The organism is Rheinheimera soli, from assembly GCF_031457405.1.
In the GTDB taxonomy this organism is placed as follows: domain Bacteria; phylum Pseudomonadota; class Gammaproteobacteria; order Enterobacterales; family Alteromonadaceae; genus Pararheinheimera; species Pararheinheimera soli_A.
Genome location: NZ_JAVDWR010000016.1, coordinates 1 through 81,600 on the forward strand (window position 1 = coordinate 1; position 81,600 = coordinate 81,600).

Sequence of the window (81,600 nt, forward strand, 5' to 3'; positions counted from 1 at the left end):
ACTGATATATATTCTTTGTGCGATTGCTCGCTGCAGAATCTAAACCGTGAGTGCCCACACAGATGATTGATTGCTTATTGTTAAAGAGCAGTGCTTCATTTCACTGAAGCGAAAGTCGTTTATAATCAACGCCTTTCAGTATTTGTTCACATCGACTTTTTGATTCGCATCAGTCCGTCGCATCGTGTGGAGCGCATTATAGAGATCTGAGACTAAGCCGCAAGATCTTTTTTAAGAAAAGCTGTTCGACCGCTTAGTTTTTAATCGAATTTGGTTTTTATGCTCATTTTCCAGACAAAATGTGCTCAAAAAACGGATCCTCAACCGGATCCTGACGATCAAGCTAAGCCCTTAAACGTCAAAATGATCTGGTTTTTTGCTTTGGCATCTATTTTGCTGAAGCTTTTGCTATAGTGCCGCATATGCAATGAAGCAATCAGCTTAGCCAAGCTATATAGAGCCGCTCTATATATAGAAGAAGATGGAGAAATTATAGATGGTGCAAACGCGCCCGGATTATCAGCCCCTGATCCTGCTTATAGAGGATAACCGCGAAGTCAGACTTGCAGCCCGTTTTATGCTGGAAGATCTGGGCTACAGAATTGAAGAACTGGAGAACCCTGTACAAGCCCGCGAATGGCTGCAACACCAACAACCGGATTTGATCCTGCTGGATATGAACTTTCAGCTCGATACCACTTCAGGAGATGAAGGGCTACGCTTCTTACGTTACCTGCAACAACAGGGTTATGACATTCCGGTCGTAGCTATGACGGCCTGGTCGAATACCACCTTAGTAGTGCAGGCGATGCAGGCTGGTGCCGGTGACTTTGTTGAAAAGCCATGGAATAACCAACGACTGCAGCAAATTTTGCAGCAGCAGCTGAAGCTGTCCACTCTGACCCGACAGAATAAAGCCCTGCACCAGCAGCTGTCATCACCACCACTTGAGCTCATTTGGCAAAGCTCACAAATGCTGACATTGATGCAGCAGCTGCAAACCGTAGCAGCCACAGAAGCTAATATTCTGTTGACCGGCGAAAACGGCACAGGAAAAAGTCAGCTGGCACACTGGCTGCACCAGCATTCAGGCCGATCAGCCGGGCCTTTGATTTCAGTCAATATGGCAGCTATTCCTGAGGCATTATTTGAAAGCGAACTCTTTGGTCATAAAAAGGGAGCTTTTACCGATGCTAAAGAAGCGCGAGCCGGACGTTTTAGTCTGGCTAAAGGTGGCACTTTGTTTTTGGATGAAATCGCCACTTTACCCTTAGGGCAACAGGCGAAGTTGTTGCGGGTGCTGGAGTCAGGCCAGTATGAAGCTGTAGGATCCAGTCAGACTGAACACAGCGATCTAAGACTGATTGCGGCAACCAATGCTGATTTTTCTGCCTTGATCCAAAATGGCCTGTTCCGTCAGGACTTGTATTACCGCCTTAATACACTGGAATTTCGTATACCTCCTTTAAGAGAAAGACCTGCAGATATAGCTCCACTTTGCCAGTTTTTCCTGCACAAACATGGCCAGCGTTACCATAAGACTGGCCTGACTTTGCATCACAATGCATTAAGCCGGTTACAACAGTACCACTGGCCTGGCAATATCAGAGAACTGAGTCATCTGCTTGAGCGCGCCGTGTTATTAACCCAAAGCACAGAGATCTCACTCAAAGAGTTGGCACTACCGGATGAACCGCAGTCTGTAACAACACAAGCAGCAGTTTTACCTTTGATGACACTGGAACAGGCTGAACTGACCTTGATCCGTCAAGCATTACAACTTTGTCAGGGCAATAAGCAAAAAACTGCTGAAAAGCTTGGTATTACCAAGTCGTCTTTATACCGCAGACTGGAAAAACATGGCCTGGAACTCTGACAGCATAGAAGCGCAAAGCCGTAAGCAGTCACTGCTGATTGCTTTACTTTGTCTGGTATTGGCAACTCTGCTTTGCTGGTTCTGGCCCCATTGGTGGGTTTGGCTTAGTAGCTGTTGTGCTTTTATTCTCATTACCAGGTGGCAGCACTTCACCAGACAGCAAACTATCGCAGCTTTTCGTCGCACCAGTGTGCAGTTAGAAGCAATGCAAAATCAGGATTACAGTTTGCAGGCTAAAGCTGTGTTTCAGAAAGGGATAGCAGCGCAACTGCAACTCCAGTTACAGCAGCTCAGCGAACAGTTACAGCAACGGAAAAGTTATTTTGATGAACAACAGTTTTTGCTGTATCGGCTGATTGATCAGTTAAACACCCCTATTCTGGTATTTGATCATAAACAGCAGTTGAGTTACGCCAATAACGAATTCAGCCAATTGTTTGGCCGCCCCTGGCAAAGTATGCGCCATGCGACGGCAGAAAGTTTGGGGCTGAGCGCCCTGCCTCATTGGAATTTTGTCAATAAAGAGAAGGCAAAACAATGGCAGATCCGCCAGAGTCGTTTTTTGGATCAAGGCCAACGCCACCAACTGCTGGTGTTTATTAATATTCAGGCAGCTTTGCGGGAAACTCAGCTCCAGGCCTGGCAACAATTGATCCGGGTTCTGAGCCATGAAATTCGCAACTCGCTGACACCAGTTCTAAGTTTGTCAGAACATTTGCAGCAGAAATTGCCGCCAGGCCGTGATCAGGAAGCGCTGGCCTTAATACGCGAACGTAGTCAGCATTTGCAGGATTTTGTCAGCCGTTATGCTGAACTGAATAAAGAACTGCGGATCCAGCACCAGCAGATTAACGCCGGACAATTGTTTCACTCTTTGCAGCTGTTGTTTGAACAGCATCAACTACAAGCCTGCGGTACAGAGCTGGTATTTAAAAGTGATCAGATGTTGTTGCAACAGGTGCTGATTAACCTGATAAAAAATGCCATTGAAGCAGGCAGTCCGCCGGGCACAGTGTTGTTGCATTTCAAGCTACAAAATCACAATCTTGAAATTCAGCTGTTGGATCAAGGCTCTGGCCTTAGTAACCAGCAAGATTTATTTGTGCCATTTTACAGTACTAAACCCCAGGGTCAGGGCATAGGTTTAGCCTTATGCCGCCAGATCATTGAACAACTGGGAGGCGAACTGAATCTGACCAACAGAACTGACGGCATAACAGGCTCTTGCGCTACTTTATTCTTGCCGCAAGACTGATTCTTTTTCTCCATTTAAAAGTCCGATTCCGGACTCAAAGCGTCCGATCCCGGACGCCCTTTTCAAAGCGACTAACAAATATCCATATAAATCATGCAATTATATAGTGGCACGCCCTTTGCTCTATTGAAAAAACATAGCTGCGCCGATTTGAAGTGTCTCCCTGCAACAATTCGACGTGGCTGTGCTTAGATTCAACTAATAAGAGGCAAGGCGGAAGATCATTATGGATATAAAAAAAGAAAAAGCTGCAGCTCTCTGGAAGAAGCCAGTGTTAGTCGTTAGCGCACTGGCGGCTTTAGTCCTGATGGGTACTTTGTTTGCATCCCCTGGCCATCAATACAAAATTGAACAATCCGGTTTATTGCTGGGTACTGTGAAGCGTGGCGATCTGCAGGTCACAGTGGATGGTTATGGCGTATTGCGTTCAGATAAACAAAAGCTGATCAGCGCCTTAGCACCTGCCACAGTGGAAGAAGTAGTATTAAAAGCCGGCGCTGTAGTGCAAGCAGATTCGATCATCCTGCGTTTAAGCGATCCGGAACTGATGCAGCAGATCGAAACAGCCAGCATGGCCACAGCACAGGAACATGCCAATTTCCGCCGTCAGCATTTAAACAACCAGCGTGACATGCTGACCGAAGAAGGCCGGTTTGCAGAATTAGATGCCCGCTATCAAATGCTGGTATTACGTCACAGCGCAGAAGCGGAAATGGCAGCTAAGGGCATAGTTTCACAGTTAAGTTTTCAGACCACTGTGCTGGAGAAATCTCAGTTGGCACAACAAGTTCAGTTACAACAGAAGCGACTGGATCAGCTAAAGCTGGTAAATCAGGAAGCTTTGACCATTTCGCAAGAGCAACTGAATCAGGCCATAGCCCGCGAGCAACGCTTAAAACAGCGTCTTGATCAATTGACAGTACGCTCTGGGATTGAAGGTGTGTTGCAACGGGTTCCGGTTGAACTGGGCCAAAGTGTAACCGCAGGTCAGGAGCTGGCATTGGTAGGCAGTGATAAAGATTTATTGGCTCTGGTGCGGGTGTCCCAAAGCAAGGCTGAACAAATTCGGCCCGGCCAAAAAGCCCGAATTAATACCAGGCGTGAACAAGCCAATGCTGTGGTCAGCAGGGTAACGCCCCAGGTCGTCGAAGGCACTATCGAAGTGGAACTGACTTTTGTTGACGCCATACCTACCTCTGCCCGCCCTGAACTGAATATAGATGCACAGATTTTTACCGCTGAGCTGACGAACACTTTATACCTCGACCGTCCGGTGAATAGCCAAAGTCATAGCCAGACCAGACTGTTTAAACTGGATCCAAACACTAATACCTTATCCGCCACAGCAGTGCAGTTTGGCGACGAAGCCGGACGTTTTTTACAACTACACCAAGGTGCCATTGAAGGTGAACAATTTGTCTTATCCGACATGGCGGGATTTCAGGACGCAGACACAGTCAGCGTTGTGCGTTAAAGACTATTAAGCAAAGGAACTTTTATGCAACACCCAACTATTCTGATGCAGGGCATCACCAAAATTTTCGCCACAGATGAAATGGAAACCCATGCCTTACGGGGTATCGATTTACAAATTTCCTCAGGCGACTTTGTCTCAATTTGCGGCCCGTCCGGTTGTGGTAAGTCCACCTTATTATCCCTGCTTGGCTTATTGGACATGCCAAGCGGTGGTAGTTATCAGATTGAAGGCAAGGAAGTCAGTGGCTTAAGCCTGAGCGAAGCGGCCTTTATACGCAATGAAAAAATAGGTTTTATCTTTCAGTCATTTAACTTAATAGATGAGCTGACTGTATTCGACAATATAGCCCTGCCCCTGCGCTATCGCCGCCAGTCTGTTGCTAAATCTGAGATTGAAGACCGCGTCATGGCTTGCCTGAAAACTGTGGATATGACTCACAGAGCGGGTCACAGACCTAATCAGTTATCCGGTGGTCAGCAGCAACGTATTGCGATAGCCCGCGCTTTAGTGGGTAGCCCTGCTTTGCTGCTAGTCGATGAGCCTACAGGTAACCTGGACTCCAGAAATGGCGACGCCGTGATGGATATGTTGTGTGAACTGAATAACAACGGCACCACCCTTTGTATGGTGACACACGACCCACGTTATGCCGATATGGCCAGCCGCAAGTTACATCTGCTGGATGGGCGCATTCTGGATAGTGACGGCACACCTATGCAACAACACACCACAGCTTTACGCCAGGTTGCGGCTCAGTAACTGTGTTCGTAGCGGCCAGCCGCAGCATTGCTGCAGTACAAGCTGCCAAACAAGGAGTGAAGGATGCAACTCAGCCGACTTTTTACATGCGGTATTAGCTTAAGCCTATTTATCAGCTTACTGAATTTGTTGCCTACCTTACGAAGCGTCTGGCTATTGCAAAGCAGCTGGCTGTTGTTGGTGTTCGGTTTATTGCAATTATTATGTCTGCTGGTTTTTGCGTTGCTGGTTTCTCTGTTGGAAAAAAACCAAAGACAAATCAATGCCGGTCTGATATCTCCGGTACAAGGACAATAAGATGATTTCCCGCAAAGACTTCTCCACTGCGCTCTATGCACTAAGCAAAGCCAAAGGTTATGCCGCCACTGTAGTGCTGACGCTTGGATTAACGCTAGGCACTCTGGTTGCGATGTTTAATCTGAATTATCAGATTTTGGCGGCACCGCTGCCTTATGCTGATGAAGATCAGTTGGTGGTAGGCAGTACCGCCTGGCTGGATAAGGATGGCTCAGTGACAAGTCCGCGGATCATGCCCAAAGTCATCCAGCAGATTTATGCAAAACCTTCTGATGCCCTGAGCGATCAGGCACTGTTTGACTATGCAGGTTTTGCCACCTTGCGCGATCTCGCGCACTCACCGACTGTGCAACTGGCTTATACCACACCGGGTTATATGCGGATGTACCAGATGCCGCTGCTGCATGGCCGCTCTTTTGGTGCAGATGAAGAAGTTGGCAACCATAATGCGGTTGCCGTGATTAGTGAACAGCTTTGGCGCGGTCAATACCAGGCGGATCCAACGGTGGTGGGACGTCATATCAGTATTGGCAATGCCGACTTTAGGGTCATTGGCATTGCCGCTGCCGATTTCATCCAACCCGCCTTTACCGGCCCGGCAGATAACCGGATTGATGTGTGGTTGCCCTGGGATTTTAATGCCCCATTTCATAACATGCCCGGCTCGAACCTGGGCTCGGCATTGTATTTGGCCAAACTCAAAGATCCGGCGACAAGACATGCATTCGAGCAGGAGATCAGGCCGCAGCTCAACAGCTTGTGGCAGGATGCCAGCGCGGTAGTCACCAGTATGGCCGGGCGCAGCGTGCGGTTTAATGCTGAACCGGCCCGGCTGGTATTAGAAGGTGACAGCCGCCAGCAAACCTTGTGGATGTTGGCCGGTAGCCTGGTTTTATTGCTGATTGCCGCCGCCAATATCACTAATTTGCTGCTGTCACGTTCTGCACGGCAACAGCGCAATATGACCATTCAGGCAGCGCTCGGCGCGCAGCGTCATCATCTGCTTGGCCAAATTCTGGCTGAACTCAGTTGGTTAATGTTGGCCGCAATGGTGTTGGGCTTGTTCATGGCTGAGGGCGCTTATCGCCTGCTGCGCAGTTATGCTGCAGACACACTGCCAAGGCTATCGGAACTTGGTTTTGCCTGGCCTGCCTTTGTGTTTGCCCTGCTGTCTACACTGCTGCTGGCCTTTGGCTTTGCCCAGTTGATCAGCCGTCAGCTGAATTACCGGGCCCTGCAGCAAAACCTGCAAAGCAGCGGTAAAGGCAGTGGTCTGCAAATCAATACCACCACCCGCCAGTTATTGATTGGCTCCCAGGTCATGCTGGCTGCAGTATTACTGGTCTGTAGTGCACAGGTATTGTTGCAGTCACTGTCGCAATTGCGCAGTCAGGTTGGGTTTGCGACAGAAGACCGGTATCAGATTAGCATTGAAGATATTGCCCCGGCACCAGACAGCAGCTTGCCGATTGAACAGCGACGGGCGGTTTTCCGGCAGCGGAAAGAAGAATTGATGCAGGTACGGGATCTGTTATTACAGCATCCGGCTGTTGTCGATGCATCTGTTGGTAGCGGCGCACCAGCCTCATTTAATGGTTTTTCTGGCAACTGGGGCGCCTATCTGGTGTCGCCAGACAACCTGACAGATGTTATTGAAGCAAGCGTCACGCATACCGATCAGCATTTTTTACCCCTGTTTGACATCGCATTACTGCAAGGCCGTAATTTTACCGCGCAAGAAATATCCACACAGGCGCAGGTGGTGGTGATTAATCAGGCGCTGGCTGAAAAACTGCAACCCGGTGGTGATGTGGTTGGCCAGAAGCTGCATTCGCAAAGTGGTGGTCCGGTGTACGACATTATCGGCATCAGCGCCAACCACAATCTGCCTGAAGCAGGCTTCAACACAGAACGCTATCGCACCTACACCACCCGCAGTCTGTTTTATGGCGGCTACTTGCTGTTGCGACTCAAACCCGAGATGCAGATTGATAAAACCACCATCAATCAGGCGTTGTCACAAGTATCGCCGCATTATCGCGCAGCAGGGATTTACAGGATCCAGGACAATGTCAATCTGGCGCTGATCCGCGATTACCTGGCGACTTCAGTCACTTCAGCTTTGGTGTTATTGAGCTTCCTGCTCGCCGCCATCGGTATTTACGGCGTGTTGAGCTACAGCGTGCAACTGCGCCGCTTTGAACTGGGTGTGCGCATGGCGATTGGTGCGCGGCCTGCCACTATTTTGCGCCAATTGCTGAGCGAGAACCTGAAACCAGTCTGTGCAGGTTTGGTGCTGGCGGGATTGTTGCTGGTGGCACTTTGGTTAGGTCTGCAACACACAACCTTGATGGTCGAACTGTCGGTCGGCGGTTTTGCCTTGCCACTGCTGCTGATTGTATTGCTGACCACACTCACCTCGCTAATTTCGGTGTGGGGCATTATCCGCAAACCCGCCATTTATGCATTACAGGGGCAATAAGATGCTAACTATCAAAGATTTTTCTACTGCTCTGTACGCCCTGAGTAAAGCCAAAGGTTATGCCGCTACTGTGGTGCTGACGCTTGGGTTAACACTAGGCACCTTAGTAGCGATGTTTAATCTGAATTATCAGATTTTAGCGGCACCGCTGCCTTATGCTGATGAAGAGCAGTTGCTGGTGGGCAGTACCGCCTGGCTGGATAAGGACGGTACAGTGATGTATCAGCGTATGCTGCCAGTAAACATTTTCCGCCAGTTTTACCAAGCCCCCTCAGAACATTTAAGCGATCAGGCCTTATTTAGTTTTTCTTACATCGGTATAACGCTGCGGGATCTGCCGCACAGCCCACAAGTGCAGATTGCCTACACCACGCCCGGTTATATGCGCATGTACCAGATGCCGCTATTACATGGCCGCGCTTTTAGTGCCGAAGAAGATGTCGGCAGCCAGCAACCTGTCGCAGTGCTTAGCGAAAAAGTCTGGCGTGAGCATTATAACGCGGACCCGGCGCTGGTAGGCCGCAGTGTGCATATTGGCAGCCAGCAGTTTAAAGTGGTGGGCATCGCCGGCGCCGAATTTATCGAGCCCCGTTTGACCGGACCAGCTCGCAGCAATGATATCTGGCTACCCTGGGACTTTAGCATTGGTAGTAGCTTTGGTCCCGGTGACGTAAGTGGCGCGCACTTGTACCTGGCGAAACTTAAGGACGCCAGCCAACATCAGGCCTTTGAGCAGGAGTTGCGACCGCAAGTAGCCAACAGGTATCAGGAAGATATCGCAGCTTTACCCAGACAGGCCGGCCGCAGCCTGGTATTTAATGCCGAGCCACTACGTTTAGTGTTAGAAGGTGACAGCAGTAGCCGCACCTTATGGATGCTGGCCGGCAGCCTGCTGTTATTACTGATCGCTGCAGCCAATATCACGAACTTATTGTTATCCCGCGCAGCCCGCCAGCAACGCAGTATGAGTATTCAGGCTGCTCTGGGGGCTCAGCGCCATCATTTACTGGGGCAAGTGCTGGCTGAACTTAGCTGGTTAATGAGCAGCGCCCTGGTAGTGGCTTTTATCGTGGCCGAAGGTGCTTATCACTTACTGCAACTGTACGCCGGTGCCATGCTGCCAAGACTGGCAGAGTTGGGGTTTGACTGGCCAGCACTGGCATTTGCGCTGGCGACGACCTCGCTGCTGGCGTTGGGTTTTTCTGCGCTTATCAGCCGACAAATTAATTACCGTGCGCTGCAACAAAACCTGCAAAGCAGCGGCAAAGGCAGTGGTGTACAAATCAGCAGCCGCACCCGTCAGGTATTAATAGGCGCTCAGGTGATGCTGGCCGCCATGCTGCTGATCTGTAGCGCGCAGGTGTTGTTGCAGTCGTTGCAACAGCTGCGCCAGCAAGTGGGTTTTGCCAGCTCAGATCGCTATCAAATCCCGATTGATAACATTACCGCAACACCGGACGCCGATTTGCCGCTGGAACAAAGCCGCGCGATATACCGCCAACAAAAGGACGAGTTGATGCAGGTGCGGGATATACTGCAGCAACACCCGGCAGTAGAGGCGGTGTCGGTCAGTAATTACCCGCCGATTTCTTTCGATGGCTACTATGGATCTGCCAGCTTCATCGCATCGCCAGACAGCCCCAACCAGCAACTGTTCAGCCGTGCCGTGTTCACCGATCAGTTTTATCTGCCACTGTTCGACATTAAGTTAATACAGGGCCGTAATTTCACAGCACAGGAGGTCGCGGCACAGGCACAGGTAATCATCATTAATCAGGTGCTGGCGCAACAACTCAAGCCCGACGGCAATGTGCTTGGCGAAAGACTGTATAACCCGAACGGCAGCCTGGCATTTGAGATTATCGGCGTCAGCGCTAATCACCATTTGCCAGATGCATGGTCGGCGGAAGAGACCGGCCGCAGTTATTTAACCCGCAATATAGGCACAACCGCCAGTCTGCAGTTGCAGCTAAAACCCGGTATGCAGATAGACAAAACAGCCATTAACCAGGCGATGGCACAGGTATCGCCGCATTATCGCGCCGCCAATATCCATAGCATTGAAGCCAATGTTACCAGGGTTTTACTGAGCAACTATCTGGCTGCGGCTGTAACCACATCATTAGTGGTGCTGAGTTTTGTACTAGCCGCCATCGGCATCTACGGTGTGCTGAGTTACAGCGTACAACTGCGCCGCTTTGAGCTGGGTGTAAGGATGGCGATTGGCGCAAGACCTACCACTATTTTGCGCCAGTTGCTGGGCGAGAACCTGAAACCTGTTTGCGTCGGTTTAGTGCTGGCGGCACTGCTGCTGGCCGCGCTATGGCTGGGTCTGCAACAAACGTCGCTCATTGTCGAACTGTCGGCAGGCGGCTTTGCGCTGCCACTGTTGCTGATTGTGCTGCTGACCACGCTCACTTCACTGTTGTCGGTCTGGGGCATTATCCGCAAACCGGCTATTTATGCGTTACAGGGCCAATAAGATGCTGACTATCAAAGATTTTTCTACTGCGCTTTACGGGCTAAGCAAAGCCAAAGGTTATGCCGCCACAGTCGTTGTCACTCTGGCAGTGACTCTCGGCACCTTGTTGGCCGCCTTTAACCTGAATTACACCATTCTTGCGGCCCCCTTGCCCTATCTGGATGAAGAGCGACTATTCGTTAGCAAAACGCCGCGCTTTAGAGACAATGTGATGGAATTCGACTATGCATCCCCCGTGCCTTTGCTCCAAACGCTTTATCAACAGGATAAAAGTACTTTTGAAGACACTGCACTGCTGGCGTATTCTTATTTGGCAGCGTCTTTGCGTGATAAAGCCGATACACCCAAGGTGCAACTTGCCTATACCACGCCTGGTTATATGCGGATGTACCAGATGCCGCTGCTGCATGGCCGGGCTTTTAGTGCTGAAGAGGATCAAAATTCGAATGCTGCCGTCGCGATTATCAGCGAGCGGGTCTGGCGACAACATTACAATGCAGACCCGGCTATGCTGGGAAAAAGCATCCAAATTGCCGCTAACCAATTTACAGTGGTGGGTATAGCTGCCGACCATTTTGTCGAACCCCGATTGATTGGCCCAACCCGGATCAATGATATCTGGCTACCCTGGGACTTTAATCCTTCTCCTTGTACCAGAGGGTTAGACGGCAGATCATGTATGACCGGCTGGCAGTTTTTACTCGGTAAACTTAAATCAGTTGATGATTATCAACGCGTGTCACAACAGCTAACTGCACAATTAAACAGCCAATTTCAGGACGCTAATGCCGATCGTCCAAACCCAGCTAATCTTAGCATCAGTTTTGAAGCGCAACCGCTCAGAGAAAAGCTGTTGGGGGATAGCAGCCACCAAACGCTGTGGTTATTTGTGGGCAGTCTGGTCTTGCTGTGTATTGCCAGTGTCAACACTCTTAATCTGGTATTGGCCCGCGCAGTGCGTCAGCAGCGCAATATGGCCATTCAGGCAGCCTTAGGTGCGCAGAAAAAGCATGTATTTATGCATATGTTTGCCGAAATGGCTCTGCTGCTGCTGGTTGCTTTATTACTGGCTTTAGTTGTGGCTCAGCTGGAGTACCGTGTATTGCAACAGGTCGCCGAAGTCTATTTACCCAGGGTCAACGAATTGCAGCTCAATCTGCCGACGCTGGCCTTTGCGTTTGTGGTGACGGCCCTGCTAGGTGGTGCCTTTGCGTCTCTGGTGGTACGGCACATTAACTACCGCATGCTGAACTCTCAGTTACAGAGCAGCGGCAAAGGCAGTGGCCTGCAAATATCAGCAAAAGTGCGCCGGTTGTTAATTATCAGTCAGGTGACGCTCACTGCAGTGCTGTTAGTTGTTTGTATGACAGTGATGCAACAGTCCATCACTGAGTTGAGCCAGGATGTGGGCTTTCATACCAAAAATATTTATCAAATCGATATTGATGAAACAGCGCCCGTGCTCACCCAGGAAACCCGCATTGCCAGAATTCAGCAGAAAAAACGTGAGCTGGCGGAGGTACGCAATGCGTTGGCCCAACATCCGGCAGTCAATGCCGTGTCACTCGCCAACTTTGCGCCCGCTAATTTTGATGGTGTTTACGCTGAAAGCAGCTGGTTAAAAACCCCTGATGATTTAACCAATATTGTGACTGCCAGAGTGACTTACACTGACCAGCATTTTTTGCCGCTATTTGGCATCAAGTTACTCAGTGGCCGCAACTTTACCGCGCAAGATATCAATGACAACAGTTATGTATTAATCGTCAGCGAAACCTTTGCCAGAACAACCTGGCCGGATCAACCAGCGGTCGGACAACGTATCGGGCGGGCGGAAGCGCTCTGGGAAGTGATTGGTGTTGTTTCAGACTTTAAGCTGGCAGATCAATATGCCGCAACAGAACCGCTGCGTGCTTACAGCGTACGCCAGGTAGGGGCAGCTAACACCCTGCTGTACGAGCTAAAGCCAGGTATGACTATTGCTAAAACCGAACTGAATCAAATCATGCAGCAAGTTCAGCCACAATACCGTGCTGCCGAGGTGTTCTCGCTGGAAGACAATGTCAAACGCATTCTGTTTGCTAAATATCTGGCTACGGGCGTGACCAGCGGGTTGTCATTGTTAACACTGTTACTGGCCGCTGTTGGCATCTACGGTGTGCTCAGCTACAGCGTGCAACTGCGCCGCTTTGAGCTGGGTGTACGCATGGCAATTGGTGCGCGGCCGGTGACCATTTTGCAGCAGTTGCTGGGCGAGAATCTAAAACCGGTGCTGGCGGGTTTAGCGCTGGCAGCATTGCTGCTGGCCGCGCTATGGCTGGGTCTGCAACAAACGTCGCTCATTGTCGAACTGTCGGCAGGCGGCTTTGCGCTGCCACTGTTGCTGATTGTGCTGCTGACCACACTCACCTCGCTGCTCTCCGTTTGGGGCATTATCCGCAAACCGGCTATTTATGCATTACAGGGTCAATAAGATGCTGACTATCAAAGATTTTTCAACGGCGCTTTACGGGCTCAGCAAAGCCAAAGGTTATGCCGCTACTGTAGTACTGACGCTTGGATTAACGCTCGGCACTCTGATTGCGATGTTTAATCTGAATTATCAGATTTTAGCGGCGCCGCTGCCTTATGCAGATGAAGAGCAGTTAGTGGTAGGCAGTACCGCCTGGCTGGATAAAGACGGCTCTGTATTATACCCACGCATCATGCCATCGGGCCTGATCCAGCAGTTTTATGACAAACCGTCCGATAAACTCAGTGCCCACGCCTTGCTACGTTATCAAACGCTAGCCATGACGTTACGCGATTTGGCTGACAGCCCGCAGGTTCAGGTAAGTTACACCACTCCGGGTTATATGCAGATGTTCCAGATGCCGATGCTGCAAGGTCGCGCTTTTAGTGCCGATGAAGATATTGGCACTAAAAGCGCGGTGGCCGTGCTGACGGAACACGTCTGGCGCAATCATTACAATGCTGATCCGGCGCTGGTTGGCCGTAAGGTACGCATCGGTGATATCGATTTCACCGTCGTGGGCATCGCAGCGGCCGCTTTTAGTGAGCCGCAATTGCTTGGCCCGTCGCGCCATACCGATGTCTGGTTGCCCTGGGATATGAATCCAAGACAACAAAACATCAGTCAAGCCAGTCTTAATGGTTGGCATTTTTACCTTGGCAAACTAAAAAATGCCGCAGAACGCCAAGCCTTTGAACAGGAGATCGGGCCAGAGCTGAACAGTAAGTATCAGGATGTCAATGCCGCCATTGCCAGCGAAGCTGGCCGTAGCGTTCAATTTAATGCCGAACCACTGCGGCAGTTGCTGCAAGGCGACAGCAGCTATCGCACTTTATGGATGTTGGCCGGTAGCCTGATGTTGCTACTGATTGCCGCCGCTAATATTACCAATCTGTTGCTGTCACGCGCCGCCAAACAGCAAAGAACCATGAGTATTCAGGCGGCGCTGGGCGCACAGCGTCATCACATATTCAGTCAAATCCTGGCGGAACTGGGCTGCTTGCTGGCCGCAGCATTGGTGCTGGCGCTGGGCGTAGCACAAAGCGCTTATTGGCTGCTGCAAAGCTATGCCGCCAGCACTTTGCCCCGCCTGTCGGCATTAGGTTTTGACTGGCCGACCTTAGTATTTGCACTGCTGACAACCGCAGTGATGGCGCTGCTATTTGCACAGCTGATCAGCCGGCAAATTAACTACAAGGCATTGCAGCAAAACCTGCAAAGCAGTGGCAAAGGCAGTGGTGTGCAGATTAGCAGTAATACCCGCCAGCTACTGATCTGCTCTCAAGTGACGCTGGCTGCGTTGTTGCTGGTTTGCAGCGCTCAGGTTTTATTACAATCGCTGGATCAGTTACGTCAGCAAATTGGCTTTAATAGTGAACAGCGTTTTCAAATTGCCATCGATGATACAACACCAAGGCCGGACAGTTCACTGACGACCGAACAACGACAAATGGCGAGCAACCTGCGTAAAGATGAACTGATGCAGATCACCGAGGTATTCCGGCAACATCCGGCGGTACTGCAAGCTTCGGTCAGCAACGACGCGCCGATTTCCTATGCTGGCACCTTCAGTGCCATGACCTTTTTGCCGGCGATGGACAATCCGGACCATATTGTCGAGAGCAGGATCACCACCACCGATCAGTATTTTCTGCCGCTGTTTAACATCCAATTGCTGCAGGGCCGCAACTTCAGCGCGCAGGAAGTGACAGCCCGGACGCCGGTGGTGATTATCAATCAGGCTTTTGCCCAGCAGTTACAACCTGATGGCCAGGTGCTGGGGCAGCGTCTGTATTCGCGCCAGGGTCTGGCTTATGAAATTATCGGCATCAGTGCCAACCATAACCTGCCAGATGAATGGTCGGTAGAGGAGCCTTTTCGCAGTTTCATACCCAGCAACCTGATTAACAACAGCACCTTGCTGCTGCACCTGAAACCCGGCATGCACATCGATAAAACGGCGCTGAACCAAATGATGGCCCAGGTTTCACCGAACTTTCGTGCCGCCAGTATTTATAGCATTAAAGATAATGTTGACCGAGTACTGCTAAGCAACTATCTGGCCGCGGCTGTAACCACATCCTTGGTGGTGCTGAGCTTCCTGTTGGCTGCCATCGGCATCTACGGTGTGCTGAGTTACAGCGTGCAACTGCGCCGCTTTGAACTGGGTGTGCGAATGGCAATTGGCGCGCGGCCTGGCACTATTTTACGGCAGTTACTCAGCGAGAACTTAAAACCGGTGCTGGCGGGTCTGGCACTGGCAGCCATGCTGCTGGCTGCGCTGTGGTTGGGTCTGCAGCAAACAACTTTTATCGTTGAACTGTCCGCAGGCGGCTTCGCACTACCACTGCTGCTGATTGTGCTGCTGACCACCCTCACCTCGCTTCTTTCTGTGTGGGGCATTATTAGAAAACCTGCCATTTATGCATTACAGGGCCAATAACATGCTGACTATCAAAGATTTTTCTACTGCGCTTTACGGGCTAAGCAAAGCCAAAGGTTATGCCGCCACAGTCATTGTCACCTTGGGTGTGACGTTAGGTGCATTAGTCGCGATGTTTAACCTCAATTACCAAATTATTGCCGCGCCACTGCCGTATCAGGAAGCAGACAAACTGCTGGTCGGCAGTGCGCGCTGGATTGATCGCAACGGTCAGGTGCTTAGTGAGCGCACCTTACCGCAAGTCATGTTACAAATGTACCACCAACCTTCGGCAAGCCTGAGCGACCATGGCTTATTTGCCTATGCCGGTACCTATACTTTACGCGATTTGCCTGATGCACCCTTGGCCGAGATTGCTTATACCACGCCAGGGTTTATGCGGATGTATCAGATGCCGATTTTGCAAGGCCGTGCCTTTGACAACACCGAAGAGCTTGGCAGTCAGCTAGCGGTGGCGGTGATCAGTGAACAGTTTTGGCGTGCACATTATCAGGCCGATCCGGCGATATTAGGACGGCAAATTACTGTCGATAATCAGCAGTTCCGTGTCGTAGGCATCGCTGGCGCTGAGTTTAAACAACCCGACTTTTATGGACCATTGATGGGCGCCGTTGATGTCTGGCTACCACTGGATTTTGACCGCCCCTTGCATTCCATACCTGCTCATAGAGGCTCACCCTTCCTCTTTTATCTGGCAAAACTGGCCGATCCCAAACAGCGTCAACAATTTGAACAGGAGATGCGACCGCAAATTGCCAGCCGTTGGTTGGAAACCAGTGCCGATACGCCCAGCGTGGCGGGGCGGCAGGTGATTTTTCAGGCGCACAGCTTGCGCGACTTTCTGGCCAACGACGAAACGCAAACGCTGTTTATGCTGGCAGGCGCCTTGGTGCTGCTGCTGATTGCTGCCACCAATGTGACCAATCTGTTGTTATCACGTGCAGTCAAACAACAACGCAGTTTCTGTATTCAGGCAGCACTGGGGGCGCAACGTAAGCATTTGTTTGCGCAGGTGTTGGCAGAGCTCAGCAGTTTGATGTTCACTGCGATGCTATTGGCTTTAGGGGTCGCCGAAGGCGTCAGTATGCTGTTGCACCGCTATGGTAGTGATCTGATCCCGCTTTATATCCAATTGGGCTTTGGCTGGAGTAGCCTGGCATTTGCCATCATCGGCAGCCTGCTGTTGACGCTGGCGTTTGCTGCGCTGATTAGCCGGCGCATCAACATGCAGGCGCTGCAGCAATCATTACAAAGTAGTGGCAAAGGCAGTGGTGTGCAGGTCAGCCAGCGCGCCCGTCAGTTACTGATTGGCTCGCAAGTGATGTTCGCCGCCATCTTGCTGGTCTGCAGCGCGCAGGTGTTACTGCAGAGCATAAGCCAGCTGAATAAACAGGTCGGCTTTGCCACCGAAGACCGTTTTCAGGTGTATATCGAAGATACCACGCCATATCCGGCTGCCAACTTGTCGGCCGCGGAACAAGACGCTATTAACCGGGGGCGTAAAGATCAGATGATGCAGGCCCGCGACGTCTTGCAACAACACCCGGCGATTGCCATGGCGGCCTTTGCCAACGGGGCGCCGGCGTCTTTTTATGGACCCTCCGGCGATCGGCTGATGGTGCTGGTATCCCCTGATAGCCCAAACCAATTGCTCGACGCCCGCATCACGCATACCGATCAATATTTTATGACACTGTTTAACATCGATTTATTGGCCGGCCGTGGCTTTACTGCACAAGAAGTCAGCAGCCGGGCGCCAGTCGTGGTGATCAGTGAAACGCTCGCCAGGGCGCTATCGCCCGATGGTCAGGTGCTGGGCCAGTTTCTGCATAGCCAAGGTAACCAGCCGCCAGCGGAAATTATTGGCATCGCTGCCGATTGGTATGCTGCAGACAATGAGCTGGCTAAACCCGAAAAATACCGGGTTTACAGCACGCTGAACCCGGTGTTTGGCCGCAGTTTGCTGCTGCAGCTCAAACCAGGTCAGCAGATCGACAGAACAGCGATTAACGCCGCGCTCACTTCGGTGTCCCCAAATTACCGGGTCAATAGGGTCGTCAGTATTGCTGACAATATGACCCGTTTGCAGTATGACAATTATCTTGCACTGAGCATCACCAGCGCCCTGGTGCTGCTGAGCTTTGTGCTCGCGGCTATCGGCATCTATGGCGTATTAAGCTACAGCATACAACTGCGCCGCTTTGAGCTGGGGGTGCGGATGGCAATTGGTGCCGGGCCTGCCCGTATTTTACGCCAATTGCTCAGCGAGAATCTGAAGCCGGTGGTTGTTGGTTTGATTCTGGCCGCCTTGCTGCTGATTGCACTCTGGTTTGGTCTGCAAAACACCACATTTATGGTCGAACTGTCCAACGGTGGTTTTGCATTTCCCCTGCTGTTAATTGCGCTGCTCACGGTGTTGACCACCTTGTTGTCAGTGTGGGGCATTCTCCGCAAACCCGCTATTTATGCATTACAGGGCCAATAACATGCTCACCAGCAAAGATTTCTCCACTGCACTGTATGCACTGAGTAAAGCAAAAGGTTATGCCGCGACTGTCGTGCTGACGCTTGGCCTGACCCTCGGCACGCTGATTGCCATGTTTAACCTGAACTACCAGATTTTGGCGGCGCCACTGCCGTATCCGGATGACGAACAACTGGTGGTGGGGAGCGCCAGCTGGTTAGCAAAAGATGGTTCAGTGCTGTTTCAACGGGTGCTGCCGAACTCGACTTTTCCGGTTTATCAGCAGCTATCCGACAAAGTCAGCGATCATGCACTGTATGGTTATTCTTTTACCGATCTGACGCTGCGCGATTTAGCAAATAGTCCGGTGATCCAGGTGGCCTATGCCACCTCTGGTTTTATGCGGATGTACCAGATGCCGATGTTGCACGGCCGGGCTTTTAGTCAGGAAGAAGATACCGGCAGCCATCAGCCGGTCGCAGTGTTATCTGAACAGATCTGGCGCAGCCATTACAATGCCGATCCGGCACTGGTCGGCCGTTCAGTGCGGATCGGGGAGCGGGATTACAAAGTGATCGGTATTGCATCATCCCGGTTTAGCGAACCGCGTTTGATAAGCACCGCCCGCCACACCGACGTCTGGTTACCCTGGGATTTTAACCCGGTGGTACCTCGCGACAGGAGTTCTGTCTCCGGCTGGCAGTTTTATCTGGCCAAGCTGAAAAGCCCGGATTTACGACAGGCCTTTGCGCAGGAACTAACTGCCTTGACGAACGATCGCTATCAGGAAGCAGCCTTACCAGGTCAGGCTGGCCGCAGTCTGGTGTTTAATGCTGAACCTCTGCGGCAGATATTGCATGGCGACAGCGGCAGCCGCACCCTGTGGATGTTGGCCGGCAGTATGCTACTGCTGCTGATTGCCGCCACCAACATTATGAACCTGTTATTCTCCCGTGCCGCCCGTCAGCAGCGGGCGATGAGCATTCAGGTTGCGTTAGGGGCGCAGCGCCGGCATATTTTAGGCACCATTCTGGCAGAGCTGAGCTGGCTCATGCTGGGCGCCTTGTTGCTGGCTTTCGCGGTGGCCGAAGCTGCCTACGCTCTGCTGCGCCAATACGCGGCGGATTCACTGCCAGGTATCGCTACGCTGGGGTTGGACTGGCCGGTGTTGCTGTTTGCGATCCTCAGCTGCCTGCTGCTGGGGCTGATATTTGGGCAACTGATCAATACCCAGATCAACTACAGAGCCATCCAGAAAAACCTGCAAAGCAGTGGCAAAGGCAGCGGTGTACAAATCAGCCGCCGCACTCGTCAGTGGCTGATTTGTGCTCAGGTGACGCTGGCCGCCATGCTGCTGGTTTGCTGTCTGCAGGTGTTGCTGCAAGCGCTGACACAATTACACCAAGATGTGGGCTTTGCCAGTCGTGATCGCTATCAGATCACCATTGACGATGCCACGCCAGCACCTGCTGCCGGTTTACCGGGAGATCAGCGGCTCGCCTTGTTGCGCCAGCGCAACATGGAACTCAGCCAGGTAAGGGACATTCTGCTGCAACATCCGGCAGTCGAAGCGGCCGCTGTGACCAACTACCCGCCGGTGTCTTTTGATGGACTCTTTGGTGTTTTAAATGCGGTGGCGGATCCGGCTGAATCCACTCAGAGTTTGATCAGCCGCTACACCAGCACAGACCAGTACTACCTCCCTTTGTTTGCGATCCCGTTATTGCAAGGCCGCAACTTTACCGCACAGGAAGTCAGCACTCAGGCATTAGTCATCATTATCAATCAAACCTTTGCCGAAAAACTGCGGCCCGATGGCCAGGTTTTAGGGTTGCGGCTGCACAACCAAACCGGCAGCCAAAGTTATGAAGTCATCGGCGTCAGTGCCAATCATCAGTTGCCGGATGCATGGTCGGCGATTGAACCCAACCGCAGTTATATGCCCCGAAGTGTCACTGGGACAGCCAGTCTGGCGCTGCAGTTAAAACCCGGTATGTCCATCGACAAAACAGCGATTAATCAGGCCATGGCACAAGTGTCGCCGCAATTTAAAGCCGCTGCGCTCCACAGCATGGCCGATAACATCGACCGGGTACTGCTGCGCAATTATCTGGCCGCGGCCGTAACAACAGCACTGGTCGTTTTAAGCTTCGTACTGGCTGCCATCGGTATCTATGGTGTGCTGAGTTACAGCGTACAGCTACGCCGCTTTGAGCTGGGCGTAAGGATGGCGATTGGCGCCAGGCCGGGGACGATTTTACGCCAGTTACTGGGGGAAAATCTGAAACCGGTGCTGGCAGGTTTAGTGCTGGCAGCCGCACTGCTGGTTGCCCTTTGGTTGGGTCTGCAACACACAACATTCATGGTTGAACTGTCGGCTGGCGGCTTCGCCTTGCCGCTGGTGCTGATTATATTACTGACCACGCTCACTTCTCTGCTTTCGGTCTGGGGCATTATCCGCAAACCAGCCATCTATGCATTACAAGGACAATAATATGCTGCGCCCTTCACTACATACCTGGTTCCACACTGCGAAGTTACTGCTGCTACGCCAGCAGTTGTATGCGCTGACGATCATACTCACCATTGGCCTGACCGTTGGTGCCTTACTGGCGACTTTTCAGCTGAATTATCAGCTGCTGTTTGCCCCTTTGCCTTACAAAGATGAGCCGCAGTTACAGCTACTGCGCGGAAGTTTGCTCAACGAGGAAAGCCCCGTCTCTTCTGAGTGGCTACCGTCACAGGCATCACTCGATCTATACCGCCAATCCTGGCCGGGCATCGAGAGCAAAGCCTTGCATAATATCAGCTTAGGGGTGGAACAAAGTTTACCGGACAATCCAACGTTTCAATTAGGTTATGTCACACCGGAGTTTTTGCCGATGTTTGACGCGCCATTGGCGCTTGGCCGTCATCTGAACCCGGACGAAGGGTTGGACAGTCAGGTGCCGGTCGCGGTGCTCAGTTATGCCGTCTGGCAACAACATTTTGCGCTCGACCCACAAGTGCTGGGAAAAACCCTGTCGTTTAGAGGCGTCTCTTTTAAAGTGATCGGGGTGCTGGCGGAAAATTTTGTCGAACCAGTGATGGCGGCACCGGGCTGGTATACCGAGGTTTGGCTAAGTTTCGACTTTCATAATGCGGGCCCAGGTCGCTGGAATGCCAATAATAACCAACGCCATTTGCTGCTGAAGCTGGCAACAAACACCGATCCACGCCAATTGACCCACGATCTGCAGCAATGGGCAGCGCCACAATTTCAAAGCGCTGCGCTGGAGCGCCCGCAACTGCATAACCATCATATAGCGCTTCGGCTGGAGTCAGTGCGTAGTCGTATTCTGGGGGATGCCAGCAAGCTGAGCCTGAGCCTGTTTGCCGGGAGTGCTTTATTATGCGCCATTGCGCTGGCCAATATTGCCAATCTGGTACTGAGCCGCGCCATGGCACAACAAAGATCCCTGACCATTCGCATCGCGCTCGGTGCCCGGCCGCAACACTTATTCCGCCAATATCTGCTGGAATTTAGTGTGTTGGCATTGCCCGCTTTTGTACTTTGTCTGTTGGTGGCGCAAGCCTGCTTTCTCAGTTTAAAAGCCGGTTATGCTGGCCCCTTGCCGCGGCTACAGGAACTGGGGAGCACCACAGGTAGTCTGCTACTGACGGTTGTTTCATTACTGGTGTGGTGTTTAGCTTTGGCGGCCTGGTTAACCCGGCAATTGAATTACCGCCAGTTACAACAAAGCCTGCAACAAAGTGGTAAAGGTGCTTCGGTACAGGTGTCCAAAAGTACACGACAATTGCTGTTGATGTCGCAAACCCTGTTTTGTCTGTTAACACTGATTTACTGCAGCCAAATTTTTATACAGGCGTTTAGCACACTGCAAAAACCAACGGGGCTGAATTTACAAAGCTACCAGATAGCCCTGAACCCCGGCGCTTTATTAGAGACTATGCCTGCAACAGAGCGCCGTCAGCGTTATCTAGAGGCGCTGCAGCATGTCAAAGCCAAAACCAATGCGACTTCCGCCGGGCTTGGCTATTATCCGCCGATTTCCTATTGGTTAGAGCCGGACCCTTTGGGAGATATACGTACCACCCCCGAGCTTGATAGTCCCGCTTTGCGCACGCAAGACTATGCTGGCGATGATGGTTACCTGAAAACCCTTGGCCTGCAACTGCAAAGCGGCGATTTTTTCAGCCCGGCGCAAGTACAGGCGCAAGAGCCGGTGGTGCTGATCAGTGAAAGTCTGGCCAGAGCCATCAGTCCGGATGCGGATGTACTGGATAAACCCTTGTATTTACGGGGTGCCACAACGCCTGTGCGTATCGTTGGTGTGGTCAAAGATTTGCATTTGCCGAACCAAGCGGCCACCAACGCGGTTTACCGTAATTTTATACCGTCGGCTTATCCATTTATCCTGCTGCAAATGCCTGAGGGCCATACGGTGACTCGTGCCCAAGTGAATCAAGCCTTGGCGTTGGCCAATCCGCAATTGAAAGTTTCCCGCTTTAACACCACCGCCGAGATTTTTGCCGACCATACCAAAGATGCGCGAGTCGCGGCTGTGGTGACCGCAGCGTTATCATTGCTGGCATTGGCTCTCGCTGGCCTCGGTATTTTCGCGGTGATCCGCACGCAAATTCAACTGCGTCAATATGAACTGGCCGTGCGCCAATCTTTGGGTGCACGGCCGCAGCATTTGCTGCAACTGACCTTAGTAGACAGCTTAAAACCCTTACTGTGGGCGGTGCTGTTGTTGACAGTTGCTTATAGCGTTTTACAACACAGTCAAAGCTTAGGTTGGTCCTTTGGCTTTGCGCAGCAGCTACAAATAGCACCGCTGAATGCTGCATTAGCACTGCTGACTGTGTTGCTGTTAACAACACTGATTGTACTGGGTTGCGTGCGGCCTTACTTAACAAGGCAGGTGGTGCATGCCTTACGAGGCATTGACACCTGAGTTCGGGTTTAATTTGAAGCGATCGAGAACTCTGCAGAGTCTTTTTAAGTAACGTTGTTAGCTGGTAAAAACAACAAGTAAGTGCAGCAAGGTCACAATACTTTGTGTTCTGGACAATGCCTACTGTTGGCTTGGTAGCTGCGATGTTTTTCGGTTAGGTTTTCACTCCCGGTTCGCTCAATCAGAGTCGCGGAATTGGATAATATCAAAGTGCCGAAAAACAGCCGTCAAGCATCCGCACTTGGGTTGCTACTAAGAGGCATATAGTTAAAGGACTTGAGAGGAGTCGCGAATTTTACGATTTGACCGTATTGGCTTATACAAAATAGATGACCAATCGGTCAACTTATTTCAGAGGGTCAACATTCAGACAAAAAAAGGCCAGCTTGCGCTGGCCTTTTTATTTGGAGTCTTACTTACTCAGCTGCTGTTTCTTCAGCTGGTAATGCAGCGCCGGCCACTTCTGGACGGTCTACTAACTCGATGTAAGCCATTGGTGCGTTGTCGCCTGCACGGAAGCCACACTTCAGAATACGAGTGTAACCACCTGGACGGGCGTTATAACGTGGACCTAACACGTTAAATAACAAACCAACTACTTCTTTATCACGTGTACGAGCAAAAGCTAAACGGCGGTTTGCAACGCTATCATTTTTCGCCAGTGTAATCAGAGGTTCGATTACGCGACGTAACTCTTTTGCTTTTGGCAGAGTCGTTTTGATGATTTCGTGCTTCACCAACGAGCTAGCCATGTTGCGGAACATTGCAGTACGGTGACTGCTGTTCCGGTTTAACTGACGACCACTCTTACGATGGCGCATGATCTATTCCTTCTTACTAAACCAGGAACTGGAATCTGGTTAGTCTTTATTTACCAAACTTGCTGGAGGCCAGTTTTCCAGGCGCATGCCTAAGGATAAACCGCGTGAAGCCAACACGTCTTTGATTTCGGTAAGCGACTTTTTACCAAGGTTTGGCGTTTTCAGCAACTCAACCTCAGTACGTTGTACCAGATCACCGATGTACTGTATCTGCTCTGCTTTTAAGCAGTTAGCAGAACGAACTGTTAATTCTAAATCATCGACTGGACGTAACAGAATCGGATCAAACTCCGGCTTCTCTTCACGTTTTTCTGGCTCGCTCTTGTCGCGTAATTCTACGAAGAATTCCAGCTGTTCAGCTAAAATAGTCGCAGCACGACGAATCGCTTCCTCTGGCTCTACTGTGCCATTGGTTTCCATGTCGATAACTAGTTTGTCCAGGTCGGTACGCTGTTCTACACGAGCAGCTTCAACTGAGTAGGCTATACGCTCTACCGGGCTGAAAGATGCGTCCAGTAACAGACGACCAATTGGACGTTCGTCATCCTCTGAGGATACGCGGGCCGAAGCAGGAACATAACCACGACCACGTTCAACTTTCAGGCGCATACTGAATTCAGTTTCGCCGGTCAGGTTGCATATTACGTGCTCTGGGTTAACGATCACTACACCGTCACCACGCTGGATATCACCAGCAGTTACAGGGCCAGCACCTTTCTTAGTTAAAGTCAGAGTGACTTCGTCTTTGTCTTCCAAGCGGACGGCTAAACCTTTCAGGTTCAGTAAAATATCAATGATATCTTCCTGAACACCTTCTTTGGCGCTGTACTCATGAAGAACGCCGTCGATCTCTACTTCAGTCACTGCACAACCTGGCATAGACGAAAGTAAAATACGACGCAACGCGTTGCCCAAGGTATGCCCGAAACCGCGCTCAAGTGGTTCCAAAGTAACTTTGGCACGAGTTGGGTTGATTTTTTCGATACCAACTAATCTCGGCTTAAGGAATTCGGTGACAGAACCCTGCATTTTATCCTCTCTTAAGAAAACGCCCTACTACTTAGAGTAAAGCTCGACGATTAACTGTTCGTTGATGTCTGCAGACAAGTCTGAACGCTCTGGAACACGTTTGAAAACGCCTTCCATTTTCTTGGTATCGACTTCGATCCAAGTTGGTTTTTCGCGTTGTTCAGAAATCTCTAAAGCAGCAACGATACGCGCTTGCTTCTTCGCTTTCTCACGAACAGCGATGACTTGATCAGGTGACACAGCGTAAGATGGGATGTTTACCACAGCGCCATTAATCATAATAGCTTTGTGGCTTACTAACTGACGTGCTTCTGCACGTGTGCTAGCCAAACCCATACGATAAACCACGTTGTCTAAACGGCCTTCAAGTAACTGAAGTAAGTTTTCGCCAGTGTTACCTTTCAAACGAGCAGCTTCTTTGTAATAGTTACGGAACTGCTTCTCTAATACGCCATAAATACGACGTACTTTTTGTTTTTCGCGTAATTGTAAACCGTAGTCTGATAAACGACCGCGACGAGCGCCGTGCTGACCAGGAGCAGTAGTTAAATTACACTTTGAATCAATTGCTCTAACGCCGCTTTTCAGGAACAAATCTGTTCCTTCGCGACGACTTAACTTGAGCTTAGGACCCAAATATCTTGCCATCTTCTTTCTCCAATAATCCTAGAAGCGCTTGTTACACGCGACGTTTTTTCGGTGGACGACAACCATTGTGTGGAATTGGCGTCACGTCGGTGATATTTGTAATGCGGTAGCCAGCTGCGTTCAGAGCACGAATCGCTGATTCGCGGCCTGGGCCTGGACCGTTTACAAACACTTCAAGGTTCTTCAGACCATATTCTAACGCGGCAGTACCAGCACGCTCAGCAGCAACCTGTGCAGCGAACGGCGTAGACTTACGCGAACCACGGAAACCAGAACCACCAGCAGTTGCCCAGCAAAGAGCGTTACCCTGGCGATCAGTGATCGTGACGATGGTGTTGTTGAAAGAGGCATGGATATGAGCCATACCGTCAGAAACTTGCTTTTTTACTCTTTTACGAGTACGAACTGGTGCTTTAGCCATGTTTTACCCCGTCCTATTTCTTAATAGCTTTGCGTGGGCCCTTGCGGGTACGCGCATTAGTTTTAGTGCGCTGACCACGAACAGGCAGACTACGACGGTGGCGTAAACCACGGTAACAACCCAGGTCCATCAAACGTTTAATGTTTAATGTAATCTCACGACGTAAGTCACCTTCAACAGTGTACTTACCTACTTCGTCACGAAGAGAGTCAAGCTCTGCGTCAGACAAAGAAGAGATTTTGCGAGTTTCTTCAATTCCCACTGCAGCTAAGATAGCTTTAGAGCGGGTTTTACCGATACCAAAAACATACGTCAAAGAGATGACAGCATGTTTATTATCGGGGATGTTAATGCCAGCGATACGGGCCACTAACGTTCTCCTATAAAAGATTAAAAGGGTGCCGACTTGAAAAGCCCGTAAGGATACTCAAACGGCGGCCATATTGCAACAATAAGTCGGGGCTAGACCAAAAAGCCTAGCCCTGACCTATAATTTTTCTGCTGTTAGCCTTGACGTTGCTTGTGCTTAGGCTCTACACAAATTACACGCACAACATTGTTGCGCTTGATAACTTTGCAGTTACGGCAGATCTTCTTAACGGAAGCTCGTACTTTCATGACTTAACTCCGCAAAATTACCTTAACGGCCGTAGCCCTTAAGATTTGCCTTTTTAAGTACCGACTCATACTGATGAGACATCAGATGGGTTTGTACCTGTGCCATAAAGTCCATAATAACTACTACGATAATCAGCAAAGATGTACCGCCGAAGTAAAATTGCACATTCCATGCAACCATCATGAACTCAGGAACCAAACAGATAAAGGTGATATACGCCGCGCCCGCTAAGGTTAAACGTGTCATTACTTTATCAATGTATTTAGATGTCTGCTCACCAGGACGAATACCAGGGATGAAGGCACCAGACTTTTTCAGGTTATCTGCAGTATCACGTGGGTTAAATACCAACGCAGTATAGAAGAAACAGAAAAAGATGATCGCAGCGGCATATAAAATCATATACAGCGGCTGACCCGGAGATAAGGTTAATGCAACTTCCTGCAGGAAGTTAGCAACCATACCTTCGCCTGACCCAAACCAACTGGCAATAGTACCAGGGAACAGGATGATGCTTGAAGCAAAGATTGGTGGTATTACACCAGCCATGTTGACCTTCAAAGGTAAGTGACTGCTTTGGGCAGCGAATACCTGACGGCCTTGCTGGCGTTTGGCGTAATTAACCACAATGCGACGTTGACCACGTTCGAAGAAAACCACGAACCAGGTAACAGCCACAACAATGGCTCCAATCGCTAATAAAAGCAAAAAGTGCAAATCGCCTTGACGTGCCTGCTCAATCGTCTGACCAATGGCAGACGGGAAGCCAGCAACAATACCGGTGAAAATCAGCAACGAAATACCATTACCAATGCCACGTTCAGTAATTTGTTCACCTAACCACATTAAAAACATGGTGCCGGTAACTAAACTGATCACAGCAGTGATTGTAAAACCAATACCTGGGTTTACTACTAAACCCGGCATCAGATTTGGCAAGCCGGTAGAAATACCGATCGCCTGGACTATTGCCAATCCTAAGGTACCGTAACGTGTATACTGATTGATTTTACGCTTGCCTGCCTCGCCTTCCTTCTTCAATTCAGCCAGCGTGGGATGAACCACGGTTAACAGCTGAACAATAATAGAAGCAGAAATGTAAGGCATAATGCCAAGTGCAAATACAGATGCACGCTCAAGGGCGCCACCGCTGAACATGTTAAACATTTCAACGATGGTGCCTTTTTGTTGCTCGAATAATTGAGCCAGCACGGCGGCGTCAATTCCAGGAATTGGCACAAATGAGCCTAATCGAAACACGATTATGGCTAAAAGTACGAACAACAGACGGGTTTTCAGCTCGCTGAAACCGCCTTTTGCACTTTTTGTATCCGAACCTGGTTTTGCCATCGCGTACTATCCTTATTATTCTTCGACTTTGCCGCCAGCGGCTTCAATCGCAGCACGCGCACCTTTAGTAACGCTTAAGCCTTTAACTGTTATTGGACGAGTGATCTCACCTGATAACACAACTTTAGCGAACTTAACGATACGAGAGATGATATTAGCTTCCATCAGGCTTGCTAAATCAGCTACATCACCAGCTACGGCTGTCAGCTCGTGTAAACGAACTTCAGCAGATACTAAGCCTTTACGTGATGTAAAACCGAACTTAGGCAGACGTTGTTTCAGAGGCATTTGACCGCCTTCGAAACCTGGACGTACTTTACCGCCTGAGCGAGATTTCAAACCTTTGTGACCACGGCCACCAGTCTTGCCTAAGCCAGAACCGATACCACGACCTAAACGGCGTTTCTCTTTTTTAGCACCTGGTGCAGGAGATAACGTATTTAAAAACATTTATTACTCCTCCACTTTAACCATGTAATACACAGTGTTGATCATACCGCGAACTGAAGGTGTATCTTCCAGCGTTACAGTGTGACCGATACGGCGTAAGCCTAAACCAACTAAAGTCGCTTTATGCTTCGGTAAACGACCGATGCCTGACTTAATTTGGGTTACTGTTACAGTCTTTTTAGACATGGCGAATTACCCCAGAATGTCGTCAACGCGTAAGCCACGCTTCGCAGCAACCTGAGCAGGCGATTTGATCGCTGACAGGGCGTTGATAGTAGCGCGAACTACGTTGATTGGGTTGGTTGAGCCGTAGCATTTAGACAGAACGTTCTGTACACCTGCTACTTCTAACACTGCGCGCATTGCACCACCGGCGATAATACCAGTACCTTCAGACGCCGGCTGCATATACACGTTGGAACCAGCGTGGATACCTTTTACCGGGTGGTGAAGAGTGTTACCGTTTAACTCAACTTGAGTCATGTTACGACGAGCTTTTTCCATTGCTTTTTGAATAGCAGCTGGTACTTCGCGCGCTTTACCGTAACCGAAACCGATACGACCATTACCGTCACCAACTACTGTTAAAGCGGTGAAGGAGAAAATCCGGCCACCTTTAACAACTTTGGAAACACGGTTAACAGCAACCAGCTTCTCTTGTAAATCAGATTGTTGTTTAGCTTCTACGTTAGCCATGATCTACTCCTAGAATTGAAGACCGGCTTCACGCGCCGCATCAGCTAATGCCTGTACACGCCCGTGATACTGGAAACCGCTACGGTCAAAAGCACATTTACTGATGCCTTTAGCCACTGCACGTTCAGCAATTGCTTTACCTACAGCTTTAGCAGCATCGACATTACCGGTGTACTTCAATGATTCACGGATTGTTGCTTCAACTGTAGAAGCAGCAGCAATCACTTCAGCATTTGGTGCGATAAGCTGGGCGTAAATGTGACGTGGTGTACGATGTACAACCAAGCGGTTCGCACCTTGTTCGATAATTGTTCTGCGAACGCGTTTAGCGCGGCGCAGACGAGCAAGTTTCTTATCCATCGTCCTACCCTACTTTTTCTTCGCTTCTTTACGACGCACGTTTTCGTTAGCGTAGCGAACACCTTTGCCTTTGTAAGGCTCTGGTTTACGGTACGCGCGGATGTTTGCAGCAACTTGACCAACTAATTGCTTGTCAGAACCTTTCACCAACACTTCTGTTTGAGAAGGGGTTTCGATCGTGATACCAGCTGGTACCTCGAAAGCCACCGGGTGAGAAAAGCCTAAGCTCAGGTTTAACACCTTGCCTTCTGCTTTTGCACGGTAACCAACACCAACCAATTCCAGCTTCTGAGTGTAACCTTCGGTTACGCCAGTCACTAAATTGTTGATCAACGCGCGAGCGGTACCCGCTTGTGCGTCAGCGTTTGCGATGCCGTCACGAGGATTCGTACGCAGTACGTTACCTTCAATAACAACTTCGACTGCAGGGTTAACGTTCAACGTTAACTCGCCATTTTTACCCTTTACTGTCAGGTTTTGGCCATTCAGTGTAATTGTTACACCTGCAGGAACCGTGACGGGGGTCTTAGCAACACGAGACATAGTTACCCTCCGTTACGCTACATAGCCGATGATTTCACCACCGATTCCAACCTTGCGCGCGGCACGGTCAGTCATTAGCCCTTTAGATGTAGAAACAATAGCTACACCTAAACCACCCATTACTTTTGGTAATTCGCCGCGTTTCTTATAGATACGCAGGCCTGGACGGCTAACTCGATCGATAGTCTCAATTACTGATTTGCCCTGGAAATACTTTAATGTAACTTCCAACTCTGCCTTAACATCAGCAGATACAACGAAATCTTCGATGTAACCTTCGTCTTTTAATACTTTCGCGATGGCAACCTTCATTTTTGAAGATGGCATCTTAACCGCAAACTTTTTGGCAGCTTGGCCGTTGCGGATGCGAGTAAACATATCCGCTACTGGATCTTGCATGCTCATAGCTGTTACTCCCGTGATTCTTACCAGCTAGCCTTACGAAGGCCAGGAATTTCACCGCGCATCGCTGCTTCACGTACCTTGATCCGGCTCATGCCGAATTTACGAAGGTAACCGTGAGGACGACCTGTTACACGACAACGATTACGTTGACGCGAAGGGCTTGAATCACGCGGTAACGACTGCAACTTCAGAACTGCTGCCCAACGGTCTTCGTCAGAAGTCGTCGGATTTGCAATCAGATCTCTCAGTGCATGACGTTGCTCAGCGTATTTGGCTACCAGTACTGCGCGCTTTGCTTCACGCGCTTTTGATGATTGTTTTGCCATGACCCTACACCTTATTTCTTGAATGGGAAGTTAAACGCGGCAAGTAATGCACGCCCTTCATCATCAGTACGAGCAGTAGTAGTGATAGTGATATCTAAACCACGTACCGCATCTACTTTATCGTAATCGATTTCAGGGAATATGATTTGCTCACGAACGCCCATGCTGTAGTTACCACGGCCGTCAAACGACTTAGGATTCACACCGCGGAAATCGCGGATACGAGGAATAGCAATAGATACTAAACGCTCTAAGAAATCCCACATACGTTCGCCACGCAGTGTAACTTTTGCACCAATAGGGTAGCCTTCACGGATTTTGAAACCAGCTACTGATTTACGAGCCTTGGTAACCAATGGCTTTTGGCCAGAGATAGCAGTTAAATCTGCTACTGCGTTATCAAGGATCTTCTTATCAGCTACTGCTTCACCCACACCCATGTTCAGTGTGATTTTAACAATCCGAGGGACTTGCATGACGCTCGTGTAGCCGAACTGTTTAAACAGTTCTGGAACTACGGTGTCTTTATAAATTTCATGCAGTTTCGCCATCGTATTACTCCAATAGCAATTAAATTACTTCGTTATTCGATTTGAAGAAGCGAACTTTCTTGCCATCTTCAAAACGGAAACCTACACGATCAGCCTTTCCAGTTTTTGGATTGAAGATCGCTACATTTGAAACGTGAATTGAGGCTTCTTTCTCAACGATGCCACCTGGGGTGTTCAACGCTGGGATTGGCTTCTGGTGTTTCTTAACAAAATTAATGCCAGAAACATACACACGGTCTTCAGCAACTAACACTTTCAGAACCTTGCCAGTTTTGCCTTTGTCCTTACCAGTAAGAACAACAACCTCATCATCACGACGGATTTTATTAGCCATTGTGACTCCTTACAGTACTTCTGGTGCCAGGGAAACGATCTTCATGAACTTATCGCCACGAAGTTCGCGCGTTACCGGTCCAAAAATACGTGTACCGATCGGTTCCAGCTTGGCGTTTAATAACACCGCTGCATTGCGATCAAAACGGATTACTGACCCGTCCTGACGACGTACGCCTTTGCGTGTACGCACCACCACAGCATTCAGAACGTCACCTTTTTTGACCTTACCGCGAGGAATTGCTTCCTTAACGGTGATCTTGATAACGTCACCAATTGCTGCATAACGGCGATGCGAACCACCTAAGACCTTAATACACATTACGCTGCGCGCGCCGCTGTTGTCTGCGACTTCCAGCATAGATTGCATCTGGATCATCTTAGTGCTCCGCTATTCCACTACTATAACCCTCTCGGGTTACGCTGCTTTCGACTATAAACTACCCCCAACAAAAGGGCGCGTGATTATAACAGCACTTTTGTACAAATGGTAGCCTTTAGTCGAACGAGAAAAAAACGGCCCCGAAGGGGCCGTTTTCGCTTACATCTTAATCATTAAGATGCAGATTCGACAACGGAAACCAGAGTCCATGACTTCGTCTTGGACAGAGGACGACATTCGCGAATAGTCACGATGTCACCTTCTTTACACTGGTTTGCTTCGTCATGTACGTGCAGTTTGGTAGTACGTGTGATGAATTTCCCATAGATTGGGTGCTTCACGTTACGTTCGATAGCAACAGTAATAGACTTGTCCATTTTGTTGCTGATCACTTTACCTTGCAGGGTACGGGTGTTGTTTTCGCTCATTAGGCACCTGCCTTCTCGGTTAAGATAGTCTTAACACGCGCGATATCGCGACGCACTTGCTTTAACAAATGAGTCTGAGCCAGCTGACCTGTAGCTGCTTGCATGCGCAGGTTGAACTGCTCACGTAATAAGCCCAGTAATTCAGCGTTTAACTCTTCAACGCTTTTTACTTTCAGTTCGCTTGCTTTCATTACAATACCGTCCGCGTTACAAAGGTTGTCTTAAATGGAAGTTTGGCTGAAGCCAATGCAAACGCATGACGAGCCAGTTCTTCCGACACACCGTCCATTTCATACAGGACTTTGCCAGGTTTAATCTGGCAAACCCAATATTCCACGCTACCTTTACCACTACCCATACGAACTTCGAGTGGTTTTTCCGTCATTGGCTTGTCCGGGAACACGCGGATCCAGATTTTACCAACACGTTTAACGGCACGAGTCATGGCACGACGTGCAGATTCGATTTGACGTGAAGTCATTTGACCACGTTCAACTGCTTTAAGTGCATAAGTACCGAAGCTGACTTTATCGCCTACCAGCGCTAAGCCACGGTTACGTCCTTTGTGCACTTTACGAAATTTAGTACGTTTTGGTTGCAACATCGCTCAATACTCCTACTTAGCCTTGCGGGGAGCCGGTTTTTTCGGCGCCTTAGGCTGTTTGTCGTTGTTGGCGTTCGCGTTGTTGTTCAATGGCATAGCTCCTAAGATCTCGCCTTTGAAAATCCAAACTTTCACACCAATGATACCGTAAGTAGTTAAAGCTTCTGATGTTGAGTAATCGATGTCAGCACGCAGAGTGTGCAGTGGCACACGGCCTTCACGATACCATTCATCACGAGCAATCTCAGCACCGCCTAAACGGCCACTGACCTGAACTTTGATACCTTTAGCGCCTAAACGCATGGCGTTCTGTACCGCACGCTTCATAGCGCGACGGAACATTACACGGCGTTCCAGCTGGCTGCTGATTGAGTCAGCAACTAATTTGGCATCTAATTCCGGCTTACGGATTTCAGAAATATTGATCTGAGCAGGCACACCAGCGATAGTCGCTACGGCTTTGCGCAGTTTCTCAACGTCTTCACCTTTTTTACCGATGATCACGCCTGGACGAGCAGTGTGAATAGTCACACGGATGCTTTTCGCAGGACGTTCAATATCGATCCGGCTTACTGAAGCGGCTTTCAGTTCTTTTGTCAGATACTGACGAACTTTAAAGTCACCAACCAGGAAGTCCGGGAAGTCTTTTGTATTCGCGTACCAGGTTGAGCTCCAAGGCTTAGTGATACCTAGGCGAATACCAGTAGGATGTACTTTCTGTCCCATTTCTCACTCCTAGTTATCAGCTACAACCACAGTAATGTGGCTGGTACGCTTGACGATACGGTCAGCACGGCCTTTGGCACGTGGCTTAATCCGCTTCATTGACGGACCTTCGTCAACAAACACAGTTTTCACTTTTAAAGTGTCGATATCGGCACCTTCGTTGTGTTCTGCGTTCGCAATGGCTGATAAAAGAACCTTTTTAACTAAATCAGCCGCTTTTTTAGGGCTGTAAGTTAAAACATTCAACGCCTTATCAACTGACAGACCACGGATTTGGTCAGCGACCAAACGAGCTTTCTGTGCAGAAGAACGGGCAAATTTGTGTTTAGCTAATGCTTCCATTATTTACCCCTTAGCGCTTCTTGGCCTTTTTGTCGGCTGCGTGACCACGGTAAGTACGAGTAGGTGAGAACTCACCTAACTTGTGACCAACCATCTCTTCCGAGACAAGTACTGGTACATGCTGACGACCATTATGGACAGCGATGGTCAAACCGATCATTTGTGGAATGATCATTGAACGACGGCTCCAAGTTTTAATTGGTTTCTTTTCACCGCTTTCCAACGCTTTCTCTACCTTCTTCAACAAGTGAAGGTCGATAAATGGACCTTTCTTGAGAGAACGTGGCATGGCAATTCCTCACATTAAATTATTTGTCACGACGACGGACAATGAACTTGTCAGTACGCTTGTTCGAACGGGTTTTGTAACCTTTGGTCGGAACGCCCCATGGAGTAACAGGGTGACGTCCACCTGAAGTTTTACCTTCACCACCACCGTGAGGGTGGTCAACCGGGTTCATTACCACACCACGCACTGTTGGGCGGACACCGCGCCAACGCATCGCACCGGCTTTACCGTATTGACGCAGCATGTGTTCGGCGTTGCCGATCTCGCCGATAGTTGCACGGCAGTCAGCCAGAACTTTGCGCATTTCACCACTGCGTAAACGCAGAGTAACGTACGCGCCGTCACGCGCCAGGATCTGGGCAAATGCACCAGCTGAACGCATTAATTGGCCGCCTTTACCAGGCTTCAATTCGACGTTGTGGACGATTTGGCCCACTGGGATGTTGCGCAGTGGCATAGTATTACCAGATTTAATTGGTGAATCTAAGCCTGACTGTACTGTATCACCCGCTTTTAAGCCTTTTGGCGCCAGGATGTAACGACGCTCGCCGTCTGCATACAACACCAGAGCGATGTTAGCAGTACGGTTTGGATCGTATTCCAGACGCTCAACTTTAGCAGGGATACCATCTTTATTACGTTTAAAATCAACCAGACGGTAGTGTTGCTTATGACCACCACCGATATGGCGAGTAGTAATACGACCGTGGTTGTTACGACCACCAGTTTTAGTATTCTTCTCTAACAAAGGAGCGTAAGGCTTGCCTTTGTGCAGGTCAGGGTTCACGACTTTTAAGACGTGACGACGACCAGGTGACGTAGGTTTACACTTTACAAGTGCCATTTCCTAACTCCTCTAATTACTCAGCGCCGCCAACAAAATCAAGTTCGCTGCCTTCTTTAAGAGTAACGTAAGCTTTTTTCCAATCGCTACGTTGACCAGTACGCATACCAGTGCGCTTAGTCTTACCCTTAACGTTAACAGTGCGAACACCAACAACTTCTACTTCAAATAATTTTTGAACAGCAGCTTTGATGTCAGCTTTAGTAGCAGTAGTAGCTACTTTGAACACGATAGTGTTGTTGGTTTCTGCCGCAATGGTGCTCTTTTCAGACACGTGCGGAGCCAGAATCACTTTCAGTAAACGTTCTTCACGGATCATGCTAGCATCTCCTCGATTTGTTTAACTGCAGCAGCAGTCATTACAACTTTGTCGAAGGCGATTAAGCTGACTGGGTCGATACCGTGAACATCACGTACGTCAACCTTGTACAGGTTGCGTGCAGATAAGAACAGGTTTTCGTCAACTTCGTCAGTCACGATTAAAACGTCTTTCAGTTCCATCGCTTTTAACTTAGCTGTTAGTTCTTTCGTTTTCGGAGTTTCAACAACAAAGTTTTCAACCACGATTAAACGTTCTTGACGAACTAATTCAGACAAAATGCTCATGATCGCGCCACGATACATCTTTCTGTTTACTTTTTGGCTGTGATCTTGTGGCTTAGCCGCAAACGTCACACCACCGCCACGCCATATTGGGCTACGGATTGTACCAGCACGGGCACGACCTGTACCCTTCTGGCGCCATGGCTTCTTACCGCCACCGCGTACTTCTGAACGTGTCAGTTGAGCACGTGTACCTTGACGGGCACCAGCTGCATACGCAACTACTACCTGGTGTACCAATGCTTCGTTGAACTCACGTCCAAAGGTAGCTTCGGAAACTTCAAGAACGCCTTTAGCGTCTCTTAATGCTAATTCCATCACTCATCTCCTCCAGACGTTAGCCTTTGACAGCAGGTTTAACAATCACATCACCACCGATAGCACCAGGGACAGCGCCCTTCACTAACAGGATGTTGCGTGCTGCGTCTACACGTACAACTTCCAGAGACTGGACTGTTACACGCTCGGCACCCATGTGTCCGGCCATTTTTTTACCTTTGAATACTTTACCTGGTGATTGGTTTTGACCAATCGAACCTGGTGCACGGTGAGATAAAGAGTTACCGTGAGTCATATCCTGAGTACGGAAATTCCAGCGCTTTACAGTACCGGCAAAACCTTTACCTTTTGATGTACCGACGACATCAACTTTTTTCGTCTCTGCGAAAACTTCAACAGTAATCTCGCTACCAACAGTGATGTCAGCACCTTCGTTATCTTGCAGGCGGAATTCCCACAGACCACGACCAGCTTCAACACCAGCTTTTGCAAACTGACCAGCGTCTGGTTTGTTCAGGCGAGAAGCCTTCACTGTGCCAGCAGTCACTTGCAATGCGCTATAGCCATGAACGTCTTGCGTTTTGATGGCAGTAACGCGGTTTGGTGTTGCTTCGATTACGGTTACTGGGATTGATACGCCATCTTCAGTGAAGATGCGAGTCATGCCCACTTTACGACCGATTAGACCGATAGCCATATCCTAAACCTCTCTAAAAACCTGTCTGATTAGCCCAGGCTGATTTGAACGTCAACGCCAGCAGGCAGATCTAAACGCATCAGAGCATCAACAGTCTTTTCTGTTGGTTCAACGATGTCGATTAAACGCTTGTGGGTACGGATTTCGTACTGGTCACGTGCATCTTTATTCACGTGAGGAGAAATCAATACAGTGAAACGTTCCTGGCGAGTCGGAAGTGGGATAGGACCACGAACCTGCGCGCCCGTACGCTTAGCTGTGTCAACGATTTCCATAGTTGACTGATCGATCAAACGGTGATCGAACGCTTTCAGACGGATGCGAATCCTTTGATTACTCATAAACCAAAGCCTCAAAGAGCAAAAAGAGCAAAATAAAACAGAAGCTTTCTGACCCATCAATAAATGGAAGAATGCCCCTGCACCAATGTAACGTTTGCTCCCCAATCGGGAGCACTGTTGTCGTTAACCAATTCAATTGCTGGTTAACCGCCTGCCAAAATTATGGCTGGCCGCGCATTATACTCAACTGATTGAGAAAGACAACCCCTGCTGAATAATTAAACAGCAGGGGTTTGTTTTATGATCAGCCAATGTACTCAAAAGGAGATCAGAACAGCTTTGGTTCTGCTGATGATAACTCTGCCGGGAACTGTTCAATCAGGCAAAACAGGCTTTCGATACGGGGTAAAACTCTGCTGTAGTAAAACTTAGCTTTGAGTTGTTTGGACTGGATAAAATCTTCGCCGTGTTTTTCGGTATCTAACGCAGCTTCCATCTTGTTCCACATAAAGGCATAGAGTAGATAGCCAGTTAAATCCAGATAGTCATTCGCTACCCAGGATAATAGTTCTGGCACAACCTTAGCTTGTTCTAACAGGGATAGTGTTGCTGACTCGAAACGCTCTACAGCTAAATTGATTTGTTTGCTCGCTGAACCAGCTAAGCCTGCCTTTAACTCACGCATCAGGTCTAACAGTACAGCGCCCTGATCCGATGCTACTTTACGTAACATAAAGTCAGCCGCCTGAATACCGTTTGTGCCTTCATAGATCTGCGCTATACGGACATCACGGACCAGTTGCTCCATACCCCACTCACGGATGTAACCATGACCACCAAATACCTGCTGAGCTATAACACAAGCATCTAACCCTCTGTCCGTCATAAACGCTTTAGTGACTGGTGTCAGCAAGTTGGCTCTGGCTTGCGCTTTAGCATCCTGACCAAACTTGGCCTGATCCAATAGATGCCCAACATAAACACTAAAGGCCCTGCCCGCTTCATTGATACTGCTGATATTCAGCAGCATACGTTTGACATCAGGATGGCCAATAATAGAGTCGGCTTTATTACCATCTTTGGTCACTGTTCTGCCTTGCAGACGATCATTAGCATAAGCCAGCGCGTTCTGATAAGCGCGCTCTGCTGCACCTAAACCCTGACTGCCCATAGCCAGACGTTCGTAATTCATCATAGTGAACATACAAGCAAGGCCTTTGTGCGGTTCACCAATCAGGTAGCCTTCAGCGCCGTCAAAGTTCATCACACAAGTAGCGGAACCATGAATCCCCATCTTATGTTCAACTGAACTACAGATCAGACTATTACGCTCACCCAAGTTGCCACTGGCATCGACTTTAAACTTAGGCACTAAGAATAAAGAAATACCACGGCTGCCAGCTGGCGCATCCGGTAACTTAGCCAGTACCAGATGAATGATATTCTCTGTCAGGTCATGATCACCCGCAGTGATAAAGATTTTTTCGCCGCTGATACGATAGCTGCCATCCGCAGCAAGCTCGGCTTTGCTGCGCATAATACCTAAGTCAGAGCCGGCATGAGATTCGGTCAGACACATAGTGCCAGACCACTCGCCGCTGTATAACTTTGGCAAATACAAAGTTTTGGTTGCTTCATCAGCATGCTGTAATAAAGCCACGCACGCACCTGATGTCAGGCCCGGGTATAAGGAAAAAGCTATATCGGCACTACACATCATTTCATCGTACAAACCCGACAAACTTTTTGGCATGCCCATGCCACCATATTCAGGATCGCCGGACAATCCCGTCCAGCCACCTTCACACAGCAACTGATAGCATTCTTTATAATGAGAAGGAGTTGTTACTGCGCCAGAAATACAAGACACACCTTGCTCGTCGGCTGCAGCAGCTAAAGGGGCGATTTTTTCGGCAGTAATTTTTGCCGCTTCTTCTAAAATGGCGGCTGCAGTATCGGCATCTATCAATTCAGCTAACTCAGCTTGTTGTTGCCAAAACTGCTGAACTTGCCAGACATCAAAAAGTTGGAAGGACATATCGGCCAGCGGCGCCTGGTAGTGACTCACAATAACTCTCCTTAAAAAAAACCTAATGGTCGGATGAGTTAGTTCTAGCATGTTCAACAGGCAAATTCAAACAAACGTTTGAATTTTTCAAAAAGAGTCAGAGAGGCTTTGTATTGAAGAACAGACAATTACGAAAAGGATAAAAGAGTGATAAAAAAAGGCCCCGAAGGGCCTTTTTTAAAAGTTCTGGTTATTACGCCAGTACTTTAGATACTACACCAGCACCTACTGTGCGGCCACCTTCACGGATTGCGAAGCGTAAACCTTCGTCCATCGCGATTGGGTTGATCAGTTCAACAACAAACTTCAGGTTGTCGCCTGGCATTACCATCTCTACGCCTTCTGGCAGTTCTACTGAACCAGTTACGTCAGTGGTACGGAAGTAGAACTGTGGACGGTAACCTTTGAAGAATGGAGTATGACGACCACCTTCTTCTTTTGATAATACGTACACTTCACCTTCGAACTTGGTGTGTGGCTTGATTGAACCTGGCTTCGCTAATACCTGACCACGTTCTACGTCTTCACGTTTAGTACCACGTAACAGCGCGCCGATGTTCTCGCCTGCACGACCTTCGTCTAACAGTTTACGGAACATTTCAACACCAGTACAAGTAGTTGTCACTGTGTCTTTCAGACCCACGATTTCTACTGACTCACCTACTTTAACGATACCTTGCTCTACACGGCCTGTTACTACAGTACCACGACCAGCAATTGAGAATACGTCTTCGATTGGCATGATGAATGGCTTATCAATAGCACGTACCGGCTCTGGGATGTAAGAATCTAAAGCTGCTGCCAGCTCAAGGATTTTTGGTTCCCACGTTGCATCGCCTTCCAGACCTTTTAACGCTGAACCACGGATTACCGGCAGGTCATCACCTGGGAAATCGTAGTCTGACAGAAGTTCACGAACTTCCATCTCCACCAGCTCTAACAGCTCTTCGTCGTCTACCATGTCACATTTGTTCATGAATACAACGATGAAAGGTACACCTACCTGACGAGATAACAGGATGTGCTCACGCGTCTGTGGCATTGGACCGTCAGTCGCTGCTACTACCAGGATTGCGCCGTCCATCTGAGCAGCACCAGTGATCATGTTTTTAACATAGTCAGCGTGGCCTGGGCAGTCTACGTGGGCGTAGTGACGAGTTGGTGTATCGTATTCAACGTGAGAAGTGTTGATCGTGATACCACGAGCTTTCTCTTCTGGCGCTTTGTCGATTTGATCGAAAGCGAATGCCTGACCACCGTAGTGCTTAGCAAGTACGTTAGTGATAGCAGCAGTTAAAGTAGTTTTACCGTGGTCAACGTGACCGATGGTGCCTACGTTAACGTGCGGTTTATTACGTTCGAATTTAGCCTTAGCCATTTTAATTACCTTCTGTTAAATAGATCCAACTTAAAGTGGACCAAATTAAGTGATTAATCGTTACTACCAGTACTACTACGAGCTGCAATAATTGCTTCAGTCACGTTGTTTGGTGCTTCCATATACTTCAATGGTTCCATTGAATAAGAAGCACGGCCCTGGGTCAATGAACGCATGCTGGTTGCATAACCAAACATTTCGGACAAAGGAACCTGAGCATCAACGATCTTGATACCACCAGGAGCATCTTCCATACCGTTGATGATACCGCGACGACGGTTTAAGTCACCAACGATGTCACCCATGAAGTCTTCCGGTGTTACCACTTCAACTTTCATGACGGGTTCAAGGATCACTGGCTTAGCTTGCAGTGCGCCTTTTCTGAAGCCCATAGAGGCGGCAACTTTGAACGCCATTTCGTTTGAGTCCACATCGTGGTATGAACCATCGAATACGGTAACTTTCACGTCAATGACCGGGTAACCAGCAAGGATACCGTTTTTCATCTGTTCGATAATGCCTTTGTCGATAGCAGGAATGTATTCTTTTGGAATCACACCACCAACGACAGCGTTAACGAACTCATAGCCTTTGCCTTCTTCCTGAGGTTCGATTTTCAGCCAGCAATGACCAAATTGACCGCGACCACCAGATTGACGAACAAATTTACCTTCAACTTCAGTGCTGGCGCGAATAGTTTCGCGATAAGCGACCTGAGGTTTACCAACGTTAGCTTCCACTTTGAATTCGCGTTTCATACGATCCACGATGATTTCCAAGTGCAGCTCACCCATACCTGAAATAATAGTCTGGCTGGTTTCTTCGTCGGTGTGAACACGGAAAGATGGATCTTCTGCAGCAAGTTTGCTCAGAGCGACACCCATACGTTCCTGGTCAGCTTTGGTTTTTGGTTCCACTGCAACAGAAATTACCGGCTCCGGGAATTCCATACGTTCCAGCGTAATGATGTGATCAGGGTCACATAAAGTGTCACCTGTAGTCACATCTTTAAAACCTATACCGGCAGCAATATCACCAGCACGAACTTCTTTGATTTCCTGACGGTCATTGGCATGCATCTGAACGATACGGCCAATACGCTCTTTCTTGTGTTTTACCGGGTTATAAACGCTGTCACCAGAGTTAATCACGCCAGAGTAGCAACGGAAAAAGGTCAATGTGCCAACAAATGGGTCAGTTGCGATTTTAAACGCAAGTGCCGCAAATGGCGCATCGTCATCAGCATGGCGTAAGCCTTCTGATTCATCTTCGTTAATACCCTTAATAGCTTTGACTTCAGTCGGTGATGGTAAGTATTCAATCACGGCATCAAGCATCGCCTGAACGCCCTTGTTTTTGAATGCAGAACCACAAAGCACAAGAACCACTTCGTTAGAAAGAGTACGTTGACGCAAGGCCGAACGGATTTCGTCTTCAGTCAGCTCACCGCCTTCCAAATAACGTTCCATCAGCTCTTCATTGGCTTCAGCTGCTGCTTCTACCATGTTTGCACGCCACTCTTCACACTCAGCCAGCATGTCCGCAGGGATCTCTTCGTACGTGAAGGTCATACCCTGGTCAGCTTCGTTCCAGTTGATTGCTTTCATTTTTAACAAGTCAACCACGCCACGGAAGTTCTCTTCAGAACCAATAGGTAACTGAATAGGCACTATGGTGTGATTCAGACGGTCACGGGCTTGCTTCACAACACGCAGGAAGTTAGCGCCGGTGCGGTCCATCTTGTTAACAAAGATCAAACGTGGAACTTCGTATTTATTTGCCTGACGCCATACTGTTTCGGTCTGAGGCTGAACGCCTGAAGAACCACACAGCACGACAACAGCACCATCCAGAACACGCAGGGAACGTTCTACTTCAATGGTGAAGTCAACGTGCCCCGGTGTATCGATGATGTTTACACGATGTTGAGGGAACTGGCCCTGCATACCACGCCAAAAGGTCGTAGTAGCAGCAGACGTGATAGTGATACCACGCTCCTGCTCCTGTTCCATCCAATCCATCGTGGCGGCGCCGTCATGAACTTCACCGATCTTGTGAGACAAGCCGGTATAGAACAAAACTCGTTCAGTTGTCGTGGTTTTACCCGCGTCAACGTGAGCACAAATACCAATGTTCCGGTAAAGCTCAATAGGAGTTGTACGTGCCACAATCGAATCCTCTTAAAAAGGTCTGTCTTACCAACGGAAATGAGCGAAAGCTTTGTTCGCTTCAGCCATACGGTGAACGTCTTCACGTTTCTTAACAGCAGAACCTTTATTCTCAACGGCATCCAGCATTTCACCAGCTAAACGCTGGGCCATTGATTTCTCGCCACGTTTACGGGCAGCTTCAACCAACCAACGCATAGCTAAAGCGTTACGACGAACCTGACGAACTTCACATGGAACCTGGTAAGTAGAACCACCCACACGGCGTGATTTAACTTCAACAGTAGGACGAATGTTGTCTAATGCAACTTCGAACAGATCCAGCTCTGGTTTTTTAGATTTTGTCGCAGCGATGTCTAATGCGCCGTATACAATTGATTCAGCTGTAGATTTTTTACCGTCGATCATTACGACGTTTACGAACTTGGCAAGTAATTCACTTCCGAACTTAGGATCTGGAAGGATTTTACGTTGACCTATGACGCGTCTTCTTGGCATTCGAAACTCCGATTGCTTCAGGGGATTCCAAAACTTTTAATGAAAAAAGTTACTTAGTTTGGCCTTACTTAACGGAGTTAAGTTATTTGTTCTTCGGCCGCTTGGCGCCGTATTTAGAACGGCCTTGCTTACGATCTTTAACGCCTGCACAGTCTAAAGTGCCGCGTACGGTGTGATAACGCACACCTGGAAGGTCTTTTACCCGGCCGCCACGGATCAGAACAACACTGTGTTCCTGTAAGTTGTGGCCTTCACCGCCGATGTAAGAAGTCACTTCGAATCCGTTAGTTAAACGAACACGGCATACTTTACGTAATGCAGAGTTTGGCTTCTTAGGTGTGGTGGTGTATACGCGGGTACAAACACCACGCTTCTGTGGGCAAGCTTCGAGCGCCGGCACGGTGCTCTTAGAGACCACCTGGCTGCGCGGCTTACGCACTAGCTGGTTGATTGTTGCCATTAAATACTCCTGGTTAATAACTACCTATAAACGTGAAAATTCCGCACCCAAAATTGGGGCTGCGGAATTCTACTGGTCAACCTTTGACCTGTCAAGGAACAAAAAGGGATGGTCAATTGCTGGCGACCATCCCAATCTGCGGCTTCGGCTTATTCGTCGTTGCCAGACAAGTCCATATTCAGAGCATCAGTCAGAGCTTGTTCAGCACTTTCTGCACTCATCGCCGGTTCAGCGACTTCGCCATTGGCGACACGTTGACGCTGACGGATACGGTTTTGATGATACGCAAAACCAGTACCTGCCGGGATCAAACGGCCGACAATTACGTTTTCTTTCAGGCCACGCAGCTCGTCGAATTTTCCGCCGACTGCAGCTTCTGTTAATACGCGCGTTGTTTCCTGGAACGACGCCGCAGAAATGAAAGAGTCCGTTGACAGTGATGCTTTGGTAATACCTAACAACGACCGCTCGTACTTCGCAGGGATTTTACCTGCAGCTTCCAGTTCAGCGTTTGCAATATTAACGCGTGACACTTCCGCCATTTCACCTTCTAAGAACTCGCTGCTGCCCGGGTGAATGATTAAACATTTCCGCAGCATTTGACGAATAATAGTTTCGATGTGCTTGTCGTTAATTTTAACGCCTTGCAGACGGTATACATCCTGTACTTCGTTCACGATGTAACTGGCTACATGGTGGATACCACGTAAGCGCAGGATATCGTGTGGTGACTCTGGACCTTCGGAGATCACTTCACCTTTCTCGATACGTTCACCTTCAAACACGTTCACCTGACGCCATTTCGGGATCATCTCTTCATGAGAATCACCTTGCTCTGGTGTAATAACCAGACGACGTTTGCCTTTGGTTTCTTTACCGAAGCTGATGACACCAGAGATTTCCGCCAGTATGGCAGGATCTTTTGGCTTACGGGCTTCGAACAAGTCGGCAACGCGTGGCAGACCACCCGTGATGTCGCGTGTTTTCGAGCTTTCTTGTGGAATACGGGCTAATACAGCACCTGCTTTTACGTTCGAACCATCAGTCACTTCAATAGTGGTGAAGCTCGGTAAGCGGATTTCCTGTAATGCACCGTCGTCCATTTCTAAAATTAACTTAGGTTCTTTCGCATTGGCCTTGGACAGGTCTTTTACCACAGTACGGGTTAAACCAGTCAGGTCGTCCTGCTGAACTTCAGTGTTGGTATCATCGATATCGCTGTGCGAAACCTTGGCACCACGTTCTACGATAATTGGGTGAGAGTGCGGATCCCAGCTTGCAACGATCTGGCCAGAAACGATTTTTGCATTGTCGTCTGTGGCTAAAATAGAACCGTATGGCAGCTTGTAACGCTCTTTCTCACGACCCATGTCGTCGAACACAGTCACTTCGGCTGAACGTGACGTGATAACAATTTTGTTGTCACTGTTACGTACGAACTTCGCATTGTGTAACTTCAGGATACCTGAGTTCTTCACCTGTACGCTGTTCTCAGCTGATGACCGCGATGCAGCACCACCGATGTGGAATGTACGCATCGTTAACTGTGTACCTGGCTCACCGATGGACTGAGCAGCGATAACGCCTACAGCTTCACCAGCGTTGATGATGTGGCCACGGGCCAAATCACGACCGTAACACTTGGCACAAACACCAAAGTTGGTCTGACAGGTAATTACAGAACGAACATACACTTCGTCAATCGAGTTTTTCTCAATCGCATCACACAGCTTCTCGTCTAACATGGTGCCGTCTTCAACCAGCACTTCGCCAGTTGCAGGAACTACCACGTCGCCGATCACAACACGACCTAACACGCGCTCACGCAGACCTTCTACAACGTCACCACCTTCAATCAGTGGCTTCATCATGATGCCTTCTGTTGAGCCACAGTCAGATTCAGTCACGACTAAATCCTGTGCAACGTCAACCAGACGACGAGTCAGGTAACCGGAGTTTGCTGTTTTTAACGCTGTATCCGCCAAACCTTTACGAGCACCGTGAGTAGAGATGAAGTACTGAAGTACGCTCAAGCCTTCACGGAAGTTCGCTGTAATTGGCGTCTCGATGATTGAACCATCTGGTTTAGCCATCAGACCACGCATACCGGCTAACTGACGGATCTGAGCTGGTGAGCCCCGTGCGCCAGAGTCGGCCATCATATAAACAGAGTTAAATGACGGTTGAGTGACTGTGTTGCCATCGCGATCTACAACTGACTCTTTCGATAAGTTGTCCATCATCGCCTTAGATAAGGCTTCGTTGGCTGTTGACCAAATGTCGATAACTTTGTTGTACTTTTCACCGGCCGTTACTAAACCTTGTTGGAACTGGTCCTGGATCTCAGCCACTTCAGCTTCTGCAGCAGAAATGATATCAACCTTGGCTGCCGGGATGACCATATCGTCAATACCAACAGAGACACCAGACAACATGGCGTAATGGAAACCTGTGTACATGATCTGATCCGCTAAAATAACGGTATTTTTCAGACCAATACGACGGTAAGAGCCGTTCAGTAAACGTGAAATCTGTTTCTTACCCATAGCCTGGTTGATTGAATCAAAGGCTAAGCCTTCCGGCATGATGGAGTACAGAATGGCACGGCCTACTGTAGTGTCGCGTACACGAGTATCTGAAGAACGGGTGCCGTCTTCGGCAATAGTTACTTCAGTGATACGTACTTTGACACGGGCGTGTAAGCTGGCAACACCGGCACGGAATGCTTTTTCAGCTTCCTTGGCATGTTTGAAGATCATGCCTTCGCCTTTGGCGTTTACCGCGTCACGCGTCATGTAATACAGACCCAATACAACGTCCTGTGAAGGAACTATGATTGGCTCGCCGTTCGCTGGCGACAGAACGTTGTTCGTCGACATCATCAGCGCACGGGCTTCTAACTGAGCTTCAATGGTCAGAGGCACGTGAACGGCCATCTGGTCACCGTCGAAGTCGGCGTTGTATGCAGCACACACCAATGGGTGTAACTGGATAGCCTTACCTTCGATCAGTACAGGTTCGAATGCCTGAATACCTAAACGGTGCAGTGTAGGAGCACGGTTTAACAGCACCGGGTGTTCACGGATCACATCGTCCAGAACGTCCCATACAGCGCCTTCTTCACGTTCAACCATCTTTTTAGCCGCTTTAATAGTAGTGGCTAAACCGCGGGCTTCTAACTTACCGTAGATGAAAGGCTTGAATAACTCTAAAGCCATTTTCTTTGGTAAACCGCACTGATGCAGACGTAAAGTAGGACCTACTGTGATAACAGAACGGCCTGAGTAGTCAACACGCTTACCTAACAAGTTCTGACGGAAACGACCTTGTTTACCTTTGATCATATCGGCCAAAGATTTCAGAGGACGCTTGTTCGAACCCGTGATAGCGCGACCGCGACGACCGTTATCTAACAACGCATCCACAGCTTCCTGCAACATACGCTTTTCGTTACGTACTATGATATCAGGAGCTGAAAGGTCCAGAAGACGTTTCAGACGGTTGTTACGGTTGATCACACGGCGGTATAAATCGTTCAGATCAGAAGTGGCAAAACGGCCACCGTCCAATGGAACTAAAGGACGCAGATCTGGTGGCAGTACTGGCAGTACTGTCATGATCATCCACTCTGGCTTGTTGCCAGAAGTGTGGAATGCTTCCATCAGTTTCAGACGTTTGCTGATCTTTTTACGTTTGGTTTCAGAGTTGATAGTTGGCAACTCTTCACGCATTTGTTTGATTTCCGTCGCAAGTTCAATGCCACGTAAAATGTCCAGAATTGCTTCTGCACCCATTTTGGCTTCGAACTCGTCGCCGTGCTCTTCCAGCACGTCCAGATATTCTTCTTCAGTCAACATCTGACGACGTTCTAAAGAAGTCATGCCTGGTTCGGTCACAACATAAGATTCAAAATACAATACACGTTCGATATCACGTAATGTCATATCTAACAGCAAACCGATACGGCTTGGCAGTGATTTCAGGAACCAAATGTGGGCTGTTGGGCTGGCCAGTTCAATGTGACCCATACGCTCACGACGTACTTTAGTCAGAGTGACTTCAACACCACATTTTTCACAGATCACACCACGGTGCTTTAAGCGTTTGTATTTACCACACAGACACTCATAGTCTTTTACCGGGCCAAAAATCCGTGCACAAAACAAACCGTCGCGCTCTGGCTTGAAGGTACGGTAGTTGATCGTTTCAGGCTTTTTCACTTCACCAAAAGACCATGAACGGATCATGTCTGGTGAAGAAAGGCCGATACGAATCACATCGAACTCTTCAGTTTTAGTTTGTTGTTTCAGAAACTTTAATAAGTCTTTCACCTTTGCTCTCCTGTAAGAGGTTAACCAGCAAGGGGCGGCGTGCCGCCCCGGACAATTCGATTAGTTTTCCTAACCGGGGTTATTCCTCTTCCAATTCGATGTTGATACCGAGTGAACGGATCTCTTTCATCAATACGTTGAAAGATTCTGGCATGCCTGGTTCCATGCGGTGGTCGCCATCCACGATGTTCTTATACATCTTGGTACGGCCATTCACGTCATCAGACTTGACTGTTAACATCTCTTGCAGCGTGTATGCTGCGCCGTATGCTTCCAGAGCCCACACTTCCATCTCACCGAAACGCTGACCACCAAACTGAGCTTTACCGCCCAATGGTTGTTGAGTAACCAGACTGTATGAACCAGTAGAACGGGCGTGCATCTTGTCGTCTACCAAGTGGTTCAGTTTCAGCATGTACATGTAACCAACAGTAACCTTACGTTCGAAGGTATTGCCGGTACGACCATCATACAATGTGATCTGACCGCTGGTCGGTAAGTCACCTAAAGCCAGGAGTTCTTTGATTTCGCTTTCTTTGGCGCCATCAAATACCGGTGTAGCTACAGGTAAACCCTTACGCAGGTTTTCTGCTAAACGACGCACTTCGTCATCTGTGAAGCTGGCGATATCAACGTTTTGACGTGACTCACCCAGCTCGTAGACCTTTTTCAGGAAGGCACGGATTTCCGCAACTTCTTTCTGGTCTTTGATCATGCCGTCAATCTTGTCACCTATACCACGGGCCGCTAAGCCTAAGTGAGTTTCAAGGATCTGACCGATGTTCATACGAGACGGTACACCCAGCGGGTTCAATACGATATCAACCGGCTGACCTTTTTCGTCATATGGCATGTCTTCAACTGGAACAATGGTAGAAACCACACCTTTGTTACCGTGACGACCGGCCATCTTGTCACCAGGCTGGATACGACGTTTCACAGCTAAGTACACTTTAACAATCTTCAGAACGCCTGGAGCTAAATCGTCACCCTGAACAATCTTGCGACGTTTGGCTTCGAATTTCTTATCGTATTCAATACGGATTTCTTCGTACTGAGCCGCTAATTGTTCCAGATCGTTTTGCTTATCTTCATCAGCCAGGCTGTAGCCTAACAGAGCATCACCACGTAAGCCGTTCAGCTTAGTGCGGTCAACGCCTGTGCTTTCAACCAGGTTGCGGGCACGTGAGAAGATACCTTCTTCAAGGATACGGAATTCTTCATTCAGGTCTTTCTTAGCCTGTTTGACTTCCATTTCTTCGATTTCACGGGCACGTTTGTCTTTTTCAACGCCATCACGGGTGAAGACCTGAACGTCGATAACAGTACCAGTTACAGAGTTAGGCACACGTAATGAACTGTCTTTTACGTCAGAAGCTTTTTCACCGAAGATAGCGCGTAACAGTTTTTCTTCCGGAGTCAGCTGGCTTTCACCTTTAGGTGTCACCTTACCAACCAGAATGTCGCCGCCTTTCACTTCTGCACCGATGTAAACGATACCGGCTTCGTCCAGCTTAGATAAAGCAGACTCACCTACGTTTGGAATATCGGCAGTGATTTCTTCAGGCCCTAACTTAGTATCACGAGCGATACAGCTCAGTTCCTGAATGTGAATAGTGGTTAAGCGATCTTCCTGTACTAAACGCTCGGATAACAAGATCGAATCTTCGAAGTTGTAACCGTTCCACGGCATGAATGCCACGCGTAAGTTTTGACCTAAAGCCAGTTCACCTAAGTCCGTAGACGGACCATCGGCCAGTACATCACCACGTTCAATCGGCTCACCATGATTCACACATGGGCGCTGGTTGATACAGGTGTTCTGGTTAGAACGGGTGTATTTAGTCAGGTTGTAGATGTCGATACCGGCTTCACCGGCGACCATTTCTTCTTCGTGTACTTTGATAACGATACGGCTGGCGTCGACATAGTCAACAGTACCACCACGTTTCGCCACAACAGTTACACCAGAGTCTTTGGCGACAACACGTTCTACACCAGTACCTACTAACGGCTTATCAGCACGTAAGGTAGGAACGGCCTGACGTTGCATGTTTGAACCCATTAATGCACGGTTGGCGTCATCGTGTTCCAAGAACGGGATCAGAGCAGCAGCAACAGATACGATCTGCTGTGGTGCAACGTCCATATACTGAACCTTATCGGCCGGCATTAAGGTGAATTCGTTTTTGTAACGGCACGGTACTAAATCTTCAACCAGACGGTTTTCTGCGCTTAACTCGGCGTTCGCCTGAGCGATAACAAAGTTACCTTCTTCAATCGCAGATAAGAAATCGACTTCGTCAGTCACAATACCATCTTCAATTCGACGGTAAGGTGTTTCGAGGAAACCGTATTCGTTGGTTTGAGCAAACATAGACAGCGAGTTGATCAAACCGATGTTTGGACCTTCTGGCGTCTCGATTGGACAAACACGACCGTAGTGTGTTGGGTGAACGTCACGTACTTCGAAGCCTGCGCGCTCACGGGTCAAACCGCCCGGGCCTAACGCAGAAATACGACGTTTGTGCGTTACTTCTGACAGTGGGTTGTTCTGGTCCATAAACTGAGACAGCTGGCTTGAACCAAAGAACTCTTTCACCGCAGCAGAAATAGGCTTAGCGTTGATCAGATCCTGTGGCATCACAGCGTCCAGATCACCTAAAGACAGGCGCTCTTTTACTGCACGTTCCACACGAACTAAACCAACACGGAATTGGTTTTCAGCCATTTCACCAACAGAACGGATACGTCTGTTACCTAAGTGGTCGATATCGTCCACTTCGCCTTTACCGTTACGAATGTCGATTAAGACTTTCATGACAGCCAGGATATCGTCTTTGGATAAAACGCCTACGCCTTTGCCTTCTTCGAAGTTAACACGACGGTTAAACTTCATACGACCTACAGTAGACAGGTCATAACGGTCTTCAGAGAAGAACAGGTTTTCAAATAAAGTTTCAGCAGCTTCACGCGTTGGTGGCTCGCCTGGACGCATCATACGGTAGATTTCTACCAATGCTTCCATGCGGTTGCTGCTTGGATCGATCCGGATGGTTTCAGAAATATATGAACCCTGGTCCAAATCGTTAATGTAAAGAGTTTCGAAACTTTCGTAGCCCGCTTTTGCTAGTTTTGCTAACAGCTCCAGTGTGAGCTCTGCGTTCGCCTCGGCAATAATCTCTCCGGTTGAACGGTCAGCGTAATTTTTTGATAAAACGCGGCCTACTACATATTCATGTGGAACTTCCATCAGTGTCATGCCAGTTTTTTCTAACTGACGCACATGACGGGCAGTAATACGACGACCAGCTTCAACTATCACTTCGCCATCGTTGTCTTTGATATCAAAAGCAGCTGTTTCACCACGTAAGCGGTTTGCCACCACTTCCATCAACAGTTTGCCGTCTTTAATCTCAAAACGGGTGCTTTCGAAGAAAGTACTTAAAATTTCTTCAGTACTTAAGCTCAGCGCACGTAATAAAATAGTGGCTGGCAATTTGCGGCGACGATCGATACGCACGAACAGGTTATCTTTGGCATCGAACTCAAAGTCTAACCATGAACCACGGTAAGGGATCACGCGGGCATTGTATAAAACCTTGCCTGAGGAGTGAGTCTTGCCACGGTCGTGGTCAAAGAACACACCCGGGCTACGGTGCAGCTGAGAAACGATAACACGTTCAGTACCATTGATTACAAAAGTACCGTTTTCAGTCATCAACGGGATTTCGCCCATATAGACTTCTTGTTCACGGATATCTTTGATTGTACCTGGTACTTCTTTATCAAATAACACCATGCGCAGTTTGACACGCAGCGGAGCTGAGTAAGTCACACCACGAATTTGGCACTCTTTGACGTCAAAAACCGGCTCGCCAATGCGGTAGCTGACATATTGCAGCTCGGCACTACCTGAGTAGCTTTTAATTGGGAATACAGAACGGAATGCAGCTTCTAAGCCGTATCCACCTTCTGGATCAGGTTCGATAAATTTGCTGAACGATTCAATTTGAATCGACAACAGATATGGCACATCCAGCACTTGTGGACGTTTGCCGAAGTCCTTACGGATACGTTTCTTTTCAGAATAAGAGTAAGTCATGGGGTTCCTCAGCTAGCTGATTTTTTACCCTACCTACCCTCTAGGGGCGGCTTGAATGTCGCCGACATGGCAACATTAGGGTGGGGAAAATCAATGTCCCACAGCGCAAAAAGGCCGGTGGTTATTTCACCACCAGCCTAGCCTGAAATCAGGCGTATAATCTAGAAAAATCTAGATTATTTAACTTCAACAGTAGCACCAGCTTCTTCTAACTCTTTCTTCAGAGCTTCAGCTTCGGCTTTAGAAACTGCTTCTTTAATTGCAGCTGGAGCAGCTTCAACTAAATCTTTAGCTTCTTTCAGGCCTAAACCAGTAGCGCCGCGAACAGCTTTGATTACTGATACTTTGTTAGCGCCAACAGCTGCCAGAATTACGTTGAATTCTGTTTGTTCTTCAACAGCAGCAGCTGGACCAGCAGCAACTGCAACAGCAGCAGCAGCAGAAACGCCGAATTTTTCTTCCATAGCGCTAACTAATTCTACAACTTCCATTACAGACATTGCAGCGATAGCATCTAAGATTTGATCTTTAGTAACTGACATTGCTCAGATTCCTAAATTAAGGGGACGTATCCCGTATTAAACTTTAATTCCAAACAAAACGTAAAATTACGTTGTTTAGGCTTGTTTTTGGTCGCGAACTGCGGCGATGGTACGTACCAATTTGCCGGCTGCTGCTTCTTTCATAGTGCTCATTAAACGTGCAATAGCTTCGTTGTATGTTGGCAACGATGCTAAAACGTCAATGCTTACTGTGGCGCCATTGAAGGCTGCGCCTTTCAGCTCAAACTTAGCATTTTCTTTCGCGAAATCTTTGAAGATACGCGCTGCAGCACCTGGGTGCTCTTTAGAGAATGCAATCAGTGTTGGGCCAACGAACGCGTTGCTTAAACACTCGAACTCGGTGCCAGCTACTGCACGGCGTACCAGCGTGTTACGGACAACTTTCATCCATACGCCAGCTTCACGGGCCTGCTTACGCAGATCAGTGATTTTGCCTACAGTAACACCGCGAGCGTCTGCAACTACCGCAGATAAAGCACCTATGGCAGCTTCCTGAACTTCAGCAACGATCGCTTTTTTGTCATCAAGCTTAATAGCCATTGGCTCTTAACTCCTGGTTCTTCCAGACGGTATTGTCTGGTTGCCTACACAACGTTAAGCAGTAAAAACTACTGTTTAACGCGCGATTTACGGTGAGAGCCAGATTGATAGGAATCTTTCTGGGGCTAACACCGTCTGCGTAGGTTGTGCTTTTAAGCCACGCCTTTTAAAAAAATTTGCGGCACCTACGGTCTTGGACGGAAGCCGAAAACTTTGTAAACAAAGCCCGGCTTCTACCCGAATTTTTGAGCGCGAGATTATAAAATAACCACGCGCTCCTGTAAAGCAGCTATTTCAGTGAACTGAATTAGACTTTGGCGTCCAAAGAAGCCTGGTCTAAAACGATACCTGCGCCGTGAGTAGTAGAAATGGTTACTTTCTTGATGAAAACACCTTTTGCTACAGATGGCTTAGCACGCTTTAATGCAACTAACAGAGACTCGATGTTCTCTTTCAGTTTGTCAGTGTCGAAGTTAACCTTACCGACTGTAGAATGGATGATACCATTCTTGTCGTTACGGTAACGAACCTGACCAGCTTTAGCGTTTTTCACTGCTTCAGCAACGTTTGGAGTCACTGTGCCAGTTTTAGGGTTAGGCATTAAACCACGTGGGCCTAAGATCTGACCTAACATACCAACAACACGCATTGCGTCTGGAGAAGCGATAACAACATCAAAGTTCATCTCGCCTTTCTTAACTAATTCAGCTAAGTCTTCCATACCCACGATGTCAGCGCCTGCAGCTTTAGCAGCTTCAGCGTTAGCACCCTGAGTGAACACAGCAACACGTACAGTGCGGCCAGTACCGTGTGGTAACACAGTAGCGCCACGAACGTTTTGATCTGACTTACGTGCGTCGATACCCAGGTTGATAGCAACATCAACTGATTCAACGAACTTGCCAGCTGTTAATTCTTTTAATAACGCAACTGCGTCATTGATCGCGTATTCACGAGTAGAATCTACTTTTGAACGGATTAATTTAGCACGCTTTGATAATTTAGCCATTGATTAACCCTCCACCACTAAGCCCATTGAACGGGCAGTACCAGCAATAGTGCTCAGTGCTGCTTCGTCGCTACCTGCTGTTAAATCAGCACGTTTGATCTTAACGATCTCTTCCAGCTGAGCAACAGTTACTTTACCCACTTTCTGGGTATTAGGACGGCCTGAACCACCTTTTAAACCAGCAGCTTTCAGTAATAAGAAAGAAGCAGGTGGGGTGCGGGTTTCAAATGTAAATGAGCGGTCGCTGTATACAGTGATCACTACTGGAATAGGCATGCCTTTTTCCAGTGACTCTGTACGGGCGTTGAAGCCTTTACAGAATTCCATGATGTTCACACCGTGTTGACCCAATGCTGGACCAACTGGTGGCGACGGGTTTGCCATACCAGCTTTAACTTGTAATTTTACAAGTGCCGTGACTTTCTTTGCCATGTTTCACCTCAATTTAGGGTATTCGCCTCGTAAGTGCGAGGACACTTACTCAAACGGCTCCCCTGACGTTAAAAAAGGCCGCGATTATATTTTAATCAGCGGCCCGATACAAACTATTTCTGCTTAGGCTTTTTCGACCTGGCCAAATTCCAGTTCAACAGGAGTAGAACGACCGAAAATCAGAACTGACACCTTCACGCGGCTTTTCTCGTAATCTACTTCTTCTACTACGCCGTTAAAGTCAGCAAATGGACCTTCAGTCACACGCACTACTTCACCTGCTTCGAACAGAGTCTTAGGTTTCGGCTTATCAGCGTTGTCCTGCAGACGGTTCAGAATTGTGTCAGCTTCTTTCTGGCTGATAGGTGCCGGACGGTCGGAAGTACCACCGATAAAACCTAATACACGTGGCACGCTTTTCACTAAGTGCCATGCTTCTTCACACATTTCCATCTGCACTAAAACGTAGCCAGGGAAAAATTTGCGTTCAGACTTACGTTTCTGACCAGCGCGCATTTCAACAACTTCTTCAGTTGGAACCAGCACTTCGCCAAACTTGTCTTCCATTTGTTGGATCTTGATATGCTCACGCAATGAAGTCGCTACGCGCTGTTCAAAACCCGAAAAAGCCTGAACTACATACCAACGCATTTTTCCTGACATAACTTAGATCCCCAGACCTGTGATAAATGATACAAGGCTTAATAAAATTGAATCTAAGCCCCAAAGTAATAATGCAACAATCAAGGTTGCAACCATTACAATAATAGTGGTTTGCATTGTTTCCTGACGGGTTGGCCATACAACTTTGCGAACTTCAGTTCTGGCTTCTTTCGCAAACTCAATAAATGCAGAGCCCTTGCTGGTTTTGGCTGCAATAAAAGCCGCCAAACCGACTAAAACCACTATGCTTGCAGCTTTTTCAACTGCAGAAAACTCATATATATAGTTCGCTGCGACCATCAGGGTCAGCAGAACTAAGACGCTCAGCCATTTCACTAAATCTAAGCCGCCTTTTGGGGTTTCACTCGTTGCATTCATGCTTTAACTCACTTTCCCATGGCTTGTTGTTACAAGCTACTACTTCGACTAACGTGCAAAACACCTTAGCGCCTAATATAAGTGGCAGGGGCGGAGGGATTCGAACCCCCAACCATCGGTTTTGGAGACCGCTGTTCTACCAATTGGAACTACGCCCCTACAGAAAATTGCATCAACCGCTAAAGCAGTCCCGCAAAAATAGCCGCTCATTATACTGTCTTAGACGACTAAAACAAGATAAGGATCCGACTTGAAACTATTTAATCAGGGTTTGCTGTGTCGAACTCAAGCCTGTGGTTGTTAATTTTGCGGCTTAAGCTAACAAAGCATCATCATTAAATACTACCTATATAGCCAAAGTAATTGGAGTTGCAGGGAGGCGGCAAGTGATTGAGACGCCAGGAGCATAGTTTCCTATGTGACTGGTGCGAAACCACGCAGCCAACAAAGCTGCAGCTTCAAGTAAGAAGGCTATATAAAAAAGGGCCCCGTTGGAGCCCTTTAAAAAGTTCTGACTATTACGCCAGTACTTTAGATACTACACCAGCACCTACTGTGCGGCCACCTTCACGGATTGCGAAGCGTAAACCTTCGTCCATCGCGATTGGGTTGATCAGTTCAACAACAAACTTCAGGTTGTCGCCTGGCATTACCATCTCTACGCCTTCTGGCAGTTCCACTGAACCAGTTACGTCAGTGGTACGGAAGTAGAACTGTGGACGGTAACCTTTGAAGAATGGAGTATGACGACCACCTTCTTCTTTTGATAATACGTACACTTCACCTTCGAACTTGGTGTGTGGCTTGATTGAACCTGGCTTCGCTAATACCTGACCACGTTCTACGTCTTCACGTTTAGTACCACGTAACAGCGCGCCGATGTTCTCGCCTGCACGACCTTCGTCTAACAGCTTACGGAACATTTCAACACCAGTACAAGTAGTAGTCACTGTGTCTTTCAGACCCACGATTTCTACTGACTCACCAACTTTAACGATACCTTGCTCTACACGGCCTGTTACTACAGTACCACGACCAGCAATTGAGAATACGTCTTCGATTGGCATGATGAATGGCTTATCAATAGCACGTACCGGCTCTGGGATGTAAGAATCTAAAGCTGCTGCCAGCTCAAGGATTTTTGGTTCCCACGTTGCATCGCCTTCCAGACCTTTTAACGCTGAACCACGGATCACCGGCAGGTCATCACCTGGGAAATCGTAGTCTGACAGAAGTTCACGAACTTCCATCTCCACCAGCTCTAACAGCTCTTCGTCGTCTACCATGTCACATTTGTTCATGAATACAACGATGAAAGGTACACCTACCTGACGAGATAACAGGATGTGCTCACGCGTCTGTGGCATTGGGCCGTCAGTCGCAGCAACAACCAGGATTGCGCCGTCCATCTGAGCAGCACCAGTGATCATGTTTTTAACATAGTCAGCGTGGCCTGGGCAGTCTACGTGGGCGTAGTGACGAGTTGGTGTATCGTATTCAACGTGTGAAGTGTTGATCGTGATACCACGAGCTTTCTCTTCTGGTGCTTTGTCGATTTGATCGAAAGCGAATGCCTGGCCGCCGTAATGCTTAGCCAGTACGTTAGTGATAGCAGCAGTTAAAGTAGTTTTACCGTGGTCAACGTGACCTATGGTGCCTACGTTAACGTGCGGTTTATTACGTTCGAATTTAGCCTTAGCCATAAATAGACCCTTTTTAACAAACGGCGGTTGAATGAAATAAGTGTTTTTTGATTGTATAACAAGAGAGGCTTTTAAGATGGTGCTGATACCCAGAATCGAACTGGGGACCTCATCCTTACCAAGGATGCGCTCTACCGCCTGAGCTATATCAGCAACTTGATCTGTTTGGAGCGGGCAGCGGGAATCGAACCCGCATCATCAGCTTGGAAGGCTGAGGTAATAGCCATTATACGATGCCCGCGGCCTACTCGTAGCTATTGCACTGAAAATGGTGGAGGGGGAAGGATTCGAACCTTCGAAGGCAGTGCCGGCAGATTTACAGTCTGATCCCTTTGGCCACTCGGGAACCCCTCCACTATACTAATGGTGCCGCTTATCCGAGTCGAACGGATGACCTACTGATTACAAGTCAGTTGCTCTACCAACTGAGCTAAAGCGGCACTACGTCAGTGGGTGCGAATTCTAGTGGAATGACCCACCCCACGCAACAGGAAATAAAAAAAAACTTATAAATTCTGGCCTGAATGCTCAATAAGTACACAAAATGGTCAATTCGGCTGAATATAACGGGCTAATCCCTGAAAGATCAGTTGAGATTCGAGCTGAATGGGCAGATCCGCCAGGTATTTTTGCAAAAGCAAGGAATCACCACCCGTTAGAATAATCAGCTGCGTTGGTTTAATTGCCCATGCCTGACGAATAGCTCCCACTAAGGCAGCAATAGCGCCCTGATATAAAGCTGTGGCTGTATCAGTAGCGGGCGACAACAACTCGGTTTCCAGTTCTGCTGAAAATACTTTGGCTGTTTTACTTAATACGGCTTCCTGCTGCAGTTTTTGCCCGGCTAAAATCCAGCCGCCCTGATGTGTTCCTGTGCTGCTTAACCAATCAATAGTTAAAGCAGTGCCGGCGTCTGCTATTAACAGATCTGTATTGGGGTATAACTCTGCTGCAGCAACTAACGCCAACCAGCGGTCCACCCCTAATAAATGCGGCTGCTGATAACTATTAGTCACGCCAAAAGCCTGAGCGTCACTGCGGATTTGAATAAAAGGGATAGCAGAAGGAATTTGTTGGCGTATTGCCAATACCCGGTCGTCCGCCGCCACACTGGCGCAATACACTGCATTTATTGATGACCACTGTTCTGCGCTGATGTTTTCCAGCTGTATTTCCGTAAGAGCGCCGACATCATGTAAACGGGCTTTGCTGCGGCTATTGCCTATATCCAGTAATAATTCCATCAAAGCGCCTTTCTTAAGCTAAGTTCACCGCCATAAAAGCTTTGCTTCTGGCCATTGATATCCAGCACCAGCCCCCCCTGCGCATCCACACCTGCACAAAAACCTGTGATGGTTTGACTGCCACTGGACAAAGTCACCTGCTCCCCGGCAAATTGATCCAACAGATTAAAAGCCTGCACATAACCGGCAAATCCCTGCTGACTGAACTGCTGCAATTCCAGCACCAGCTGATGCTGTAACAAAGCCACCAGCAAATTACGGTCAATGTGCTGGCCTAAAGCCGAAGTTAAATCGGCCCAGGGTTGATCGACGGCTTTATCAGTCTGATCCGGCATACGGATATTTAAACCCAAGCCTATCACCACATCACACTGGGCATGAGTCTGACCCGCCAGTTCAACTAAAATGCCACCGAGTTTTTTATGTTCCAGGTATAAATCATTGGGCCATTTTAACCGCACTGGTAATTGCCATTGTTGTTGCAGCACTTTAGCGACTGCCAGCCCTACCACTAAACTTAAGCCCATAGCGGCCTGAATGCCTTGCTCCAGTTGCCAGTACATCGAAAAATACAAATTGCAGCCAAAGGGTGAAAACCACTGCTTACCCCGTCGGCCCCGGCCAGCGGTCTGGGCTTCTGCTACCAGCACAGCGCCTTTTTCCAGCCCTACCCCATCTTTAAGCTTTTGCATCAGCTGGCTGTTGGTGGAATCTGTTACGGACTGCACCCAAACCGGCGCCTGTTGTTGCTGCCGTTGTTTAATCAGCGCTGCATCAAGCAACTGCACAGGCTGGGCCAGACGATAGCCTTTGCCTTTAATTTTGTATAAATCCAGACCATAGTGCTGCAATTGCTCTAAGTGTTTAGCCACAGCAGTGCGACTGATACCCAGTTGTTCGCCCAGCCATTGGCCTGAACATAAAGCGCCATCGGCCAGATAATGCACCAGTTGCCGCTGTACGATCAGGCTATGGGGTAAAGTTTTACGCTGTTCACTGGCCAAGTAAGCGCACCTCAGGTTCCAGCTGAACCGCAAATTGTGTCAGGACTTTTCGCTGGATCAGGGCAATCATTTGCTGTAATTCTGCGGCTGTACCCTGGCCAAAATTCACCAGCACCAGCGCTTGTTTTTCATAACAGCCGACATCGCCAATACGCTGACCTTTTAAACCTGTTTGTTCTATCAGCCAACCAGCCGCCAGTTTAACCTGACCATCAGCTTGTGGATAAAACGGCATTGCCGGATAAGAATGTTGAATAGCGTCAAACACAGACTGGCTGACCACAGGGTTTTTGAAAAAGCTACCACAGTTTGGCAATACGGCCGGGTCTGGTAATTTGGACTGACGCACAGCGATCACAGCCTGTGCAACGTCAGCAACACTGCTGTGTTGGTTTAAATGCTCCAGGCCTTTGTAACCTGATTTCGGCTGGCCCTGCTTTTTCAGCGTCAGACCCACAGCCACAATCACCCCCTGACCGGCCAGCAGGCTTTTGAACAGACTGTCACGGTAGGTAAAACCACAATCATTTTTGTTTAAACGCTGCACCTCACGGCTTTGCCAGTGAAAAAAATCGACATAGTCACAGCAGTCGGCCAGCTCTGCGCCATAAGCACCAATATTTTGTACCGGAGCAGCACCTACGCTGCCAGGTATTAAGGATAAATTTTCCAGACCCCACCAACCCTGAGCTACAGTCCAGCTGACCAGTTGATGCCAGTTATCCCCTGCTTCTATATGCAGTTGCACTTGTTGATCGTTTTCTGACAGCACAGTCCTGCTTTTGGCTAAATAACGTAATACAGTGCGGTTTTGATCAGTCAGGAAAATACTGTTGCTACCCTCGCCCAATACCAAAGGCGGGACTGCAGGCTGAAAAGCTATTAACTCAGCCAATGAGTCCAACTCGACCAATTCGGCAAGTTGTGTATCCAATGCAAAAGTGGAATAGGATTTAGCAGAGAGCTGCTGTAACAGACGCATAAAAGCACCAAAAAACCAAAGTGCGCTTATTCTACTGAATCCAGAGCAGCAGACCAAAAAAATCTCAGTGTTGGGCAGGAAAAAACGCCATTAACCCAAAGCGAAATTTATGGCATCATGGCCCATACAGATCCAAGCAGGTCCAACCAGAGAGTTTTATGTTACATCACACTTTTATTAAAGTCCGGGGTTATCACCTTGATGGTTATCAGCACGTCAATAACGCCCGCTACTTAGAATTTTTGGAAGAAGCACGCTGGGGTTATCTGGAGCAACATGGCGATATCGAACATTTTGAACGGCTGGGTCTGGCCTGGGTGATCGTCAATATCAATATTAACTACAGAGCTCAGGCTACTATGGGCCAGCAACTGCGTATTGATACCGAATTCAGTGCTATTAATACCAAAAGCTCTGTCATTCATCAGAAAATTTGGCTGGACGGTACTGACACATTAGTGGCCGACGCCAATATTACTTTTGTTTGTTTGGATAAAAATACCGGTCGTGCAGTGGTGATTGAAGGGGATTTAAAAAACCGTCTTGAGCCTCGTCTGGCCAATCAGGCGGCCAGTTAAAGCAAAACCCGTTAAAACAAAAAGAGAAGCCAGTCCTTTGGCTTTTTTTTATTCCATCTACTTAGCCCTTAGTACGGGCTGCTGCATGTATAGAAACTTGCTTTACTGCTATCCAGACTAATAGGGGCTAGTTGGTGTGTAGAAACTTGCTTTACTGCCATCCAGACTGATACGGGTTGGCACTATAGAAGTAGTGTTATTAATCAGGTTGTACTGATCGCCGCTCACCAGTTTATACCGCAACAGGTTATTGACCTTCACAGGCTGGCCACAGCTGGTTTGAGCATACACAGTCTGAGCATCAGATTTCAGGATATAGACTTCGTTAGTGCCATCCACTATGCCCTGTCCTGCACTGTTAACAAACAACGAAGTCGCTTCTGAAATAGCAACTACACGGCTGGCAGCTCCAACTTTCGCCTGAAACACCATAGAGCGCCCCATCCGATCACGTTGACGGAAGTGGGTATCGTTGATCACGCCTTGCATCGCAGGGAAGTTCAGGAAACCTGTACTGATGTTGATGGTTTCATGGCAGAAATCCGTCACTGCTTCAGCACTGATAGCACCAGCTACCCCATCCGGATCATAAATATGCTGACTCAGCACATGGTCACCAGCTGAAGTACCACCCACTACACCACCTTTGTCATACACATGCTGAATAGCAGCCTGAACCTTGGTGCCTTGCCAGGCATTCAGATAAGCCGACTGATCACCACCTGCCAGCCAGACAAACTCAGCCGAGCGGATAGCCCAGTCCACATAATCCATATTGGCTTTGGTCACTGTATCCACAATAATAGTTTCGACAGAAGCTGCATTGGTTAAGCCCTGCAGGTAACTGTTATACGCATTGGTGCCAGAAGTACGCAAAACTACAATATTACCCCCCTGGATATGCGGTCCTACTCTCAGGCTAAAAGCATTATCCACATCAGTGCCACCGCCCATCAACAATAAGGCAGGGTTGGACAAGGTGACGCAAGTGTCAGTGGCAGAGCCTGTCATATAACTGGTTAAATTGCTGGGTTTTGACGGCCGGGCGCCGTAGTTACAGCCTCCTGTTGGAGGAGGATTTTCACCACCGCCGCCGCCCGTACTACCGACAAAGTTTGCAGTCAGTTGATAGGTGCCAGTACCGCTATAACGGGTCACTTTAATGTAATGCCGCCCTGCCGGGGATGCGGTATAAGTACCGGTTTCCGGATTAGCACTGCTTTGGCCCGACATAATGTAACTACCTGAGCTGCGATACAAAAACCAGTCAAAGTCTTTGCCAGAGCCATGACTTAAACTGACGCTGATATCTCCGGTTGCTGTGGTGTCAAAATAATACCAGTCGACATCCGAACTACTGCCTATGCTGGCGGCTACTGCGGTGCCACTGCATAAAGCCCCATCGGCTGCGCTTTCGGTATTATTGTTTTCGCTTTCTTGTTGCAAACAGGCGAAGCTGTGGCTGCTGAATAGCAACGCCAACACGCCTAAGAGAGGTGCTTTCATTTTTATTTTCCTGCTTCTTTTTATGATTTTAAAACGGCCAAAGGCCATGGTTTTACAGGCAGCCGCAAAGCTGCATATAAAATTCGGTCAGATTAATTGCGGATATTTATTCGTCGAACCACTCGGACAAGTGGTAATCAGTGGAGCACGCATGCAGATTTGCCGGAGCTGCTGTCCGGGCAAATGTGATAAAGCAAGCGTGAATTGAAGTCATAAAAGGTCAAAACTAAATAGTCGATGTCACTTAATATTTATGCATTTGCTTTTTCTGTCAAGGCGAAATTTTATACTCTTATCAAGTTCCTTTCATAGGGCAGGTGTTTGACCGCAAAACTCATGACAACTCTATTTGGGTATGCAAAGCTAAGTCGTTGTTTATTAGGGGAGTCATTAAAGTGGATATCATTAGTTGGGAAGAGTTTGGAGTTGTTGAGCTGCGCACGGGCACAGTGATCGAAGTGACAGATTTTCCGGAAGCACGCAAGCCAGCTTATAAACTCAAAGTAGATTTTGGCCCTGACATCGGAGTGAAACAATCCAGTGCTCAAATCACAGCCTTGTACAGCAAAGAACAACTGCTGGGTAAACAAGTGATTGGGGTAGTCAATTTCCCGACCAAACAAATAGGCCCTTTTCGCTCCGAATGCCTGATCACAGGCTTTTACCGACCTGATGGTGCTGTAGTTTTAGCTGTGCCGGAACAAGCGGTGCAGAATGGCAGTAAATTGGCATAACAAATTATTTACCTAAAGCCTGATTGCATATAACATTCTGCGGCTATTTCATTAGGTGGTCAGGAACAACGGATGTTAAGAAAAGTATTTACCTTTGCAGCTTTGCTGCTCCCTCTTTACTGTCATGCAGATCTGTATCAGGCAATTCAGGCCTACAAATCGCAAAACTACGTCGAAGCCAAGGCGGAATTCGAACAGCTCCTTGACTCAGGAAACTCCGGAGCAGCCTATTTTTTGGCACTGATGGCACTTAATACTGAAGCTGAACAAAAAGATCTGGTGCGTGCTTACGCCTACTTTTCTTTAGCAGTACATTTAGGCGAGCAAAGTGCGTTAAATGACATGCATAGGTTAGAAGCTGAGTTGTCAGAAAGCCAGAAACAGCAGGCAACAGACTTATACCACCTACTCCAAAAACACAGTGTGCCCGGATACACAGCAAACGAATTTGAGCAGCCTGCATGGGATAATGTGCGGCAACGCCTTAAAACTGTAGCGCCTCAATATCCACAAACTCTTGCACGCAAAGGTTTGCCTGGATTTACTAAATCCCGTTTTGTGGTAGATAAGGCTGGAAATGTGGTCTACGTCAAAACTGTATACAGCGTGCCGGAAGACAGCTCTTTTGCTAAAAAGACAGAAAATGCACTGATGGAATGGAAGTTCGGTCAAGCCGGCAATATTTCACTGCACAAGATACAAATTGATTTCGGCTTAACAGTGGCAGGTAAAGACTTCCCACATCTGGAGCAAGAACGGAAATCATCCATGGTCAAGGCTCTGGCTGAATCAGAGTGGAAAGCAGCTTTTGCCGGGCGTGCTGTCTCTCAGCTAAATACCACCACCTTACTAAGCTATCTGATGAATGAACGGAGCTTCTACGCTGTATCCGGAGCCGCAGTAGTTACACCACCAACTATGGCAGATATCGATTCGATCGCTTACGTAAAACCCGGACAGGGCAGGAAAATGCCTGTATTTCCGGGCAAAGCTCTGGTACAGGTGAATGCGGATCAGCAAATAGAAAAGATAGAAAGCAACTTAACTCCACTCCCTTTAGCCAAAGGCCAAAGTTTGTCCGACCTGGAACCACGCTATTACCGGATCAGCCCATTTAACCTGCATCATGGTACTCAAAAACCACCTCTGTTTGCAGAAGACCAAATGTATCTTGAAGCTCTTATTGCCGTACCAGTTGAGTGGACTCCAACCTTTTGGCTGGATCAGGCTGCCCGTAATGGCGTACTGGCAGCGCAACGGGCCCGGGCTCTGGATCAGCCTTACTGGTCAGAATACTTAAAGAGAAAAAACGATGCAGATGCCTTAGGTTGGTCTGCCATTGAGTTGCTCAGCGAAAACAAATTAGCAGAAGCAAGAATAGCTTTGGCCACAGCTAAAAATGCGGGCTTCAAAAGCACCAGAGCGCTGGACGCCTTATTCCAATAAAGCTTTAGCCCATACCGCCAGCTTTTGCTCTTTGCTTTGACTGGCATGAGCAGGGCTGCTGGACGGCAGTTGAATATACTCTATATCAGTGCGGTGTTTCAAAAGCGGCAGCAGATGACGTTTAAACTCTTCTGCTGCTTTGGCGCCATTAAAACAAATCTTTAAAATTTGCGGTTCTGTTTCCAGCAATTGCGGTATCGCATTACAAATCACGCTGCTTTTTTTAATGGCACTATCCAGGCTGCCGGGTCGTTCGCAGTGTGCAATCACATCCCATAAAGCTATACCTTGCTCTGTCAGCAACTGGCAACGCTGCTGGTAATCAAGCTCTGTCGGAATGGCAAACAGCTGCTGCATAAAAGGCCAGAATAAATTGCGGGGATGGGCGTAATAACGTTGCTCAGTCAGCGAAGCTGCGCCAGGCATACTACCCAGCAACAGAAAACGAGGCCTGACACCAAGGATTGGCGCCAGACCTGTTAACAGTTCAGAGGACATAAACTAAATTTTTAAACCCGGCTGATACTGCATCGCCTTTTGCCAGGCCAGCTCAGCTTGCATAGGCTCACCGTCCTGCTCGGCGCAATAAGCAAGTGTTGCATAAAGCACTGCATCTTCCTTGTGATCACGCAACCAGTGCTGCAGTTGTTTACGCAGCAATACTACATGACGTTTTAACGGAATTTGTCTCAGCACAGGCCATACCAATGGCAAGTCACTATAAGCCAGGTGATCAACCAGCAACTTTTCAGCCTGCTCAGCCTGACCCGCTTTCACTTTAGCCCAAACCCGGCCCACTACAGCAGCCATCGACTTACGCTCTTTCGATGGCAAAGCCAGCCAATAATCACTGCTTTCGTCAAACACGCCCTGGGCTGCCAGATTACGGATGGCCTGTGGGTAAATCTGATAACGCTGCGCTTGCCACTGTGCTTTAGTAAACCATCTTTGCTCTATGGCTTTTAGTACAGTATGAAAAACTTCAATATTATGACCCGCAGCCAGCAGAGATTGGAAATACAAAGGCGCTAATAAAGGGGCGTCAGCAGGCAACAGCATATGAGGCTGTAATAACTCCATCGCCGCTTTAGCCTGATTCTGACGTAGCAATAAATCGGCTTTGACATAACAACTCTGAGCCTGGGTTGCATCCAGTTGCTCAGCAAGCTGCATAGCTTTGGTCGCATGTCCGGCCTGCAACGCAGCGTAACAAGCCATACTCTGGCGCAGTATAGTGAATTCAGGCATAGCGTCAGAGCGATCAAAATACTGCTCAGCATCCTGAAAACGGCCAGCCGCTAAAGCCAAAGCCGCTTGTTCAAAAGCTAAACGGGCTTTGCGTTGCTGACGACCACGAAAGGGGTTTAAGGTCCAGTTACGAAAACCTGATAAGGGTCGCAGAATACGTAAACTCAACCACAACAAACTCATGCTCAACAGCAAAACAATGGCAAAACCTATCAGCGTCATTTCCACTGTCCATGGACCCAGCACCAGCATCAGGTAGCCCGGATTCTGCGTCAGCCAAGGTCCCACCCACATGGCAGCAGCCAGCAGTAAAACCACTATCAGCAAACGGATCATTGGCTGCTCTCCACCATGCTTTGACGCATCACCTGATCAAGCACAGCTGTGGATTCCAGCGCCGCAGGGGTCGGAAAAGCTACAGCTAAACCAGCCAGTTGTACCAGCTGTTCAGATGCGGAACTGACTTGTGGATCTGCAGCTGCAAAATAACGCTGCAAGGTATCCATAGCCTGCTGCAATGCAGCCTGATACAGATCTGGCTGATATTTCATAGCGGCCAGCTCGGCCAATAACAACTGTTGTTGTAAGGTATTACGTAAACTCAGTTGTTGACCTGCAGTTAACACCGACAAATCTTCCGGCTGAGTCGGGCGCACATGCACCAGTGAACTCCAGAACGAATTCCAGTGGTGGAGCAGAGTATCTTGCCAGTCCGCCTCTGTCGCAACAACTACAACTGGTGTTTCATCCAGTACCCGCTCACTTTGGCGCAAAGGTAAATCGTTCACAGTTTTGCGTAAGCTGGTTAAAGCCAGCTGAATTTTGGCTAAATCCGGCACTGTGCTTTTTTGCAGTTCAGCTAAATCAGTTTGGATCGCCTGACGAAGCGGCTGCATGCTGCTGTCCTGCAATAAAGCCAGTTGCTGTTCAGCGCCTTGCAACAAACGTAACGCTGCTGGCATATCCTGCTCTAACCAGATTTTTTGTCCGGCCAATTGCAACAGCTGTTGAAGTTGCCACAACTGCCAGGTGCGGCCATTACTTAATTGTTTTTTGCTCTCCAGTTGCAACTGCACTAAAGCCTGTTGCTGCTGTAGATCCAGAGTTTCCTGCTGTTTTTGCTGATCCACAACCAGCGCCATTTGCTGCTGCACCTGATCGGTCAGTTGTTGCAGTTGCTGCTTAGCTTGTTCCGTTTGTTGCTGTTGCTGCTGTTGCAGTACCAGCTGTTGTTGTTGCACTGCTGTCCATTGTGGCCATAACCACCAAACCGCAGCGACAATAGCGGCAACCAACACTATATTTAGTAATAAAGAAAAACAGGCGACAGCGCGGCCAGTTTTTACAGGCCTTGGGTTTTCACTTTTAGGCGGTTCTTTATTTAGCGAATTGTTTTTTATCGGTTCTTTTTTAACCGGCTCATGTGGAAGTGGAGATTCAGAGGCGGTAACAGCCACCGGCGTATCAGTCATGACAAGTTCCTCTTAACTGGCAAATAGCCTCCAGTAACGCCTGATCATTGGCACTGGCTGACAAATAAATACGGGACTCTAAAATCCCAAGTTCTATAGCGGCTTCTTTCATCCGCGGGCTGACCATTATCCATAACTGTTGCTGTAACCAGCTATGTTGCTCTTTGGGCAATAATTCAAAAATAAGCTGTAAAATTTCGTTGCTGGTGACCACAATACATTGAATATGTTGCTGATGCCACTGGTCTGACAAGCTTTGTCCATCCAGCAGCAAAGGTACTCTGCGATAACTTTGCACATACTGAATATGGGCACCCCGTTCCATTAAACCTTTTTTAATCAGCTCACGACCGGCATTCCCTCGCACTATGACAATGCGTTTACCAGCGACATCCTGCAGTTGTGGCAAAGCCAACAAGCCTTCACTGCGCTGATCTTGTGGCACCAGCACTTCGCGGCCACTGCATTTTTCCAGCACTGTGGCTGTTGTGGTGCCTACAGCTATTAAAGGTGCAGTGATTTTCTTGCAATCATATTGTTGTTGTAAACAGCTGACCGCACTGACGCTGACAAAAATAACCTGATCAGCCTGCTCCAGCAGAGTGCCTGCCTTGGCTTTTAATGGCACTAATTGGGTGGTGATCAAAGGTTGATATAAATACGGAATTTCCAGTTCATCTAAACTGGCCAGCAACTGATCCGCCTTGCCTGCTGGTCTGGTGATCAGTACCGGGCTTAGTGGATCCAGCAGTGGAGTCGTCACGCCAATCAGGCCTGACGATAGACCGCATCTAAAATGCGATCTGCGCCTAACGCCAATAACTGTTCCGCCAGTTGCATTCCCAACTGTTCAGCTTGTTCTGCAGATCCTTTGATTTCTGAACGTAAAATTTCAGAACCATCCAGTTGTCCAACTAAACCACGCAACCAAAGTTCATTCTGCTGAAAGACAGCAAAAGCACCAATAGGCACCTGACACCCCCCCTGCAGCTTGCGGTTCATCGCTCTCTCTGCCAGCACACAAATGCGGGTTTCTTTATGTTCCAGCGGAGCTAACAGTTGCTGCACCAATAGATCATCAGTACGACATTCAATACCAACAGCACCCTGACCATTAGCCGGTAAACTGGTGTCGACTTCTAAAAAGCTGGCAATGCGCGCTTCAAAACCTAAACGTATTAAACCGGCCGAAGCCAGAATAATGGCATCAAACTCCCCCGCATCCAGCTTAGCGAGACGGGTATTCACATTGCCACGTAAGTCTTTAATTTGTAAATCCGGCCTGATGGCTTTGATTTGACACTGACGACGTAAACTTGAGGTTCCCACCACTGCACCTTGTGGTAAATCAGCCAGTTGTTGGTATCTGGTGGAGACAAAAGCATCACGCGGATCTTCACGCTGGCAAATGGTATGCAGCATCAAACCTTCAGGAAAATCGACAGGCACATCTTTCATACTGTGCACTGCTATATCAGCACGGCCTTCCAGCATGGCGGTTTCTAACTCTTTTACAAACAAACCTTTACCACCAATTTTGGCCAAAGGTGTATCCAGAATTTTATCGCCCTGAGTCGACATAGGCACCAGCTCAACTCGCAAACCAGGGTGAGCGGCTTCCAGTTCGGCTTTGACAAAGTTGGCTTGCCACAAGGCTAAAGCACTTTTACGGGTGGCAATACGAACAAGCTGCATAGGAACTCCTTAAACCGGAAAAAACAACACCAGCACAGAGAGATAAAAACTGGTTTGTCTGAAAATGCCGCTTAGTATATACCCAAACTCACCGCAGCGGCAGGGCTTGTCCCTGTCCGTCTAACCTGGAATACAATGTCAGAGCCAACAAAGTTGCGGCTGCAAAGACCAGGGGTATTTTATTGATAATGAAAATGATGACTAAATAATAAATTTTGCTGTGGATCCAGAATTTCGACCCTCCATTCGCCTTTTTGACTGCTGTCGAATTCTTTTCTGCTGTAGGTACGCCAGTAATCCAGTTTGACCGGCAGTTTAATCCGGGTCATCAGCTTGCCTTCGTAGTACCACAAATGTTCAATGCTCTGGCCATTTAAACCTTTGATTTCAGAATACAAAGCCAGCTGTGGCACAGCTGTGGCATCAATCTGTTCACCTAAACTGCGGGCTTGAGCTGAAGGGGGCTCGTTGGTCAGCAACGCCAGCCTTAATACACCAGAGTCGGCTTCAAATAAGGGCGCTGCTGTTTCAACTTCAACCAGAGCGGTTTCAGCGACCACTGCCTGTGCTGCTGTAATGGTATTTTCCACTACAGCAGCTTCTGCTGGTTTTGTTGCACTAGCCACGGCCCCGGTTTCAGCAGCCACTGCTTCAGTTTTAACCAGTACAGGCTCCGGTTCGGGGTTTTGTGGTACAGCTTCCAGCACCAGCTCTGGAGTCGCCACTTCAATAGATTCAGAGGTCATGGCAACAGGAGCTGTGGCAGCCACAGCTGTCAGCTCGATATCAGCTGAATCCAGATGTAACCAGCCATACAACAACACAGCAGCAGCACAAAGCGTCAGAGCAGCACCGCTAATACGACGCCAGTGCCACTGCTGCTCTGTTGTTGGTTCTGGCAAATCACCCGAGGCCGCTGCCGCAGCGCCCAGACTGACCCGAACCACCAGTTTTTCCTGTGCTGTTGTCACTTTTTTTGTTCCATTTTAAAGTGCTGGTAATTGTTGCTGAATAAAACGACTGACATCAGCAATTTGTTGTGGGCAAACACTATGGCCCATTCGGTACTCGGCCCAATTGACATTAAAGCCGGCAAATTTCAGTGCGTTAAAAGCCGCCTGACCTGCGCTGTAAGGCACCACTTCATCATGAGTACCATGATTCACCAGCACAGCAGTGCTTTTATTGGCCGTGGTCATTTCTTCTTTCAGCTTGCCTGGCACAGCCATATAGGTTGAAAGCGCCATCACACCGGCCAGTTTATAAGGCAGACGGGGTAATAAATGTAGCGCAATAACGCCACCCTGACTAAAACCTGCCAATAAAATGCGATTCGCCGCAATACCCTGCTCTATCAGTTTGTCTATTAAGGCGGTTACTGCAGCCGCAGATTCACGCACACCTGTTTCATCTGCTCTGTCGTTTAAATCCCAGGTTTTAATATCGTACCAACCGCGCATCTGCATACCACCGTTGATAGTAATAGGGCGTACAGGAGCATGAGGGAATAAAAACCGGATGCCCGACGTTTTTGGCAAACGCAATTCCGGCACTATAGGGGCAAAACCATCACCCGAATCACCTAAACCATGCAACCAGATCACAGCGGCATCGGCCTGACCTGCGGGTTTTACATCTACAAAAGGAAGTAACGCCATTGTAATTCTCTATTGATTTATTCTGTTTGCTGACCGCATCACTCAGTAGTTATCGGCAAGCACTACGTTTTGACCAGACTGTTTACTAAAGGCATCCGAAATCAAAGCCCAAAACTCAGAACCTGTTCTGTTATCAATCCAGACACCGTCTTTTAATTCAAAATGGTGGCCGTTAAATTTAGTCGCTACCCACAGCTGATGCAGCGGAGGTTGTTTATTAATAATCACCTTACTGCCATCAGGAAAGCTGATACTTAACAAGCCACCGTGCGACTCATAATCCAAATCCAGGTCCAATGCTTCGATAGCGTCTTCCACCGCAAGCAGCACCTGATCGGTCAGTTCGTCATATTCTACGTCATTCATCGGTTTCACCTGTTTGCTTTTGCTGTTAAGGATGCGATTATAGAGCGCAAAATAATTAATGAAATAAAAACCATGAATACAAAGCGACAAAGACTGGTGTGCATCCTGTTGCTCAGCCAATGGTTACTGGCCTGTGGCCAAAAAGGTCCTTTAACATTGCCTCAAACCCCACAACCCAATAAGGCGCAAACAGAACAAGCTGCGCCAGCCGATCAGCCAGTAGTATCAAAGGAACAGTAGTGGATTACTTTAATTATCAGGATCAGAACTTATTTGCCGAAGATGTTGCATTAGCCGATATTGCTGCAGAATTTGGCACGCCAACTTATGTCTATTCCCGCGCTACTATCGAGCGCCATTACAAAGCTTTTGCTGAGGCTGCGCCAGGCCGTGACTTATTAGTCTGTTACGCCGTTAAAGCTAATAGCAATATAGCGCTGTTAAACCTGCTCGCCCGCCTTGGCAGTGGTTTTGATATTGTGTCTGAAGGTGAATTGCGTCGTGTGCTGCAAGCAGGTGGCGATGCGAAAAAAGTGGTGTTCTCAGGTGTAGGTAAATCTGTCACTGAAATTGAGTTTGCCCTGCAAACCGGTATCAAGTGTTTTAATGTGGAATCTATTCCTGAGCTGGAACGTATTCAGCAAGTGGCCAGCCGTCTGAATATTATTGCGCCTATTTCTATTCGGGTGAACCCGGATATAGACGCCAAAACCCATCCTTATATTTCTACCGGTTTAAAAGCCAATAAGTTTGGTATAGATATTAACGACGCTGTGGCTATGTACCAGCAAGCTGATGCCGCTTCGCATTTAAAAGTCTGTGGTGTGGATTGTCATATCGGCTCACAACTGACTGAAACTCAGCCGTTTTTAGATGCCTTAGATAAATTACTGGCCTTGATCGACAAATTAGCTACGCTAGGTATCCACTTAAGTCATATAGATATTGGTGGCGGTTTAGGTGTGCCTTACGATGGTGAAACGCCGCCACATCCTGCTGAATACGCAGCCAAAGTAGTAGAAAAACTGGAAGCTTATCCACAGTTATCCATTATTTTTGAACCAGGCCGCGCCATTATGGCCAACGCCGGTGTACTGCTGACCAAAGTAGAGTATTTAAAACCTGGCCAGGAAAAACATTTCGCTATTGTTGATGCGGCCATGAACGACTTAATTCGCCCGGCGCTTTACAGTGCATGGCAAGCTATTATTGCTGTGCAGCAAAAGCCGCATCTTCCAGCCGTAACTTACGATGTGGTAGGTCCGGTCTGTGAAACCGGCGATTTCCTCGGTAAAGATCGCGCTTTAGCGCTGGAACCAGGTGATTTACTGGTGGTGCGCTCAGCCGGCGCTTATGGTTTTACCATGAGTTCCAACTACAACAGCAGACCCAGAGCCGCAGAAGTGCTGGTGGATGGTGACCGCAGCTATTTAGTCCGCCAGCGTGAACAATGGCAGGACCTGTGGCGCGGTGAACAGTTGGTGCCCTGAATGATCCCAGACAATAAATTTAAAGATCGTCCCCACCAAAGCTTAGTGCATTTCTCAAAAATGCACGGTTTGGGCAATGACTTTATGGTGATAGATGCCGTCAGCCAAAATGTGTTTTTAACCAAAGAACAAATCAAAAAGCTGGCCGACCGTAACTTTGGGGTAGGTTTTGACCAGTTGCTGATGGTGGAACCGCCTTACGATCCGGACCTGGATTTTCATTACCGCATTTTTAATGCTGACGGTTCTGAAGTAGAACAATGTGGCAACGGTGCACGCTGTTTTGCCAAGTTTGTCCGGCATAAAGGCCTGACCAATAAATATAAAATTGCGGTCAGCACCAAGTCGGGCAAAATCACTTTGTATATAGAGCAGGATGGTCAGGTGACTGTCAATATGGGCGTGCCGCAGTTTGATCCGGCCAAAGTGCCTTTTAAAGCACAGAAACAAGAGCTGAACTATATTTTGCACAGCGAAGACGCTACCACTTTATGTGGCGTAGTTTCGATGGGCAATCCGCATGCGGTGATTTTGGTCGATGATATTCAGACTGCTCCTGTGCATCAGTGGGGGCCGGTTTTTGAAAATCATGAACGTTTCCCTGAGCGCGCCAATATAGGTTTTATGCAGGTGCTGTCCCCTTCTCATGTCAAATTAAGAGTATGGGAACGGGGCGCTGGCGAAACTATGGCCTGTGGCACTGGCGCTTGCGCTGCTGCAGTCATTGGTCAGATGCAGAAAAAATTACAAACCCAGGTAAGGGTAGATTTACCAGGCGGCTCCTTACAGATCCGCTGGCAAGGGCCTGGTCAACCCGTCAAAATGACAGGACCAGCCGAACATGTTTTTGATGGACAATTATTCTTATGAGCGACCTTCCTCTCGATACAGCACTGGTAAACCCTGAACTGGCCGAAGCCAGCCTGATTGTTGATTATCTTTATGATCATCCGGAATTTTTTCTTGAACATCCGGAGCTGGTAAGCCGTTTGCGTTTACCGCATCAACAGCGCGGTGTGGTGTCTTTAGTAGAACGTCAGCTGGAATTACAACGCGAAAAAATCCGTTCTTTAGAAGACGACATTACCCGCCTGATGGGCATAGCCCGCCAGAACGAACAGATTTTTTATGCGCTGAACGATCTGCACCTGCAGTTACTAAAAGCGGCCGATCAAACTGCTTTGCTGGAAGCCTTGCAGGCTTTTACCGCCCAAATGCCGCATGTGCAAGGTTGTGTATTGGTTGATTTGCAGCAAAAGACCGATCAGGTCGCGCAGTTACAGCTGATTTTACAGCGCCGTTTAAGTGGCAAAACTTATTATTTTGGCCGGATGAACCGCGACGAAATGGCCGCTTTGTTTGAACCTCATATTCATTCGGTATCGTTACAACTGTTAAAGTTATCGGAAGAGCAACAGTTCCTGCTGGCTTTTGGCAGCGACTCAGACGAGCATTTCCAGCCAGGCATGGACACCTTATTTTTAGACCATCTGGCGAAACTGGTATTGGCTGTTTTACCCTCTTATGTTGCCGCCTGAATTAGCCCATTGGCAAGCCGATCTGTCGGCTTTCCTGGCTTATTTAAAGCATGAACGGGGGTACAGCGACAAAACCTTAATCAGCTACCAATTACAACTTTGTGCTGTAGCCAGTCAAGTGGCGGAACAAGCCAGCCATTGGGTCGAGCTGACAGAAACCCAGCTGCAACTGCATATTTCCTCATGCCGCAAAACCCTAAAAGCCCGCAGCTTAGCGCTTAGAGTGGCGTCTTTGCGCAGCTTTTACCGTTATCTGGTGCAGCAAGGCAAACTGAAAGAAAACCCGGCGTCTTATTTACAGGTGCCCAAGTTTGATAAACCTTTGCCAAAAAACCTCGATGTCGATCAGGTGAATCATCTGCTGGATTTTGACACCAGCGAAGACGCCCTCGCCTGCCGCGACAAAGCAATTCTGGAGTTGTTTTATTCATCAGGTTTACGGCTGGACGAACTGGTCAGCGCCAATTTGCAGGATATTGACTGGTCCGAAGCATTAATACGGGTGCGTGGCAAAGGCAATAAACAAAGAGTATTACCTATAGGCCGTATGGCGGTAGCCGCCATTAAAGACTGGCTAAAAGTACGAAGCGCTTATATAGGCACAGAGCCGGATGCATTGTTTTTAAGCAAACAAAAAAGCCGCATCAGCCACAGACAAGTACAACAAAGGGTCAAACTCTGGTCTGAACGTCAGGGTTTAGCGCAGCATTTACACCCGCATATGCTACGCCACTCCTTCGCCACTCATATGCTCGAATCCAGCTCAGACCTGCGCGCAGTACAAGAGCTACTGGGCCACGCCAACCTGAACACCACTCAGGTCTACACCCACCTGGATTTCCAGCAGCTCGCCAAGGTGTATGATAATGCGCATCCAAGGGCGAAGAAGAAGGGTGTTTAACCTTCGAATTCGGCATAGAACAGCTCTAATTCGTCTCGATTGAAATATTGAGCGAATATTTCTTCCCTATTGCCCAAGCCCCAAGCAAATTCTACCTGCGCTTTAAAACGCCTCCAGTCACAAATCAACATCCAATCCCTTACATAACCATATAAGTTGGAGTAATAACCGATCTCTTTACATTTTGATGCGTAATCTGCGGGAATAATCTGATTCAAGTCTTCTGCAGTTTTGATACCAAACTGTCTCAACTCATTTACTAAATCACTGAGGTCACTTTTAATTGGCACCTCATGAAGAACTATTTTATTCGTTTTAGCCCATCCCTCTACAAACTCGTTTAATGACACAGAGTCGATTGTAAAATTCAAGTTCCCCGTACTAGTCTTTCTTTTCACATCTTCAGTATAAGCGTCTATTTTCCTTGAAAGTTCATCAAACCCTTTATCTGCTATTTCAAGCATTCCAGCATATAAATACAAACTTCGTTCAATATCTTTTGGCAAAGTGCTGTTGAATTTGTAATTTCTATCATGCGCCAATTCTGCCCATGCATGTTGCAATACTGTCCTTACCTGAATTTCAAATTTTAAGCCTAGCAACCCCAGAAACTCTGGGAGTTTTGATCTAATTCCACCTAAATCACAGACAAAATGCACCGATCTGTAGCCAATTTGATTTACGTGCAGCCGTTCATCTTGGTTGAGTGAATTATCTATATCAACCCTAAATGTTGATTCAATAACTTCACTTACAACAGATATATCTGACTCAAGATACGTAATCACGCGAATTCCAGTTAAGTCTGTGAGCTGTATCTGTGGGTCTTTATAATTTTTCCTTTTAATTTTATCTAAAACACTAGCTTTGTCTTTTGTTCGGCCAGTAACAGACAAATAGTCTACACCTCTATTTTTCAGTAGGTTCTGCATAATTGTTACTACGGATTCTGTGAGGGCCTTATGTTTTGTTAAAGTTTCGTCAATCCACGAATCATTTTCGCTCATAATAATCCCATTAAACTTATATCTTACCGAATAGGCAGACCCTACCTTCAAAATCAAACCCTGACAAATAATTTTTCCATTCCGGAAAAATCATAAACTTAACCTGACTGATCCCAACCAGCCCCCACTGCATACAACCCAAGCAATTGCGGATAAACTAACAGCACTTGCCAGCGGACACTAAAGCTTATGCGTATTTACAAAGCCCTTTTGCCTTTTAAAGCCATCTCTTTTGATTTGGACGATACGCTGTATAACAACGGCTCTGTGATTGAGCAGGCGGAACTGGCTATGCAGCAAAAACTACTGCAATTAGCGCCTAAGCTTGGCCTGATTGACCCTGAATTCTGGTGGCAGAAACGCAAAGAGCTGGCGGTGCTTAACCCGGAAGTTCGCCACGATGTCAGCCGCTGGCGCTTATTGTCGGTGGAACAGGGCTTAACGGAGCTTGGTATAGGTCGCTGTGAAGCGGGTGAAATTGCAGAACTGGCTTTTAGTGCTTTTTATAATGCCCGCAGTAACTTAATAGTGCCGGATTCGAGCCATCAGTTGCTCAAAGCCTTAGCAGAACGTTATCCGCTGGTCGCTATTACCAATGGCAATGCAGATTTAACACTGCTTGGCATTCGTCATTATTTTCAGCACGCTTATCATGCAGGCCCAAGCGGCAAAATGAAGCCTTACCCTGATATGTTTCATAAAGCCTGTCAGCAACTTGCTATTGCGCCCCATAAACTGCTGCATATAGGCGATAACAGCAAAGCTGATGTGCGGGGCGCGCTGAATGCCGGTTGTCAGGCGGTATGGCTCAAGCATGAAGCTCATTTTCAAACGGCAGTATTGCCTCATCTGCAAATTGATTCGTTAGAGCAGTTACAGGCTTTGCTTTAAGCCCTCAAGGCAATTATCAATAGCCTGGGCATCAAAGCTGGGGTGACAAGCAAGATGGGTATATAATGTCGGCAAATTTTGCGTCAGCGACAGGTACTTACTGCTAATGGATGTCTCTTCTTTACTGGATGGCTTAAACGATAAACAACGTGATGCGGTAGCCGCTCCTCCTCAACATATGCTGGTATTGGCCGGTGCCGGCTCGGGCAAAACCCGGGTACTGGTGCATCGCTTAGCCTGGCTGATGCAGGTGGAACGGGTTGCGCCTTATAGTTTATTGGCTGTGACTTTTACCAATAAAGCCTCACAGGAAATGCGTAACCGTATCGAACAGACCATAGGCGTCAGTTTAAATAATTTGTGGATGGGTACTTTCCACGGTTTATCACACCGAATGTTGCGGGCCCATTATCTGGAAGCAGGTTTACCTCAGGGTTTTCAGATCATCGACTCGGACGATCAATACCGTTTAGTACGTCGGGTATTAAAAGCACTGAATTTAGACGAAAAACACTGGCCACCTAAACAAATTCAATGGTTTATCAACGCCCGTAAAGACGAAGGCCTGCGCCCCGGCACTATGGATGCACATGGCGATTTCAGTCTGCAAACCATGATCAAAATTTACGCCGCCTATCAGGAAATGTGCGACCGATCGGGTTTAGTCGACTTTGCCGAAATATTACTACGCAGCTTCGAGCTGATTAAACAGCAGCCGCAAATTCGTGCTCATTATCAGCAGCGTTTCCGCCATATTCTGGTCGACGAGTTCCAGGATACCAACTCTATTCAGTATGAATGGCTACGTTTATTAGCAGGCACTGACAGTAAAGTGATGATAGTAGGTGACGATGACCAGTCCATTTACGGCTGGCGTGGCGCTAAAGTGGAAAACATTCAGCAATTTTTAGAAGACTATCCAAACCCTGTCACTATCCGGCTGGAACAAAACTACCGCTCCACCGGCACTATTCTAAAAGCCGCCAACTGTGTGATTTCACATAACAGCGACCGTTTGGGTAAAGACCTGTGGACGGACGGCGAACAAGGCGAAGCCATTTCGCTCTATACAGCTTTTAACGAGCTGGACGAAGCACGTTTTATTGTTGGCCGTATTCGGGAGTGGAAACGTGAAGGCGGCAAGCTGATTGAAGCTGCAGTGCTGTATCGTAACAACGCCCAGTCACGGGTGCTGGAAGAAGCTTTAATTCAGGACGGTATTAACTACCGTATCTATGGCGGCTTACGTTTCTACGAACGTCAGGAAATCAAAGATGCTTTGGCTTATCTGCGTCTGATTAATAACAGACAAGATGACGCTGCGCTGGAACGTATTATCAATACCCCGGTGCGTGGTATTGGCGATACCACTATGGACAAAGTGCGGGAAAATGCCCGTTCTCTGCAAGTAACCTTATGGCAAAGCCTGCAGCAAATGCTGGCCAATAAACAACTGACTGGCCGCGCAGCCAATGCGATCAGCACTTTTGTGCAGATGATTGATCAGCTCGAAGCCGACAGCAAAGATTTAAGTCTGGATGAGCAGGCGGATCATGTGATCCAACTATCTGGCCTGATGGCGATGTATAAAGCCGAAAAAGGCGAAAAAGCCCAGACCAGGGTAGAAAACTTAAATGAACTGGTGAACGCCTGCGCCAACGCCACTTATGTCAATACGGAAGAAATGACACCGCTTTCTGCCTTTTTATCTCAGGCGGCATTAGAAGCTGGTGAATATCAGGCTGAAGAACATTCAGACGCAGTGCAGCTAATGACCTTACACAGCGCCAAAGGTTTGGAATTCCCACTGGTGTTTATCTGTGGTTTGGAAGAAGGCATGTTCCCAAGTCAACAAAGTGGGGATGACAGTGAACGTTTGGAAGAAGAACGGCGTTTATGTTATGTCGGTATGACCCGTGCTATGCAGAAGTTGTATTTAACTCATGCCGAAAGTCGCCGTTTATATGGGCAGGAGCAATACAACAGACCATCGCGTTTTATTCGCGAAATTCCTGCCGACTGCCTAGAAGAAATCCGCCTGACCACTAATGTCAGCAAGCCTGCTCAAATGAACCGTTTTGGCAGTGCTGCCAGCCATAGTGCTTTTGAAAATACCGGCTTTAAGCTGGGCCAACGGGTATTACACGATAAGTTTGGTGAAGGCACAGTGCTGAATTATGAAGGTACAGGTCCACAATCCCGTATTCAGGTGAACTTTGACGAGCTGGGCAGTAAGTGGCTGGTGACAGCTTATGCCAGGTTAGAACCAGTTTAATCTATGACAGACCTGCTGCAGATCATCCGTCAGCAACAAAACGCTTATCAGAAGCGTGGCTGGCGTTTACCCATCTGGTTAGCAGGTTCAGAAGATTATACTCAGCAGCAACTTTCTGCTTTAAAGCCAGAAGGCATAAGTTATTGGTTAGGCCATGAGCCCCCTGTCGGCTTTACGCTATTGTCAGCCAAACAAAAGCAGCAATGGCTGGGCACAGAATGTGATGTGCTGGTGGTGGATGCACGTTATTCCGTCGACTGGGATTTAGTAGCTGCCAGCAGTGGTTGCCTAAAATCCGGTGGGCTTTGGTTATTTGTCACCAATGAGCCGGATTTATGGCAACAGCAACCCAACCCTGCCGCTAAAAGAGTGTTGCCTTACCCGCTGGATGCAGCAACTTATACAGGCTTTTTTAAACAGTTTTGGTTAGAGCAACTGCAGGATGCTCATTGGGTACAGCTTATTGAAGGGCGCCCTGCTGTGATTCCAGCCTTACCGGAAGCTATGACCTCAGCTCAGGCTGAATTGCCCTATCGCACAACTGAACAACAAATCGCAGTGGCCGCAATTCATAAAGTAGTGACAGGCCATAGACGCCGTCCTTTAGTACTAACGGCGCATCGTGGTCGTGGTAAATCCAGCGCTTTGGGTATAGCTGCAGCTTTATTAGTGCAACAGGGTAAAACCGATATTCTGCTGACAGGCCCTTCGCCTGTTGCTGTGCAAACTGCATTTTTTATCGCTGCTCATCTTTTAAAAGAGCCCTATCAGCCAGGTCAAAATCAACTGCTAAACGGTACTATTCGTTTTGTGCCTGTGGATGTTTTACTGGCAGAAAAGCAGCAGAACACTGTGATTTTGGTGGATGAAGCAGCTGCTATTCCAACCCCTCAATTGCAGCAACTGACTGATCTGTATAGCCGCTTAGTTTTCGCTACGACTGAACATGGTTACGAAGGCACAGGCCGTGGTTTTCAGCTGCGATTCCAAAGTTATTTACAGCAGCATTGCCCTGGTTTTCAGAAACTGCATCTGCATCAACCTATACGTTATCAGGCGAACGATCCACTGGAGCAGCTGATTTTTAAAGGTTTTTTACTGGAGCAAACTGACTCTGTTTCGGCTGCATTACCGGAAACTCAGCTTGCCAGCTATCAGGTAAAAGACTTACTGCTACAACCTACAAAGCTACAACACATTTTTAGTTTATTAAGCCTGGCGCATTACCAAACCGATGTAATGGACCTCTGGGCTTTATTGGATAACCCGGCACTGAAGCTCTATACACTGGAGCAGGATCAGCAGCTGATCGCCTGTGCTTTGATCAGTTTTGAAGGCGAGCTGGACAAAGAACTTGCTATGGCGGTGTCGCATGGCAAACGCAGAGTACATGGACATTTGTTAGCACAAAGCCTGGCTTTTCATTGCCTGCAGAGTGAACTGGCAGGGCAAAAACTGGCAAGAATTCAGCGTATTGTGGTGCATCCGTCAGTGCAAATTCAGGGACTTGGCAGTCAGTTATTAAGCTTTGTGTTGCAGGATTTACTAGACCAACAGTATCTGATTGGCACCAGTTTTGGCGCCACTTTAGCTTTAGTGAAGTTCTGGCAAAAAGCGGGGTTTATTCCTGTAAAACTTAGCCATCAAAACGAACAAGCCAGCAACGAAGCCTCGGTTTTGATGCTTTATGGTGAGCAGTTCAGGCCTTTACAACAGCAGTTTTCCAGACAGCTGTACTGGCAGCTTGCTGACAAACAACGCGCTTTGGATCCAGCTTTGGCGTTATTGTGGGCAGAGCCTCCTTCTATAGAAATCACACCGCAGCAAAACACTGAATTAGAGCTGTTTCAGGCAGGCTTGCGTCCTTATGAGCTGATAGAAACCCATCTGTTGTGTTGGCTTAATCTCAATTATGCCAAAGTGGATCATCAAACAGCGCTCTTGTTAGTACAACGTCTTTGGCAAAAACAGGACTGGCAGCAGATTTCTTTACCTTCCGCGAAACAAAAGCTGCCGGAGTTATGCAAGCGACTTAAGTTTTTAGACTAAATCTTCTGGTTTTGCTGCCTGTAGGGTGCAATCGCATAGGGTGTTATGGTCTGTAGGGACGTCCCTTGTGGGCGGGCGTTTATGGATTCTTGTAGTGGTCAAGTATTTCCGGACACTAACTTAGGTTGTTCTGCTATCACTGGCGGTAACCCAGCATTAAAGCTGTGTGGCCGCCTGTGGTTGTA

At 48.3% G+C, this 81,600-nt stretch carries 78 protein-coding genes and 5 tRNA genes; 23 read left to right on the top strand and 60 right to left on the bottom strand.

Annotated elements, in window-relative coordinates:
- Nucleotides 1–496 precede the first annotated feature (496 nt).
- The 12 genes from J2W69_RS16665 (at nucleotide 497) to J2W69_RS16720 (ending at nucleotide 23,008) form a co-directional block, all read left to right on the top strand.
- The gene (locus J2W69_RS16665; RefSeq protein ID WP_310280637.1) at nucleotides 497–1,876 is read left to right on the top strand and encodes a sigma-54-dependent transcriptional regulator; all 1,380 of its coding nucleotides are present in this window, start codon (nucleotides 497–499) and stop codon (nucleotides 1,874–1,876) included.
- Entirely contained in the window at nucleotides 1,860–3,131 is a 1,272-nt protein-coding gene (locus J2W69_RS16670) for a sensor histidine kinase (RefSeq protein ID WP_310280639.1), read from the top strand. The genes J2W69_RS16665 and J2W69_RS16670 overlap by 17 nt, the downstream gene beginning before the upstream one ends.
- A gap of 226 nt (nucleotides 3,132–3,357) precedes the next feature.
- The gene (locus J2W69_RS16675) at nucleotides 3,358–4,605 is read left to right on the top strand and encodes an efflux RND transporter periplasmic adaptor subunit (protein ID WP_310280641.1); all 1,248 of its coding nucleotides are present in this window, start codon (nucleotides 3,358–3,360) and stop codon (nucleotides 4,603–4,605) included.
- 24 nt (nucleotides 4,606–4,629) lie between these two features.
- A complete protein-coding gene (locus tag J2W69_RS16680) occupies nucleotides 4,630–5,367 on the top strand; it encodes an ABC transporter ATP-binding protein (protein ID WP_310280643.1) in 738 nt (245 codons plus the stop codon).
- Nucleotides 5,368–5,430: 63 nt separating this feature from the next.
- Nucleotides 5,431–5,664: a hypothetical protein gene (locus J2W69_RS16685; RefSeq protein WP_310280645.1), complete on the top strand. Its 234-nt coding sequence runs from the start codon at nucleotides 5,431–5,433 to the stop codon at nucleotides 5,662–5,664.
- Between the two features lies 1 nt (nucleotide 5,665).
- A complete protein-coding gene (locus J2W69_RS16690) occupies nucleotides 5,666–8,146 on the top strand; it encodes an ABC transporter permease (protein ID WP_310280646.1) in 2,481 nt (826 codons plus the stop codon).
- Nucleotide 8,147: 1 nt separating this feature from the next.
- Nucleotides 8,148–10,628, top strand: coding sequence for an ABC transporter permease (locus J2W69_RS16695; protein ID WP_310280648.1), 2,481 nt, complete (start codon nucleotides 8,148–8,150; stop codon nucleotides 10,626–10,628).
- 1 nt (nucleotide 10,629) lies between these two features.
- On the top strand, nucleotides 10,630–13,101 hold the full coding sequence (locus J2W69_RS16700; protein WP_310280650.1) for an ABC transporter permease: 2,472 nt from the start codon (nucleotides 10,630–10,632) through the stop codon (nucleotides 13,099–13,101).
- Between the two features lies 1 nt (nucleotide 13,102).
- Nucleotides 13,103–15,583, top strand: a complete 2,481-nt coding sequence (locus J2W69_RS16705) for an ABC transporter permease (protein WP_310280653.1) — start codon at nucleotides 13,103–13,105, stop codon at nucleotides 15,581–15,583.
- 1 nt (nucleotide 15,584) lies between these two features.
- On the top strand, nucleotides 15,585–18,068 hold the full coding sequence (locus tag J2W69_RS16710) for an ABC transporter permease (protein WP_310280654.1): 2,484 nt from the start codon (nucleotides 15,585–15,587) through the stop codon (nucleotides 18,066–18,068).
- Nucleotide 18,069: 1 nt separating this feature from the next.
- The gene (locus tag J2W69_RS16715; protein WP_310280656.1) at nucleotides 18,070–20,541 is read left to right on the top strand and encodes an ABC transporter permease; all 2,472 of its coding nucleotides are present in this window, start codon (nucleotides 18,070–18,072) and stop codon (nucleotides 20,539–20,541) included.
- A 1-nt stretch (nucleotide 20,542) separates the two neighbouring features.
- A complete protein-coding gene (locus J2W69_RS16720) occupies nucleotides 20,543–23,008 on the top strand; it encodes an ABC transporter permease (protein WP_310280659.1) in 2,466 nt (821 codons plus the stop codon).
- A gap of 416 nt (nucleotides 23,009–23,424) precedes the next feature.
- Here J2W69_RS16720 and rplQ read toward each other — a convergent pair whose 3' ends face one another.
- From rplQ to murB, 50 genes are all read right to left on the bottom strand, one after another.
- A complete protein-coding gene (gene rplQ, locus J2W69_RS16725) occupies nucleotides 23,425–23,829 on the bottom strand; it encodes a 50S ribosomal protein L17 (RefSeq protein WP_008899095.1) in 405 nt (134 codons plus the stop codon).
- Between the two features lie 39 nt (nucleotides 23,830–23,868).
- On the bottom strand, nucleotides 23,869–24,858 hold the full coding sequence (locus J2W69_RS16730) for a DNA-directed RNA polymerase subunit alpha (RefSeq protein WP_008899096.1): 990 nt from the start codon (nucleotides 24,856–24,858) through the stop codon (nucleotides 23,869–23,871).
- 27 nt (nucleotides 24,859–24,885) lie between these two features.
- Nucleotides 24,886–25,506, bottom strand: coding sequence for a 30S ribosomal protein S4 (gene rpsD / locus J2W69_RS16735; protein ID WP_008899097.1), 621 nt, complete (start codon nucleotides 25,504–25,506; stop codon nucleotides 24,886–24,888).
- Nucleotides 25,507–25,537: 31 nt separating this feature from the next.
- On the bottom strand, nucleotides 25,538–25,927 hold the full coding sequence (rpsK, locus tag J2W69_RS16740) for a 30S ribosomal protein S11 (protein WP_008899098.1): 390 nt from the start codon (nucleotides 25,925–25,927) through the stop codon (nucleotides 25,538–25,540).
- Between the two features lie 13 nt (nucleotides 25,928–25,940).
- Nucleotides 25,941–26,297 (bottom strand): 30S ribosomal protein S13, encoded by a 357-nt coding sequence (gene rpsM / locus J2W69_RS16745; RefSeq protein ID WP_040555062.1) that lies wholly within the window; start codon nucleotides 26,295–26,297, stop codon nucleotides 25,941–25,943.
- Between the two features lie 134 nt (nucleotides 26,298–26,431).
- On the bottom strand, nucleotides 26,432–26,545 hold the full coding sequence (rpmJ, locus tag J2W69_RS16750; protein ID WP_082335860.1) for a 50S ribosomal protein L36: 114 nt from the start codon (nucleotides 26,543–26,545) through the stop codon (nucleotides 26,432–26,434).
- A gap of 22 nt (nucleotides 26,546–26,567) precedes the next feature.
- Nucleotides 26,568–27,896 (bottom strand): preprotein translocase subunit SecY, encoded by a 1,329-nt coding sequence (gene secY / locus J2W69_RS16755; protein WP_310280662.1) that lies wholly within the window; start codon nucleotides 27,894–27,896, stop codon nucleotides 26,568–26,570.
- A 15-nt stretch (nucleotides 27,897–27,911) separates the two neighbouring features.
- On the bottom strand, nucleotides 27,912–28,346 hold the full coding sequence (gene rplO / locus J2W69_RS16760) for a 50S ribosomal protein L15 (RefSeq protein WP_127019518.1): 435 nt from the start codon (nucleotides 28,344–28,346) through the stop codon (nucleotides 27,912–27,914).
- Between the two features lie 3 nt (nucleotides 28,347–28,349).
- Entirely contained in the window at nucleotides 28,350–28,532 is a 183-nt protein-coding gene (rpmD, locus tag J2W69_RS16765; protein WP_008899102.1) for a 50S ribosomal protein L30, read from the bottom strand.
- 6 nt (nucleotides 28,533–28,538) lie between these two features.
- Nucleotides 28,539–29,042: a 30S ribosomal protein S5 gene (rpsE, locus tag J2W69_RS16770; protein WP_008899103.1), complete on the bottom strand. Its 504-nt coding sequence runs from the start codon at nucleotides 29,040–29,042 to the stop codon at nucleotides 28,539–28,541.
- 9 nt (nucleotides 29,043–29,051) lie between these two features.
- Nucleotides 29,052–29,402: a 50S ribosomal protein L18 gene (rplR, locus tag J2W69_RS16775; protein ID WP_008899104.1), complete on the bottom strand. Its 351-nt coding sequence runs from the start codon at nucleotides 29,400–29,402 to the stop codon at nucleotides 29,052–29,054.
- Nucleotides 29,403–29,411: 9 nt separating this feature from the next.
- Complete coding sequence (gene rplF / locus J2W69_RS16780; RefSeq protein WP_008899105.1) at nucleotides 29,412–29,945, bottom strand: 50S ribosomal protein L6; 534 nt, start codon at nucleotides 29,943–29,945, stop codon at nucleotides 29,412–29,414.
- Nucleotides 29,946–29,957: 12 nt separating this feature from the next.
- Nucleotides 29,958–30,350, bottom strand: a complete 393-nt coding sequence (gene rpsH, locus J2W69_RS16785; protein ID WP_008899106.1) for a 30S ribosomal protein S8 — start codon at nucleotides 30,348–30,350, stop codon at nucleotides 29,958–29,960.
- A 20-nt stretch (nucleotides 30,351–30,370) separates the two neighbouring features.
- Nucleotides 30,371–30,676 carry a 30S ribosomal protein S14 gene (gene rpsN, locus J2W69_RS16790; protein ID WP_008899107.1) on the bottom strand — a complete coding sequence of 102 codons (306 nt, stop codon included), beginning with the start codon at nucleotides 30,674–30,676 and terminating at the stop codon, nucleotides 30,371–30,373.
- 11 nt (nucleotides 30,677–30,687) lie between these two features.
- Nucleotides 30,688–31,227 carry a 50S ribosomal protein L5 gene (rplE, locus tag J2W69_RS16795; protein WP_127688206.1) on the bottom strand — a complete coding sequence of 180 codons (540 nt, stop codon included), beginning with the start codon at nucleotides 31,225–31,227 and terminating at the stop codon, nucleotides 30,688–30,690.
- 19 nt (nucleotides 31,228–31,246) lie between these two features.
- Nucleotides 31,247–31,561: a 50S ribosomal protein L24 gene (gene rplX, locus J2W69_RS16800; protein WP_008899109.1), complete on the bottom strand. Its 315-nt coding sequence runs from the start codon at nucleotides 31,559–31,561 to the stop codon at nucleotides 31,247–31,249.
- Between the two features lie 9 nt (nucleotides 31,562–31,570).
- Nucleotides 31,571–31,939 carry a 50S ribosomal protein L14 gene (rplN, locus tag J2W69_RS16805; RefSeq protein WP_310280674.1) on the bottom strand — a complete coding sequence of 123 codons (369 nt, stop codon included), beginning with the start codon at nucleotides 31,937–31,939 and terminating at the stop codon, nucleotides 31,571–31,573.
- A 176-nt stretch (nucleotides 31,940–32,115) separates the two neighbouring features.
- Nucleotides 32,116–32,370 carry a 30S ribosomal protein S17 gene (rpsQ, locus tag J2W69_RS16810; RefSeq protein WP_310280675.1) on the bottom strand — a complete coding sequence of 85 codons (255 nt, stop codon included), beginning with the start codon at nucleotides 32,368–32,370 and terminating at the stop codon, nucleotides 32,116–32,118.
- Nucleotides 32,370–32,561 (bottom strand): 50S ribosomal protein L29, encoded by a 192-nt coding sequence (rpmC, locus tag J2W69_RS16815; RefSeq protein WP_008899112.1) that lies wholly within the window; start codon nucleotides 32,559–32,561, stop codon nucleotides 32,370–32,372. Before rpmC ends, rpsQ begins: the two co-directional genes overlap by 1 nt.
- Nucleotides 32,561–32,974: a 50S ribosomal protein L16 gene (rplP, locus tag J2W69_RS16820; RefSeq protein WP_127019509.1), complete on the bottom strand. Its 414-nt coding sequence runs from the start codon at nucleotides 32,972–32,974 to the stop codon at nucleotides 32,561–32,563. The genes rpmC and rplP overlap by 1 nt, the downstream gene beginning before the upstream one ends.
- A gap of 12 nt (nucleotides 32,975–32,986) precedes the next feature.
- On the bottom strand, nucleotides 32,987–33,700 hold the full coding sequence (gene rpsC, locus J2W69_RS16825; RefSeq protein ID WP_008899114.1) for a 30S ribosomal protein S3: 714 nt from the start codon (nucleotides 33,698–33,700) through the stop codon (nucleotides 32,987–32,989).
- 9 nt (nucleotides 33,701–33,709) lie between these two features.
- Nucleotides 33,710–34,042 (bottom strand): 50S ribosomal protein L22, encoded by a 333-nt coding sequence (gene rplV, locus J2W69_RS16830; protein ID WP_008899115.1) that lies wholly within the window; start codon nucleotides 34,040–34,042, stop codon nucleotides 33,710–33,712.
- 10 nt (nucleotides 34,043–34,052) lie between these two features.
- Nucleotides 34,053–34,331: a 30S ribosomal protein S19 gene (gene rpsS / locus J2W69_RS16835; protein WP_008899116.1), complete on the bottom strand. Its 279-nt coding sequence runs from the start codon at nucleotides 34,329–34,331 to the stop codon at nucleotides 34,053–34,055.
- Between the two features lie 19 nt (nucleotides 34,332–34,350).
- On the bottom strand, nucleotides 34,351–35,175 hold the full coding sequence (gene rplB, locus J2W69_RS16840) for a 50S ribosomal protein L2 (RefSeq protein WP_008899117.1): 825 nt from the start codon (nucleotides 35,173–35,175) through the stop codon (nucleotides 34,351–34,353).
- A 16-nt stretch (nucleotides 35,176–35,191) separates the two neighbouring features.
- On the bottom strand, nucleotides 35,192–35,494 hold the full coding sequence (gene rplW / locus J2W69_RS16845) for a 50S ribosomal protein L23 (RefSeq protein ID WP_008899118.1): 303 nt from the start codon (nucleotides 35,492–35,494) through the stop codon (nucleotides 35,192–35,194).
- Nucleotides 35,491–36,096, bottom strand: a complete 606-nt coding sequence (gene rplD, locus J2W69_RS16850; RefSeq protein WP_008899119.1) for a 50S ribosomal protein L4 — start codon at nucleotides 36,094–36,096, stop codon at nucleotides 35,491–35,493. The genes rplW and rplD overlap by 4 nt, the downstream gene beginning before the upstream one ends.
- A 19-nt stretch (nucleotides 36,097–36,115) precedes the next feature.
- Nucleotides 36,116–36,754 (bottom strand): 50S ribosomal protein L3, encoded by a 639-nt coding sequence (gene rplC, locus J2W69_RS16855; RefSeq protein ID WP_008899120.1) that lies wholly within the window; start codon nucleotides 36,752–36,754, stop codon nucleotides 36,116–36,118.
- Nucleotides 36,755–36,783: 29 nt separating this feature from the next.
- On the bottom strand, nucleotides 36,784–37,095 hold the full coding sequence (gene rpsJ, locus J2W69_RS16860; protein WP_008899121.1) for a 30S ribosomal protein S10: 312 nt from the start codon (nucleotides 37,093–37,095) through the stop codon (nucleotides 36,784–36,786).
- A 268-nt stretch (nucleotides 37,096–37,363) separates the two neighbouring features.
- Complete coding sequence (locus tag J2W69_RS16865) at nucleotides 37,364–39,103, bottom strand: acyl-CoA dehydrogenase family protein (protein ID WP_310280677.1); 1,740 nt, start codon at nucleotides 39,101–39,103, stop codon at nucleotides 37,364–37,366.
- Nucleotides 39,104–39,296: 193 nt separating this feature from the next.
- On the bottom strand, nucleotides 39,297–40,481 hold the full coding sequence (tuf, locus tag J2W69_RS16870; protein WP_233080737.1) for an elongation factor Tu: 1,185 nt from the start codon (nucleotides 40,479–40,481) through the stop codon (nucleotides 39,297–39,299).
- Nucleotides 40,482–40,534: 53 nt separating this feature from the next.
- Nucleotides 40,535–42,649, bottom strand: coding sequence for an elongation factor G (gene fusA, locus J2W69_RS16875; RefSeq protein ID WP_008899787.1), 2,115 nt, complete (start codon nucleotides 42,647–42,649; stop codon nucleotides 40,535–40,537).
- Between the two features lie 27 nt (nucleotides 42,650–42,676).
- On the bottom strand, nucleotides 42,677–43,147 hold the full coding sequence (gene rpsG / locus J2W69_RS16880) for a 30S ribosomal protein S7 (RefSeq protein ID WP_008899788.1): 471 nt from the start codon (nucleotides 43,145–43,147) through the stop codon (nucleotides 42,677–42,679).
- A gap of 82 nt (nucleotides 43,148–43,229) precedes the next feature.
- A complete protein-coding gene (gene rpsL, locus J2W69_RS16885; protein WP_008899789.1) occupies nucleotides 43,230–43,607 on the bottom strand; it encodes a 30S ribosomal protein S12 in 378 nt (125 codons plus the stop codon).
- A 149-nt stretch (nucleotides 43,608–43,756) separates the two neighbouring features.
- Entirely contained in the window at nucleotides 43,757–47,938 is a 4,182-nt protein-coding gene (gene rpoC / locus J2W69_RS16890) for a DNA-directed RNA polymerase subunit beta' (protein WP_008899790.1), read from the bottom strand.
- A gap of 79 nt (nucleotides 47,939–48,017) precedes the next feature.
- A complete protein-coding gene (gene rpoB / locus J2W69_RS16895) occupies nucleotides 48,018–52,043 on the bottom strand; it encodes a DNA-directed RNA polymerase subunit beta (protein WP_300931231.1) in 4,026 nt (1,341 codons plus the stop codon).
- Nucleotides 52,044–52,219: 176 nt separating this feature from the next.
- Entirely contained in the window at nucleotides 52,220–52,585 is a 366-nt protein-coding gene (gene rplL / locus J2W69_RS16900; RefSeq protein WP_008899792.1) for a 50S ribosomal protein L7/L12, read from the bottom strand.
- 75 nt (nucleotides 52,586–52,660) lie between these two features.
- Nucleotides 52,661–53,146: a 50S ribosomal protein L10 gene (gene rplJ / locus J2W69_RS16905; RefSeq protein WP_233010941.1), complete on the bottom strand. Its 486-nt coding sequence runs from the start codon at nucleotides 53,144–53,146 to the stop codon at nucleotides 52,661–52,663.
- Nucleotides 53,147–53,453: 307 nt separating this feature from the next.
- A complete protein-coding gene (gene rplA / locus J2W69_RS16910) occupies nucleotides 53,454–54,155 on the bottom strand; it encodes a 50S ribosomal protein L1 (protein WP_264344872.1) in 702 nt (233 codons plus the stop codon).
- A 3-nt stretch (nucleotides 54,156–54,158) separates the two neighbouring features.
- Entirely contained in the window at nucleotides 54,159–54,587 is a 429-nt protein-coding gene (rplK, locus tag J2W69_RS16915) for a 50S ribosomal protein L11 (protein ID WP_053426135.1), read from the bottom strand.
- 123 nt (nucleotides 54,588–54,710) lie between these two features.
- On the bottom strand, nucleotides 54,711–55,238 hold the full coding sequence (nusG, locus tag J2W69_RS16920; protein ID WP_086003576.1) for a transcription termination/antitermination protein NusG: 528 nt from the start codon (nucleotides 55,236–55,238) through the stop codon (nucleotides 54,711–54,713).
- Between the two features lie 15 nt (nucleotides 55,239–55,253).
- Nucleotides 55,254–55,628: a preprotein translocase subunit SecE gene (gene secE / locus J2W69_RS16925; protein ID WP_310280686.1), complete on the bottom strand. Its 375-nt coding sequence runs from the start codon at nucleotides 55,626–55,628 to the stop codon at nucleotides 55,254–55,256.
- Nucleotides 55,629–55,710: 82 nt separating this feature from the next.
- Nucleotides 55,711–55,787: transfer RNA gene (locus tag J2W69_RS16930), tRNA-Trp, on the bottom strand.
- A 359-nt stretch (nucleotides 55,788–56,146) separates the two neighbouring features.
- Nucleotides 56,147–57,331: an elongation factor Tu gene (tuf, locus tag J2W69_RS16935; protein ID WP_233080737.1), complete on the bottom strand. Its 1,185-nt coding sequence runs from the start codon at nucleotides 57,329–57,331 to the stop codon at nucleotides 56,147–56,149.
- A 77-nt stretch (nucleotides 57,332–57,408) separates the two neighbouring features.
- A tRNA-Thr gene (locus J2W69_RS16940) sits at nucleotides 57,409–57,484 on the bottom strand.
- 13 nt (nucleotides 57,485–57,497) lie between these two features.
- Nucleotides 57,498–57,572 (bottom strand) — tRNA-Gly (locus J2W69_RS16945).
- Between the two features lie 28 nt (nucleotides 57,573–57,600).
- Nucleotides 57,601–57,685: transfer RNA gene (locus J2W69_RS16950), tRNA-Tyr, on the bottom strand.
- A gap of 10 nt (nucleotides 57,686–57,695) precedes the next feature.
- Nucleotides 57,696–57,771: transfer RNA gene (locus J2W69_RS16955), tRNA-Thr, on the bottom strand.
- Nucleotides 57,772–57,879: 108 nt separating this feature from the next.
- The gene (locus J2W69_RS16960) at nucleotides 57,880–58,575 is read right to left on the bottom strand and encodes a type III pantothenate kinase (RefSeq protein ID WP_310280688.1); all 696 of its coding nucleotides are present in this window, start codon (nucleotides 58,573–58,575) and stop codon (nucleotides 57,880–57,882) included.
- Nucleotides 58,575–59,579, bottom strand: a complete 1,005-nt coding sequence (gene birA, locus J2W69_RS16965; protein WP_310280690.1) for a bifunctional biotin--[acetyl-CoA-carboxylase] ligase/biotin operon repressor BirA — start codon at nucleotides 59,577–59,579, stop codon at nucleotides 58,575–58,577. The genes J2W69_RS16960 and birA overlap by 1 nt, the downstream gene beginning before the upstream one ends.
- Nucleotides 59,569–60,561, bottom strand: a complete 993-nt coding sequence (murB, locus tag J2W69_RS16970; RefSeq protein WP_310280692.1) for a UDP-N-acetylmuramate dehydrogenase — start codon at nucleotides 60,559–60,561, stop codon at nucleotides 59,569–59,571. Before murB ends, birA begins: the two co-directional genes overlap by 11 nt.
- A gap of 158 nt (nucleotides 60,562–60,719) precedes the next feature.
- Here murB and J2W69_RS16975 point away from each other — a divergent pair, with 158 nt between their 5' ends.
- On the top strand, nucleotides 60,720–61,139 hold the full coding sequence (locus J2W69_RS16975; RefSeq protein ID WP_310280694.1) for an acyl-CoA thioesterase: 420 nt from the start codon (nucleotides 60,720–60,722) through the stop codon (nucleotides 61,137–61,139).
- Nucleotides 61,140–61,256: 117 nt separating this feature from the next.
- On the opposite strand, the gene J2W69_RS16980 is transcribed toward J2W69_RS16975, so the two are convergent.
- Complete coding sequence (locus J2W69_RS16980) at nucleotides 61,257–62,645, bottom strand: pre-peptidase C-terminal domain-containing protein (RefSeq protein ID WP_310280696.1); 1,389 nt, start codon at nucleotides 62,643–62,645, stop codon at nucleotides 61,257–61,259.
- 395 nt (nucleotides 62,646–63,040) lie between these two features.
- On the opposite strand from J2W69_RS16980, the gene J2W69_RS16985 reads away from it, so the two are divergent.
- Together J2W69_RS16985 and J2W69_RS16990 are read left to right on the top strand one after the other, a co-directional pair.
- Nucleotides 63,041–63,379 carry a tRNA-binding protein gene (locus tag J2W69_RS16985; protein ID WP_310280699.1) on the top strand — a complete coding sequence of 113 codons (339 nt, stop codon included), beginning with the start codon at nucleotides 63,041–63,043 and terminating at the stop codon, nucleotides 63,377–63,379.
- A 72-nt stretch (nucleotides 63,380–63,451) separates the two neighbouring features.
- Nucleotides 63,452–64,825: an energy transducer TonB gene (locus tag J2W69_RS16990; protein WP_310280701.1), complete on the top strand. Its 1,374-nt coding sequence runs from the start codon at nucleotides 63,452–63,454 to the stop codon at nucleotides 64,823–64,825.
- On the opposite strand, the gene J2W69_RS16995 is transcribed toward J2W69_RS16990, so the two are convergent.
- From J2W69_RS16995 to cyaY, 8 genes are all read right to left on the bottom strand, one after another.
- Nucleotides 64,814–65,323: a DNA-deoxyinosine glycosylase gene (locus tag J2W69_RS16995; RefSeq protein ID WP_310280703.1), complete on the bottom strand. Its 510-nt coding sequence runs from the start codon at nucleotides 65,321–65,323 to the stop codon at nucleotides 64,814–64,816. The genes J2W69_RS16990 and J2W69_RS16995 overlap by 12 nt on opposite strands.
- 3 nt (nucleotides 65,324–65,326) lie before the next feature.
- Nucleotides 65,327–66,409 carry a heme biosynthesis HemY N-terminal domain-containing protein gene (locus J2W69_RS17000; RefSeq protein ID WP_310280705.1) on the bottom strand — a complete coding sequence of 361 codons (1,083 nt, stop codon included), beginning with the start codon at nucleotides 66,407–66,409 and terminating at the stop codon, nucleotides 65,327–65,329.
- Nucleotides 66,406–67,545 carry a uroporphyrinogen-III C-methyltransferase gene (locus tag J2W69_RS17005; RefSeq protein WP_310280707.1) on the bottom strand — a complete coding sequence of 380 codons (1,140 nt, stop codon included), beginning with the start codon at nucleotides 67,543–67,545 and terminating at the stop codon, nucleotides 66,406–66,408. Before J2W69_RS17005 ends, J2W69_RS17000 begins: the two co-directional genes overlap by 4 nt.
- On the bottom strand, nucleotides 67,538–68,308 hold the full coding sequence (locus tag J2W69_RS17010) for a uroporphyrinogen-III synthase (protein ID WP_310280709.1): 771 nt from the start codon (nucleotides 68,306–68,308) through the stop codon (nucleotides 67,538–67,540). Before J2W69_RS17010 ends, J2W69_RS17005 begins: the two co-directional genes overlap by 8 nt.
- A 5-nt stretch (nucleotides 68,309–68,313) precedes the next feature.
- A complete protein-coding gene (hemC, locus tag J2W69_RS17015; RefSeq protein ID WP_310280711.1) occupies nucleotides 68,314–69,240 on the bottom strand; it encodes a hydroxymethylbilane synthase in 927 nt (308 codons plus the stop codon).
- 179 nt (nucleotides 69,241–69,419) lie between these two features.
- A complete protein-coding gene (locus J2W69_RS17020) occupies nucleotides 69,420–70,211 on the bottom strand; it encodes a DUF2914 domain-containing protein (RefSeq protein WP_310280713.1) in 792 nt (263 codons plus the stop codon).
- Between the two features lie 15 nt (nucleotides 70,212–70,226).
- Entirely contained in the window at nucleotides 70,227–70,898 is a 672-nt protein-coding gene (locus tag J2W69_RS17025) for an alpha/beta hydrolase (RefSeq protein ID WP_310280716.1), read from the bottom strand.
- A gap of 42 nt (nucleotides 70,899–70,940) precedes the next feature.
- Entirely contained in the window at nucleotides 70,941–71,264 is a 324-nt protein-coding gene (gene cyaY / locus J2W69_RS17030) for an iron donor protein CyaY (RefSeq protein ID WP_310280717.1), read from the bottom strand.
- Between the two features lie 72 nt (nucleotides 71,265–71,336).
- Here cyaY and lptM point away from each other — a divergent pair, with 72 nt between their 5' ends.
- Genes lptM through xerC form a run of 5 tightly spaced genes read left to right on the top strand, consistent with a single transcriptional unit; the run spans nucleotide 71,337 to nucleotide 75,193 of the window.
- The gene (gene lptM, locus J2W69_RS20660; protein WP_405047898.1) at nucleotides 71,337–71,504 is read left to right on the top strand and encodes an LPS translocon maturation chaperone LptM; all 168 of its coding nucleotides are present in this window, start codon (nucleotides 71,337–71,339) and stop codon (nucleotides 71,502–71,504) included.
- Complete coding sequence (gene lysA / locus J2W69_RS17035; RefSeq protein WP_310280719.1) at nucleotides 71,504–72,754, top strand: diaminopimelate decarboxylase; 1,251 nt, start codon at nucleotides 71,504–71,506, stop codon at nucleotides 72,752–72,754. The genes lptM and lysA overlap by 1 nt, the downstream gene beginning before the upstream one ends.
- A complete protein-coding gene (gene dapF, locus J2W69_RS17040) occupies nucleotides 72,755–73,624 on the top strand; it encodes a diaminopimelate epimerase (protein ID WP_008899727.1) in 870 nt (289 codons plus the stop codon).
- Entirely contained in the window at nucleotides 73,621–74,292 is a 672-nt protein-coding gene (locus J2W69_RS17045) for a DUF484 family protein (protein ID WP_310280722.1), read from the top strand. The genes dapF and J2W69_RS17045 overlap by 4 nt, the downstream gene beginning before the upstream one ends.
- On the top strand, nucleotides 74,279–75,193 hold the full coding sequence (gene xerC / locus J2W69_RS17050; RefSeq protein ID WP_310280724.1) for a tyrosine recombinase XerC: 915 nt from the start codon (nucleotides 74,279–74,281) through the stop codon (nucleotides 75,191–75,193). The genes J2W69_RS17045 and xerC overlap by 14 nt, the downstream gene beginning before the upstream one ends.
- Here xerC and J2W69_RS17055 read toward each other — a convergent pair.
- On the bottom strand, nucleotides 75,190–76,200 hold the full coding sequence (locus tag J2W69_RS17055; protein WP_310280726.1) for a GTP pyrophosphokinase: 1,011 nt from the start codon (nucleotides 76,198–76,200) through the stop codon (nucleotides 75,190–75,192). The genes xerC and J2W69_RS17055 overlap by 4 nt on opposite strands.
- Before the next feature lie 189 nt (nucleotides 76,201–76,389).
- Between J2W69_RS17055 and J2W69_RS17060 the strand changes: the two genes are divergently transcribed.
- The 3 genes from J2W69_RS17060 to J2W69_RS17070 all read left to right on the top strand — a co-directional run bounded on the left by J2W69_RS17060 (nucleotide 76,390) and on the right by J2W69_RS17070 (nucleotide 81,415).
- Nucleotides 76,390–77,091: an HAD-IA family hydrolase gene (locus J2W69_RS17060; RefSeq protein WP_310280728.1), complete on the top strand. Its 702-nt coding sequence runs from the start codon at nucleotides 76,390–76,392 to the stop codon at nucleotides 77,089–77,091.
- Nucleotides 77,092–77,197: 106 nt separating this feature from the next.
- Nucleotides 77,198–79,366, top strand: coding sequence for a DNA helicase II (gene uvrD / locus J2W69_RS17065; RefSeq protein ID WP_310280730.1), 2,169 nt, complete (start codon nucleotides 77,198–77,200; stop codon nucleotides 79,364–79,366).
- A 3-nt stretch (nucleotides 79,367–79,369) separates the two neighbouring features.
- On the top strand, nucleotides 79,370–81,415 hold the full coding sequence (locus J2W69_RS17070; protein WP_310280732.1) for a GNAT family N-acetyltransferase: 2,046 nt from the start codon (nucleotides 79,370–79,372) through the stop codon (nucleotides 81,413–81,415).
- The last annotated feature ends 185 nt before the right edge of the window (nucleotides 81,416–81,600 follow it).

Excerpts from the sequence above, each read along its gene's own strand:
- rplC (WP_008899120.1), bottom strand. The coding sequence starts at position 36,754 with ATGGCTATCGGTCTAATCGGTCGTAAAGTGGGCATGACTCGCATCTTC.
- rpsG (WP_008899788.1), bottom strand. The coding sequence starts at position 43,147 with ATGCCAAGAAGACGCGTCATAGGTCAACGTAAAATCCTTCCAGATCCT.
- J2W69_RS16730 (WP_008899096.1), bottom strand. The coding sequence starts at position 24,858 with ATGCAGGGTTCTGTCACCGAATTCCTTAAGCCGAGATTAGTTGGTATC.
- tuf (WP_233080737.1), bottom strand. The coding sequence starts at position 40,481 with ATGGCTAAGGCTAAATTCGAACGTAATAAACCGCACGTTAACGTAGGC.
- rpmD (WP_008899102.1), bottom strand. The coding sequence starts at position 28,532 with ATGTCTAAAAAGACTGTAACAGTAACCCAAATTAAGTCAGGCATCGGT.
- rplQ (WP_008899095.1), bottom strand. The coding sequence starts at position 23,829 with ATGCGCCATCGTAAGAGTGGTCGTCAGTTAAACCGGAACAGCAGTCAC.
- rplV (WP_008899115.1), bottom strand. The coding sequence starts at position 34,042 with ATGGAAGCATTAGCTAAACACAAATTTGCCCGTTCTTCTGCACAGAAA.
- rpsQ (WP_310280675.1), bottom strand. The coding sequence starts at position 32,370 with ATGAGCGAAAACAACACCCGTACCCTGCAAGGTAAAGTGATCAGCAAC.
- rplX (WP_008899109.1), bottom strand. The coding sequence starts at position 31,561 with ATGGCTAATAAAATCCGTCGTGATGATGAGGTTGTTGTTCTTACTGGT.
- rpsD (WP_008899097.1), bottom strand. The coding sequence starts at position 25,506 with ATGGCAAGATATTTGGGTCCTAAGCTCAAGTTAAGTCGTCGCGAAGGA.
- rplN (WP_310280674.1), bottom strand. The coding sequence starts at position 31,939 with ATGATCCAGATGCAATCTATGCTGGAAGTCGCAGACAACAGCGGCGCG.
- rpmJ (WP_082335860.1), bottom strand. The coding sequence starts at position 26,545 with ATGAAAGTACGAGCTTCCGTTAAGAAGATCTGCCGTAACTGCAAAGTT.
- J2W69_RS16670 (WP_310280639.1), top strand. The coding sequence starts at position 1,860 with ATGGCCTGGAACTCTGACAGCATAGAAGCGCAAAGCCGTAAGCAGTCA.
- J2W69_RS17055 (WP_310280726.1), bottom strand. The coding sequence starts at position 76,200 with ATGAGCGAAAATGATTCGTGGATTGACGAAACTTTAACAAAACATAAG.
- J2W69_RS16680 (WP_310280643.1), top strand. The coding sequence starts at position 4,630 with ATGCAACACCCAACTATTCTGATGCAGGGCATCACCAAAATTTTCGCC.
- J2W69_RS16960 (WP_310280688.1), bottom strand. The coding sequence starts at position 58,575 with ATGGAATTATTACTGGATATAGGCAATAGCCGCAGCAAAGCCCGTTTA.
- rplO (WP_127019518.1), bottom strand. The coding sequence starts at position 28,346 with ATGTTTTTAAATACGTTATCTCCTGCACCAGGTGCTAAAAAAGAGAAA.
- secE (WP_310280686.1), bottom strand. The coding sequence starts at position 55,628 with ATGAATGCAACGAGTGAAACCCCAAAAGGCGGCTTAGATTTAGTGAAA.
- J2W69_RS17060 (WP_310280728.1), top strand. The coding sequence starts at position 76,390 with ATGCGTATTTACAAAGCCCTTTTGCCTTTTAAAGCCATCTCTTTTGAT.
- J2W69_RS16685 (WP_310280645.1), top strand. The coding sequence starts at position 5,431 with ATGCAACTCAGCCGACTTTTTACATGCGGTATTAGCTTAAGCCTATTT.
- rpsK (WP_008899098.1), bottom strand. The coding sequence starts at position 25,927 with ATGGCTAAAGCACCAGTTCGTACTCGTAAAAGAGTAAAAAAGCAAGTT.
- rplP (WP_127019509.1), bottom strand. The coding sequence starts at position 32,974 with ATGTTGCAACCAAAACGTACTAAATTTCGTAAAGTGCACAAAGGACGT.
- J2W69_RS16975 (WP_310280694.1), top strand. The coding sequence starts at position 60,720 with ATGTTACATCACACTTTTATTAAAGTCCGGGGTTATCACCTTGATGGT.
- rplF (WP_008899105.1), bottom strand. The coding sequence starts at position 29,945 with ATGTCTCGTGTTGCTAAGACCCCCGTCACGGTTCCTGCAGGTGTAACA.
- J2W69_RS16665 (WP_310280637.1), top strand. The coding sequence starts at position 497 with ATGGTGCAAACGCGCCCGGATTATCAGCCCCTGATCCTGCTTATAGAG.
- J2W69_RS16675 (WP_310280641.1), top strand. The coding sequence starts at position 3,358 with ATGGATATAAAAAAAGAAAAAGCTGCAGCTCTCTGGAAGAAGCCAGTG.
- rpsS (WP_008899116.1), bottom strand. The coding sequence starts at position 34,331 with ATGCCACGTTCTCTCAAGAAAGGTCCATTTATCGACCTTCACTTGTTG.
- cyaY (WP_310280717.1), bottom strand. The coding sequence starts at position 71,264 with ATGAATGACGTAGAATATGACGAACTGACCGATCAGGTGCTGCTTGCG.
- J2W69_RS16990 (WP_310280701.1), top strand. The coding sequence starts at position 63,452 with ATGTTAAGAAAAGTATTTACCTTTGCAGCTTTGCTGCTCCCTCTTTAC.
- rplK (WP_053426135.1), bottom strand. The coding sequence starts at position 54,587 with ATGGCAAAGAAAGTCACGGCACTTGTAAAATTACAAGTTAAAGCTGGT.
- J2W69_RS16995 (WP_310280703.1), bottom strand. The coding sequence starts at position 65,323 with ATGTCCTCTGAACTGTTAACAGGTCTGGCGCCAATCCTTGGTGTCAGG.
- J2W69_RS17045 (WP_310280722.1), top strand. The coding sequence starts at position 73,621 with ATGAGCGACCTTCCTCTCGATACAGCACTGGTAAACCCTGAACTGGCC.
- rplE (WP_127688206.1), bottom strand. The coding sequence starts at position 31,227 with ATGGCGAAACTGCATGAAATTTATAAAGACACCGTAGTTCCAGAACTG.
- J2W69_RS16695 (WP_310280648.1), top strand. The coding sequence starts at position 8,148 with ATGCTAACTATCAAAGATTTTTCTACTGCTCTGTACGCCCTGAGTAAA.
- secY (WP_310280662.1), bottom strand. The coding sequence starts at position 27,896 with ATGGCAAAACCAGGTTCGGATACAAAAAGTGCAAAAGGCGGTTTCAGC.
- rplW (WP_008899118.1), bottom strand. The coding sequence starts at position 35,494 with ATGATCCGTGAAGAACGTTTACTGAAAGTGATTCTGGCTCCGCACGTG.
- J2W69_RS16705 (WP_310280653.1), top strand. The coding sequence starts at position 13,103 with ATGCTGACTATCAAAGATTTTTCAACGGCGCTTTACGGGCTCAGCAAA.
- J2W69_RS16700 (WP_310280650.1), top strand. The coding sequence starts at position 10,630 with ATGCTGACTATCAAAGATTTTTCTACTGCGCTTTACGGGCTAAGCAAA.
- J2W69_RS17000 (WP_310280705.1), bottom strand. The coding sequence starts at position 66,409 with ATGATCCGTTTGCTGATAGTGGTTTTACTGCTGGCTGCTGCCATGTGG.
- rplL (WP_008899792.1), bottom strand. The coding sequence starts at position 52,585 with ATGTCAGTTACTAAAGATCAAATCTTAGATGCTATCGCTGCAATGTCT.
- dapF (WP_008899727.1), top strand. The coding sequence starts at position 72,755 with ATGATCCCAGACAATAAATTTAAAGATCGTCCCCACCAAAGCTTAGTG.
- rpsL (WP_008899789.1), bottom strand. The coding sequence starts at position 43,607 with ATGGCAACAATCAACCAGCTAGTGCGTAAGCCGCGCAGCCAGGTGGTC.
- rpoB (WP_300931231.1), bottom strand. The coding sequence starts at position 52,043 with ATGACTTACTCTTATTCTGAAAAGAAACGTATCCGTAAGGACTTCGGC.
- J2W69_RS16710 (WP_310280654.1), top strand. The coding sequence starts at position 15,585 with ATGCTGACTATCAAAGATTTTTCTACTGCGCTTTACGGGCTAAGCAAA.
- rpsN (WP_008899107.1), bottom strand. The coding sequence starts at position 30,676 with ATGGCAAAACAATCATCAAAAGCGCGTGAAGCAAAGCGCGCAGTACTG.
- J2W69_RS16690 (WP_310280646.1), top strand. The coding sequence starts at position 5,666 with ATGATTTCCCGCAAAGACTTCTCCACTGCGCTCTATGCACTAAGCAAA.
- J2W69_RS16715 (WP_310280656.1), top strand. The coding sequence starts at position 18,070 with ATGCTCACCAGCAAAGATTTCTCCACTGCACTGTATGCACTGAGTAAA.
- rpsJ (WP_008899121.1), bottom strand. The coding sequence starts at position 37,095 with ATGAGTAATCAAAGGATTCGCATCCGTCTGAAAGCGTTCGATCACCGT.
- rplR (WP_008899104.1), bottom strand. The coding sequence starts at position 29,402 with ATGGATAAGAAACTTGCTCGTCTGCGCCGCGCTAAACGCGTTCGCAGA.
- rpsE (WP_008899103.1), bottom strand. The coding sequence starts at position 29,042 with ATGGCTAACGTAGAAGCTAAACAACAATCTGATTTACAAGAGAAGCTG.
- tuf (WP_233080737.1), bottom strand. The coding sequence starts at position 57,331 with ATGGCTAAGGCTAAATTCGAACGTAATAAACCGCACGTTAACGTAGGC.
- hemC (WP_310280711.1), bottom strand. The coding sequence starts at position 69,240 with ATGCAGCTTGTTCGTATTGCCACCCGTAAAAGTGCTTTAGCCTTGTGG.
- rpsH (WP_008899106.1), bottom strand. The coding sequence starts at position 30,350 with ATGAGCATGCAAGATCCAGTAGCGGATATGTTTACTCGCATCCGCAAC.
- rplB (WP_008899117.1), bottom strand. The coding sequence starts at position 35,175 with ATGGCACTTGTAAAGTGTAAACCTACGTCACCTGGTCGTCGTCACGTC.
- nusG (WP_086003576.1), bottom strand. The coding sequence starts at position 55,238 with ATGCGTTGGTATGTAGTTCAGGCTTTTTCGGGTTTTGAACAGCGCGTA.
- xerC (WP_310280724.1), top strand. The coding sequence starts at position 74,279 with ATGTTGCCGCCTGAATTAGCCCATTGGCAAGCCGATCTGTCGGCTTTC.
- J2W69_RS17025 (WP_310280716.1), bottom strand. The coding sequence starts at position 70,898 with ATGGCGTTACTTCCTTTTGTAGATGTAAAACCCGCAGGTCAGGCCGAT.
- lptM (WP_405047898.1), top strand. The coding sequence starts at position 71,337 with ATGAATACAAAGCGACAAAGACTGGTGTGCATCCTGTTGCTCAGCCAA.
- uvrD (WP_310280730.1), top strand. The coding sequence starts at position 77,198 with ATGGATGTCTCTTCTTTACTGGATGGCTTAAACGATAAACAACGTGAT.
- murB (WP_310280692.1), bottom strand. The coding sequence starts at position 60,561 with ATGCGTCTGTTACAGCAGCTCTCTGCTAAATCCTATTCCACTTTTGCA.
- rpsC (WP_008899114.1), bottom strand. The coding sequence starts at position 33,700 with ATGGGACAGAAAGTACATCCTACTGGTATTCGCCTAGGTATCACTAAG.
- J2W69_RS16720 (WP_310280659.1), top strand. The coding sequence starts at position 20,543 with ATGCTGCGCCCTTCACTACATACCTGGTTCCACACTGCGAAGTTACTG.
- J2W69_RS16980 (WP_310280696.1), bottom strand. The coding sequence starts at position 62,645 with ATGAAAGCACCTCTCTTAGGCGTGTTGGCGTTGCTATTCAGCAGCCAC.
- J2W69_RS17005 (WP_310280707.1), bottom strand. The coding sequence starts at position 67,545 with ATGACTGATACGCCGGTGGCTGTTACCGCCTCTGAATCTCCACTTCCA.
- rpmC (WP_008899112.1), bottom strand. The coding sequence starts at position 32,561 with ATGAAAGCAAGCGAACTGAAAGTAAAAAGCGTTGAAGAGTTAAACGCT.
- J2W69_RS17070 (WP_310280732.1), top strand. The coding sequence starts at position 79,370 with ATGACAGACCTGCTGCAGATCATCCGTCAGCAACAAAACGCTTATCAG.
- rplD (WP_008899119.1), bottom strand. The coding sequence starts at position 36,096 with ATGGAATTAGCATTAAGAGACGCTAAAGGCGTTCTTGAAGTTTCCGAA.
- rplA (WP_264344872.1), bottom strand. The coding sequence starts at position 54,155 with ATGGCTAAATTATCAAAGCGTGCTAAATTAATCCGTTCAAAAGTAGAT.
- rplJ (WP_233010941.1), bottom strand. The coding sequence starts at position 53,146 with ATGGCTATTAAGCTTGATGACAAAAAAGCGATCGTTGCTGAAGTTCAG.